General features: G+C 38.0%; 114 protein-coding genes, 1 other RNA gene, 1 pseudogene and 1 other annotated feature (1 of these 117 cut by a window edge). Of the genes and pseudogenes, 66 read left to right on the top strand and 50 right to left on the bottom strand.

Features of this window, described 5'->3' with window-relative positions:
- The first annotated feature begins 163 nt into the window (after positions 1–163).
- The 6 genes from ylqF (at position 164) to ACYVQZ_RS00875 (ending at position 6,740) form a co-directional block, all read left to right on the top strand.
- Entirely contained in the window at positions 164–1,051 is an 888-nt protein-coding gene (gene ylqF / locus ACYVQZ_RS00900; protein ID WP_461239518.1) for a ribosome biogenesis GTPase YlqF, read from the top strand.
- Positions 1,032–1,799, top strand: coding sequence for a ribonuclease HII (locus tag ACYVQZ_RS00895; protein WP_461239517.1), 768 nt, complete (start codon positions 1,032–1,034; stop codon positions 1,797–1,799). Before ylqF ends, ACYVQZ_RS00895 begins: the two co-directional genes overlap by 20 nt.
- Positions 1,800–1,844: 45 nt before the next feature.
- Complete coding sequence (gene dprA, locus ACYVQZ_RS00890) at positions 1,845–2,705, top strand: DNA-processing protein DprA (RefSeq protein ID WP_461239516.1); 861 nt, start codon at positions 1,845–1,847, stop codon at positions 2,703–2,705.
- A gap of 82 nt (positions 2,706–2,787) precedes the next feature.
- On the top strand, positions 2,788–4,911 hold the full coding sequence (gene topA / locus ACYVQZ_RS00885) for a type I DNA topoisomerase (RefSeq protein ID WP_461239515.1): 2,124 nt from the start codon (positions 2,788–2,790) through the stop codon (positions 4,909–4,911).
- Between the two features lie 54 nt (positions 4,912–4,965).
- Positions 4,966–5,886, top strand: a complete 921-nt coding sequence (gene xerC / locus ACYVQZ_RS00880; RefSeq protein WP_461239514.1) for a tyrosine recombinase XerC — start codon at positions 4,966–4,968, stop codon at positions 5,884–5,886.
- Positions 5,883–6,740, top strand: a complete 858-nt coding sequence (locus ACYVQZ_RS00875; RefSeq protein WP_461239513.1) for an aldose 1-epimerase family protein — start codon at positions 5,883–5,885, stop codon at positions 6,738–6,740. The genes xerC and ACYVQZ_RS00875 overlap by 4 nt, the downstream gene beginning before the upstream one ends.
- Before the next feature lie 28 nt (positions 6,741–6,768).
- On the opposite strand, the gene plsY is transcribed toward ACYVQZ_RS00875, so the two are convergent.
- Positions 6,769–7,380, bottom strand: coding sequence for a glycerol-3-phosphate 1-O-acyltransferase PlsY (gene plsY, locus ACYVQZ_RS00870; RefSeq protein WP_461239512.1), 612 nt, complete (start codon positions 7,378–7,380; stop codon positions 6,769–6,771).
- Between the two features lie 180 nt (positions 7,381–7,560).
- Here plsY and parE point away from each other — a divergent pair, with 180 nt between their 5' ends.
- The 4 genes from parE to ACYVQZ_RS00850 all read left to right on the top strand — a co-directional run bounded on the left by parE (position 7,561) and on the right by ACYVQZ_RS00850 (position 14,329).
- Positions 7,561–9,642, top strand: coding sequence for a DNA topoisomerase IV subunit B (parE, locus tag ACYVQZ_RS00865; RefSeq protein ID WP_461239511.1), 2,082 nt, complete (start codon positions 7,561–7,563; stop codon positions 9,640–9,642).
- 20 nt (positions 9,643–9,662) lie between these two features.
- On the top strand, positions 9,663–12,110 hold the full coding sequence (gene parC / locus ACYVQZ_RS00860) for a DNA topoisomerase IV subunit A (RefSeq protein ID WP_461239510.1): 2,448 nt from the start codon (positions 9,663–9,665) through the stop codon (positions 12,108–12,110).
- A 199-nt stretch (positions 12,111–12,309) separates the two neighbouring features.
- On the top strand, positions 12,310–13,275 hold the full coding sequence (locus tag ACYVQZ_RS00855; protein ID WP_461239509.1) for a LysR family transcriptional regulator: 966 nt from the start codon (positions 12,310–12,312) through the stop codon (positions 13,273–13,275).
- Positions 13,276–13,396: 121 nt separating this feature from the next.
- Positions 13,397–14,329 (top strand): manganese-dependent inorganic pyrophosphatase, encoded by a 933-nt coding sequence (locus ACYVQZ_RS00850; RefSeq protein WP_461239508.1) that lies wholly within the window; start codon positions 13,397–13,399, stop codon positions 14,327–14,329.
- Positions 14,330–14,439: 110 nt separating this feature from the next.
- Here ACYVQZ_RS00850 and ACYVQZ_RS00845 read toward each other — a convergent pair whose 3' ends face one another.
- Entirely contained in the window at positions 14,440–14,580 is a 141-nt protein-coding gene (locus ACYVQZ_RS00845) for a hypothetical protein (RefSeq protein ID WP_461239507.1), read from the bottom strand.
- Between the two features lie 239 nt (positions 14,581–14,819).
- On the opposite strand from ACYVQZ_RS00845, the gene ACYVQZ_RS00840 reads away from it, so the two are divergent.
- Entirely contained in the window at positions 14,820–16,181 is a 1,362-nt protein-coding gene (locus ACYVQZ_RS00840) for an Ig-like domain-containing protein (protein ID WP_461239506.1), read from the top strand.
- Positions 16,182–16,236: 55 nt separating this feature from the next.
- On the opposite strand, the gene ACYVQZ_RS00835 is transcribed toward ACYVQZ_RS00840, so the two are convergent.
- The gene (locus ACYVQZ_RS00835; RefSeq protein WP_461239505.1) at positions 16,237–18,303 is read right to left on the bottom strand and encodes a heavy metal translocating P-type ATPase; all 2,067 of its coding nucleotides are present in this window, start codon (positions 18,301–18,303) and stop codon (positions 16,237–16,239) included.
- A 171-nt stretch (positions 18,304–18,474) separates the two neighbouring features.
- Between ACYVQZ_RS00835 and ACYVQZ_RS00830 the strand changes: the two genes are divergently transcribed.
- Complete coding sequence (locus ACYVQZ_RS00830; protein WP_461239504.1) at positions 18,475–19,305, top strand: Cof-type HAD-IIB family hydrolase; 831 nt, start codon at positions 18,475–18,477, stop codon at positions 19,303–19,305.
- A gap of 49 nt (positions 19,306–19,354) precedes the next feature.
- Here the strand turns inward: ACYVQZ_RS00830 and thiD are convergent, their stop codons facing one another.
- Positions 19,355–20,164: a bifunctional hydroxymethylpyrimidine kinase/phosphomethylpyrimidine kinase gene (gene thiD / locus ACYVQZ_RS00825; protein WP_461239503.1), complete on the bottom strand. Its 810-nt coding sequence runs from the start codon at positions 20,162–20,164 to the stop codon at positions 19,355–19,357.
- 352 nt (positions 20,165–20,516) lie between these two features.
- On the opposite strand from thiD, the gene argS reads away from it, so the two are divergent.
- From argS to ACYVQZ_RS00790, 7 genes are all read left to right on the top strand, one after another.
- Positions 20,517–22,208 (top strand): arginine--tRNA ligase, encoded by a 1,692-nt coding sequence (gene argS / locus ACYVQZ_RS00820; RefSeq protein ID WP_461239502.1) that lies wholly within the window; start codon positions 20,517–20,519, stop codon positions 22,206–22,208.
- Positions 22,209–22,342: 134 nt separating this feature from the next.
- Positions 22,343–22,819 carry an arginine repressor gene (locus ACYVQZ_RS00815; RefSeq protein ID WP_461239501.1) on the top strand — a complete coding sequence of 159 codons (477 nt, stop codon included), beginning with the start codon at positions 22,343–22,345 and terminating at the stop codon, positions 22,817–22,819.
- A 147-nt stretch (positions 22,820–22,966) separates the two neighbouring features.
- Positions 22,967–25,105, top strand: a complete 2,139-nt coding sequence (locus ACYVQZ_RS00810; RefSeq protein WP_461239500.1) for a PBP1A family penicillin-binding protein — start codon at positions 22,967–22,969, stop codon at positions 25,103–25,105.
- Between the two features lie 74 nt (positions 25,106–25,179).
- Complete coding sequence (locus ACYVQZ_RS00805) at positions 25,180–25,524, top strand: YlbF family regulator (protein WP_461239499.1); 345 nt, start codon at positions 25,180–25,182, stop codon at positions 25,522–25,524.
- A 58-nt stretch (positions 25,525–25,582) separates the two neighbouring features.
- A complete protein-coding gene (locus ACYVQZ_RS00800) occupies positions 25,583–26,812 on the top strand; it encodes a metallophosphoesterase family protein (protein WP_461239498.1) in 1,230 nt (409 codons plus the stop codon).
- Positions 26,802–29,330: an ATP-binding protein gene (locus ACYVQZ_RS00795; protein WP_461239497.1), complete on the top strand. Its 2,529-nt coding sequence runs from the start codon at positions 26,802–26,804 to the stop codon at positions 29,328–29,330. Before ACYVQZ_RS00800 ends, ACYVQZ_RS00795 begins: the two co-directional genes overlap by 11 nt.
- 2 nt (positions 29,331–29,332) lie before the next feature.
- On the top strand, positions 29,333–30,286 hold the full coding sequence (locus ACYVQZ_RS00790) for a 3'-5' exoribonuclease YhaM family protein (RefSeq protein WP_461239496.1): 954 nt from the start codon (positions 29,333–29,335) through the stop codon (positions 30,284–30,286).
- A 61-nt stretch (positions 30,287–30,347) separates the two neighbouring features.
- Here ACYVQZ_RS00790 and ACYVQZ_RS00785 read toward each other — a convergent pair whose 3' ends face one another.
- The 3 genes from ACYVQZ_RS00785 to ACYVQZ_RS00775 form a co-directional block, all read right to left on the bottom strand.
- The gene (locus ACYVQZ_RS00785) at positions 30,348–31,271 is read right to left on the bottom strand and encodes a peptidylprolyl isomerase (RefSeq protein ID WP_461239495.1); all 924 of its coding nucleotides are present in this window, start codon (positions 31,269–31,271) and stop codon (positions 30,348–30,350) included.
- 137 nt (positions 31,272–31,408) lie between these two features.
- Complete coding sequence (locus tag ACYVQZ_RS00780) at positions 31,409–31,660, bottom strand: hypothetical protein (protein WP_461239494.1); 252 nt, start codon at positions 31,658–31,660, stop codon at positions 31,409–31,411.
- On the bottom strand, positions 31,660–32,091 hold the full coding sequence (locus ACYVQZ_RS00775) for an HIT family protein (protein ID WP_461239493.1): 432 nt from the start codon (positions 32,089–32,091) through the stop codon (positions 31,660–31,662). Before ACYVQZ_RS00775 ends, ACYVQZ_RS00780 begins: the two co-directional genes overlap by 1 nt.
- 138 nt (positions 32,092–32,229) lie before the next feature.
- On the opposite strand from ACYVQZ_RS00775, the gene ACYVQZ_RS00770 reads away from it, so the two are divergent.
- The 3 genes from ACYVQZ_RS00770 to trmB are packed head-to-tail and all read left to right on the top strand — an operon-like array spanning position 32,230 to position 34,826.
- A complete protein-coding gene (locus tag ACYVQZ_RS00770) occupies positions 32,230–32,967 on the top strand; it encodes an ABC transporter ATP-binding protein (protein ID WP_461239492.1) in 738 nt (245 codons plus the stop codon).
- The gene (locus tag ACYVQZ_RS00765; RefSeq protein WP_461239491.1) at positions 32,960–34,168 is read left to right on the top strand and encodes an ABC transporter permease; all 1,209 of its coding nucleotides are present in this window, start codon (positions 32,960–32,962) and stop codon (positions 34,166–34,168) included. Before ACYVQZ_RS00770 ends, ACYVQZ_RS00765 begins: the two co-directional genes overlap by 8 nt.
- Positions 34,169–34,181: 13 nt before the next feature.
- Positions 34,182–34,826 (top strand): tRNA (guanosine(46)-N7)-methyltransferase TrmB, encoded by a 645-nt coding sequence (trmB, locus tag ACYVQZ_RS00760; RefSeq protein ID WP_461239490.1) that lies wholly within the window; start codon positions 34,182–34,184, stop codon positions 34,824–34,826.
- A 34-nt stretch (positions 34,827–34,860) separates the two neighbouring features.
- Here trmB and ACYVQZ_RS00755 read toward each other — a convergent pair whose 3' ends face one another.
- The gene (locus tag ACYVQZ_RS00755) at positions 34,861–35,190 is read right to left on the bottom strand and encodes a hypothetical protein (RefSeq protein ID WP_461239489.1); all 330 of its coding nucleotides are present in this window, start codon (positions 35,188–35,190) and stop codon (positions 34,861–34,863) included.
- Between the two features lie 134 nt (positions 35,191–35,324).
- Here ACYVQZ_RS00755 and ACYVQZ_RS00750 point away from each other — a divergent pair, with 134 nt between their 5' ends.
- From ACYVQZ_RS00750 to rpmF, 24 genes are all read left to right on the top strand, one after another.
- Positions 35,325–35,645, top strand: a complete 321-nt coding sequence (locus ACYVQZ_RS00750) for a thioredoxin family protein (RefSeq protein WP_461239488.1) — start codon at positions 35,325–35,327, stop codon at positions 35,643–35,645.
- Positions 35,646–35,703: 58 nt separating this feature from the next.
- Positions 35,704–36,342 carry a YtpR family tRNA-binding protein gene (gene ytpR, locus ACYVQZ_RS00745; RefSeq protein ID WP_461239487.1) on the top strand — a complete coding sequence of 213 codons (639 nt, stop codon included), beginning with the start codon at positions 35,704–35,706 and terminating at the stop codon, positions 36,340–36,342.
- A 16-nt stretch (positions 36,343–36,358) separates the two neighbouring features.
- A complete protein-coding gene (locus tag ACYVQZ_RS00740) occupies positions 36,359–36,751 on the top strand; it encodes a hypothetical protein (protein WP_461239486.1) in 393 nt (130 codons plus the stop codon).
- Positions 36,752–36,773: 22 nt separating this feature from the next.
- Positions 36,774–38,105, top strand: a complete 1,332-nt coding sequence (murC, locus tag ACYVQZ_RS00735) for a UDP-N-acetylmuramate--L-alanine ligase (RefSeq protein ID WP_461239485.1) — start codon at positions 36,774–36,776, stop codon at positions 38,103–38,105.
- Positions 38,106–38,186: 81 nt separating this feature from the next.
- Positions 38,187–38,909: a Bax inhibitor-1/YccA family protein gene (locus ACYVQZ_RS00730; RefSeq protein ID WP_461239484.1), complete on the top strand. Its 723-nt coding sequence runs from the start codon at positions 38,187–38,189 to the stop codon at positions 38,907–38,909.
- A gap of 274 nt (positions 38,910–39,183) precedes the next feature.
- Positions 39,184–41,844, top strand: a complete 2,661-nt coding sequence (gene polA, locus ACYVQZ_RS00725) for a DNA polymerase I (protein WP_461239483.1) — start codon at positions 39,184–39,186, stop codon at positions 41,842–41,844.
- Between the two features lie 21 nt (positions 41,845–41,865).
- Positions 41,866–42,702, top strand: coding sequence for a bifunctional DNA-formamidopyrimidine glycosylase/DNA-(apurinic or apyrimidinic site) lyase (mutM, locus tag ACYVQZ_RS00720; RefSeq protein WP_461239482.1), 837 nt, complete (start codon positions 41,866–41,868; stop codon positions 42,700–42,702).
- A 3-nt stretch (positions 42,703–42,705) separates the two neighbouring features.
- Complete coding sequence (gene coaE, locus ACYVQZ_RS00715) at positions 42,706–43,287, top strand: dephospho-CoA kinase (protein WP_461239481.1); 582 nt, start codon at positions 42,706–42,708, stop codon at positions 43,285–43,287.
- 25 nt (positions 43,288–43,312) lie between these two features.
- The gene (gene nrdR / locus ACYVQZ_RS00710; RefSeq protein WP_461239480.1) at positions 43,313–43,768 is read left to right on the top strand and encodes a transcriptional regulator NrdR; all 456 of its coding nucleotides are present in this window, start codon (positions 43,313–43,315) and stop codon (positions 43,766–43,768) included.
- A 17-nt stretch (positions 43,769–43,785) separates the two neighbouring features.
- A complete protein-coding gene (locus tag ACYVQZ_RS00705) occupies positions 43,786–45,147 on the top strand; it encodes a replication initiation and membrane attachment family protein (protein ID WP_461239479.1) in 1,362 nt (453 codons plus the stop codon).
- A 3-nt stretch (positions 45,148–45,150) separates the two neighbouring features.
- Positions 45,151–46,083, top strand: a complete 933-nt coding sequence (dnaI, locus tag ACYVQZ_RS00700; RefSeq protein WP_461239478.1) for a primosomal protein DnaI — start codon at positions 45,151–45,153, stop codon at positions 46,081–46,083.
- Positions 46,084–46,129: 46 nt separating this feature from the next.
- Positions 46,130–46,252, top strand: a sequence feature (ribosomal protein L20 leader region).
- Positions 46,253–46,294: 42 nt separating this feature from the next.
- The gene (gene infC / locus ACYVQZ_RS00695) at positions 46,295–46,801 is read left to right on the top strand and encodes a translation initiation factor IF-3 (protein WP_461239715.1); all 507 of its coding nucleotides are present in this window, start codon (positions 46,295–46,297) and stop codon (positions 46,799–46,801) included.
- Positions 46,802–46,821: 20 nt separating this feature from the next.
- Positions 46,822–47,019: a 50S ribosomal protein L35 gene (gene rpmI / locus ACYVQZ_RS00690; RefSeq protein WP_461239477.1), complete on the top strand. Its 198-nt coding sequence runs from the start codon at positions 46,822–46,824 to the stop codon at positions 47,017–47,019.
- Between the two features lie 46 nt (positions 47,020–47,065).
- Positions 47,066–47,419 carry a 50S ribosomal protein L20 gene (gene rplT / locus ACYVQZ_RS00685; protein ID WP_461239476.1) on the top strand — a complete coding sequence of 118 codons (354 nt, stop codon included), beginning with the start codon at positions 47,066–47,068 and terminating at the stop codon, positions 47,417–47,419.
- A gap of 133 nt (positions 47,420–47,552) precedes the next feature.
- Positions 47,553–48,083 (top strand): YqeG family HAD IIIA-type phosphatase, encoded by a 531-nt coding sequence (locus tag ACYVQZ_RS00680; RefSeq protein ID WP_461239475.1) that lies wholly within the window; start codon positions 47,553–47,555, stop codon positions 48,081–48,083.
- A complete protein-coding gene (yqeH, locus tag ACYVQZ_RS00675; protein ID WP_461239474.1) occupies positions 48,076–49,194 on the top strand; it encodes a ribosome biogenesis GTPase YqeH in 1,119 nt (372 codons plus the stop codon). Before ACYVQZ_RS00680 ends, yqeH begins: the two co-directional genes overlap by 8 nt.
- Positions 49,195–49,216: 22 nt before the next feature.
- On the top strand, positions 49,217–49,528 hold the full coding sequence (gene yhbY / locus ACYVQZ_RS00670; RefSeq protein ID WP_461239473.1) for a ribosome assembly RNA-binding protein YhbY: 312 nt from the start codon (positions 49,217–49,219) through the stop codon (positions 49,526–49,528).
- 14 nt (positions 49,529–49,542) lie between these two features.
- Entirely contained in the window at positions 49,543–50,178 is a 636-nt protein-coding gene (locus ACYVQZ_RS00665) for a nicotinate-nucleotide adenylyltransferase (RefSeq protein WP_461239472.1), read from the top strand.
- Positions 50,171–50,764: a bis(5'-nucleosyl)-tetraphosphatase (symmetrical) YqeK gene (gene yqeK / locus ACYVQZ_RS00660; RefSeq protein WP_461239471.1), complete on the top strand. Its 594-nt coding sequence runs from the start codon at positions 50,171–50,173 to the stop codon at positions 50,762–50,764. The genes ACYVQZ_RS00665 and yqeK overlap by 8 nt, the downstream gene beginning before the upstream one ends.
- A 54-nt stretch (positions 50,765–50,818) precedes the next feature.
- A complete protein-coding gene (gene rsfS, locus ACYVQZ_RS00655; RefSeq protein ID WP_461239470.1) occupies positions 50,819–51,178 on the top strand; it encodes a ribosome silencing factor in 360 nt (119 codons plus the stop codon).
- On the top strand, positions 51,175–51,918 hold the full coding sequence (locus ACYVQZ_RS00650) for a class I SAM-dependent DNA methyltransferase (protein ID WP_461239469.1): 744 nt from the start codon (positions 51,175–51,177) through the stop codon (positions 51,916–51,918). The genes rsfS and ACYVQZ_RS00650 overlap by 4 nt, the downstream gene beginning before the upstream one ends.
- 9 nt (positions 51,919–51,927) lie before the next feature.
- Positions 51,928–53,067 (top strand): nucleotidyltransferase, encoded by a 1,140-nt coding sequence (locus tag ACYVQZ_RS00645; protein ID WP_461239468.1) that lies wholly within the window; start codon positions 51,928–51,930, stop codon positions 53,065–53,067.
- Positions 53,068–53,146: 79 nt separating this feature from the next.
- A complete protein-coding gene (locus tag ACYVQZ_RS00640) occupies positions 53,147–53,704 on the top strand; it encodes a YceD family protein (protein WP_461239467.1) in 558 nt (185 codons plus the stop codon).
- A gap of 46 nt (positions 53,705–53,750) precedes the next feature.
- Positions 53,751–53,930 (top strand): 50S ribosomal protein L32, encoded by a 180-nt coding sequence (gene rpmF, locus ACYVQZ_RS00635; RefSeq protein WP_461239466.1) that lies wholly within the window; start codon positions 53,751–53,753, stop codon positions 53,928–53,930.
- Between the two features lie 76 nt (positions 53,931–54,006).
- Here the strand turns inward: rpmF and ACYVQZ_RS00630 are convergent, their stop codons facing one another.
- Both ACYVQZ_RS00630 and ACYVQZ_RS00625 read right to left on the bottom strand, forming a co-directional pair.
- Positions 54,007–54,372 (bottom strand): type II toxin-antitoxin system PemK/MazF family toxin, encoded by a 366-nt coding sequence (locus ACYVQZ_RS00630; RefSeq protein WP_461239465.1) that lies wholly within the window; start codon positions 54,370–54,372, stop codon positions 54,007–54,009.
- Complete coding sequence (locus ACYVQZ_RS00625) at positions 54,372–54,644, bottom strand: AbrB/MazE/SpoVT family DNA-binding domain-containing protein (RefSeq protein WP_461239464.1); 273 nt, start codon at positions 54,642–54,644, stop codon at positions 54,372–54,374. The genes ACYVQZ_RS00630 and ACYVQZ_RS00625 overlap by 1 nt, the downstream gene beginning before the upstream one ends.
- A 147-nt stretch (positions 54,645–54,791) precedes the next feature.
- Here ACYVQZ_RS00625 and ACYVQZ_RS00620 point away from each other — a divergent pair, with 147 nt between their 5' ends.
- From ACYVQZ_RS00620 to ACYVQZ_RS00605, 4 genes are all read left to right on the top strand, one after another.
- Complete coding sequence (locus tag ACYVQZ_RS00620; RefSeq protein WP_461239714.1) at positions 54,792–56,093, top strand: Y-family DNA polymerase; 1,302 nt, start codon at positions 54,792–54,794, stop codon at positions 56,091–56,093.
- The gene (locus ACYVQZ_RS00615) at positions 56,071–56,391 is read left to right on the top strand and encodes an acetyl-CoA carboxylase (RefSeq protein ID WP_461239463.1); all 321 of its coding nucleotides are present in this window, start codon (positions 56,071–56,073) and stop codon (positions 56,389–56,391) included. The genes ACYVQZ_RS00620 and ACYVQZ_RS00615 overlap by 23 nt, the downstream gene beginning before the upstream one ends.
- Before the next feature lie 5 nt (positions 56,392–56,396).
- Entirely contained in the window at positions 56,397–56,777 is a 381-nt protein-coding gene (locus ACYVQZ_RS00610; RefSeq protein WP_461239462.1) for a hypothetical protein, read from the top strand.
- A gap of 261 nt (positions 56,778–57,038) precedes the next feature.
- Positions 57,039–57,518 carry an AP2 domain-containing protein gene (locus ACYVQZ_RS00605; protein ID WP_461239461.1) on the top strand — a complete coding sequence of 160 codons (480 nt, stop codon included), beginning with the start codon at positions 57,039–57,041 and terminating at the stop codon, positions 57,516–57,518.
- Positions 57,519–57,608: 90 nt separating this feature from the next.
- Here the strand turns inward: ACYVQZ_RS00605 and ACYVQZ_RS00600 are convergent, their stop codons facing one another.
- Positions 57,609–59,555 (bottom strand): snapalysin family zinc-dependent metalloprotease, encoded by a 1,947-nt coding sequence (locus ACYVQZ_RS00600; protein ID WP_461239460.1) that lies wholly within the window; start codon positions 59,553–59,555, stop codon positions 57,609–57,611.
- Positions 59,556–59,956: 401 nt separating this feature from the next.
- Here ACYVQZ_RS00600 and ACYVQZ_RS00595 point away from each other — a divergent pair, with 401 nt between their 5' ends.
- The 7 genes and pseudogenes from ACYVQZ_RS00595 (at position 59,957) to ACYVQZ_RS00565 (ending at position 64,520) form a co-directional block, all read left to right on the top strand.
- On the top strand, positions 59,957–60,307 hold the full coding sequence (locus ACYVQZ_RS00595; RefSeq protein WP_461239459.1) for an iron-sulfur cluster biosynthesis family protein: 351 nt from the start codon (positions 59,957–59,959) through the stop codon (positions 60,305–60,307).
- Positions 60,308–60,322: 15 nt separating this feature from the next.
- A complete protein-coding gene (msrB, locus tag ACYVQZ_RS00590; RefSeq protein ID WP_461239458.1) occupies positions 60,323–60,757 on the top strand; it encodes a peptide-methionine (R)-S-oxide reductase MsrB in 435 nt (144 codons plus the stop codon).
- 16 nt (positions 60,758–60,773) lie between these two features.
- Positions 60,774–61,292 (top strand): peptide-methionine (S)-S-oxide reductase MsrA, encoded by a 519-nt coding sequence (msrA, locus tag ACYVQZ_RS00585; protein WP_461239457.1) that lies wholly within the window; start codon positions 60,774–60,776, stop codon positions 61,290–61,292.
- A 93-nt stretch (positions 61,293–61,385) separates the two neighbouring features.
- A complete protein-coding gene (locus tag ACYVQZ_RS00580) occupies positions 61,386–62,240 on the top strand; it encodes a sulfite exporter TauE/SafE family protein (RefSeq protein WP_461239456.1) in 855 nt (284 codons plus the stop codon).
- The gene (locus ACYVQZ_RS00575; RefSeq protein ID WP_461239455.1) at positions 62,240–62,617 is read left to right on the top strand and encodes a DUF1634 domain-containing protein; all 378 of its coding nucleotides are present in this window, start codon (positions 62,240–62,242) and stop codon (positions 62,615–62,617) included. Before ACYVQZ_RS00580 ends, ACYVQZ_RS00575 begins: the two co-directional genes overlap by 1 nt.
- 22 nt (positions 62,618–62,639) lie before the next feature.
- Positions 62,640–63,041 carry a hypothetical protein gene (locus tag ACYVQZ_RS00570; protein ID WP_461239454.1) on the top strand — a complete coding sequence of 134 codons (402 nt, stop codon included), beginning with the start codon at positions 62,640–62,642 and terminating at the stop codon, positions 63,039–63,041.
- Between the two features lie 249 nt (positions 63,042–63,290).
- Positions 63,291–64,520, top strand: a pseudogene (locus ACYVQZ_RS00565) (DUF2075 domain-containing protein).
- Between the two features lie 43 nt (positions 64,521–64,563).
- Here ACYVQZ_RS00565 and ACYVQZ_RS00560 read toward each other — a convergent pair.
- Both ACYVQZ_RS00560 and ACYVQZ_RS00555 read right to left on the bottom strand, forming a co-directional pair.
- The gene (locus tag ACYVQZ_RS00560) at positions 64,564–65,427 is read right to left on the bottom strand and encodes a DegV family protein (protein WP_461239453.1); all 864 of its coding nucleotides are present in this window, start codon (positions 65,425–65,427) and stop codon (positions 64,564–64,566) included.
- 102 nt (positions 65,428–65,529) lie between these two features.
- On the bottom strand, positions 65,530–65,955 hold the full coding sequence (locus ACYVQZ_RS00555; RefSeq protein WP_461239452.1) for a MarR family winged helix-turn-helix transcriptional regulator: 426 nt from the start codon (positions 65,953–65,955) through the stop codon (positions 65,530–65,532).
- A 154-nt stretch (positions 65,956–66,109) separates the two neighbouring features.
- Between ACYVQZ_RS00555 and ACYVQZ_RS00550 the strand changes: the two genes are divergently transcribed.
- A complete protein-coding gene (locus ACYVQZ_RS00550) occupies positions 66,110–67,783 on the top strand; it encodes an NFACT RNA binding domain-containing protein (RefSeq protein WP_461239451.1) in 1,674 nt (557 codons plus the stop codon).
- Between the two features lie 34 nt (positions 67,784–67,817).
- Here the strand turns inward: ACYVQZ_RS00550 and ACYVQZ_RS00545 are convergent, their stop codons facing one another.
- Genes ACYVQZ_RS00545 through ACYVQZ_RS00520 form a run of 6 tightly spaced genes read right to left on the bottom strand, consistent with a single transcriptional unit; the run spans position 67,818 to position 74,961 of the window.
- Positions 67,818–70,406: a carbamoyl phosphate synthase preATP-grasp domain-containing protein gene (locus ACYVQZ_RS00545; protein ID WP_461239450.1), complete on the bottom strand. Its 2,589-nt coding sequence runs from the start codon at positions 70,404–70,406 to the stop codon at positions 67,818–67,820.
- A complete protein-coding gene (locus ACYVQZ_RS00540; protein WP_461239449.1) occupies positions 70,396–71,484 on the bottom strand; it encodes a carbamoyl phosphate synthase small subunit in 1,089 nt (362 codons plus the stop codon). The genes ACYVQZ_RS00545 and ACYVQZ_RS00540 overlap by 11 nt, the downstream gene beginning before the upstream one ends.
- Before the next feature lie 27 nt (positions 71,485–71,511).
- Positions 71,512–72,426, bottom strand: a complete 915-nt coding sequence (locus ACYVQZ_RS00535) for an RluA family pseudouridine synthase (protein WP_461239448.1) — start codon at positions 72,424–72,426, stop codon at positions 71,512–71,514.
- Complete coding sequence (gene lspA / locus ACYVQZ_RS00530; RefSeq protein WP_461239447.1) at positions 72,419–72,865, bottom strand: signal peptidase II; 447 nt, start codon at positions 72,863–72,865, stop codon at positions 72,419–72,421. Before lspA ends, ACYVQZ_RS00535 begins: the two co-directional genes overlap by 8 nt.
- Positions 72,866–72,886: 21 nt before the next feature.
- A complete protein-coding gene (locus tag ACYVQZ_RS00525; RefSeq protein ID WP_461239446.1) occupies positions 72,887–74,554 on the bottom strand; it encodes a formate--tetrahydrofolate ligase in 1,668 nt (555 codons plus the stop codon).
- On the bottom strand, positions 74,554–74,961 hold the full coding sequence (locus ACYVQZ_RS00520) for an EbsA family protein (protein WP_461239445.1): 408 nt from the start codon (positions 74,959–74,961) through the stop codon (positions 74,554–74,556). The genes ACYVQZ_RS00525 and ACYVQZ_RS00520 overlap by 1 nt, the downstream gene beginning before the upstream one ends.
- A 32-nt stretch (positions 74,962–74,993) precedes the next feature.
- On the opposite strand from ACYVQZ_RS00520, the gene ACYVQZ_RS00515 reads away from it, so the two are divergent.
- On the top strand, positions 74,994–75,380 hold the full coding sequence (locus ACYVQZ_RS00515) for a ribonuclease HI family protein (RefSeq protein ID WP_461239444.1): 387 nt from the start codon (positions 74,994–74,996) through the stop codon (positions 75,378–75,380).
- On the opposite strand, the gene ACYVQZ_RS00510 is transcribed toward ACYVQZ_RS00515, so the two are convergent.
- The 6 genes from ACYVQZ_RS00510 to ACYVQZ_RS00485 all read right to left on the bottom strand — a co-directional run bounded on the left by ACYVQZ_RS00510 (position 75,355) and on the right by ACYVQZ_RS00485 (position 79,974).
- Positions 75,355–76,449 (bottom strand): NAD(P)/FAD-dependent oxidoreductase, encoded by a 1,095-nt coding sequence (locus ACYVQZ_RS00510; protein WP_461239443.1) that lies wholly within the window; start codon positions 76,447–76,449, stop codon positions 75,355–75,357. The genes ACYVQZ_RS00515 and ACYVQZ_RS00510 overlap by 26 nt on opposite strands.
- Positions 76,450–76,678: 229 nt before the next feature.
- On the bottom strand, positions 76,679–77,281 hold the full coding sequence (locus tag ACYVQZ_RS00505) for a nitroreductase family protein (RefSeq protein WP_461239442.1): 603 nt from the start codon (positions 77,279–77,281) through the stop codon (positions 76,679–76,681).
- Positions 77,282–77,362: 81 nt separating this feature from the next.
- Complete coding sequence (locus ACYVQZ_RS00500) at positions 77,363–78,493, bottom strand: THUMP domain-containing class I SAM-dependent RNA methyltransferase (protein WP_461239441.1); 1,131 nt, start codon at positions 78,491–78,493, stop codon at positions 77,363–77,365.
- Positions 78,494–78,578: 85 nt separating this feature from the next.
- An RNA gene (gene rnpB / locus ACYVQZ_RS00495) (RNase P RNA component class B) lies at positions 78,579–78,948 on the bottom strand.
- A 15-nt stretch (positions 78,949–78,963) separates the two neighbouring features.
- Positions 78,964–79,323: a cell division regulator GpsB gene (gene gpsB, locus ACYVQZ_RS00490; RefSeq protein ID WP_461239440.1), complete on the bottom strand. Its 360-nt coding sequence runs from the start codon at positions 79,321–79,323 to the stop codon at positions 78,964–78,966.
- Between the two features lie 78 nt (positions 79,324–79,401).
- On the bottom strand, positions 79,402–79,974 hold the full coding sequence (locus ACYVQZ_RS00485) for an SLOG family protein (protein ID WP_461239439.1): 573 nt from the start codon (positions 79,972–79,974) through the stop codon (positions 79,402–79,404).
- Positions 79,975–80,120: 146 nt separating this feature from the next.
- Between ACYVQZ_RS00485 and recU the strand changes: the two genes are divergently transcribed.
- Together recU and ACYVQZ_RS00475 are read left to right on the top strand one after the other, a co-directional pair.
- The gene (gene recU, locus ACYVQZ_RS00480; RefSeq protein WP_461239438.1) at positions 80,121–80,753 is read left to right on the top strand and encodes a Holliday junction resolvase RecU; all 633 of its coding nucleotides are present in this window, start codon (positions 80,121–80,123) and stop codon (positions 80,751–80,753) included.
- A gap of 11 nt (positions 80,754–80,764) precedes the next feature.
- Positions 80,765–83,044: a PBP1A family penicillin-binding protein gene (locus ACYVQZ_RS00475; protein ID WP_461239437.1), complete on the top strand. Its 2,280-nt coding sequence runs from the start codon at positions 80,765–80,767 to the stop codon at positions 83,042–83,044.
- Positions 83,045–83,114: 70 nt separating this feature from the next.
- Here the strand turns inward: ACYVQZ_RS00475 and ACYVQZ_RS00470 are convergent, their stop codons facing one another.
- The 4 genes from ACYVQZ_RS00470 to ACYVQZ_RS00455 are packed head-to-tail and all read right to left on the bottom strand — an operon-like array spanning position 83,115 to position 88,544.
- Positions 83,115–83,828: a DnaD domain-containing protein gene (locus tag ACYVQZ_RS00470; RefSeq protein WP_461239436.1), complete on the bottom strand. Its 714-nt coding sequence runs from the start codon at positions 83,826–83,828 to the stop codon at positions 83,115–83,117.
- Positions 83,829–83,866: 38 nt separating this feature from the next.
- Entirely contained in the window at positions 83,867–85,162 is a 1,296-nt protein-coding gene (gene asnS / locus ACYVQZ_RS00465; protein ID WP_461239435.1) for an asparagine--tRNA ligase, read from the bottom strand.
- A 20-nt stretch (positions 85,163–85,182) separates the two neighbouring features.
- On the bottom strand, positions 85,183–85,683 hold the full coding sequence (locus tag ACYVQZ_RS00460; protein WP_461239434.1) for a cell wall elongation regulator TseB-like domain-containing protein: 501 nt from the start codon (positions 85,681–85,683) through the stop codon (positions 85,183–85,185).
- A 53-nt stretch (positions 85,684–85,736) separates the two neighbouring features.
- A complete protein-coding gene (locus ACYVQZ_RS00455; protein WP_461239433.1) occupies positions 85,737–88,544 on the bottom strand; it encodes a helicase C-terminal domain-containing protein in 2,808 nt (935 codons plus the stop codon).
- 173 nt (positions 88,545–88,717) lie between these two features.
- On the opposite strand from ACYVQZ_RS00455, the gene mvk reads away from it, so the two are divergent.
- Genes mvk through fni form a run of 4 tightly spaced genes read left to right on the top strand, consistent with a single transcriptional unit; the run spans position 88,718 to position 92,805 of the window.
- The gene (gene mvk / locus ACYVQZ_RS00450) at positions 88,718–89,668 is read left to right on the top strand and encodes a mevalonate kinase (protein WP_461239713.1); all 951 of its coding nucleotides are present in this window, start codon (positions 88,718–88,720) and stop codon (positions 89,666–89,668) included.
- A complete protein-coding gene (gene mvaD, locus ACYVQZ_RS00445) occupies positions 89,661–90,641 on the top strand; it encodes a diphosphomevalonate decarboxylase (RefSeq protein WP_461239432.1) in 981 nt (326 codons plus the stop codon). Before mvk ends, mvaD begins: the two co-directional genes overlap by 8 nt.
- 28 nt (positions 90,642–90,669) lie before the next feature.
- Positions 90,670–91,755, top strand: coding sequence for a phosphomevalonate kinase (locus ACYVQZ_RS00440; protein ID WP_461239431.1), 1,086 nt, complete (start codon positions 90,670–90,672; stop codon positions 91,753–91,755).
- A 12-nt stretch (positions 91,756–91,767) separates the two neighbouring features.
- Complete coding sequence (fni, locus tag ACYVQZ_RS00435) at positions 91,768–92,805, top strand: type 2 isopentenyl-diphosphate Delta-isomerase (RefSeq protein ID WP_461239430.1); 1,038 nt, start codon at positions 91,768–91,770, stop codon at positions 92,803–92,805.
- A 45-nt stretch (positions 92,806–92,850) separates the two neighbouring features.
- On the opposite strand, the gene ACYVQZ_RS00430 is transcribed toward fni, so the two are convergent.
- A complete protein-coding gene (locus tag ACYVQZ_RS00430; RefSeq protein ID WP_461239429.1) occupies positions 92,851–94,215 on the bottom strand; it encodes an RsmB/NOP family class I SAM-dependent RNA methyltransferase in 1,365 nt (454 codons plus the stop codon).
- Between the two features lie 150 nt (positions 94,216–94,365).
- On the opposite strand from ACYVQZ_RS00430, the gene ACYVQZ_RS00425 reads away from it, so the two are divergent.
- Positions 94,366–95,178: a Cof-type HAD-IIB family hydrolase gene (locus ACYVQZ_RS00425; RefSeq protein WP_461239428.1), complete on the top strand. Its 813-nt coding sequence runs from the start codon at positions 94,366–94,368 to the stop codon at positions 95,176–95,178.
- 58 nt (positions 95,179–95,236) lie between these two features.
- On the opposite strand, the gene glpK is transcribed toward ACYVQZ_RS00425, so the two are convergent.
- From glpK to ACYVQZ_RS00325, 20 genes are all read right to left on the bottom strand, one after another.
- Entirely contained in the window at positions 95,237–96,745 is a 1,509-nt protein-coding gene (gene glpK, locus ACYVQZ_RS00420; RefSeq protein ID WP_461239427.1) for a glycerol kinase GlpK, read from the bottom strand.
- Between the two features lie 29 nt (positions 96,746–96,774).
- A complete protein-coding gene (gene lysA, locus ACYVQZ_RS00415) occupies positions 96,775–98,085 on the bottom strand; it encodes a diaminopimelate decarboxylase (RefSeq protein WP_461239426.1) in 1,311 nt (436 codons plus the stop codon).
- Positions 98,086–98,153: 68 nt separating this feature from the next.
- The gene (locus tag ACYVQZ_RS00410; protein WP_461239425.1) at positions 98,154–98,339 is read right to left on the bottom strand and encodes a 2-hydroxymuconate tautomerase; all 186 of its coding nucleotides are present in this window, start codon (positions 98,337–98,339) and stop codon (positions 98,154–98,156) included.
- A 128-nt stretch (positions 98,340–98,467) separates the two neighbouring features.
- Positions 98,468–98,818 (bottom strand): 50S ribosomal protein L19, encoded by a 351-nt coding sequence (gene rplS / locus ACYVQZ_RS00405; protein WP_461239424.1) that lies wholly within the window; start codon positions 98,816–98,818, stop codon positions 98,468–98,470.
- A gap of 108 nt (positions 98,819–98,926) precedes the next feature.
- Positions 98,927–99,688, bottom strand: a complete 762-nt coding sequence (trmD, locus tag ACYVQZ_RS00400) for a tRNA (guanosine(37)-N1)-methyltransferase TrmD (protein WP_461239423.1) — start codon at positions 99,686–99,688, stop codon at positions 98,927–98,929.
- A gap of 2 nt (positions 99,689–99,690) precedes the next feature.
- Positions 99,691–100,197: a ribosome maturation factor RimM gene (rimM, locus tag ACYVQZ_RS00395; RefSeq protein ID WP_461239422.1), complete on the bottom strand. Its 507-nt coding sequence runs from the start codon at positions 100,195–100,197 to the stop codon at positions 99,691–99,693.
- A 39-nt stretch (positions 100,198–100,236) separates the two neighbouring features.
- Positions 100,237–100,512: a KH domain-containing protein gene (locus ACYVQZ_RS00390; protein ID WP_461239421.1), complete on the bottom strand. Its 276-nt coding sequence runs from the start codon at positions 100,510–100,512 to the stop codon at positions 100,237–100,239.
- A 12-nt stretch (positions 100,513–100,524) separates the two neighbouring features.
- The gene (gene rpsP, locus ACYVQZ_RS00385) at positions 100,525–100,800 is read right to left on the bottom strand and encodes a 30S ribosomal protein S16 (protein ID WP_461239420.1); all 276 of its coding nucleotides are present in this window, start codon (positions 100,798–100,800) and stop codon (positions 100,525–100,527) included.
- Between the two features lie 346 nt (positions 100,801–101,146).
- Positions 101,147–102,562: an NAD(P)(+) transhydrogenase (Re/Si-specific) subunit beta gene (locus ACYVQZ_RS00380; RefSeq protein WP_461239419.1), complete on the bottom strand. Its 1,416-nt coding sequence runs from the start codon at positions 102,560–102,562 to the stop codon at positions 101,147–101,149.
- The gene (locus tag ACYVQZ_RS00375; RefSeq protein ID WP_461239418.1) at positions 102,562–102,876 is read right to left on the bottom strand and encodes an NAD(P) transhydrogenase subunit alpha part 2; all 315 of its coding nucleotides are present in this window, start codon (positions 102,874–102,876) and stop codon (positions 102,562–102,564) included. The genes ACYVQZ_RS00380 and ACYVQZ_RS00375 overlap by 1 nt, the downstream gene beginning before the upstream one ends.
- A gap of 1 nt (position 102,877) precedes the next feature.
- On the bottom strand, positions 102,878–104,086 hold the full coding sequence (locus ACYVQZ_RS00370) for an NAD(P) transhydrogenase subunit alpha (protein ID WP_461239417.1): 1,209 nt from the start codon (positions 104,084–104,086) through the stop codon (positions 102,878–102,880).
- A 135-nt stretch (positions 104,087–104,221) separates the two neighbouring features.
- A complete protein-coding gene (gene ffh, locus ACYVQZ_RS00365; RefSeq protein ID WP_461239416.1) occupies positions 104,222–105,655 on the bottom strand; it encodes a signal recognition particle protein in 1,434 nt (477 codons plus the stop codon).
- A 12-nt stretch (positions 105,656–105,667) separates the two neighbouring features.
- Positions 105,668–106,009, bottom strand: coding sequence for a putative DNA-binding protein (locus ACYVQZ_RS00360; RefSeq protein ID WP_461239415.1), 342 nt, complete (start codon positions 106,007–106,009; stop codon positions 105,668–105,670).
- A gap of 14 nt (positions 106,010–106,023) precedes the next feature.
- The gene (ftsY, locus tag ACYVQZ_RS00355) at positions 106,024–107,352 is read right to left on the bottom strand and encodes a signal recognition particle-docking protein FtsY (RefSeq protein WP_461239414.1); all 1,329 of its coding nucleotides are present in this window, start codon (positions 107,350–107,352) and stop codon (positions 106,024–106,026) included.
- A gap of 15 nt (positions 107,353–107,367) precedes the next feature.
- The gene (gene smc / locus ACYVQZ_RS00350; protein WP_461239413.1) at positions 107,368–110,925 is read right to left on the bottom strand and encodes a chromosome segregation protein SMC; all 3,558 of its coding nucleotides are present in this window, start codon (positions 110,923–110,925) and stop codon (positions 107,368–107,370) included.
- A 25-nt stretch (positions 110,926–110,950) separates the two neighbouring features.
- On the bottom strand, positions 110,951–111,628 hold the full coding sequence (gene rnc / locus ACYVQZ_RS00345) for a ribonuclease III (RefSeq protein ID WP_461239412.1): 678 nt from the start codon (positions 111,626–111,628) through the stop codon (positions 110,951–110,953).
- 187 nt (positions 111,629–111,815) lie between these two features.
- The gene (acpP, locus tag ACYVQZ_RS00340) at positions 111,816–112,064 is read right to left on the bottom strand and encodes an acyl carrier protein (protein WP_461239411.1); all 249 of its coding nucleotides are present in this window, start codon (positions 112,062–112,064) and stop codon (positions 111,816–111,818) included.
- 41 nt (positions 112,065–112,105) lie between these two features.
- Positions 112,106–113,152, bottom strand: a complete 1,047-nt coding sequence (gene plsX, locus ACYVQZ_RS00335) for a phosphate acyltransferase PlsX (RefSeq protein WP_461239410.1) — start codon at positions 113,150–113,152, stop codon at positions 112,106–112,108.
- Between the two features lie 17 nt (positions 113,153–113,169).
- Positions 113,170–115,203 carry an ATP-dependent DNA helicase RecG gene (gene recG, locus ACYVQZ_RS00330; RefSeq protein ID WP_461239409.1) on the bottom strand — a complete coding sequence of 678 codons (2,034 nt, stop codon included), beginning with the start codon at positions 115,201–115,203 and terminating at the stop codon, positions 113,170–113,172.
- A gap of 75 nt (positions 115,204–115,278) precedes the next feature.
- A protein-coding gene (locus ACYVQZ_RS00325; protein WP_461239408.1) for a DAK2 domain-containing protein crosses the window boundary here: on the bottom strand, positions 115,279–115,343 show its 3' end. 1,633 nt of this gene lie beyond the right edge of the window; 65 of the gene's 1,698 nt are visible here — the last part of the coding sequence; its start codon lies beyond the right edge, outside the window; the stop codon is at positions 115,279–115,281.

Below are 115,343 nucleotides of genomic sequence, written 5' to 3'. Positions count from 1 at the left end.
TAAGGGTGCTTGAAAAAACTCAAGTCATCTAAAAATCACAGAGTCTTGGTATCTTTTCCAAAGGCTCTGTTTTTTATGTACATTCTAAAAGTAAATGGATATACTAACTTAATGAGTATGTTTCATTAACGGTTGATTGAAATGAATAAAGGAGTTTCATATTATGGCAGTAATTCAGTGGTTTCCTGGTCACATGGCAAAAGCTTTGCGGCAAATTAGAGAGCAGTTATCATTAGTTGATATTGTGTTTGAACTGGTTGACGCACGAATTCCGTTTTCGTCACAAAATCCAGTCGTTAAACAGGCTTTGCATCATAAACCACATTTATTAATCATGACCAAACTTGATATGGCAGATCAGCGTGTCACGAATCAGTGGTTGACCTATTTTGAACAATTAGGCCAGCCAGTGATTGCTGTAGATGGACGCAGTAGTCAGGTTAGAAAACAAGTTACGAAAAAAAGCCAACAAATTTTGGCACAGATGGTGGCACAAGAATCGGCCAAAGGTATGCAAAATCGGGCAATTAAAGCGATGTGCGTTGGTGTACCAAATGTCGGTAAATCTACCTTATTAAATCATTTGGTGAATAAAAATGTGGCTAATACGGCCAATCGTCCAGGTGTCACGACTGGACAACAATGGTTGCGGTCATCTGCTAATCTGGAACTATTGGATACACCGGGTGTTTTATGGCCTAAGTTTGAAACACAGCTAATTGGTGTCAAATTAGCGCTGATTGGATCTATTAAAGATAGTTTGTATCCAAAAGATGATGTTGCTTTGTTTGCAATTCATCATTTTAGAATAGTTAATCCACAGATATTGAGTGATCGTTATCACTTAGCACCTGAAGTTTTGGACGAAACTGCCACCGATGCCGATGCTTTGTTAGAAATCACGAGTAAATTAGGCTTTAAAGATGACTATGATCGAGCCAGTGAACGCATTATTACTGATTTTAGAAAATTAAAATTAGGCGCGACTAGTTTAGAAACACCAGATGAAATCACAGAAATGAGCAACGAAAATGACGCAGCAAACCATTAAAGAAATTCAAGAAAAATTAAAAACGATCACTAACTTGAATGACCCTTGGGTTCAAACGCTGGCTAGTGATTCACGACGCGGTGTTGTTCTAGCCTTGCAGCGATTAAAGAAGAAAATCACTAGACGTGAAGAACAGGTAGTCGCATTTAAGCAGCGTTTTAAATATGAAGACGAACTTTGGCAAAATGGCTGTCAATATATTGCTGGTGTTGATGAAGTTGGTCGTGGGCCATTAGCTGGTCCAGTCGTTACCGCCGCAGTTATTTTAGATCACCAGTTTGACTTGATTGGTGTTACGGATTCAAAGCAACTTACTGCTCAAGAACGCGAAAAACTTTATTTAAAAATTATTGATGAAGCAGTTGAGGTTAACATCGCCGTTAAAGACAATCAAGTGATTGATGATCATAATATTTATGAAGCAACTAAAATTGGTATGAAAGAAGCTATTTTAGGCCTTCATCACCAACCACAACATTTGATTGTTGATGCAGTTCCTTTAACAATCTCGATTCCCCAAACGACTTTGATTAAAGGAGATCAAAAAAGTATTAGTGTCGCAGCAGCCAGCATCGTGGCTAAAGAATACCGTGATCATTTAATGCAGACCTATGCCCAAATTTATCCCGGTTATGATTTTGAAAATAATATGGGATACGGCACGGCTAAACATTTGGCTGGATTGAAGAAGCTGGGCATTACTGATATTCACCGTCATTCCTTTGCACCAGTTAGAAAATTCGAATAATTTAACGGAGAGTTTCGTACATTATTAATGTAGGAGGCTTTTTTTATGGATTTAAGAACATTCGCATTAAAATTGCATCTGTGTCCTGGCATCGGCATTAAAACTGAATATATGATTTGGCAATGTCTACGAGAGATTAAATCCTTTGAAACAATCGAAATACTCTGTGAACACGCTAAACTTTCAGAAAGAATCAGCAAGCAATTGATCAGTCATTGGAATTCATCAGAGCACTTAGCTTTGGTTAAAAAGCACTTAGTAAAATGTCAATTTATGACAATTTTTGATGATGACTATCCCGAAGCCTTACGACAAATTTATTGTCCGCCAATGGTTTTATTTTATCGTGGGGATCTAAGTTTGTTACATCAAAAAATGATCGGCATCGTTGGTGCGCGCAAAAATACAACTTACGGTAAACAAGTACTGGAAAATTTAATTCCGAGTTTGGTTCAAAATTCAATTTGTATTGTTAGTGGTTTGGCAACCGGAATTGACGGTATTAGTCACCGCATCACATTGGATCATGGTGGTAAGACAATTGGTGTGATTGGAACGGGAATTGATCGGCAATACCCAAAGCATCATCAAGATTTACAAATACAACTGGAAACAGATGGATTAGTTTTATCCGAATATCCATTAGGGAGCCCACCAATGCAATTTCACTTTCCACAACGCAATCGCATTATTGCGGGCCTATGTCAGTCATTAGCGGTGATTGAAGCAAAACAAAAGAGTGGTAGTTTAATCACGGCTAGCTTAGCCTTACAAGAAAATCGCAACGTGTTGGCCGTTCCGGGGCGAATTGATGCACCAATGTCACTCGGATGCAATGAATTAATTGCGGCCGGAGCGATGCCAATTTTGAACGCAGAAAGCTTAATTTCGAATTTCTTTATTTGACAAGTTTTTTTTTATGAAATATGATGGTTTGGATTTACGACTATTGTTGATCCAGATTTAGGGTCATGTAAGGAGCTTGAAGATGCCGACAAAAACTGCCAGTAAAAATGCAGGTACGAAGAAAAAAACACGTGCGAAATCAAAAACTAAAAAGAATTTAGTGATTGTTGAATCACCATCTAAAGCTAAAACAATTGAAAAATATCTTGGAAGAAATTATAAGGTTGTTGCTAGCTTGGGTCATATTCGTGATTTACCAAAGAGTCGAATGGGCGTTGATATTGATCATGATTATCAACCCGATTATATTTCTATTCGCGGTAAAGGTGATGTGATTAAAGAACTACGCAAAGATGCTAAAAATGCTAAAAACGTTTATTTAGCTTCTGACCCGGACCGTGAGGGAGAAGCAATTGCATGGCATGTTTCGAATATCTTAAATTTAGATAACGATAAACATCGTGTGACGTTTAATGAAATTACTAAAGACGCTGTCAAAGATGCGTTTAAAGAACCACGTGACATTGATATGGATTTAGTTGATGCACAACAGGCGCGTCGCGTATTAGACCGTTTAGTTGGTTATTCAATTAGTCCTATTTTATGGAAGAAAGTCAAAAAAGGATTGAGTGCCGGTCGGGTTCAATCCGTGGCATTAAGCTTAATTATTCAACGTGAAAATGAAATTAAAGCGTTCGAACCACAAGAATATTGGACAATTGATTCTGAGTTTGAAAAGGGTCGCGAAAAATTCGCGGCAGCTTTCTATGGTGTTAATGGAAAAAAACAAGATTTAGCAGATAACGCGGCTGTACAAAAGATTTTAGGCCAGTTAGATAAAAAAGCTGATTTTGATATTACTGCAGTTGTTAAAAAAGAACGGAAACGTTCACCACAGCCACCATTTACTACGTCAACGATGCAACAAGACGCTAACCGCAAGTTGAACTTTAGAACACGTAAAACAATGATGGCGGCACAACAACTCTATGAAGGAATTAAAATTGGTAAGGGCCCTAATGTTGGGTTAATTACCTATATGCGGACGGACTCAACTCGAATTTCCACGATTGCAAAACATGAAGCATCACAATTCATTCATGAAAAGTATGGTGCTGAATATGCGGCAACCAAACCGGTTAAGGGTAAGTTGCCTGAAGGCGCACAAGATGCCCATGAGGCAATTCGTCCTAGTTCGGTATTTCGAACACCGGCTGATATGAAAGAATTTCTGACTAACGATCAGTTCAAACTTTATAACTTAATCTGGTCACGTTTCGTGGCAAGTCAAATGACACCAGAAATTCAAGACACTATGGCAGTGACGATCTCACAAAATAATGTTGATTTTCATGCCAATGGGTCTAAGGTGAAGTTCAAAGGATTTACGAAGGTTTATCAAAACGGTAAAGACAAAGATAATATTTTGCCAGATCTTCAAGAAGGAGACACCGTTAAGTTAGCAAAGACTGATCCTAGCCAACACTTCACTCAGCCACCTGCAAGATACTCTGAAGCCAATTTGATTAAGGCACTGGAAGAAAACGGAGTTGGCCGTCCATCAACCTACGCGCCAACTTTGGATACCATTCAGCGACGTTACTACGTCAAATTAGTATCACGACGCTTCGAACCCACTGAACTTGGTGAAATCGTTAATACCATTATTCAAGATCAATTCCCAGACATTGTGAATGTTAAATTCACAGCTAAGGTCGAAGATGAACTTGATAGCATTGAAGAAGGTAAGCAAGATTGGGTTAAAGTAGTCGATTCATTCTACAAGCCATTTTCAAAAGAAGTTAGTCAGGCTGAAGAAGAAGTAGAAAAGATCGAAATGAAAGACGAACTGGCAGGCATGGATTGTGACATCTGTGGCGCCCCAATGGTCGTTAAAATGGGCCGTTATGGTAAATTCTTTGCTTGTTCACGCTTCCCAGACTGTCGTAATACTAAGGCCATTGTTAAAGACATTGGTGTTACTTGCCCTAAGTGTCATGAAGGAACAGTCGTTGAACGTAAGTCAAAACGTAACCGTGTATTTTACGGTTGCTCACGTTTTCCAGATTGTGACTTCGTTTCTTGGGATAAACCAATCGGTCGAGATTGTCCTAAAGACGGACATTTCTTAGTTGAAAAGAAAATTAAAGGTGGCAAGCAAGTTGTTTGTCCAAACGGTGATTACGAAGAAGCCGTGCAAAAATAAGTAATTGAAAAAGTTTTCGCAGTCTGCTAAAGTGCAGCTGTGGAGGCTTTTTTTATGGCAAAAAATTGGGTTGACCTATTTTTGGAATATTTACGTGTTGAGCGTCAATACTCAACGGATACAATTACTGCTTATCATGAGGATTTAAACGAATTTATCCAATTTTTAAGTGATAACGGCGGTATGAAAAAATGGACTGATATTGATCGACTTGATGTGTCGGTTTATTTAACCTATCTGAATGATTATCCATATCAACGGTCTTCAGTTGCCCGTAAAATATCCAGTTTGCGTTCTTTTTATAATTTTTTAGGACAAAATGACTTAGTGGGTAAAAATCCATTTGCCAACGTACAACTAAAAAAACATCAAGAAAAATTACCTCGTTTTTTTTATGAAAAAGAAATGAATGTGCTTTTTACGGCAGCCAAGGGTGAAGGAAAACCGCTGGATGATCGTAATACAGCAATACTAGAAGTGTTATATGGCACTGGCATGCGGGTGAGCGAATGTGCTAACTTACAATTAGATAAAATTGATTTTGATGTGATGATGATCTTGGTTCGAGGAAAAGGGGATAAGGAGCGCTATGTACCATTCGGTAGTTATGCCAAAAAAGCCCTTGAAACGTATTTTACAACCTGTCGTACACCAATTATGGCCAAGTATCATAAGGACCATAATGCTGTCTTTATTAACCATTATGGCGATCCCATCAGTGCAAAGGGGATTGAATATATTTTGAATCAAATCATTAAAAAAAGCAGTTTAACTGCTGATATTCATCCCCATATGCTGCGGCACACATTTGCCACGCATTTACTGAACAACGGGGCAGATCTACGGACGGTACAAGAGTTATTAGGACATTCGAGTCTTTCAACCACGCAAATCTATACCCATGTGACCCGGCAACATTTGCAAGAAGACTATCGAAAGTATTTTCCCAGAGCAAAGGAGGACGACGAATCGTGATTACTATTGACAATGAACAATTAACCGCCGAATTTACCACGCTCGGTGCACAACTCACTAGTTTAAAAAAGAAAACAGATAGTTTTGAATACATCTGGCAGGGTGATCCGGTTTTTTGGAAATATCAAGCACCGGTTTTATTCCCGTTTGTCGGGCGACTAAAAGACGATCAGTACCAGTATCAGGACAAGACGTATTCTCAAACGCAACACGGTTTTGCGCGTCAAAGTGAGTTTCAAGTGGTCAGCCAGTCTCAAAACAAAGTTCAGTTTGAATTACGCGCTGATGAAACCACCAAAGAAGTATATCCGTTTGATTTTTTGCTAACGATTACTTATTCATTAGACGGTAACCGACTGTTGGTCAGCTACACGGTAAAAAATATGGATAACACTGAGTTATTATATGCACTCGGCGCACATCCAGGGTTTAATATTTCAATTCAACATGGCGCTGTTTTAGATGTTCAACCTGCTCAAGAATATGAACAGATTCCTTTGGTTGGCCCCTATAATGACATTGAACATTTGAAAACAATTAATTTAACCAAGCCGTTGTCACTTGAACGAACGCTATTTAAAAACGATGCCATTATTCTCAATTTAAAAATGCAATCCACTAAATTAAGCCTAAAGGATAATCAAAATCATTTGGTGAGCGTCAATCTAACGCAAACACCATTTGTCGGTGTCTGGACGCCTTTTGATAAAGAAGCGCCATTTGTTTGCCTTGAACCATGGTGGGGCATTGCGGATAGTGTGACATCAAATTATCAGTTAACCCAAAAAACAGCCATTAATCACTTGGCTGTTCATCAAAGTCAGCAAATGGGCTTTGAGATTGAAATTGGATAATAAAAAATGGAATCCGCAGATTCCATTTTTATTTTTTCTTATTTTTTAAATGGTAACCTACGCCAAATGGTACCATGTTTTCATTGCCGTGAATGATTCGCCCAATGTTTGGAATATGTCGCCAAATCACCACAATCGATAAAATACCGGCAATTAGACTGAGAATCCAATCATGTAAAAAGAGAGCTAAGACAGTTGTTAGCGTGATGCCTAAAATGCTAGCCACACTAGCCATGCTGGAAAGATAAAGAGTCGAGCTAAAAATTGCAGATGCAATTAAGAATAAAATGGGGTTGTAGGCCAGCAAGATACCAGCACTTGTCGCAACGGCTTTGCCGCCCTTAAAGTGATCAAAAATGGAAAAGGTATGGCCTAATGATGCAAACAATCCAATGATTAGCGGATTGATGTTTGAATGGAAAAGATAGGGTTGGCTGGCCGCTAACGTACCTTTTAAAATATCCATAAACAACACCACGATACCTGCTTTTTTGCCCAAAACACGAAAGGTGTTGGTGGTACCAATATTGCCACTACCGGCTTTTCTAATGTCAGTGTGGAAAAAGAGTTGACCAACCCACACGCCAGACGGAATTGATCCGAGTAGGTAAGCCACAATAATCATTAACAAAATTTTCATAACGAACTCCTTAAAATTAATCGCATTAATCATAGCATTTTTACCAGTTAAAGAACATCAAAAAATAATTGATCGACAAGTTCGTGTCTTTGCAAACATTTAAAATTAAGGTATTATTGATTGGATATGACTTATTAAGAGCAGGATAAAATTGACAAAGAGTAAAAGGGGTTTTTGTTGGTGCCAAAGAAAAAATCAAGTTATGATGATTCTTCCATCCAAGTTCTAGAGGGACTAGAAGCGGTTCGTAAACGTCCTGGAATGTATATTGGATCAACAGATGGCAAGGGATTACATCATTTAGTTTATGAAATTGTAGATAATGCTGTCGATGAGGCATTATCTGGATTTGGAAATGAAATTAACGTCACCATTGGTGCAGATAATTCTATTACAGTGCAAGATCATGGTCGTGGTATGCCAGTTGGAATGCACGCGTCAGGTGTACCCACTCCCGAAGTCATTATGACAGTCTTGCATGCTGGTGGTAAATTTGGCCAGGATGATGGTTATAAGACTTCAGGTGGATTACATGGGGTTGGGGCATCAGTTGTGAATGCCTTGTCTGAGCACTTAACATTGACGATTGTCCGTGATGGCCAAAAGTATCAAGAAAAGTTTGAAAATGGTGGGCATCCTGTTGGCACGTTAGAAAAGTTAGGTAAGACCTCGGCATCAAATGGCACAACGGTTTCATTCAAACCAGACAGTACTATTTTTTCAACGGTCGTTTACAACTATTCAACGTTAGCTGAACGTCTACGTGAATCGGCCTTCTTATTGAAGGGTGTTAAAATCACATTGACTGATGAACGTAGTGGTCAGGAACAAAGCGAAGTCTTTCAGTATGATGAGGGAATTAAGCAATTCGTTCAGTATCTGAATGAAGATAAGGATGTACTAGGCGACGTATTGTATTTTGATGGCAATAGTGAAGGTGTCGAAGTCGAAGTTGCTGCTCAATATAACGATGGTTATTCAGAAAACGTCCTGTCGTTTGTCAATAACGTGCGCACGCCTGACGGTGGTACTCATGAAGCCGGCATGCGGAGCGCTTGGACCAAATCTTTTAATGAATATGCACGTAAGGTTGGTCTATTAAAAGATAAAGATAAAAACCTTGAAGGTAGTGACGTCCGTGAAGGATTATCGGCAGTGATTTCTGTACGGATTCCCGAAAGAATTTTACAATTTGAAGGACAAACCAAAGAAAAATTGGGCACGCCTGAAGCACGTAAAATTGTGGATAGCATTGTGACAGAACAATTGGGTTACACGCTAATGGAAAATGGCGAGTTTGCCCAAATGTTGATCAGAAAGTCATTAAAAGCGCGTGAAGCACGTGAAGCTGCGCGTAAAGCTCGTGATCAATCACGGAGTGGCAAAAAGAAGAATAAACAAGAACGTCTTTTATCAGGTAAGTTAACCCCTGCCCAATCTAAAAACGCCAAGAAAAATGAGCTCTTTTTAGTCGAAGGTGATTCTGCTGGTGGCTCTGCTAAACAAGGTCGTGATCGCCGTTTTCAAGCGATCCTGCCTTTACGTGGAAAAGTATTAAACACCGAAAAAGCTAAACTCGATGATGTCATGAAAAATGAAGAATTGAACACCATGATTTACACGATTGGTGCAGGTGTTGGCTCTGAATTTAAAATTGAAGATGCCAATTACGATAAAGTCATTATCATGACGGATGCCGATGATGACGGAGCCCATATTCAAATTTTATTGTTAACCTTTTTCTATAAATATACGCGCCCAATGATTGAAGCCGGTAAAATTTATATTGCTTTGCCACCACTTTACAAGTTACAAAAAGGTGTGGGTAAGAAGACCAAGATTGAATATGCCTGGACAAACGAAGAACTTGATGAAGTTCAAAAAACATTTGGTAAAGGTGCTAGTCTACAACGTTTCAAAGGCCTAGGTGAAATGAATGCGGATCAATTATGGGAAACAACCATGGATCCTGACACAAGAACTCTCGTCCGAGTTCGTATTGAAGATGCACAACTAGCTGAACGTCGCGTCACGACTTTAATGGGTGACAAGGTTGAACCACGTCGTAAATGGATTGAAGATAATGTGCAATTTACGATGGAAGAAGAAGGCAGTATTTTAGATACGACCAAAGAAGACGAGGAAGTTAAGCCAAGCGTCGCACCTGAAACTGAACAAAAAGACGAAAAACAACCAACTGAGCCAAAGATCTCAACTTGGAATGATCAACAAGAAGAACAAATGGACTTATTTAATGAATAATGTGAAAGAAGGGTATATTGGTGAGTGATACAAGAATTCAAGAATTGACCTTGGAAGAAGTAATGGGAGATCGATTTGGCCGTTACTCTAAATCCATTATTCAAGAACGGGCATTACCAGACATTCGTGATGGACTAAAACCAGTTCAACGACGGATTTTATTTGCTATGAATAAGGATGGCAATACTTACGAAAAAACCTTTCGTAAATCGGCAAAATCAGTCGGGAATGTCATGGGTAATTTTCACCCTCATGGTGACAGTTCAATTTATGAAGCCTTAGTTCGAATGAGTCAAGATTGGAAATTGCGAGAACCATTGATTGAAATGCACGGTAACAATGGGTCGATGGACGGTGATCCGCCGGCCGCAATGCGTTATACCGAAGCACGGTTGAGTAAAATTGCTGGCTTAATGTTACAAGATATTGATAAAGACACGGTTGAAATGGTATTAAACTTTGATGATACCGAAAATGAACCAACAGTCTTGCCAGCTCGTTTGCCTAATTTGCTAGTTAATGGCGCCACCGGTATTTCTGCTGGTTATGCCACTGAAATTCCGCCACACAATTTAGCCGAAGTGATTGATGGCTTGGTTTATTTGTTGGCCAATCCAGATGCTTCTTTGGATCAATTAATGGACTTTGTTAAAGCTCCTGATTTTCCAACGGGTGGCATCATTCAGGGAATGGATGGTGTAAAAAAAGCTTATGAAACTGGTCGTGGCCGAATTGTGGTGCGGGCTAAAACTGCAATTGAAGGCCTTAAAGGTGGCAAACAACAAATTCGGGTCACTGAAATTCCATATGAAGTGAACAAGGCCCAATTAGTGAAGCGAATTGACGAACTTCGCATTGCTAAAAAAGTTGAAGGTTTAGCCGAGGTACGTGACGAGACCGATCGAACTGGTCTATCAATCGCCATTGAGTTAAAACGTAACGTGAATGCCCAAGGTATTTTAAATTACTTGTTTAAAAATACTGATTTGCAGATTAATTATAATTTCAATATGGTCGCAATTGATCAAATGCGGCCAAAACGCGTGGGCTTAAAGAAGATCTTAGCCTCATACTTACAATTCCAAAAAGAAATTATTACGAAGCGAACTCAGTTTGATTTGAACAAAGCTCAGAAGCGATTGCATATTGTCGAAGGACTGATTAAGGCCCTTTCAATTTTAGATCAAGTGATTGCTACTATCCGCGCCAGTCAAAACCGTAAAGATGCCAAACAAAACTTGGTTGATCAATATGATTTTACTGAAGATCAAGCTGAAGCAATTGTGACTTTGCAACTTTACCGTTTAACCAACACGGATGTCACCGAACTAGAAGATGAACAAGCAAAGTTAACAAGTGACATTAACACATATCAGTCAATTTTAACGAGTGATAAAAAACTCGCGCAAGTGTTGAAAAAAGAATTGTTGGATGTTAAAAAACAGTTTGGTAATCCACGTAAAACATCTCTCGAAGAACATGTTGAAGAACTGAAAATTGATACCAAAGTGACTGTTGCTAAAGAAGATGTCATTGTCCTTGTTTCTCATGACGGTTATATGAAACGCAGTAGTGTTCGGTCTTACACGGCATCCGACAGTGCAGATAACGGACTAAAAGAAGATGACTATGCCATCTTCACTGAAAAAACAAATACGTTGTCTCATTTGTTTATGTTCACGAATAAAGGTCATCTGATTTACCGGCCTGTTCATGAAATTGCGGATCAAAAGTGGAAAGATACTGGCGAACATATTTCCCAAACCATTGGGTTAGATGCTGATGAACAGATTATAAATGTGATGGCATTTGATTCTTTAAAAGAAACAGGTAACTTCTTAATGGCGACTAATGATGGCCAGATTAAGCAGACTAGTTTTGCTGATTATCTACCAGGGCGCTCATATAAGAAACATGCTAGCATTTTCATGAAGCTTAAAAATGATAGTTCACGCGTATTAAATGTGCAGTATTTTAACACTAGTGCTGACAATCGTTCAGTATTATTAATGAGCCAGAGTGGCTTAGCATTACGATTTGATTTAAGTGAAGTGCCTGTTACAGGTGCCAGAACAACTGGAGTTAAGTCGATGGGCTTACGAGGTGACGATCAAGTTGTTAACTTGGCCGTGGTAACTGAAAATCAGGATGTTGCGATTATCACTGATCGTGGCGCATACAAACAACTTAAAATCAGTGACATTCCAGTTACATCACGTGCTCGTAAGGGTGTTCTAGTGTTACGAGAATTGAAGACTAATCCGCATCAAATTGCAGATTTTATTGCCTATGATGATGATTTTGAAGGAGCGTTTGAAATTATTACTGACAGGCCAATGAGTCAAGATGTGTTAGTGAATGAACATCCGTTTGGATCACGATATTCTAATGGTTCCTTTATTTTGGATGTCGACACTCAGGGAACACCGGTCATTATTCGACCAAAAGATGTGGCATTGGTCCTATAATCTTTTTCATAAGAAAAAAGTCATAGAAATTTCAAACTATATTGATTTATCAGTGCTTAAAAGTGTAGTAGAATAAACAAAGTTAAATTGAAACAAACAATTATTTTGCAAACAACCACTTATTTTAATATAATAGTTATGTGAACAAAAAGTTTTAATTTATAAGATGTTAATTACAATATCGAAAGGAAGCCGCCACATGAAATCAAAACAAGAAAGTATCTTTTCTTCTAAAACATTGACTTACTTCTTGCAATTGACAGAAACGATGAACTACACGCAAGCAGCTCAAATTTTAGGCATTACACAACCGGCATTAAAACAACAGATTAAAAAACTAGAACGTACCGTGGGTGCACCACTCTTTTATTCAGTAGGTAAAAAACTGCGATTATCAGATGCAGGTTACACAATGTTGCATGCCACTCATGATATCTATGATTTGTTAAACGAAGCAACGGATGAAATTCAACAAGCCACCAGTGCTAATCATGGTGAAATTCATCTTGGCATTTTAGCTTCAATTGAAACAAATGTCTTTGAAGACTTCGTTGTGCGTTATTACGAAGAAAATCCAGATATTCATATCACAATGCACATGTTGACGCGAAAAGAAATTTGGGACGGATTAGAAAACAACCAAATTGATTTAGCGATTATGTATTTACCAGATGATAGTATTAAGAACTGGAAGCCATATGATTCGAAGAAGATTATGGGTGAAGACTTACTGTTTATTCACCATGATGAAAACTTGGCTAAGAAAAAGCGAATTAAACCAAAACAGACCTTGGATCAACCGTGGGTAATGTATCCTGTTGGCTATTACATTAACCAATTGGTAACTGAAGAATATAAGAACCAGCTAGTAAACCAGCCTAATATCGTGGCTAGATTTACACAACCTGGTCAAATCTATAACTTCATGAAGGCCACAGATGCATACACTGCATTGCCAAAGAGTTACGTCATGTCTCGTGAAGATCGTGACGAAATTTCAACAGCGATGTTTGATCCACAAATTAAATTTGATTTGTCATTTGTTTATCGCAATGCTAAAGATCAAATTCCACGTATTGCCCAATTCTTGGGTGCTTTTGATAAGTACCTCGGCGAATTAGATTACTATGAACGCTTAGATCAAATTTTAGGTGAAGAAAAGTAATGAAAAAAGAGTTTCCAGTTGGAAACTCTTTTTTATCATGAAAGATAGTTGTTGCTATCGAGTTCATGAAGTATGATAGAAGTATAGTTTTCACAAAAACATTAATAAGGGAGTATTTGCAATGAGTAAAGAATTAGTTTTTGGACACCAAAGTCCTGATACAGATGCAATTGTTGCTGCAAAGGCATTTTCATACTTACAAAATCAATTAGGATTTGATACTGAAGCAGTTGCTTTAGGCGAACCTAATGCAGAAACCAATTATGTTTTAAATCATTTTGATGAACCAACACCACGAGTGGTTAAAACCGTGGCTAATGAAGTTGATGCAGTCATGTTAGTTGATCACAACGAAGCACAACAAAGTGTTAGTGATTTAGCTGACGTCACGGTGACCCATGTTGTTGATCATCACCGAATTGCTAACTTTGAAACAGCGCAACCACTTTGGTATACAGCGCGTCCAGTCGGTTGTACCAGCACAATTATCACCAATCTATTTGCCGAAAACAAGATTGATATTCCTGCTAAACTGGCTGGTTTGATGCTTTCTGCTATCATTTCTGATACCTTATTACTAAAATCACCAACAACAACAGATTTTGATCGTGAAGCCGTCAAAGCTTTAGCTGAAATTGCTGACATTGATGTGCAATCATACGGGATTGACATGCTTAAAGCTGGAACAGATCTTGATAGTAAGTCTGATAAAGACTTAATTGACGGTGATGCGAAGAGCTTTGAACTTGGTGGCAAAACGGTGCGCATTGATCAAGTTAATACTGTTGATGTTGCTGATGTTTTTGCCCGTCAAGCTGGTTTGGAAAAAGAAATGAAAGCTGAAAGTGCAGCTGAAGGTTATGATTTATTCTTACTCATTGCGACAAACATTTTAGATAGCGATTCTGAATTATTAGCTGTTGGGGAACCTAAAGAAGTGGTCGAAGCAGCTTTCGGTAAAAAACTATCCGCTGAAAGCCGAATGGCATTGCCAGGAGTGGTTTCACGAAAGAAACAAGTTGTACCACCATTGACAACTGAATTTGAAAAGTAATTATTTAAAACTAAGGATTGAGGAATGTGATGTTTCTCAATCTTTTTTTTATAAAAAAATCATTAATAAATAAATTAGATTTAAAAATAGACTTGTATATTTTTGAATAGTCATTTTATAGCATCATTACGAACAGCTAAAACGCAAACATCGTCAAGGCGAAAGTAAAAACTCACATATATCACATGATCAAGGACAAGTTGGTGACCGAATTTTTTGGTCACATCATGTAATTCCAATATATTTTCCATAATGACGCCTCCTTTGATAATTCTAATTTAAACGAGAAACGTTAATCACATCTTAATTCAATTATTAATTAAGTATTAATTATGAAAAAAATCACTTAATAAATTCCCTTATTGTATTTTTATATAACTAATTGTTATATAAAACATGTTTACTTGTGGATAATATTTGTGTAAGATAATATTAATTCAACTTGTTATTTTTGAATTAATTGTGAAAACGTACTCAAGGAGGAGTAATTATGAAAAGCAAAAAGATTAAATATACAATACTGGTTTCAAGTAGTTTATTAGGGGGTGCCATTTTAGGTGGCGTTGTTGCTAATAATCAAGCAATCGTTGTTCACGCTGATGATAAAGCAGCAGCTACAAAGACCACTAGTGAAGTACCTGCGGATCAAAAAATTAAAATTACTGATGAAAATACTAAAATTTCGGACAATGAAGTTGCAACAAGTCTTGGTGATAAGAGTAAAGTAAACGCTAGAACCGATTATGCTGACGATAATGGTACAGTGGTCACAGTTAGTGGTAAAAACAGTGATACTGATTACGTTACTGACTTAGGTCCTGGTACTATGTTCAATGGTGAAACAAAATATTATGCTGAAAAGCAAGATGACGGTACTTGGAGTGCTAAATCAGTAACACTAACAAGTGGACAAAAAACAGCTGGAACTAAAGATTTTTCTGTTGATGTATCTTCACTCGTTGATGGAAGTCAAATTACAATCGAACAACCATTAACAGATGGTGTGACTGCACATATCAGTTCAATGCATCATGAAACAGCTGATTATCCAGCCTTAATTGATGGTAGAGCATTTTTCGTTTATGTATACGGAAATAAGACTTATGACGATATTAGTCACGTGCCTGTGACAGACAAAGATACTATTGGAACACAGTTTTCGGACACATTTGTAAACATTCCAAATACTTTCCATTATTATGAAAATGGTCAGTTGATGACTGGAATTCTAAACTTAACTTACGGTAAGGTTACAACCACAACTCCAGAGACAACAACACCAGAAACAACTGAAACCACTAAACCAGAGACAACAACACCAGAAACGACAGAAACAACTAAGCCAGAAACAACGACTCCAGAAACAACCGATACAACTGAACCAGAAACTACAGAAACAACAACACCAGAAACAACTGCCACTGATGATACAGATACAAAGACTGATTCAAAAACTCCTGTATTAGTACCAACTGAAAGTGGAAACTATGTTGCGAGCGGTACTGGTACACCTGGCAACACCATTCTTATTTTAGATGAAGATGGGAACACGATTGCATCAGGAACAGTTGGCGCTGACGGAAAATTCTCAATTACAATTGCTGGCGATAAAGTTGATTATTCAAAGGACTATTATGAAAAAGAAGTTGCTGCTGTTAACGACAATAAGGGTAGCGAAGTGACTGCTACACCGGTTAACAACTCAGCTGCTAAAGCAGTTAAATTAACAACTTCAAAAGATCAAACAAAATTACCACAAACAAATGAAGCGGGTGTATTTTCACTCTTAGCTTCAGTAGCTGGACTTCTTGGCTTAGGCTGGTTATTCAGTTCTAAGAAGAAATTAAGCTAATTGATAAAACGCGTATAAAAAAAGCAATGTCAGTGACATTGCTTTTTTCATTTGCTTAAACTTTCAAACTCATTGCATTTAAGGCCACGATAATGGTGCTAAATGACATGATGACTGCACCAACCATTGGACTTAACGTAAAGCCAATCGGTGCTAGAATACCAGCGGCAAGGGGAATGGTAATGATATTATAACCAGCACCCCACCACAGGTTTTCAGTCATCTTTCGAGTTGTTTTCTTTGCTAAATCAATAAATTCAATAATACTTTGTGGATCACTGCGGACAAGCACAATATCAGCAGAACTGATGGCCACTTGTGTTCCGGAACCGATTGCTACACCAATATCTGCACGAGCAAGGCTAGGAGCATCATTGACACCATCACCAACCATCATGACTTTTTGATTGGTTGCTTGGTATTGTCTAATCAATTTTTCTTTATCTTCTGGCAGTAGATTAGCGTGAACATCATCAATCTCCAGTTGATCGGCCACTTTTTGTGCACTAGCTTGATTATCACCAGTTAGCATAACAGGGGTGATGTTTTGTTTTTTTAAATCTTTGATCAATTCAAATGCGCTTTGTTTAATTGAATCACCTTGACTCACATATCCCAGCACAGTTTTATTTTGAATTAGAAAACTTAACGTATCACCTGTGCGAGTTAAGTCATCAAGATTGATTTGGTCATCAGTCATTTGATGTTGTTGAACGTAGTTTAGTGAAACAATTGAGTAGTCGTTGTTGTTAATTTGACCACTAATACCGACGCCCGTTTGCTGTTTCACATTTTCTGCAGGTAGTAAGTCAATTTCGTTTTGCTTGGCAGCATTTAAAATCCCAACAGCTAACGGATGACTTGAATTGGCTTCAAGACTGGCAAAGAGTTGGAGAAGATCATTATCTTTGATCGTGTTGCTGATGCTGCGATACTCGTGCACTTTGAAATTACCTTCTGTTAAAGTACCAGTTTTGTCCATTAAGACATACTTAACTTGATTGACTTGCTCAAGCGCATCGCGATTTTGAATCAGCAGTCCATGAGCAGCAGCAATTGAAGTACTACGTGCTACTACTAATGGAATCGCCAAGCCTAAAGAATGTGGGCAGGCGATGACTAGCACAGTTACCGCAATAGACAATGCAATCGGGAGACTATCAACGATTAGCCAAGCAATAAAAGCGACAATTGAAACTGTTAAAGCAGCATAAAATAATAAACCAGCGACTTTATCAGCCATGTTTTCTTTAGCAGATTTTGAAGCCTGTGCTTTGTTGACTAATTGCATGACCTGCGCTAGATAACCAGATTCACCGGTGCCAGTAATCTTCATCGTAAATGAATCATTACCGTTAACGGAACCACCAATGACTTGGGCGCCGGTCTCTTTTGTGACTAACTTAGCTTCACCAGTTAGCATAGATTCATTGATACTGGTTGCCCCAACAGTAATAATGCCATCCGCGGGAACTTTTTCACCAGCTAGCACGCGTACTAAATCGTCTTTTTGAAGAGCCGAAACGGCAACATCTTCGGTATCATTATTGATTACTTTATGGGCTTTGCTAGGTAATAATTTGGCTAAATTGTCTAGCGCAGAACTCGCATTCATCACAGTATCCATTTCGATCCAGTGACCTAATAGCATGATATCGATTAATGTTGATAATTCCCAAAAGAAATCCATAACGAGAGGGTGTGCGTGCAAAATATAATTGTTAATGACTGCATAGATACTATAAACAAACGCAACACTAATTCCCATCGCAATCAATGTCATCATTGCAGGTTGTTTACTTTGCAGTTCACCTTTAGCACCGCTAAAAAATGGTTTTCCACCATAGAAAAAGAGAATGGTACCAAGAATTGCAATTAAATAATCTGACCAAGGATGAAAAAAGAACTGAAAGGGTAACTTCATACCCATCATCGGACTCATCAAGATAATCGGAATCGTCAAAATTAAAGATACCCAGAACTTTTGCTTGAGATTGCCCATGTGCATCATATGACCACCATGATTCATCATATCGTGGTCCATGTTCATATCCATATCCATGTCGTTCATTGAATGTTCGGACATTGGGTCCATGTGCATGTCATGATTGTGTTTATCCATTAGTATATTGAGCTCCTTTTTTGTTTTGACTACAAATGTAGTTATTGATTATTTTTAGTCTACAGTTGTAGTTTAAAAAAGTCAAGCGATATTTATAAGATGTCAAAAAAGATATTACGTGAAGGCCGTTGTTTATGCTAAAATTTACCGTAGAAAAAGGGAGTGGATGACTTGAGTATTAAAATGATCGCAGTTGATATGGATGGTACATTTTTGCGAGATGACAACACCTACGACCAGCAAAGATTCAATGCTCAATTTGAAAAACTAAGGGCATTAGGCATTCATTTTGTGGCGGCAAGTGGCTCACAATTACAACGATTGAGAAATCAATTTGATGGCATTAAAGATCAGATGGATTTTGTTTCTGAAAATGGGTCTGTGGTTTATTCGAATAATCAAATCGTCTCTGTTGAAGGTTTGACTGACGAATTATTGAAAAAAATTCAAGCCATGATTGGTCAACATTTTCGGTTACCAATCGCCTCAACAACAATTACGGGTCTTAAAAGTGCTTATTTAGATGCATCGGAACCGGATGAATTATTTGATTTGAAGAGCCGATATTACAACTCACTCGCCAGAGTAGATAATATTTTAGATCTAACAGCAAAAAAAGTTAATGATACTTTAATTAAGGTTGGTATCTCATTTGCACCAGCCGATGACTTAGAGCAACGCATGCAACAAGTTAAAACATTATTGCCGCCGCAGTTAGAAAGTTTAAGTTCAGGTTTCAATACTGAATTAATTGGCTTAGCAGGTGTGACAAAGCAGACGGGAATTGCAAAATTACAGCGACAATATGGTATTCAAGCTGATGAAATTATGACCTTCGGTGATAATGAAAACGATTTATCGATGCTAAAGATGACACCAAATGGTTATGCCATGGCAAACGCAGGGCAAGAGATTCTTAATCAAGTGCACCACGTGGCACCGAATAATAATCAAGATGGTGTTTTAGATATTATTGATAATGTCTTAAATGATTTAAAGTAAACGGACCATAGTAGCTGCTATGATCCGTTTTTGTATTATACAATATAGTTTAATTTTTTTGAGCTGCCCAGTGATTGATTGGGCCAAATTTATGGCCGACCTCAATTTGGTTGGCAATGGCTGTGTGGGTTTTCTTTTTAGCAAGTTTGATAGCAGAGGCAACATCGTCACCTTTTGCTAATTGAGCAGCGATGATGGCCGAAAAGGTGTCACCAGTCCCATTAACGTGGGTAGTGTCGACGTAATCTTCACGCAACCAAAAGCTGTCGCCGTTTTCAAGCAGGACAAAATCATCGACAGTCGATTGCTGTCTGTCTTGGTGTTGACCTTTGATGACCACATTTTTTGCACCCATTTGTTGTAATTGATGAGCACTTTCAACAACCTGGTCAGGTGAAGTTAATTCTGAATCAGTTAATTTTTTTGCTTCATAGTAGTTCGGTGTAATAACGGTTGCTAATGGAATTAACAGTTCCTTAAAGGCTTCATAAGCAGCATCTTCAAGTAACATGGCACCATGTTTAGTGATAATCACTGGATCCACGACTAATGGGCCAAAATCAACAGCTTGATAGCATTTTGCAACTGTTTCAATCACGTCAACATTTGCTAACATACCGGTTTTAGCGGCTTTGATATCGAAATCAGCACTTAGGGTTTTAAATTGTTGTTCAATAAATTTATTCGGCATGACCTGGGCTGCATCAATACCGTAGGAATTACCAGCGACTGCAGAGGTCAGTAACCCCATGCCATAAACATCAGAAATAAAAAAGGCATGCATATCGGCCGGCATTCCCGCACTACCATCAGAATCGTTACCCGCAATCGTGACAGCTTGGACATAATCATTAACCATTTATCATCATCTCGAACTTTCTTTAAAAGTTGTTATTTATTGTATCACGCATTTATGACAGAATGCATGATTTAAGTACGATGCTTGTTTTTATCTTTGAGTTTGCTATAATATTCAAGTATTGATTCCCAATCATAAAGGAAGAGTAGTATCAGATTTCATGCAAGCGAATTTGCGTTGGTGGAAGGCAAATCTTGAAATCGTGCGAAGCGCGCCTTTTAGGGAGAACTAAATAAATTTTGAGTGGAAATATTTCAATTAGAGTGGTACCGCGGGAATTCTCGTCTCTGTTAAACCAAATTGGTTTAGCGGGGACTTTTTATTTTCAGGGATCGTGAAAGGTAGGAGACACATGGATTTTAAACAACAAGTGGCACAAACAATTCAAGCTGCATTACCAGTAGAGGCAAGTTTAGATGATATTATCAGCAAAATTGAACGTCCCAAAAATGCTGATAATGGTGATTTTGCGTTTCCAGCGTTTTTCTTAGCAAAACAATTACACAAAGCACCGCAAGCCATCGCACAAGATATTTTAGCAAAAATTGACCAAACGAATTACCAAAAAGTAGAAGTAGCCGGTCCTTATTTGAACTTTTTCCTAGATAAAGCACAGGCTGGTGCTGCAATTTTGAGTGCTGTTTTAAGTGATCCTAGTCACTATGGTGAAGCAGATCTTGGAGAAGGTGGTAATGTACCTATCGATATGTCATCACCAAATATTGCCAAGCCAATGTCAATGGGACACTTACGTTCTACAGTAATCGGTAATTCACTAGCAAATATTCTGGCTAAAGTTAATTACAATCCAATCAAGATTAATCATCTAGGTGACTGGGGCACACAATTTGGGAAGCTAATGGCTGCTTACAAAATGTGGGGTAGCGAAGAAGAAGTTAAAGCAGACCCAATTAACACACTACAAAAATATTATGTAAGATTTCACCAAGAAGATAAAGAAAATCCTGCCCTGGATGATGATGCACGCGCCTGGTTTAAAAAACTAGAAGATGGTGACGAAGAAGCCACCCATCTTTGGGAATGGTTTAGATCTGAATCATTAAAGCTCTTTATGAAAATCTATGATGTTCTCGATATTTCATTTGATTCATATAATGGCGAGGCCTTTTACAATGACAAAATGGATGAAGTCGTTCAAATGTTAGAAGACAAACATTTGTTAAAAGAAAGTAAAGGCGCTGAGATTGTTGATTTAGATAAATATGATCTGAACCCAGCATTGATTAAAAAGACGGACGGTGCCACGTTATACATTACACGTGACTTAGCAGCAGCTATTTATCGTAAACGCACTTACAATTTTGTTCAATCACTTTATGTGGTGGGAAATGAACAACGTAATCATTTTAAACAATTAAAAGCTGTATTAACTGAAATGGGCTTTGACTGGGCAGATGAAATTCACCACATTCCATTTGGGCTTATTACTCAAGGTGGTCGTAAGTTGTCTACTAGAGAAGGACGTGTCATTTTATTAGAAAATGTTTTGGATGATGCGATCGATCTTGCTCGTCAGCAAATTGCACAAAAAAATCCAGATCTTAAAAATGCGGATGAAGTTGCTAAACAAGTCGGCGTCGGCGCCGTTGTTTTCCATGATTTGAAAAACGAACGCTTAAATAACTTTGACTTTGATCTTGAAGAAGTGGTTAGATTTGAGGGTGAAACTGGGCCTTACGTCCAATACGCCCACGCTCGTGCGCAAAGTATTTTAAGAAAAGCCGGCAATCCAACTATTCAGGCTGAAGATAACTTTATTTCCGATGACACTGCTTGGCCAATTCTAAAAACATTAGGCCAATTTCCAGATATGGTCATTCGCGCTGCTAATACGTACGAACCATCGGTTATTGCTAAATATGCAATTGGCTTGGCTAAAGACTTTAACCAGTATTACGCTCATTCTAAAATTTTGACTGATGATCAAGAAAAAAATGCGCGTTTAGCACTTGTGGATGCTGTTAGTTCAGTGTTAGAAAGCTCATTAGCGTTATTAGGAGTTAAAGCTCCAAATGAAATGTAAACTTAAGCGATAAAAGAGAATTACTAAAGTAATTCTCTTTTTGTATTAATATTCGCTTTAATCAAATATTAGTTCATATTTCCCCATATATTTGCTATACTAAGGTCAAATATTACATTGAAAGGGCTCTTAATATGAAAAAATCAACTCGTCAAGCACGAATTGAACAACTAATCAATCAATATACAATTGCAACACAAGATGAACTTATGGATTACCTTAAAAGAAGTGATATCACTGCTACTCAGGCAACTATTTCTCGTGACATTCGCGAAATGCAGATTGTCAAAGCTGCCGATGGTAATGGTAATTTAAGATATACGATCTTTAAAGCTGGTAATCACAGTGAGGAACTTCACTTGTATGAGACGATTAATGAAGTTGTCACAAGTGTTCAACAAGTTGAATTTATGAATATCATTAAGACGCTGCCAAGTGATGGTAACTTACTAGCTGCCATTATTGATGATCTCCACATGGAAGAAGTAGCTGGGACACTTGCAGGTCATGATACAATTTTTATTATCAGTCCGAATGTCAAAGTGGCAACACAGTTACATGAACGATTTATTAGCCACGTGAACCCTGATTTACTATCAGGTCAAAATTAAAATTACTAAAAGTCATAACTTCGCGTTATGACTTTTTTAGTATTACTTGTTAAAACTTAAATATGCTTAAAAATCAGACTGTCTTAGTTGGAAAAATTAATAGTATGATAGAATGTACTCTGATGACTTTAGAGGTAGGGAACGATTATGAATGATAAACCATCTAGATTTAAGCAATGGTGGCAAGAATTAAAAATTTGGCTTTCGCCATTATGGCAAAAATTTTGGGCATTGGTAAAGAAATTTTGGCATAGATTTCAACTAACACGCTGGATCATTGTTGTTGGACTAAGCTTGTTTTTAGTGATTAGCATTGGCTTGACCATTTATGCGAAAACAGCTCATGTTAGTAATTTAAAAAATGCGTTAGAGCAACCAACTATGATTTACGATAAAGACGGAGATTCCGCCGGTAGTTTGTATTCACAAAAGGGGACGTACGTCTCATTAAATAAAATTTCACCAAACATTCAAAATGCTGTGTTATCAACAGAAGATCGCCGTTTTTATCAAGAACATGGCTTTTCAGTTCGTGGCATTGCGCGTGCATTTGTTTTATATGCTAAAAATAAAGTGTTACATCGTAACTATATTTCTGGTGGTGGGAGTACGTTAACCCAGCAGCTGGTTAAAAATGCATTTTTAACACAAGAACAAACATTTACGAGAAAAGCTAAAGAAATCTTTTTATCCGTTGAGGTTGAAAATGTCTATAGTAAAAATGACATCTTAACCATGTATTTAAACAATGCTTACTTTGGTAATGGTATTTGGGGTGTACAGGACGCTTCTAAACGATACTTTGGTAAGTCAGCGACCGATCTTTCCGTACCAGATGCAGCGGTTTTAGCCGGTATGTTAACTTCACCAAGTGGTTATGATCCAACCACTCACCCGGACCAGTCTAAACAACGACGAAATACAGTCTTGCAACTGATGGTTGAAAATAAAAAAATCAGCCAAACTGAAGCAGATAGTTACAAAAAAACAGCTTTAACGACTAAGAACGCCTATGAACAAACTAATACGTATAAGTACCCTTACTATTTTGATGCGGTCATTAATGAAGCAATTAATAAGTATCATTTGTCTGAATCAGACATTATGAATAAAGGGTACAAAATTTATACGAAATTAGATCAAAATCAGCAAACCGATATGCAAGGAACGTTTAAAAACGATAGTAACTTTCCTGCTAATGCCAGTGACGGCACAATGGTTCAGGCTTCTTCAATTGCGGTTAATCCAAATAATGGTGGGGTTAGTGCCGTGGTTGGTGGCCGTGGAGATCACGTTTTTCGAGGCTTTAATCGTGCGACACAAATGAAGCGTCAACCAGGGTCAACCATTAAACCACTGGCCGTTTACACACCGGCATTGGAACATGGTTATTATTATGATTCGATGTTACAAGATAAGAAACAAGCCTATGGATCAAATCATTACACGCCGAAAAACTATAATGATACTTACAGTGGCGAAACGCCAATGTATAAAGCTTTGGCTCAAAGTTTAAATGCACCCGCAGTGTGGTTATTAAATAAGATTGGCGTGCAAAAAGGGTATGACTCAGTGAAACGATTTGGGTTACCCGTTACCAAAAAAGATAATAACTTAGCACTGTCATTGGGGGGCCTTTCAACAGGAATCTCACCACAACAGTTAGCCGGGGCGTATACCGCCTTTGCTAATGATGGCAAGATGACATCCCCATATTTCATTACTAAGATTGTGGATGCCTCTGGTAAAACAATTGTGAATAATGAAAATACTAGTTCTAAACAAGTCATTTCTAAAAAAGTCGCCACAGAAATGACCAGTATGTTATTAGGTGTCTTTAACGACGGAACTGGTCAAACGGCCAAACCGTCGGGATATTCAGTGGCTGGTAAAACTGGGAGTACCTCATCAGATGTTGTCAATGGACAAGATGAGGAACGTGACAAGTGGATTGTTGGTTATACACCCGATGTTGTAGTTGTGACCTGGGAAGGTTTTGATAGTACTGATGAAAGTCACGTCCTACCAGACAGTAGTTACGTTAATACCAACACGTTATTTAAGACGGAAATGACAAACATTTTACCTAATACCAAGCAAACTAAGTTTGATACAAAAGATGCCGCCACTTTGGCGGGTAATAACAAGAGTACTTCTAATAATTTCTGGGACGAAGTTCAAAATGGTGCTTCACAATTTGGTGATACGGTTACTCAAAATGCTGGTAAGATTGGTGAAAAAGCCTCTCAATGGTGGAGTAAAGCCAAGAGCATTGTCGGCCAGTAACAATTTAGTGTTTCAAGTAGGCAAGGTCATTTTAAAATGATACAATGTTATAGAATAAAACTAGGAGGATCAACATGGTTGTAAATATTTATGATTCAGCAAATCAAATGGAAAAAGACCTAGGCCAAACACAAGAATTTGTGGCCTTAAAAAAAGCTTACGAGGAAATGAAAGCAGATGCTGATACCTTTAAGCTATTTAAAGAATTTCAACAAATGCAATTACAATTACAACAAAAACAATTCCAAGGTGAACAACCAAGCGAAGAAGAAGTTAAGAATGCACAAGAGTTAGCTGGTAAAGTGACTAAAGTTGACTCAATCAAAAATTTGATGGAAAAAGAACAAGCAATTGATAAGCTTTTGAATGATGTTAATAATGTTATTACAAAGCCAATTCAAGAATTGTATCAAAACTAATATTGATGAAGTCAAGTGCTGAGGTACTTGGCTTTTTATTTAGGAGCAGATAAACATCATGAAATTTATTCATACGGCTGATTTACATTTGGATAGTCCTTTTCTTGGCTTACAAGATGCGCCCGATGATTTATGGGAAACCATTTATCAATCAACTTTTAGTGCATTTAAAAAAATTGTCGATTTTGCGATAGAAAATTCGGTTGATTTCGTATGTATAGTAGGGGACATATATGATCGTGAACAACGCAGTATTGCTGCTGAAAATTATTTTATCACGCAATGCTTGCGTTTAAAGGATGCACATATCCCTGTTTATTTAAGCTACGGCAATCATGATTACCAGCAAATTGATCATAGTGTGGCTAATCTACCTGATAACGTCCATGTTTTTAGCAATGAAGTGGAGACAAAGCACCTCACCACTGGAGATCAAAAAGAGGTTGCCATTACTGGTTTTAGTTACCCAACTCAATGGTTGACTGATGATCAAACCAATAATTATCCGGCTAAACAAGCTGTTGACTGGCAAATCGGTATGCTCCATGGCACAATGTCGCAGCTTAAAACGCCACATGACAATTACGCTCCATTTTCACTCGATGAATTGTTGCAAAAAAATTATGATTATTGGGCGCTCGGGCACATTCATAAACGCCAGATTTTACATGAAAATCCTGTGGTCGCTTATAGTGGCAATCCACAAGGACGACACAAAAATGAGGCAGGGGTTAAGGGATTTTATTTAGTGAGTGACAAAGACGGTCAACTTGTTCCCGAATTTCATGAAGCTGAATCAATTGAATGGCAAACGCTCACAGTCACAGGTAATGATGAAAATGATACCAGTTTATTTTTAACTCAGTTAAAACAACAAGTGGTATCACAATTGAAGACAAAGCGTTTGACGTTATTAAATATTATCATTCAGGCCGAAAATGAATTTAGTTCAGCGCTACTTGAACAGTTTAACAATGGCAGTTTATTAAGTCGTTTGCAAAATGATCTTTCGTATCAAAGTGAAATTAGTTTTTGGCCATATGAGTTGTCATTGCAAACCCGTACGGACAGTCCTGTATTGTCGTCTATTGATCAAGACTATTGGGATCAGGCTGCGCAAAATGTTTTTAGTGCTGATAATATTGCACAAAGTGCCGATAAACTGTTTAGTTATGATTTTATCGAAACAAGTATCAATAATGACGAAACGAGAAAACAGGTACAACAAGCAATTACGTTGATGCTACAACAAAATCAAGTTGGAGACGAAAAAACTCATGAAGATTAATTCAGTCCACATTGATGGCTTTGGAAAGTGGAATAATCAAACTTTTGCGCTAGATGATCATCTACAAGTTATTTTGGGTGATAACGAGGCAGGAAAATCAACATTGGCTAATTTTATTGTCAGTGTGTTATTTGGATACGCCAATGGGCATAATCAGTATTCACAATACTTACCGCGACAGACAAATGCATATGGTGGCACACTGGATGTGACGATCAATCAGCAGCAATACCACATTAAAAGAAGCAGTGGAAAAAAAGGCGGCCAAGTGGAAATTGTCAATGAGGCAGGGCAAAAAGTACCCAGTCATTTTCTGGAAGAGACTTTAGGAGCGATTGATGCTGATTTGTATGGTGCTATTTATCGTTTTTCACAAAAAGATTTATCTCAAATTCTTGATTTGAATAAAGAAGATTTGGCCCAGTATTTACAAAAAATGGGCGCAGTTGGCAGTTCTGGTTGGTTAGATTTGAAAAAAGATTACACTAAGCAAGCTGATGAGCTGTATAAACCTAAGGGGCGCAAACCAGTTCTTAATCAACAATTAAAAGAGTACCAAACACTCCAAGAAAAGATTCAAACGGCGGGAAGACAATACGATCGTTATCAAGAATTACAAACAACGGTTCAAACACTTGAAGGACAACTCACTGGACTAAAAAAGCAAATTGAATCAGCTCAACAGCGGTTCGATCAATTAGAGACACTGCGACCATTGATGCCATTATTTGAAAAGGTCAATCAGCAAACAACACAACAAGTAGTTAAGATTACACAGACGCAATTAACGGATAGCCAAAGCTTAAATAATCGTCTGAATGATGCACAACAGCAAGTTAATCAGTTAACGGATAACTTGAATGTAATCACCGAGACGCCACTATCTGAGTTTGCAAAGCTATATCGTGATCACCTTAAAGAAATTGATGAGATTAAAACTCAGATTCCTGCAATTAAGGTTGTTTTAACGCAAATAGATGAAAAGCAACACCAATTATCAACTAACCATGCAGAATTTGATCAGATCAGTCACCGCTATTCAGTCGACCCATTACCGAGTGCATTGACAAGTGAGCAAGAAGACACGTTACAAACATTATTGAAAGAACGCGAAGCCGTCCAAAACCAATCGATAGCATCTCGTAGCAACCGACAACCCGAAAAAATACCACTTATTTGGTGGTTATTAGGGGCTGTTTTAATCGTGGCAGTGTTATTTTTGCCAACAGTTATTAAAGTCATTGCTGGGCTAGGATTGCTCGGGACCGTTGGGTATTTGTATTATCAACGAACTCAGATGCAAAGAGATAAAAGTGCCCAAGATCGCGAACAAAATAGTGCCCTAACTCAAATTAATCATCAGATTGATGATTTCGCTGACCGCTTTGGGTTATCGCAAATTGAAGTGACTGATTGGTTGCCAATGCAATCTGATTTACGACGTTTACAGCAATTAAGTCAGTCAAATCAGCAAACTGATGATCAATTAAAACAGTTAACTGATCAAAGAAATCAATATGCAACGCAATTGCAAGCTTTGGGTCCCACAGTTCAAGCTCAATCACTGACACCAGAGTCGTTGGATGATTTAAATCAACAAATTGATACAGCTCACGTACAGGTGACAGATTGGCAAAGTGAAATGCAAAAACGTAATCTGATAAAAGATCAAATTAAAACTCAAACCACCAAATTAAGCCAATTTCAAAATGCTCAGAAACAATTATTTCAAGAGTATGATGTTGCTAATCAAGCTGAGTTTGAACAGCTTTATCAACAATCATTTGCACAGTCAGCAACGGAACAAACAAATTCAGTAATGGCCAGTCAGTTAACTGACGAGCAAAAAGAACAACTGTCACAGTTTGAAAATATGGCTGATCTATCAGAGCAAAGTGATGATGCTAAAACCGAACTAAATGAGCTAACGGGTCAAATTAAGCTGATTGAGAAGCAACAAGCTTCAGCTACTTTTGAAATTGAAAGTTTGGCGCAAAATGGCACGTTAACAGTGTTGCTCCAAAAGAAAGCTAATTTGCAAACTGAAATTAATGAGTCGGTAAAAAAATGGTTGGAACAAAGCCTAGCTGTGCAATGGATTGATCAGGCCTTGCAGTTAGCTTCAGCCGACCGTTTCCCACAAATTATTGAACGCGCCCAACAGTATTTCTGTCGATTGACAGATAATCGGTATGCTACAATACATTTGACTGATTCGGTCATTTATGTGACTGATCAAAATGGCGAAAGCTTTGATGTTGGTGAATTGTCTACTGGAACAGCTGAACAATTATATATCGCACTTAGATTAGGATTTGTTCAAGTAATGGGGGACCTAATTGATTTGCCCATTATGATTGACGATGGTTTTGTTAATTTTGATCATTCAAGAAAACAGACAATGTTTGAGATTCTGGGTGAAATTGCGAAAACACATCAAGTTTTGTATTTTACTACGGATGACCGAATGATCGATCACACGACTCCAATTTTAAATTTAAATGAAATGCAGGTGTAACGATGGCCCAACAACGATTATTTGATTTTAAAGAAGACGAAATGATGGATATTTTTGTCCTGATTAAAAGTGCTGATATTCGGACAGCCAAAAACGGAAAACGATTTTTGGCAATGATGTTTGAAGATCAGTCAGGTCAATTGCCTGGCATGTATTGGGACGCCAGTCAACAAGATGAATCACTCTATGTGCCCGGCAAGGTCATTAAATTGAATGCGAAACGGGAAAGTTATCAGGGTAAACCACAAGTTAAGATTGTAGGTATGCGGTTAGCGACCGAATCTGAGCCGCATGATGCTAGTAACTTTTTACCACATGCACCTGAAAAAAAAGATGAGATTGAAGAGCAGATTAATCAATTTATCTTTGAAATCACTCAGCCAACGTGGAATCGGATTGTTAGAAATCTACTGCAAAAACATCAAGATGACTTTTATAGTTTTCCGGCCGCAAAAACAAATCATCATGCATTCGCAGGCGGCTTATCTTTTCACACGTTATCCATTCTGAGATTGGCAAAAACGGTTGTGAACCAATATGAAGGTATTAATGCACCGTTACTATACGCGGGCGCCTTACTTCATGATCTTGGTAAGACAACGGAATTATCAGGCCCAATTTCAACGTCTTACACGGTAGCCGGTAATTTGTTGGGACATATTTCAATTGTGGATGGTGAAATTGTTCAAACTTGTGATGCACTAAAAATTGATGCCAACCAAGAAGATGTTTTATTACTTAGACATATGGTTTTGTCACATCATGGCTTGTTGGAATATGGCTCACCAGTGCAACCACGAATTTTAGAAGCTGAAATATTACATCATCTGGATGAAATGGATGCTTCCATTATGATGGTGGAGGGGACTCTTGATCATACTGAACCGGGTGAATTTTCAGAACGTGTTTTTGGATTAGACAAGCGTAGCTTCTACAAACCTGAAAAAACAAATTAATAAGCAAACAAAAAACAGCATTTTTCAAATGAAAAATGCTGTTTTAATTTGAATTGCTATCTTATTTTGAAGAGCTAGAACTTGTTAATGAAGATGAAGAACTAGTTGAGAGATAGTCATCTAAAATATTCTTTAGATCGTTATCTTTGATAGAAACATTTCCTTTTTTCAGAACTTTAGCAACAACACTGTGTAACTTAGTGCTGTTATTCATATCAGTTTCAATGATTTGGTTCTTCAAATCTGCTGTATGTTGGGCTTTGGTTCCTTTGCCAGGGTTCTTCATCATGTAGATAACTTGGTAGCCACTATCGGTTTTAACTGGTTCAGTGGTATATTCGCCAGTCTTCAACTTAAATGCAGCTTTTTTATATGCTGAATCCAATGAGGTATCAGTGTTATCAAAGGCAGCTACTTTACCACCATTGTTCTTGTTAGAAGTATCTGTTGATTTGCTCTTAGCAAGTGATTTGAAAGTCTTTAATTTTGTCTTATCAGAAGCACTGTTAAGTTTATCGATGATTGCAGTAGCATCATCTTTTTTAGCAACGAGAATTTCAGCAGTTTCTACTTTTGGTTGGAAACTCTTCCATTGCTTGTCGATATCTTTTTGCGTAATCTTGGTGTGAGCCTTAACTGCTTGCTTCAAAAGCAGGTTAGAACGAATTTCATCACGTAAACCGGATGTTGTCATTCCGTTTTGAGCTAAAGCACTGGTAAATGATGAACCATATTGTGCCTTATAGTTATTATATTCTTTATTAACATCAGCTTTAGAAACTTTACTACCATATTGCTTGTCCAAAACTTTGTTTAAAATCATTTGTTGAAGCACTTGTTTACCACTTGAAGTCGCTTTTAGACTACTGTAATAAGCACTTTCTGTGATTTTACCACCGCTAGTAGTGGCAACAGCCTTGTTTCCACAAGCTGCTAAAGGAATCATTAGTACGGCACCAGCTAAAATTGCGAGCCATTTTTTCATGTAACAAACACATCCATTTCTTAAAAATTAAATTTAAACATAAAAACTCACCTCACCAATATAACACATTTAACGAGTGTGTTAATGATGAGGCAATAAAGTTTACAAAAAATTCAAATTTAAAAAACGATGAAATGTTATTTAACGGAGTCATTTAAACGATCAACTTCGCTTTGCATATGCTTTTGAAGTTGCTTGATTCTTTCTAATCTTGGCTTAGATTTGAAATTAAATTCATCGATTTTTTTCTGTAGCTCACTAACTTCTGTTTGTGTATCAGCCAGTGTTTCTTTTAAATTATTCGCAGCAACTACAACGTTACGGGTCGCACGACTAATTTCTTTAATATTATTTACGATATCTTTAATAGCACGAATTGGATTAGTCATTATTCATTCTCCACATGGTTGGCGATCGATTGACGCAGGCTTTCATAGTCTTGTTCGCTGTAATTGCCAGAGTTATCTTTAAATATCATTTTAAAATCGTCATGATCGCTGTAACGAGGAACAAGATGGAAGTGTGAATGGAAAACAGATTGGTAAGCAATCTCACCATTGTTGTTAACGATATTCATACCCTTAATATCTGGATTTGATGCTTTAATTGCCCGTGCAATTTTTGGAATACGGCTAAAAACCGCGCTTGCTAATTCAGGATCATAGGCAAAAATGTCGGGAACATGTTTTTTGGGAATAACTAATGTGTGTCCAGGAGTTCCTTGAGAAATATCTAGAAATGCTTTGACGACATCATCTTCATAGACCGTATAACTAGGAATATCACCAGCAACTATTTTACAAAAAATACAATCATCCATAATTGAAGCCTTCTTTCCAGTTCTTTAACCACTAGTATACAAAAAAATTATCATTTACGCACCTGGTAAGTTATTTTAATGCTGCTTTGGCATATGATATAATTAAATGAAATTTTGAGATTAATAGAAGGGTATCAAATGACTTTATCTGTAAAAAATATTGTGGGTGGCTATTCACAAATTCCAGTTTTGAATGATGTGAGTTTTGAAGTTAATAATGGTGAATTAGTCGGGTTAATTGGCTTGAATGGTGCAGGAAAATCAACCACAATTAACCATATTATTGGATTGCTGTCGCCATTTAGTGGTGAAATTGAAATTGATGGTAATACCATCACAAGTAACAGCGACGCTTATAAGCAAAAGATTGCGTATATCCCTGAAACACCAATTTTGTATGATGAGTTGACTTTAAAAGAACATTTGGAGTTAACTATCATGGCCTATGAATTAGATGCTAATAAGGCTTGGGAAAAGGCCAATCGATTATTAAAGACATTTCGTTTAGAAAACAAACTTGATTGGTTTCCATCAAACTTTTCAAAGGGTATGAAACAAAAAGTAATGATTTGTTGTGCCTTTATGACGGATGCCGAACTTTTTATCGTGGACGAACCTTTTTACGGACTTGATCCGTTAGCAGTCCATGATTTGCTTGAATTAATCGAAACGGTTAAAGAAAACGGAGCCGCTGTCTTAATGTCGACACACGTTCTTGATACGGCGCAACGGTACTGTGATAAATTTGTCTTACTAAATAATGGCCGCGTGCGTGTGCAAGGCACGTTGGACGAATTACGTGCACTTGGCGATTTTGCTGACGAGTCCCTTGACGACATTTACTTATCCTTAACAAAGGAAGATGCACATGAATAATTTGTATCAACAACGTCGAAATAAACATTTTTTATTGTTATTAAAATACTGGAAGTATGTATTTAACGACCATTTTGTAATTGCATTGTTCTTTTTATTTGGTGCATTAGCATATGGTTATTCACAAGCATTGCCTAAATTAACACCTGGTATTTGGTGGGGCAAGCCCTTAATTTTAGTTGTCCTGATTGGCTTGGTTCAATTAGGACGCTTGGCCACACTTGTGAAGACCCCAGATCCCATTTTTTTATTGCCCCAAGCAAAAAAAATCAGGACCTACTTAACGAAGGCTTATCTGGCTAGTCTCGTATTAGCTCAATTAATTGTTGCAGCTGGTTTCGTTATTGCGGTGCCATTTTTGAAAATAGTAGTGGGACTCTCAATTACATCAATTGTAGTGCTATATTTAATTTTGTTTGGGTTAAAATGGCTGATTATGAATAATGCCTTTATTAGCTTATATCAATTTCAACCTTCTTTTTCAACAAATCAATTACTTTGGTCACTACTTACTCCAGTAATCGGTATTGGTTGTGCATTATGGGTCAATGGATGGTTAGGATTAATAATTGTGGTGTTGTTACTAGGATGGTCCTTTATTTTAAAGCAACGCACAACCCAGCACGTCTTGAATTGGCGTCGTGCCGTTGACCGTGAAAATCAACGCATGCTTGGTATTTACAGATTTTTCAATCTATTTACTGATGTCCCAATGGTACAAGGAACGGTGAAACGCCGGCGCTATTTTGATTTTGCGTTGACACCATTTAAGCGTTCCAATCAAATATACAGTTATTTATACGCACGCGGTTTGATCAGGGGAACTGAGGTTAGTGGCCTGATTTTGCGATTAACCGCAATCGCGATGGTAATTCTCTTTTTTGTACCCCAAGGGATTTTAAATATCATCTTGTTAATGTTATTTATTTACTTGGTAGCCGTTCAGTTGGTACCATTTTATTGGCACTTTGATAATTACGTCTTTATTCATTTATACCCTCAACCACAAAAGATTAAGTTGGCTAATTTTCAAACCATTATGCAATGGACGCTGTTTTGTTGTGCGGGTTTGATGTTGATTGCAAGCGTCTGGTCACATTTTTCACTGACGCAAAGCGCCCTTAAAATAGTGATTGCATTTGTAGAATGTCTATTTTTAAGCCGGCAATACGTTGTCAGAAGAATTAAAAGTAAATTATAAATGAGGAAAAATTATGCGAGTTAGAAACAAAGCGTGGGCACAACCTTTATTGGATGAACATCCAGATTTTGTGACCCAAACACCTGAACAATTAATTGGCAAGTGGCAGGCAAGGTTTGAACAAACACAACCCTTACAAGTTGAGATTGGCACAGGTAAAGGTCAATTTATTATTGGGATGGCAAAAGCGCATCCAGACATTAATTTTGTTGGTATTGAAATTCAAAAATCTGTAATTGCAGCTGCTGTAAAGTTGGCATTACCAGAAAATTTACCGAATTTACAGTTTGCGTATGGTAGTGGGGAAAGTGTGACCACCTATTTTGCCAATGGGGAAGTAGATCAAATATTTTTAAACTTTTCTGATCCGTGGCCCAAAACAAGACATGCTAAGCGACGCTTAACGTATAAAACATTTTTACATGATTACCAGCAAGTTTTAAAACCTGGTGGTCATATTGAATTTAAAACTGATAACATGGGATTGTTTGAGTTTTCGTTGCAGAGTTTAAACAACTATGGCATGCAATTTGATGGCGTGTGGTTGGATTTGCATAATAGTGATGAAAATGAAAATAATGTGCAAACAGAATATGAACAGAAATTCAGTGCCAAGGGACAACCAATCTATAAGCTGAAAGCACATTTTGATGAATAAAAAAGACCTGCAATTGCTTTGCAGGTCTCATTCGTTAAATGCGCTCGATATTTAAAACAGTTCCGGTATGAGTGTCAGCTAAGAATTGGTAAGATACCGGGTGACCGTCTTCAAGACGTGTAATACCACCTTTATAAGCAGTGGTTTTAAAGGCAAACCGTTGGAACGTAATTGGTTTGCTTTCAATCCAGGATCCCTCAATAGGACCCTCAGCAAGAAAGTATTTTTTTACTGTTGATAAAATATCACTAGGGTTTAATTGTTCATTTTTGATTAATTTTCCGAGGAAGAAGCCAGCAACACCGGTAATGCTTAACGCAATGGGCAGTGTCCAGCTGGATTGGTTCTTTGATGCATTATCCATAAAACAACCTCCAGTTTTACATTTCTATTAGTATAACAGATTATAAAAAACACAACAAAAAAGTGCAAAAATAGTGCTTTTATAATTTTTTTAGGTATAATTATTGCAGTTAACTTAATTAGGGGGATATTGAAATGCAAGCATTAGCAAAAACAACAAAAGATGATTTATTAGAACAAATTAAAGACGGCAAATATATGTTATTCTTCCAGGCTGGTTGGTGCTCAGATTGCAATTTCATTAAGCCTCACATGCCAGCTATTGAAGCGGAGTATCCGGATTACCACTTTATTAATATTGATCGGGATGAAAATCTTGATTTAGCGGTAGAATTAAATGTGTTTGGTATTCCAAGCTTTATCGCTTTTGAAGATGGACAAGAAACTGGACGATTCGTCAACAAGGATCGAAAGACTAAAGAAGAAGTTGAAAACTTCATCAATTCTTTAAATTAATACTAAAATTTTTAAAAATGGCCGATAGTGCCATTTTTTTGTGAGGAAAGGGATTATTATGTTAATTGCAAGTTATAATAAGAATGAAATCGGTGATATTTTGGTCGTGATTGCTGGAGCTGACCAACCACAAGTCGAACATCATTTTGATGATGTTGTTGAAGTTGTGAGTGAGGACGGTCAAGAACTTTTGGGCGTCAACTTCTTCAATGCAAGCCAATTATTACCAGAATTAACCAATCAAAATGGTCAAGTTCATTTAACTGATGATCAAGTTGCCACGCTCAATGCACATTTGAAACACGTCGGTGCAACTCATCAGCTGCAATTAGATCATGATCCTAAATTTGTGTTAGGTTATGTTAAACAATTAGAGGATCATCCTAGATCAGATCACTTGCATATTACAAAAACACTAGTTAACAATGATCAGATACTACAAATTGTGAGTGGTTCTCCAAATATTGCTGCTGATATTTTAGTGGTAGTTGCCAAAGTAGGGGCTATGATGCCTAGCGGTGAAATTATTTGGCCAGGTCAATTGCGTGGTGTCTCGAGTGACGGCATGATTTGTTCAGGTCGGGAATTGCATATTAAAAATGCACCAAATCGACCAGGAGCTTTAATTTTACCAACTGATTTTGGTCAAGTTGGCGACGCATTCGATTTTGATAAAGCACAAACATTATTTGACTAGTATTGGGGTGAGATAGGTGGAAAAGAAGAATTACGATGGACCGGCATTTTTTCGTCAGCAAGAATTATTTAAAGACGACGCCTTGACGTCTGTATCTCATGAAAAGAAGCCTGTCACAAAACAGCCTTTCAATACAACATATGTGCCACCTGTTTTAAAAAAAATAATTTCGCCACAAGTTAATTATGGTCGAATTGAACGTCAATTGTATAAGCAACCAAGTGACTATTATGTTGTGGTTGATGCAGCTACTGACACGAATAAATTAAAAAGTGAAGCAGACTCCAGTCAACCCAAAAAGGAACAAATAAAAAGTAAAAACATTGCTTTGGGTCACGGATTAGACGACATTTTAAAATCCGAAACACAAGCACAACGCCATTTGAGCGTTTTTGATGATCATCAATAAAAATTCTGGAAGGACGTCAGTTATGGATAAGGATACAGTATATTATTTTGTAGGAATTAAAGGATCAGGAATGAGTGCGTTGGCACTTGTTTTACATGACAAAGGATTTAAGGTTGAAGGATCCGATATTGATCAATATACATTTACCCAGCGAGGCCTCGAACAAGCGGGCATTAAAATTTACTCATTTAACCCTGAAAATATTCATGAAGGTCAAACAATTATTGCTGGAAATGCTTTTCCAGATGATCATCCAGAAATTATTGCCGCAAAACAACTCGGATTACCGGTATTCCGTTATCATGACTTTTTAGGTAAGTTAATTGATGGTTATACAAGCATTGGTGTAGCTGGTGCTCATGGTAAGACAAGTACTACTGGTTTACTGGCTCACGTATTAGGTGGCATTGCGCCAACAAGCTACTTAATTGGTGACGGCAGTGGAAAAGGGACGCCCAATGCACGCTTTTTTGTTTTTGAAGCGGATGAATATCGCCGTCATTTTATGGCTTATCATCCAGATTATGCCATCATGACTAATATTGATTTTGATCATCCTGACTATTTTGCCGGCATTGAAGACGTTACAGATGCATTTGAAAACTTTGGTAAACAAGTTAAAAAAGGCATTTTTGCGTGGGGTGACGATCAGAATTTAAGAAAATTAGATGTGAACGTCCCAATCTATTATTATGGTACGGGTCAAAATGATGATTTCCAGGCACGCGATATTAAGCGTTCCACTAAAGGATCGAGTTTTGATGTTTACTATAAGGACGAATTTTTAGGTAATTTCACTATTCCACTGTTTGGTGAACACAATGTTTTAAATAGTTTGGCAGTGATTGCAGTTGCTTATTTTGAAAAAATTAATTTAGATGATTTGCAAAAAGAATTATTGAGTTTTCAAGGCGTTAAGCGTCGTTTCAGTGAACGTCAAGTTGCTGATATGACCATCATTGATGATTACGCACACCATCCATCAGAAATTAAAGCAACATTGGATGCTGCTCGTCAAAAGTATCCAGATAAAGAAATTGTGGCAGTTTTTCAACCACATACGTTTACAAGAACAATTGCATTATTAGATGATTTTGCTGCCAGTTTGAACTTAGCCGATAAAGTTTATCTCACTGATATTTTTAGTTCAGTCAGGGAAACGTCAGGGAAAATTACTAGTGCTGATTTGGGCGCCAAAATTACAAAGGGTGGCGAAGTTTTGAAATTAGATAATATGTCACCACTTTTGGATTACCATAATGCTGTCGTTGTCTTTATGGGTGCTGGTGATGTTCAAAAATATGAGCGTGAATATGAAACCTTGCTCAGCAATATCACGCCAAAAAATAGTTAATCATGATATTACTTGCAAGTTAGGCATAATTTGTTACACTGTTTGACAACCGATTGAATTTAATAAAAAGGGGTGGCATGAGTGAACAACTTCAATGAAGATTATTCACAAGCAAGTCGTAAAGTCGTGGGCAATGAGGCAGGCTTGTCTCAATTTATGACACGAATGTACGCAAATATGAGTTTGGCTGTCTTAGTTTCAGCGTTGAGCGCATATTTAAGCATGGGTATGTTTAAACAACAGGTCTTTGGATATTTATCACTACATCCAGGTATGCAATGGGTTTTATTATTGCTACCAATTGGGTTAACGATGGTAATCAGTTTTCGAGCAACTAGAAACCCAGTGATGAGTTTCATTCTATTGATGGTCACTGGTATCTTGTATGGAGTCACATTCTCATTGATTGCAGCTGCCTACACGTCAGCAAACATTGCGGCGGCATTCTTATCGTCATCGGCAATTTTCTTAACGATGACAGTGTATGGTGGTATTACCAAACGTGATTTAAGCAAATTTGGTTCACATGCAATGGCGGCTTTAATTGCGTTAATCATTGCAAGTGTTATCAACATGTTCTTGAAGAGTGCATTGATTACCTACATCTTCTCATATGTTGCGGTATTAATTTTCACAGTTTTAACAGCATGGGATACACAAAACATGAAAAACATTTACCTCAAATATGGTGATCAAGTTTCAGTAAGTGGCCTTGCAGTAATGGGCGCCTTACAGTTGTATTTAGACTTTGTTAACTTATTCTTGAATCTGTTACAGATTTTTGGAATGAGCGACAACAACTAGAGTGCGCAGGGCGACTGGGAGTTTTTGAGGATTAACGTACTAAAAGTGAAATCCCCGGGTTTAGGGATTTTACTTTCAGTGGGTTAACCGCAGAAAACTGTCGCTCGGAGCACGTTTCAACAATAAAAATTAAACAAACTACAAAAAATTGTACTAAGCATCCCCTTAGTACAATTTTTTTATCCCTTAAATTTCCAATCTCATTAACAAACACCAACCCCTATTTTTTGGTACAATAGAACAAGATAAATTCAGATCAAGTCAGGAGCAAAATATGACGAAACAATTATTATTAGTAGATGGAAACAGTGTGGCATTTCGAGCTTTTTTTGCTTTGCATTCACAATTAGGAAAATTTACTAATCGAGACGGATTACATACCACGGCAATTTATGGATTTAACTTGATGTTAGATCATATCTTAGAGGTCGTAAAACCGGATGCGGCATTAGTGGCTTTTGATGTTGGCAAGACTACTTTTCGAACCGAAATGTATTCTGATTATAAGGGTGGACGTGCTAAGACACCACCTGAATTATCGGAACAGATGCCATATTTAAAAGAATTAATTGCTGCTCGTGGCATTAAAACATATGAATTAGTTAATTATGAAGCCGATGACATCATCGGCACTTTAGCTCATGAGGCCGCTGATAATGGTTTTCAAACGACAATTGTGACTGGAGACAGAGATTTAACGCAGTTAGCAACGTCACAAACGACAGTTTCTGTTACTCATAAAGGTGTCACTGAAGTTGAACGTTATACACCGCAGCATGTCGAAGAAAAATTTGGCATCAAACCTGAACAAATTATCGATATGAAGGGGTTAATGGGCGATACTTCAGATAATTATCCTGGTGTTACTAAAGTTGGTGAAAAAACCGCACTGAAGTTGATTCAACAATTTGGGTCAGTAGAAAACTTATACGACCATCTTGATGAGTTAAAACCAAGTAAAATGAAAGAACATTTAATTGAAGATAAGGATAACGCTTTTTTATCCAAAAAATTGGCACGAATTAATCAAGCGGCTCCAATCGAAATTAGTGTTAAGGATTTAGATTATTCAGGTCCGGATGAAGGTCAATTGGTAAAATTTTATCAAGAAATGAACTTCCGCTCATTTTTGGCTAAATTGCAAACGGATCAAACGTCACTTGATTTAAATGATGAAACAGCAGTGGACTTTACCGTTTTGACATTAGAAAATTTGGACAAACTCAAGCAGTTAAAGGATCATGTCAGTTTTTACCTAGAAATGCCGGATGCTAATTATCATACTTCTGAAATGGTAGGTTTTGTCATTGGACAAAAAGACCATTGGTTTGTCAGCCGCGATGTTGACTTATTGACTACTGATGTGATTAGCGAAATTTTAACAAGTAATGATATTGAAAAAGATGTTTTTAATTCCAAAGCAATGACTGTGGGATTAAACCGCTTAGGTGTTAAATTAGGCAAAGTTAACTTTGATTTATTATTGGCCTCGTACTTATTAGATACCAATGAAAATAATGACGACTTAGGTCTTTTAGCTCATGAACATGGTTACATGCAAGTCGCCTCTGATGAAGAAGTGTATGGTAAAGGCGCAAAACGTGCTATTCCAACGGACGATCAGATTTTTTATAACCATTTGGCCAAAAAAACTTTGGCAATCGAAAATCTCAAACAACCTTTGTTTGAACAATTGGATGAAAATGAACAAACCGAATTGTATACCGATATTGAATTACCACTCTCATTTGTCCTGGCTCAAATGGAAATTAGTGGTGTCAGAGTGGATGTTAAAAAGCTTGAAGCAATGGGCAGTAAGCTCCTAGAACGTTTAAGTGAAATCGAACAACAAATTTATCAAGAAGCTGGCCAAGAGTTCAATATTAATTCCCCCAAGCAATTAGGAAAAATTTTGTTTGAAGAAATGAAATTGCCAGTGATTAAGAAAACCAAGACCGGCTATTCAACGGCAGTCGATGTACTTGAAAAATTACGTTCTCAAGCACCAATTGTCGATAACATTTTAAAATATCGCCAAATTTCAAAGTTACAATCCACTTATATCGAAGGACTACTCAAGGTAGTTCATTCGACTGACCAGAAAATTCATACACGCTATTTACAAACCTTAACGCAAACTGGCCGCTTATCTTCAGTAGATCCAAACTTGCAAAATATTCCAATTCGTTTGGAAGAAGGTCGACAAATTCGTCAAGCGTTTGTGCCTAGTCACGATGGTTGGGAGATCTTTTCATCTGATTATTCACAAATTGAATTGCGCGTCTTGGCCCACATTACTGGTGACAAAAATTTACAAGAAGCCTTTTTGGAAGATCAGGATATTCATGCCAGCACGGCAAGAAGAATTTTTAAGTTAGGCCCGGATGAACCAATCGATCGTAACTTACGTCGCCAAGCCAAAGCAGTTAACTTTGGCATTGTTTATGGTATTAGTGACTATGGCCTATCCCAAAACATTGGCATAACACGTAAACAAGCTAAACAGTTCATTGACACCTATTTTGAACAGTATCCAGGTGTTAAGAATTATATTGATACCGTGGTTAAGCAAGCTAAGAAACAAGGCTACGTCGAAACACTGACACATAGACGACGTTATTTGCCAGATATCAACTCCAGCAATTTTAATCAACGTTCATTTGCGGAACGAACAGCCATGAATACTCCGATTCAAGGAAGTGCTGCGGATATTATTAAAATTGCCATGATTGGAATGGAATCGGCCTTGAAAGAAGCACATTTGCAAGCAACAATGCTATTGCAAATTCACGATGAGTTAGTGTTTGAAGCACCAAAAGAAGAAATTGCAGTATTGGAAAAGCTCGTACCGAGTGTGATGGATTCAGCTGTTAAATTAGATGTACCACTTAAAGTTGAAAGTGCACATGGCAAAACATGGTACGATGCTAAATAAGTAACTAAAGGAGTTTTTGTGATGCCTGAATTACCTGAAGTGGAAACAGTCAGACGCGGATTAATGAAAATTGCTCAAGGCCGAAAAATCGTTGGCATAGATGTCCTTTATGGTAAGACCATTACCAATGATGTTGAGTTCTTTAAACAATCGTTAATTGGCCAAACAATTGAACAAATTGATCGACGCGGAAAGTATTTATTGTTTCGATTTTCAAACAATTTGACGATGGTTTCTCATCTTCGTATGGAAGGTAAGTACTATAATCTTGGCGAGGGCCTAACGCCACAAAAACACACACATGTAATTTTTCATTTAGATGATCATACTGAACTTTGTTATAACGATACGCGTAAATTTGGCAGAATGACGCTGGTCAAAACTGGCGATGAAATGACAGTCGCTGGTTTAAAGACAATTGGGCCTGAACCAACAGAAGAGGCATTAACAATTGAGTATCTGACCAAGATCATGCATAAGAGTCATCGCGAAATAAAGCCATTTTTGTTAGATCAAAGTAACGTGGCTGGTTTGGGAAATATCTATGTTGATGAAGTGTTATGGCTGACTAAAATTCATCCACAACAGCATGTTAATTTAGTTCCTAAAAAAGTGATTAAGCAACTACGGCAAAACATTATTGAGGAACTCGCTCTGGCAACAAAAAACCATGGTACTACCGTTCATTCGTATACGAATGCGTTTGGGGACGCGGGTGCGTTTCAGCACCAACTTCATGCGTATGGTAACGTAGGAAAACCATGTGAACGATGTGGCACCAAAATGGTTAAAATTAAGGTTGCGCAAAGAGGCACGACTTTTTGCCCCCATTGTCAAGTGTTAAAGGAAGATGATTAGGGTATGCTATTAGGATTAACAGGCGGCATTGCTACTGGTAAAAGCACAGTTAGCACTATTTTTAAAGAAAGACAGATCCCAGTTGTTGATGCAGATGTGATTGCCCATCAGGTTGTCGCAGTTGGGAGTACCGGATTAAAGCAAGTTATCACGCAATTTGGTAAACAATTATTAAATGCTGACGGTAGTCTCAATCGTACTGAACTTGGTCGAATTGTGTTCAATGATTCAAAAAAACTGACAAAATTGAATCAGATTATGCAACCGCTGATTAAAACAGAGATTCAACATCAAGTGGAGCAGCTAAAACTAAACCATGACCTAATCATCTTAGATGCACCACTACTATTTGAACAGGGGTATGATAAAAGCGTTGATCAAATAATGGTTGTGAGCGTACCAGCGCCAATGCAGTTACAACGCTTGATGGAACGTGATCACATTGATCGATCACAAGCAATGGCCAAAATTCAGTCACAGATGTCTTTAGATAAAAAAGTTGCTAAAGCAACTATTGTCATTGATAATTCGGGAACTGTTAGCGAAACAAAACAACAAGTATTACAATGGTTAAATACAAGATGATTTATTGAAAGTGGGGAATGACACCATGCTGTGTCCACATTGTCAACATAACGGATCAAAAGTCGTTGACAGTCGTCCGTCAGAAGATGGCCAAAGTATTCGAAGACGAAGAGAATGCGAAAAATGCGGTTTTCGTTTTACGACCTTTGAACGAGTCGAACAATCACCGTTACTAGTCATCAAAAAAGATGGTACGCGCGAAGAGTTTAATCGTGAAAAGATTCTTAAAGGCGTGATTCGCTCAGCTGAAAAACGTCCGGTTAGCATGGAAAGCATGACGGCCTTAGTTGAAAAAGTTGAGACTGAAATTCGGACCACCGGCGAAAGTGAAATCAACAGTCAAGTCATTGGCGAATATGTCATGAATGAATTAAAAACGTTAGATGAAGTGGCTTACATTCGCTTTGCCAGTGTCTATCGTCAATTTAAAGACATGGAAGTCTTTTTAAGTGAATTACAAAATATGGTTGATAAGAAATAAAGAGGAAACTAGTAGCAATGACACAAACAAACAACTTAAATCCAAATACAGGGTTCATTATTTGTTTATCACAAAACTACACCCAATTCTCAGAGCAAATGTTGAATCGCTTTTATCAACCCATTTTGGGACCCAATGCATTTAGTTTGTATTATCTATTGAAAACAAAGGTCAGGGCCCATCCCATGATTTCCAATCGTCAAAGTCATACTTTGCTACTTTCCTGGCTAGGGATTGACATTTCGGATTTTCAAAAAGCCAAAGAACGGTTAGAAGCATTGCGGTTGTTAAAAAGTTTTGTTGGTCATGATGGCTTAGGAGAATTTGTAGTATACAAGTTGTTGCCAACATTGCCTGAAGATGCCTTTATTAATGATGATTTACTGAGCGTTTTATTGTTAGAAACGATTGGTGAGCATGAGTACCAACGGTTAATTGATGAAACAACGCAGTTTCAATTTGATACTACTAAACTGATAAATAGTTCAGCTTCTTTTTTTGAGAGTTTCCACATTAACCAAGAAAAAGTTGAAAACATCCCAACTGTTATTTCTGAAAGCCGGACTAAATTTGTTGTGGAAAAGCAACCACATGATGACATTGTCTATTCTAAATTTGATTTTCAATTGTTGAATTCACTGGTTAATAGTCAGGGTGTTTCAGAGGCTGAGATTCAAAAAAACAAACAACTCATTAATACTGAATATAACGTCTATGGCATCGATGAAGTGCAAATGGCGACCTTAATTGTGCAAGCAACCAATGTAGCAAGTAATGAAATTGAACCACAAAAACTAAAAGCCTTGATTTCACAACAGTTTACACTGACTGATAACCAGCAATCGACTCAAATTAAACCGCGCACAGAAGCATCTGACCAAACTGAGTTATCGAATTCAGAACAGGCACTGGTGAAGGCTTGTCAGCAATATTCACCCGCTGATTTTTTACAACAACTAAAAGAACAAAAAAATGGTTATGTTACCAAAAATGAACAGTTTATTTTAAGACAACTTGCTCAAAAGCAATTATTTAGTAATGAAGTCATTAACATGTTGAGTTATTATTTAATTCAAGAACGTGGCGACGTGACCTTGAAACAAAATTTAGTTGATACAGTTGCAAATAGTTGGTCACAGGCTAACGTTGCAACTGCCGCAATGGCAATTGAGCAGATTAAAACGTATCAACAAAAACGAACTCAGCAACAAACTAGTCGTCGATCACGTGGTAATCAAGGCCGAATTAAAGAAACGCTACCTAAATGGGCAGAAGAAAATTATCAAAGTGAGACAAAGCAGGCAAGTCCAAAAGAAATTGAAGAGATGAAAGCACGGTTAGCAAAAATACGACAGAAAAATGATGGTCAGGGGGAATAAACCATGGAAGATGTTGCACAAGAAATGAAAAAAATGATGCAAGAGCGACATTTGGATCCAGAATATGAGCAACTTATGAAACAAGTTTATTCCGATCCTGATGTCGTCTCATTTTTGAATGAGAACCAAAACCAACTCAGTGCACAAAGTGTCACGCGGGGAGAGGCCAAGCTATACGAATTCGTTAATGAAAAAGCTAAAATTGCGCGTCATGAAGATGGCTTTGCACCTGGTTACCGGCCAATTTTAGTGATTAGTAAAAACTTAATTGACGTGTCTTATGTTCCAACCCAAGCATTAGTGGAGCAACAAAAACTTGATCAACTTAATCGGCGCGTTATTTCTGTGAATATGCCTAAATTGATCAAAAATGCGACGTTCGATGCGTTTGATCTAGGTGACAGTTCACGAAACCAAGTTTTTGCACTGGCGACGGATTTTATTGATAACTATACAATCAAGCATCAGCAATTTGTCCCTGGCTTATATTTAACTGGTAGCTTTGGTGTTGGAAAAACCTATTTACTAGGTGCTATTGCTAATGAGCTTGCTAAACATGGTGTCACTTCGACATTAGTGCACTTTCCGAGTTTTGCGGTTGAAATGAAAAATGCGATTGGTGACAACAATACTGGTCAAAAGTTAGATGCGATCAAAAAATCGCCGATTCTCATGTTAGATGACATTGGGGCAGATTCAATGTCAGCCTGGATTCGTGATGATGTATTAGGCGTTATCTTAGAATACAGAATGCAAAATGAATTACCGACGTTTTTCAGTTCTAATTTCACAATGGCAGAATTTGAAAAACAGCATTTGACGGTCAACCAACGAGGCGATGTCGAACCGCTAAAGGCTAAACGAATCATGGAAAGAATTCGTTTTTTAGCTCGCGAAGTCGTCATGCAAGGTAAAAATCGACGGACAAAAGCATAAAAGAGTTTGACAAGCGAACAGATATTTGTTAAGTTATAAAGGTTGAAAGATTAAGCAGAAGCACCCGCTTCTCGCCTTAGTGATTAGGATCGCTGGGCTGATGAGAGAGAATATACAGTTATTTACTGTGATAGCGGGGTGCGTGTGCACTCCGTTTTTTGCTGTCTTTCGCCATAAAATTTGGAGGTGTGTTGCCATAGCTCAAGATATGATGGTCAATAACGGAATTCGTGCTCGTGAACTGCGTTTGATTGATGCTGAAGGAAACCAACTAGGTGTTAAGTCGAAAAGTGAAGCATTACAATTAGCTGAAGCTGCAGAATTAGACCTTGTTTTGGTTGCGCCAAAAGCAAAACCGCCAGTTGCGCGAATCATGGATTACGGGAAGTATCGCTTCGAAATGCAAAAGAAGCAACGTGAAGCTCGTAAGAAACAAAAGACCATTTCTATTAAGGAAGTTCGTCTGAGCCCTACGATTGATACAAATGACTTTAACACCAAGTTAAAGAATGCACGCAAATTCTTATCTAAAGGTGATAAAGTACGTGTTTCAATTCGGTTTAAGGGTCGGGCAATTACCCATAAAGATATTGGTCGAGATGTGCTTAACAAGATGGCTGACGAAACGAAAGATATGGCCACTGTTGAGCAACGCGCCAAGATGGAAGGCCGAAGTATGTTTTTGGTCTTAGCACCAACTGATAACACAAAAAACTGATTGGAAAGTAGGATTTAATTATGCCAAAAATGAAGACAAATCGCGCCGCAGCAAAGCGTTTCAAACGTACAGCTAATGGTGGATTCAAGAGTGCCAATGCTTATACTAGTCACCGTTTTCACGGAAAGACAAAGAAACAACGTCGTCAACTTCGTGGTCTAAGTATGATGGACAAGACAAACGTTAAACGTTACAAGAAGTTACTTCAACTTAAGTAATTTAATTACTTCAATAAATCTTTTAAAATCATAGGAGGATACCACAATGCGAGTTAAAGGTGGAACAGTTACACGCGCTCGGCGCAAAAAAATAATGAAATTAGCGAAAGGCTATCGTGGTTCAAAGCACCGTTTATTTAAGACAGCTAAAGACCAAGTGATGAAGTCATATCAATATGCCTTCCGTGATCGTAAGCAAAACAAACGCAATTATCGTTCACTATGGATTGCTAGAATCAATGCTGCTGCTAGAATGAATGATATTAGCTACAGCAAGTTGATGCACGGCTTGAAATTAGCTAACATTACCGTTAATCGTAAAATGTTAGCAGAATTAGCAATTAGCGATGCTGCCGCATTTACCGCTTTGGTTGATGAAGCTAAAAAAGCAAGTAAATAGTTTTTCAATTAAAGGTTAGAGCAGGCTTGTTCTGACCTTTTTTATTTACATAGAACAAATCAATTGGTTCAATTGATTATTATCGCGTTTTTCAATATAATAAGACGACTAGACAGATAAGGAAAAGTGACGAATGATAAATGAATTTAAGCCAACATGGATGATTAATTCTATCTACAATATCGATCCGAAACAATTAAAAAAATTTGGTATTCGAGCTGTTTTTACGGATTTAGATAATACCTTAATTGCTTGGAATAATCCTGATGGCACTCAGCAATTAAAAGACTGGATGACTCGATTAAATGAACAGCAAATTCCATTAATTGTTATCTCAAATAATAGTGCCGAACGAGTTCAACGTGCGGTAGCGCCATTAAACCTACCGTTTATTTCGCGTGCATTAAAACCATTGGGATACGGCATTAAGCGCGCACTAACGAAACTTGATTTAGCACCCACTGAAGTGGTTATGGTGGGCGATCAATTATTAACAGACATGGTTGCTGCTAATCAGGCTGGTGTTTACAGTATTTTGGTCAAACCCCTAATTAATACGGATGCTTGGAATACCAGCATTAATCGATTTATGGAAAAATTTATTATGAAAAAGTTACTGAATACGTATCACACATTACACTGGCAGGAGGATTTGAATGACTGAAACAACGAAAGATTTGAGATGTATTGGCTGCGGTGCTTTAATACAATCAACTGATGCCAACGAAATTGGCTATACCCCTGAATCAGCAATCCAAAAGGGACTAGAAAAAAATGAATTATATTGTCAACGGTGTTTTCGTCTGCGCCACTACAATGAAATTATGCCAGTGTCACTCACTGATGATGATTTCTTAAGATTATTGACACAGATTCAAGATGCCAATGCATTAATCGTTTATGTTGTGGATATTTTTGATTTCAACGGTAGTGTGATTCCGGGACTTCATCGTTTCGTCGGTGATAATCCGATCTTATTAGTAGGAAATAAAGAAGATATTCTTCCTAGTTCACTCAAACGCAGTAAGTTAAAAGATTGGATGCGGCAACAAGCCAATATCAATGGTATTTATCCTGAAGATGTGGCGTTAGTTTCAGCCAAAAAAGGTCATCAAATTACTAGTTTGTTAAAGCAAATTGAAAAATATCGTCAGAATCGCGATGTGTATGTCGTCGGTGTTACGAATGTGGGTAAATCAACGCTGATTAATCAAATTTTGAAACAAACCACAGGTGTTCAAGAACTGATCACAGTGTCACGATTTCCAGGGACAACTCTTGATAAAATTGAAATTCCACTTGATGATGGCCATCAAATGGTTGATACACCAGGAATTATTCACAATGACCAGATGGCGCATGTGCTTTCAGCCAAAGCACTGAAATTAGTGGCACCACAAAAAGAAATCAAACCTCGTACATTCCAACTAAATGATCAACAAACTATTTTCTTGGGTGGTGTTGCACGTTTTGATTATGACAAAGGACCAAAAAAAGGGTTTGTGACTTATTTTGATAATAATCTCACGCTCCATCGAACTAAGTTAGAGAATGCTGATCATTTCTATGATCAACATGTAGGTGATTTATTAACCCCGCCGACTGCTGATGAAAAAGACACGTTGCCACCACTAGTGCAACATACCTTCCATATTGATGAAAAAAGTGATCTTGTTTTTGAAGGTCTTGGTTGGATTACACTTCCGGCACAAACTAGTGTTTCTGGCTGGGCACCAAAAGGAATTTCTGTCGTGGTTAGACGAGCAATGATTTAATAAAAAAAGGAAAAGACAATTAATGAAATTACGTGGAAAACAAAAAAGATTTTTACGAGCAAACGCTCAACATTTACGACCAATGTTTGCGGTTGGTAAAAATGGACTCACGCCTAATTGGCTTGATCAATTAAGTGGTGCTTTAGATAAAAGAGAATTAATTAAAGTTAATATTTTACAAAATGCTGATGTCGATACTGATGAAGTGCGTGACTATATTGAAACTCAAACCGATATTCAAGTCGTTCAAATTATTGGTAGGGTACTTGTTTTATTTAAAGTTTCGCAAGAAAAAGAATTACGTCAATTATCAGATCAAGTTGCCAAAATTTAAGGGAAGTGACAACTGTGGTGCAGGGTCAAACAACACAGAATACTCAAACAAAATTACAAACTCAAACACAAACAAAAAAGAAACGTCGTGTGGGGTTATATGGTGGAACATTCAATCCAATTCATACGAGTCATTTGATTGTTGCTGATCAAGTGGGACACGCATTAGGACTTGATCAAGTGCTGTTTTTGCCTGATATGATTCCACCGCATGTTGATGCCAAAGAGGCCATTGATGCCCAAACGCGCGTTGAAATGATCCAATTGGCAATTGCGGATAATGCTTTGTTTGGTTTAGAATTGGCCGAAATTAATCGCGGCGGTGTCAGTTATACCTTTGATACCATTAGTGAATTAAAACGACTCCATCCTGACACAGATTACTACTTTATCATTGGTGGCGACATGGTGGCCTATCTACCAACTTGGCATCGAATAGATGAATTGGCACAAATGGTTACATTTGTGGGCATCAGACGTCGTGGTTTTAGCGATGAAAGTAATTATCCTGTTATTTGGGTCGATGCACCATTAATTGATATTAGTTCAACCGATATTCGAAATCGCATTAAAACCGGTCAATCGATTAATTATCTTGTCCCTAAGGCAGTTGAGCAATATATTAAGGAGCATCATTTATATCATGACTGAAATTAAATATGATGAAACAATCATGTCATTGACCCGTGAACAATTAATTGAAAAGTTGAGACAGGCACTTTCTAAGTCGCGTTTTGAACATGTTTTACGCGTGGAGCAAACAGCCATTGAATTGGCACAAAAAAATGGTGTGGATATCCAAAAAGCTAGCATTGCGGGATTAGTTCACGATTACGCCAAGCAACGGCCTGATGAAGACTTCATTCAAGTGATTAAACAACAGCACTTATCAAAAGAACTGTTGGATTACGGTAATGCCATTTGGCATGGTGTTGTAGGTGCTGAAATGATTAAAACCGAGTTAGGGATTGATGATGAAGATATCTTGAATGCGGTTCGCCATCATACAACTGGGGCCCCGGTAATGAGTAAATTAGAGCAGATTGTTTATATGGCTGACTATATTGAACCAGCACGTGATTTTGATGGCGTTGAGGTGGCAAGAAAACTCACCCAAAGTGATTTAGCAGCGGGAGTTGCTATTCAAACCAAACAAACGTTAACTTATTTAATTCAAAATCAACGACCAATTTATCCGAAGACAATTGATACTTATAATGAATGGGTTGCAAAATAGCGTGTGTTGAAAAATAGTTTTTCGAAGCACATTTCAGTAATAAAGGAGAATTTCATGGATAGTAAATCAATTTTAGAAACGGCAGTTAAAGCAGCAGATAGCAAACGGGCAGAAGATATTGTGGCATTAGATGTTTCAGAAGTCAGTTTGATGGCAGATTATTTTGTTATTATGAATGCTAACTCAAGCCGCCAAGTGCAAGCGATTGCTGACGCGGTTGTTGAAGAAGCACATAAACAAGACATCGAAGTTGGCCGTGTTGAAGGCAAACAAGCCGCTAATTGGGTTCTAGTTGATTTGGGAGATGTTATTGTGCATATTTTCCAAACAGATCAACGTTCATTTTATAACTTGGAAAAATTATGGTCGCAAGCACCCCTAGTTAATGTCAGCCAGTGGGTTAGTGAAGCATGATTTATACGAGTTTTGCACAGCTTTATGACGAGTTGTTTGATAGCGAAATGTATCAACAATGGGCTGATTTTGTGATGGCAACTAAACAAGATAATGAGAAGACGGTCTTAGACTTAGCTGGTGGTGCTGGTCGATTGGCCGTTTTATTGGCTCAAAAAAACCTAACAGTTACGGTGGCCGATTTTTCTGATGAGATGTTGAGCTTAGCAGACCAACATCGTGAAAAAGCAAATGTCAACCTTGATCTAGTTAATGCTAATATGCTTGATTTGAGTGATTTGGATCAATTTGATTTAGTAACGTGTTTCGCTGATTCGCTGTGTTATTTAGATGATTTGTCACAGATTACCACTGTGTTTGCACAAGTTTATGAACATCTAGGTGATAATGGTCGATTTTTATTTGATGTCATTAGCCCATATCAAACCGATGTGGTTTATCCTGGCTATATGTATAATTTTGATGACCCAGAACAAAAACGGGCCTTTTTATGGAGTAGTTTTGCAAACGAAACAGTTGAACACGCTGTGATCCATGAGCTGAGTTTTTTTAATTGGAATGACAGCATTCATGGCTATGATCGTGTTTCAGAAACGCATTATGAACGCACGTATGACTTAACAGATTATCAAGCAGCGCTGAAACAGGTCGGATTTAAACAAATTAACGTTAGTGCTGATTTTGGAAAACAAACGGTTAATGATCAAACCACAAGATGGTTTTTTGAGTGTCAGAAATAGGAGTTTACAATGAAAGCTGTGGGACTAGTAACTGAATACAATCCATTTCATAATGGTCATCTGTATCATTTACAGCAGGCGAAGCAGCTAACGCATGCTGACGTTAGTATTGCCGTCATGAGTGGTAACTTTGTTCAACGAGGTGAACCTGCAATATTAGACAAATGGACACGGGCAAATGAAGCGTTGGTAAATGGTGTCGATTTAGTCATTGAGTTACCAGTGGCTGCGGCCGTACAACCAGCACATTTATTTGCTAATGGGGCCTTACGCCTATTGGACGCACTGCAAGTGAGTGATTTGGTATTTGGAAGTGAACATCCCCAGTGGGACTTTAACAAGTTAGTGGCAGCACAGAGCAAATTTCAATCACAAGAATTTACGAAATTTAATGCAACCTACGCAACTCAATTTAACCAACAATTGGAAGCACAAACAGGGTTATCACTGACGGAATCAAATGATATTTTGGCCTTTGGTTATACCCAAGCAAAATTGGCACTTAATTCATCGATTAACTTACACCCGATTTTGCGTCAGGGAGCAGGTTATAAAAGTACTGATTTACCGACACAAGAGCCATTTGCCAGTGCGTCTGCTATTCGGTTAGCAGCAATTAATCAGGACTCGCGGCTCAACGAATTTGTTTCGACACAAACGCTAAACGATTTAGCCGATACTGAATATAATGCAAGTTGGACGCAATTATACCCGTTGTTACGCTATCAATTAACGCAAGCGCCTATTTCATATTTACAACAGATTTATCAAATGTCGGAAGGCTTAGAATATCGATTGAAACAGGCAGCGGAAAATGCAGGCACATTTACCGAATTTATGAAGGCCGCTAAATCCAAAAGGTATACATACTCACGTATACAGCGGGTTTGTTTGTACACGCTTTTGCAAATCACAACTGGCGAGATGCAACGTTGTTATGACCAGCTATACTTGCGCGTACTAGGGTTTAACACTGTTGGGCAACAGTATCTGCATGAGCTTAAAAAGCAGCTAAAATTACCATTAATCACCAAAATGGATGTTGATTTAAAACAGGGGTTGCTGAATCTAGACTATCGTGCAGGTAAGCTATATGAACAAATGAGTCACGTTGAACAAGATATGCGTAGGAAACCCGTGATTAAATAACACCTGTCAAGGATATTACGTTGACAATCAAATTAGGTGCTAGTATAATTAAGCACGTTGCATTAGGGAGGTACGGACTATGAAATGGTCTTTAAACGAGTTACAGAAGTACAAAGACACGCCACTTCACATCGATGATACCTTAGATTTAGATGCTACATTAACTGAACGATTCCCAGAAATGATTTTGCATGTTGATCCTGTCAAAGTATCAGGATACTTGTCATATAAAGATGGGGACGTGATGGTAACCATTAAAGTTGATACTAACTTGACCGTGCCATCCAGTCGTTCACTCACACCGGTTCCATTTCCAACGCAGTTCGAATTTACTGAATTTTATTTACCAAGTTCAGAACATTTGGACCGCTACGAAAAAGATGAAACGGTGATTGTATTGGATAATGAAACGATTGACCTCGATGAGGCCGTCGCCGAAAACATTGTGTTACAAATTCCAATGCGTATTCTATCGCCCGAGGAATCAGAAGGGGCGCCAATGCCCACAGGTCATGATTGGGAAGTTATTTCTGAAGATGACTATGATGATGCCCAAGCGGTAGAAGATAACTCTGTTGATCCACGTCTTGCTAAATTAAAAGAACTGTTTCCTGATCAGGATAATAATGACAATTAGCGGACATTAAAAATGTGTGGATAAAATTTTTAAGGAGGTGGCATTAATGGCTGTCCCAGCACGAAAGACTTCAAAGACTAAAAAGGCAATGCGCCGTGGTCACATTAAACTTGCTGTTCCTGGTTTGGCACCTTGTCCAAATTGTGGAGAATTACGCAAGTCACATATGGTTTGCCCAAGTTGTGGTTACTACGATGGCAAGCAAGTTGTTTCAAAGAACAACTAATAACACCAAAAGAACTATCTCGGCACCTAGGACCAGATAGTTCTTTTTTTGTACATATTTTTAAATGAGATTGAGCTTAATTTGCTAAAATTTGAGAAATTCGTTTGTGGAGTTCTTTAATAATTGCATTGTCAGCAACATGTCCAATGATTTCACCATGTCGTGCATGATAATCATATGTAGGCATGTAAAATGTCACAATATCACCATTAATGCCACTATCAAAGTCAGCGAATGGTAAATAAAATGAGTGATTTGTATGATGCGTTGACGTAATGAGCATGCCCATTACAAAACCAGTGGCAGTATTGTACTGAGCGTTAGATAAAACAATCATAGGTCGTCGTATATTGCCTGTTTCAGGAGAGTGGCCGCCTTCTTCATGTCCGGCATGGGGTTCGGTATCTATCCAAATGATATCACCAGTTTTGGGAACAATCATTAATCAATTTTTTCCTTTCCTTGAGGTGTTTCAGTCCCCATTTTAAATTCCAATTCATTAATATCTTTTTGAAAATCATAGTTAGCTGCGGATTCATTTAACCAAGGATTGTCATTATTTAAAATTGGACGATAGATGAGCGTATTGTCCTTAGCTACTTCTAACTCATATTCTTGATCGTCGGGTAAATTAATACTCTTTGGAATCGTCACTGCACGGGTGTTTCCATTTTTATGAGACTTGAATTTTCCAAATGATTTTAGAGCATCCATAAATGATCACCTATCCTTTTAGAGTTATTATAAAGTAATGACATGGTACTTACAAGAAAAATTGGTTAGAGAATAGCGGACAATTTTGCTTGAAAACAGCGAACAAATGTTCGATAATATAGTTATCGAATTTGCGAGGTGAAAATGATGGATTATTCAAACGAACCGCATGGTGTCTTTTTCATGATTGATAATAAGTCATTTTACGCAAGTGTTGAGAGTGTGGCACGGGGGCTAAATCCACTTAAATCACGATTAGTCGTGATGTCTGAAACAGATAATGTGGGTGGTGGTGGCTTGATACTAGCAGCATCGCCACAAGCCAAAAAACTTTATGGCATCAGCAATGTTTCACGTCAACGTGATTTACCGAAACCCAATAAATTAAAAGTCGTTCCACCACGCATGAATCTATATATTCAACGTAATCTGCAAATTAATCGTGTTTTTCGCTCATTTGCGGCTGATGAAGACGTGTATCCATATTCAATTGATGAATCAATCATCGATATGACGAAGTCCTGGCAATTATTTGGACCATCGCCGTTAGCTGTAGCTAAACGGATGCAAAAGGCCGTTAAAGACCAATTTGGCCTGTATACGACGGTTGGAATTGGTGAGAATCCGGTTCAAGCAAAACTAGCCTTAGATATTTTTGCTAAACATGATCATGATTTGATGGGACAACTGTCATTTGCGAATTTTGCTGCCAAGATTTGGCCAATTACCGATCTTACTAAAGTTTGGAGTATTGGTCATCGGACACAAGCGCATCTGAATCGAATTGGTATTGTGAGCATGGATGATTTAGCGCATGCTGATCCATTTCAAATGAAACAAGAGCTGGGCGTGATGGGATCACAGCTGATTGCGCTGGCACGTGGTGTTGATCGTAGTCAGCTAGCCCACTTGATTACACCTGCAGAGAAAAGTTGGAGTAATTCTCAAGTCCTGCCGAGAGACTACCGCACACAACGCGAGATTGAAATTGTCATTAGTGAAATTGGACAGCAAGTTGCTTCCAGGATGCGGCATCATCAACAAGCAGCTGGTAGTGTGAGTTTGTCGATTGGTTTTTCTTATGCTAGTAGTGAAGACGATGGCCGGGTCGGTTTTAGTCGCACTAGGCGTATCGATGTTACCAGTAACACTGATCAAATCGTGCGCCATTTACTTGAATTGTTCCGTGAGAGTTGGACGGGGCAAGAAGTTCGCAATGTGATGGTCGGGTTGTCGCGGTTATCACCAGATACGGGTATGCAATTAAATTTGTTTGAAACGCCTGAACAACAGATTAAACAAGATTCATTTGAACGTGTGATTGATCGTGTTCGTGATCGATTTGGCATTACAAAGCTAATCATGGCTAGTAGTTTGCTTAAAGGCGGGACGTTATTGGAAAGGTCAGCATTGGTAGGTGGTCATAATGGCGGAAACAGTTTTGACTGAATTAGAGACATCAAAACTAATTCTAGAACGAATTCAAAAATACTTTCAAGCAAAACGGCATCATCAATATTGGTTGGAAGTGGTTAATAATCAGTATTTGCATGAATATAATTGGTTTATTGAAGTGGTGAATCCACTGACATATGAACATTCCATTCCGCTGCATTCGATCACAAAGCAAGACTTAACTTATTTAGAGCGTGTAGTGGGACTAGTGAAACAAGAAAATCATTTGACCATTAAGTATCGTCATTTTGATGATTTAGTCTGGCCAATTAGTCAAAAGAAAATTAGGTGATAGAGATGCAAATTGATCGAGTAGACGATGAAAAAGTGTTTGAACGTTTCTTTGCCTGTGAATATCAGGACCGCGGCATGCTGAAATGGGGAGGCTACTTTTTGTCAGATCATACCAGTGCGCTACAGCAAATGTTTGTGGATGAACAACCTGAAGTGCTTGGCGATAAACAAGAAATCGCTGAAATTAGTCGAAGATTAGCAGATGCTTGGTTGCATCAACAGCCAGTACACGTGCAATTAAATCAGTTACAAAAAGGAGAATTAATTGAGTCATTAACCGGCAAAGTGCGAGGAATGGATGACGATAAGATTGTAGTGCAGAGTAGTGATGAACAGTATAGTGTTCTGGAGTTGGAAGAGATTCGGAATGTTCGGATGTGTTAATTTTTGACGAAACTATCATATTTGCTAACGAGAAAATCTAATTATGGTAAATAGTGGAAATGTCTCTAAAATTTTTAAAAACTGAAAATTTGTGGGACAAAACATGATCAACGTTTCTTCATAATTTAGAAAAAATTAGTAAATTCATGTTAAATCGTTCTAAATTCTATAACAGAAAAATTAGATATTTCACGTATTTTGATAATGTGGTTAAGGATGAATGATATCTCGAACCACAATTAAACAAAGTAGGTGGAAGAAATGAGTAAATTAATCGATATCTCAGGGCAAAAATTCGGCCGCCTCACGGTCTTAAGTAAAGCAAATCACAATTCAGTTAATGGCAACGCTCGCTGGTTATGTCGTTGTGACTGTGGTCGCTTGACAATTGCGGATAGTACGCAATTAAGAAAAGGAATTATAAAAAGTTGTGGTTGTTATCGAAAAGAAGTTGCTAGAAAACGATTTTTAAATAATTCAAAAGCAATTGCGCATATGGGTGACACGTCAACATTAAAAAACGCAGACGGTGTCGCTTATGCATCACTAGTAAAAAATCGCCGCAATCAAAGTGGTGTAATTGGTGTTTCGTTCGATAAACAAACAGGACGCTGGTTTGCACGGTTAATGTATGAACATAAATACGTACTGATGGAAAGTTTTACCGAATTAAATGCAGCAATTGATGCACGAAAAAACGCTGAACAACACTATTTTCATAAAAAAGCAGAAATTAGATAACTATAAAAAAGAGATCTTAACGACAGCGTTAAGATCCCTTTTTGGAGTAGTAAATCATTGGACAAATTCCACGAACAAATGTGGGAAGAACTAATTCCATCGCTTGCGCAAGGCAATTGCGATGAGACTCATCAAACTAATTAAACCGGTAAAGTAGGAGAAAACTGCGGTTTTGAGTTCACCAGTTTGCGGCAGTTGCTGATGACTCGTTGCATTAGAATGCTGAGTTGTGGTGCTAGGCGCAATGTCGACTTCGATAACTTTAGATGAAGCGGGCGTGGTTGCTTCGTTATTGGTCGTTAAGCTCACGCTAGCTTTACTTTGACTGATTGACCCACTAGCAGCTAAATTTTTGTTGGTTTGCTTGTGTTTGGTGATTTGAGAAGTTTGTGGTGTTTTAGTGCTGAGGTCAGTTCCAGTCTCAGGTAAAGTAGTGGTATGACCGCCTTGATCCACTGGGGTATTTGGGATGGATGTTTGATTTTTTTGGCCCGAAGTGGAGTTTGTTTGCGAGTTCTTCGGGGGGATTCCAGTAGTGATCGTGGTTGTCGAACCAGGTTTTGTTACTGAAGGTGTGGTACTTGGTTTAGTTTGAGTGCCCGTATTGGTAGGTGAACTAGTTTGAGTGGGGGGGTTAGTCACTTTACCAAACGTTTTGTCAGCTAGGGCAGTTAACTGACTATCGCTAAGGGTCTTTTTCAAACTATTTTTTAAGTTTGTATTCACGGCTTTGGCAACTTCGATAAAGAGCGTGCGATTGACAACTAACGTTGAACTCGACTTAAAGGCGTTTGCCAGATCAGTGATGATTTCACTGTTAGTCAGTTTGAGTGAAGAAAGCGCAATACTTGAATTTAGTGTTCCATACAAGTTGAGTAAGGCAATCTCACTTTTAACAACGTTAATGTCAGTAACACCAACCTTTGTTAAGGTGGAAACAATTGTCTTACCAGCTTTAATGGCACTCAATAACTGACTGCTAGGATTTTTGATCGCAAGCGCGGTAGAAAGAGCGGTGTTGAGTAAGGAACGCACCGAACGCCAGCGAGTAAAAATATCGTCACTGAGTTGCGTTGTGGTTGGTAAACGGTCAGTTTGCGCATAAGCAACAAAAGACATGTGTTTAGCAACCAGGTCAGCAGGCTCACTCCAGCGGTTCATCGATTGTTTCAATGCGGCTTTATCATAGGTGCTAAGGGTCGTAATACTGCCACGTGGCACGAGGGCGTACATCAAATCACCTGAATAAGGCGAATGTTCTAATCCAAGTGTGTGACCAAACTCATGAGCGATGACGTTAAAGGCATTATAACCTTCGTCTTCAATCAAGGATTGATTAATCAGCATGGAACCATCGTTTCCTGTAGTTGCTAACGTGCTGAGTATCGAATCATGATAGTCGGCAAGAGCGACATTGGCAGGATGGACGCTGCTTGCCTTGACTAACACAGTTTCACCAATTTGCTTGTTCCAAAAGTTAGCCGCCTGATCCGCAGCCTGACCATAGATGGTGTGCTCAGTGCTGTAATAGATATGGCGTGACTCATCGACCATAAAAGATGGTGTGATGGCCTGCCAACCAGTTGGAATGGTTTGGTTTTGAGCGCTTGTTGCATTTTGATCGACACTGTTTTCTTGATAGTTATCATCAGTGTACGAGCTATCATCTTCTGGTCCAATGGTCATTTCGGCGTATGGACTGCTGGATGAATCTGCAACAATTACCGTATCATCGGCAACATCAAGTGGTAATGCATTGGCAGCTGATTCTTGACTAGGAGAAGTAGTCGAATTAACTACCGCAGTACTGGACGTGTTAGGACTGACACTACTGGTACTGGTTGTATTCACCGAGCTTGTCTTTGATACGGACTGCGTTACTGAAACGGACGAATTTGATGGTTGCTGTGTTGTTTGATCTGCAGAAACACTAACGATGCTGATCCCGAAAAGAACGGAAGAAGTTGTGGCTGCGGCAATCAACCACTGTTTCTTACTTTTGTACATTTTCAGGCGACGACTTTGTTGAGTGTTCATGATGTTCACCTCTTATGCGTTTCCTCCAAGTAGCTATAACAAAAACGTAAACTGTAACGAACAAATAAAGCATGATGTCAACATAAGACCTAAAAAATTAAGGGCATGAACTATAAACTAGTTATAACCTTTAATTTCTGACCATAGAATAGCGAATAATGTTGAAAGACCATAGGTAATAATATGATCAAAAATTGTAAGAATTATGAAAGAAAACTAACAAGACACTTTCGATAAACATTTGCGTTTTTAGGTACCAAATAGGCAAACAGGTGGATTATGTCTTTTTTGTTTTTTACCAAAATGATAATAGGCAGGATAATTGCAATCGAATAGCAGTATGCTAAACTAACTATAATAAATAAGTTGTATACGATTTAATGAAAACGGGGGCATAAATCATGGAATTAACAGTGACTGAGGCAGCAAAAAAACGATTAAACTTAGATGGCCAGGTCAAACTATTACTGAGTTATGATGACGGAGTTGGCCAGTTTTCATCAGTGGGGGTGTGCTCATTAGATACTGCATTTCAACTGATTAAAGTAGACCCAGAACTGGACACACCTGATTATGATCTGCAACTGGATTCAAATATCGGGCCAATTTTTATTAAAGGTTACTCAAAACAATACTTAGGTGAAAACTTAAAATTAGATTTCGATTCTAAATTTTTCACACTACCGCTTAGTTCAGATTCAGAAATGATTGATTCAAATGTTCAAGTAATGGATTTAACCAAAGTGAAATAGCTGGAGGATGATGTGATGAAAGATTCAAAACAACTAAAACAAAAATTAACCGATTTGCAGTATGAAGTTACCCAAAATGCAGCCACAGAACGCCCATTTACTGGTGAATATGATGATTTTTATGAACCAGGCATCTACGTTGATGTCGTGAGTGGGGAACCACTATTTTCATCAACTGATAAATATGATGCCGGTTGTGGTTGGCCTTCGTTTACTAAACCAATCGACCAACAAAACATTAAAAATCATCTTGATACCAGTCATGCGATGTTTCGCACAGAGGTTCGCAGTAGTGAAGCTAAGTCACATTTAGGTCATGTATTTACGGATGGACCACAAGAAGCCGGTGGCTTACGTTTTTGTATCAATTCGGCGGCGTTAAAGTTCATTCCGTATGATAAACTAGATGAAACTGGTAATGGTCAATATAAAACATTATTTGAGAATTAATTTGGAGATGAAGACAATGGCAGAAGAGTCAGCAATTTTTGCAGGTGGTTGTTTTTGGTGCATGGTTGAACCATTTGATACACAACCAGGAATTAAGAGTGTTATTTCCGGATATACGGGTGGCCATGTCGCCAATCCAACGTATGAGCAAGTGTGCTCAGGAACTACGGGGCACACCGAATCGGTCAAAATCACGTTTGATCCTGATGTAATTTCATATAAAGACTTAGTTGACATTTATTGGCAACAAACCGATCCAACGGATGCAATGGGTCAATTTCAAGATCGTGGTGATAGCTATCGACCAGTCATCTTTGTAAAAGATGATCAGCAACGTACGATTGCAGAACAATCTCGCCAAAACTTAATTGATAATAATCCGTTTGACGATCCAATTGTCACACAAATTGAAGATGCTAAACCTTTTTATCCAGCTGAAGATTATCATCAAGATTTTTATAAGAAAGATCCAGCTCGCTATGCCATGGAAGAAGCGGGTGGACGAGATCAGTTTAAACATCAATATTGGAATTAGCATGAGAAATCATGCTTTTTTTATAGGGAAATTAATCAAAAAGTGAGATAATCTAAGTATGTTTTTAAATTCAAACTAAGGGAGCGTATCACTTTGGCGTCAACAGCATTTATTTTATTACTTGTCGGTATTGCCGCAGGAACGCTGGGATCACTACTTGGTATCGGTGGTGGCATGATTGTCATTCCGATTTTGACCGTTTTTATGGGGTTACCAATTCGCTATGCAATCGGTGCTAGCGTCATTGCTGTGATTGCAACTAGTTCTGGTGCGACAATAGCCTATTTAAAAGATGATTTATTAAATTTACGGGTGGCCATGTTTTTGGAAATCGCAACGACAGTTGGTGCCATTTCAGGGGCCATTTTAACTGGCATCATTCATCCATTGTGGTTGGAAACTTTATTTGGGGCTTTCTTACTTTACTCAAGTTATAACATGATTCAAAAATTGCGCAATAAGAAACGTGATGGTGGCGAAAATCGTGATACTGTTGCAGATAGTATGTCTGAACGGCTGAAACTAAATGGCACGTATTACGATAAAGTTTTAATGAAACAAGAAGATTATCAAGTTACACATGTTCCTGGTGGATTTGCGATGATGTTTGGCGCTGGGATTGCCAGCGGCTTGCTAGGAATTGGCAGTGGGGTATTCAAGGTGATTGCCATGGATACCATCATGAAAATGCCTTTAAAACCATCTAGTGCCACCAGTAACTTAATGATGGGGGTCACCGCTGCCGCTAGTGCGACCGTTTATTTTTTTGATGGTTCCATTCGGCCTGAAATTGCTGCACCATTAGCTTTAGGAATTTTGATTGGAGCTGCAATTGGGACACGTATTATGCAAAGAATCAAACCACGAATGCTGCGTATCATTTTCGTGCCAATTTTGCTATATATGGGGATTCAGATGTTTCTTAAAGGATTTGGGGTGAGCTTTTAATGTCACAAAAAACAGATCAACAAACTGAAATGAATAATGTCGAATTGATGATTGGCCACGTCATGCAAGTTGGTGTTTACCTAGCAGCTTTTGTGATGTTATTAGGAGTCGTAATCTTTTTAGTTACCGGTGAATCAGGATATGCTGGTACGTATCATCCGACCACGTTTCATGCTATTTTTCAGGGCTTATTTGCTTTTAAACCCTATGCCATTATCATGTTAGGACTCTTCTTGCTAATTCTAACGCCAGTTTTACGAGTGGTTGTATCAATTTATGCGTTCTTTGTCGCTAAAGACATGATGTATGTCTGGATTACAACAATCGTCCTGATTATTTTAATTTTTGCAATGATTATTGGAATGTATGGTATTTAAACTAAAAAACGGGAGTAAACTAATGTCAAATTACGAATTACTTGAAAAACACGTCAACAAGGTTAATGCACAAGGTATTTTTCCTACTGGATCAGAATTGACGGTTAACACGAATTATGGTGTCCAGGTCAATTTGCCCCATAAAGATCAGTTGAGAATTGCAGTTAATGTTGCTGTTCTTGATCCTCAAAATGGTAAACAGTTAGTTGAAGTACTGGCTTCTGGAGTGTTCAAAACACCATCTGAAAACGAAGAAACCGTCAAAATTACTGATTTAGAGCATCCGGAAGAACCGGTTAATCAGATTTTGCCTGAAGCCGCAGATATGATTGGTCATGTCACGGAAAAAATGTATGGTGCTGCATTAACGGTACCACGTGAAGTCAAACCAGATTTTTTGCAGCAAAATCAAAAAAGTAATTAACAAGTAATAATCTTCAGTATCGTTTTGATAAACTGAAGATTATTTTTTAATTCTAAATACTTGATTCAATTAATAGTAAGTTGCTTAATAGAAAGGTAGGTATAAAAATTTTGGGAAAAGTTTTTTCTATTTCTATACTACTTCGTATAATATATATTATGTAAACTAGAATAAAGAAAATAAAAATTCAACCTAGAATTAACTTTCCCTCTCATCATTTTAAGTAATTATTTAAAGGATTGATTTATTTTGCAATTAGATACAAATGAAGCTGTCACAAAACTGTCACCATTTAAACCACTAACTGAAGAACAAAAGCAACTGGTAGATCGTGTTTATCAGTTTAGTTTGAACCATTTGCAAACTAAGACACCGGCTATTTTCACGATTATTGGCGACGCTGGTACTGGAAAAAGTGTTGTTCTTTCACACTTATTTAAAACTATTCAAGATGCTGCCCGTACCGACAAAAGCAGCAAATTGTATCATACAAGTAATCATTTTATTGTCAATCATCCTGAGGTACTAAAGGTTTATAAGCAAATTGCGGGTACATTGCCAAATTTACTAAAAAAAGATTATTTACGCCCCACTACCTTTATTAATCAGTTGGACAAGCATGTGAATACCTCAGACATTGCTATTATTGATGAGGCCCATTTATTACTATCTCAACCAGATCACTATAATAATTTCTATCACAAAAATCAGTTACAAGAAATCATTAATCACTCAAAAGTAGTGATTATCGTTTTTGATGAACATCAAGTACTAAAAATGAAAAGTTTATGGACAAAAACACGTTTATTCAACCTCTTAGGTGCGTACACTCATGAAGAATATTATTTAACTCATCAATTTAGAATGACCGCTAGTCAGCAATTATTACAATGGTTTGATACATTTACTGATCAACAAAGGCTGACTGACATTCCTATAAACGCGAATGATCACTACGATTTTGAAATATTTGATGATGCGGAAAAAATGCGGCAAAAAATTGTACAACGAAATCAAGAAGTTGGATTATCACGCATTTTGTAAACTTCAGGATATCCATCCACGCTTGATGGTGGTAAACATTACATTGTGGAAGGCGATTTTAAAATGCCTTGGGATCAATATAACTATACTGCAACGCCTTGGGCGGAAATTGAAAGTACAATTAATGAAGTCGGTTCAATTTATACTTGTCAGGGCTTTGATTTGAATTACACTGGTATTATCTTAGGGCCACCCATTAAGTTGGACCCACAGACTAATAAAATTCGAATCGATTTATTGCAATACACGGATATTGAGACTTTTAAAAAACGTTCAGATCTGACTGATGAAACTGAAATTCATGATTTAGAAATTAAAATGGTTCTTAATTCGCTAAATGTCCTTTTTAAGAGAGGTATTCATGGTACTTATTTATATGCCCATGATCCTGCCCTACGACAGGCTTTGATTAGCATGCAAAAAGCAGTTCTTTGACGACTCAAAGAACAGCTTTTTAATTTAAAAAATATAATAATAGCTATCTATCAGTATCTTGCATCCAAGCAATGGCCAAGGCTTTTTCACCCAAATGGGTGCCAATAACTGGACCGAAATAAGTAATTTCAAACGGGATATTAGGATATTGTTCTAATAATTTGTTACGCCACTTGATTGCTGCGGGTTCATCATTAGCATGGATAATCATGACTTTAACAGGATAATCCACTTTGCTCATGTCATGCGCAAAAAGTTCTTCAACACGAGCTAGTGCCTTTTTTGTAGAACGAACTTTTTCAAAAGCTTCAATTTCATGGGATGGTGTATTCATCGTTAATAAAGGTTTAATTTTCAAAATTGATCCGATAAATGCAGATGCATTTGATAAACGTCCACCACGTACTAAGTTTTGAAGATCGTCCACAATAAAGTAATTACCAATTGTTGCTCTCAAGTCTTTTAAGTGATCAATAATATCATCAGCAGCCATACCACCTTGTGCCAATTTTGATGCTTCTATAGCTAAATAGCCCATCAATTTGACAGTGACTTGTGAATCAAATGGAATTAAACGAATATTAGTAAGCTCATTGCTTAATTGTTGTAAACTATTCAAAAAGCCTGAAATGGTACTAGATAAATGGATACTGATAACCGTGTCATATCCTTCATCTGCTAATTTTTGATACAATTCAATCATTTCGCCAACTGGGGGCTGCGAAGTACTTGGAAACGACTGTGAATTGCGCAGCTTTTCATAAAATTCACTGGTCGTAATATCAATGCCTTCACGATAACTTTTTCCATCAATAATAACTGGAATTGGAACAATTGTCAGATTGTATTTTTCTACTTCATCGTCTGACAAATACGCAGTGCTGTCAGTCACAACAGCGATTTTCATTATTCATTCCTCCACACATAATCATATCTATTTCCAAATAATGTTATCATAAAACACACAAACAACCAACTAATGTCATACCTAGTTGGTTGTTTTTTAAACTTATTTATATTTATTGATGCGACTCATACTCTTATCTAGTCGATTAAGCAATATTTGCAACAGATTCTTTTCTTCATCAGTCCAACGATCAAAAATTTGGCGTTCTAAAGTCAAATACGCTTCATTGATGAGCTTAACGGCTTGTTGCCCAGCAATCGTAACGTTATAGATAAGTTGCCGTTTATCTCGACCAGTTGGTGTCTTGCCCAACATTTCTTTTTTGACAAGACTTTTCAATTGTCGACTAAGCGTGGACGTATCAAGCGAGGTGGCATTTGAAAGTTGCTCTTGAGTGGTATTATCATCAAGAATATGTAGCAGCAACTGCCATTCTGCAATTGTTAAATTAGCTTTCTTAGTGACCGCTAATAATGCGCTTTTATGCTCTTTTTCAATATCTCGAAGCGCAGTTAAACTGTCTTTCATAAACACCCCTCCACGATTTTATCTGTAGTTGTAGTATACAATAACCAAATTGCAATGTACAAGCTTTTTTTAAAGAAAACTTAAACTTTGTATTCATTTCCTTTTATATGTATACTTATCTAGGTTATTACAACGTTTTAAGGAGGAGTTTGTTTTGGCATTCGATGGACTTTTTACCCATGCAATGGTACACGAATTAAATCAAACATTATCAACCGGGCGTATTTCCAGAATTCATCAGCCCTACCCCACGGATTTATTCATTATTATTCGGGCAAACCGAAAGAATCATACACTACTATTATCTGCAAATCCTACATACCCACGGATTCAACTGACTGAAACGAATTTTCAAAATCCGCCAGTACCTACTAAATTTGCAATGACAATGCGTAAGTATTTGGAAGGCGCTATATTGACTTCAATAAAACAAGTCGATAATGATCGTGTAGTTAAATTTAATTTTAGTACCCGTGACGAGCTAGGTGATGAACAAGCTTTGACGCTCATTGTCGAAATTATGGCACGGCACAGCAATATCACACTTTTAAGTGTGAAGACAAATAAAATCATTGATACAATCAAACACGTGAGTTCTGATCAGAACCGTTACAGATTACTACTTCCTGGAGCTCAGTATATTGAGCCACCAAAACAAGACAAAGTAAATCCATTTATTGCCAATCAAGTATATTCTGACTTAGCAAGGCAAAAGGATTCAGTTGATGAGCTGGCACAAAAACTACAAACTAGCTACCAAGGCTTTGGTAAAGATATGGCAAAAGAATTGGCAACTAGATTGACGCAATCAGAAGATCATGCACATGTGTATCAACAATTCCTAACAGAATTTGATCACCCGACTCCTAGTTTTTATCAAGGCCAGTCTACTAGTTTTAGTGCAATCTCTTTAAAATCGGTAGCTGAATCAGGTATCACTTTTGCGACCCTTTCTGAGCTACTGGATAAATTTTATGCTAGTAAAGTTCAGCTTGATCGCGCCCATCAGATTGCGGGTGAACTCATTCATTTAGTTGATAATGAGTTGAAAAAGAACAAAAAGAAGATCAGAAAATTAAATCAAACACTTGAGGACACCAAAAAAGCCGATAATTTTAGAATCAAAGGTGAAGTCTTAACCACCTATCTTCAAAAAATTAAACCTGGGATGACCGAAATTGAATTGCCAGATTTTTATCATGACAATCAACCCCTAAAAATCAGTTTATCGAATCAATTAACTGCATCACAAAATGCTCAAAAATACTTTACTAAGTATCAAAAATTAAAAAACGCTGTAGCGCATGTTGATGAACAGTTAGCGCTTGCAAACGAAGAAATTGAATATCTGACTAACTTAGGAGCGCAGCTAGAAATTGCTGGTCCAGCTGATATTGAAGAAATCAAACTCGAATTACAGCAACAAGGTTACCTTAAAAACAAGTCAAAGAAGAAAAAAAATAAACGACCATCCAGTCAACCTTTACAGTTAAAAGCATCTGATGGTACGACCATTATGGTTGGTAAAAATAATTATCAAAATGATCGTTTAACGTTTAAAATTGCCAACAAAAATGATATTTGGCTCCACGTTAAAGATATTCCCGGTTCGCACGTTGTTATCCGCAGCAATGATCCTTCAGAAGAAACTATTACTCAAGCAGCTCAAATTGCTGCATTTTATTCAAAAGCACGCATGTCCGATCATGTCCAAGTTGATTATTTACCTATCAAAAAGGTTCGTAAACCTAATGGCGCAAAACCAGGATTTGTTGTTTTTGAAGGGCAAACCACGATTTCTGTCACACCACAAGAAAATTTCAATTAAAAGATAAAGCCAATGTTAATGAAAACATTGGCTTTTATAAATTCATTTTGTGATCCAGTACGACATGATTATTGCTGATGTTTTTATCAGTCGTATTTAACAGACTAATTGCCTCAGCAAAACTATGACCAAAGGCCATTTGTGCCCCAACAACACTTGCTGTTTGCAGTGGCTCCCCATATAAATGGAGCGTTGTAAATGGAAAAGTAGCCACTGATAATGCAATTTGTTTTTGTTCTTTAACTTGTTTAACTTGTCCATTAAGCTCCTCCAAATCATCATGTTGCAGTTGACTGGTTAACAACTTTGTTTCCAATCGACTGAGATTGATCTTTAACACTTTGGAGAAGAATGCGGACTCACTGGCTGGCAATTTGCGAATTTGTTCAAAATACAATCGATCAGTTTTAACAAACAATACTTGAAAGATTCCTGGATCATGCAACTGGAGTAACTGCTTCTTACTTTCAGTTTTTAGTTCTTCATCGGTTGCTTGATCTAAATTCACCGGAAATGCGCTTGCGGTAGGCTCGCCAAAGTCACTGTCGTTCTGTAAAATTTGGGCACTAACGCCTAACTCGATGATCTTTTCACCGTCAAAAATGGCATTGTAGGCATATTCAGGTCCATTGGCCATGTGTGGCAAAATAGGCTGATTTTGTGGTAAAAATTTGATTGTCATTCCTAGGGCTTGCAATTCTTTAGCTAAGCGCTGCCGCATACCAGGTACATAAATCACATTGGGTTGTTCAATTTCAATAATGGTTTTAATATCTGGCGTTTCTAAGGGTTCAACGTATATTTTATCTGCTAATAATCGATTCATCGACACTGCACTAGGATTGTTGTTAACCAAAATTGTCTTGGTATGTTGCAGTTTTAATTCCTGTAAAATTGAAGCAGTTTGATAATCGTCTGCACCTGCTGATCCTAGTCGAAATGCCCCTACTCCAACAATCAATGCTTTGTTTTCAGCGAATTTTTCACTTTCGTTTTCTAGCTCATAAGTACTGTAGAAAATATTGGTGTGTTGATCAAATTCTGCTGCGGACGGTTCAATTTCTTTAAATGTAGGTTTTAGCTCAATTGAATCTTGATACTCCGTGATTTCGGCTTCAGACTTTCCCCACAAACTAGCAATTGTGCGATTACTAAAGCCATAATACTTGGCCTGTTGAAAAATATCAGCATCGTTAGGCTTTTCGGCAATTTCACCCTCCAACTGCTGTACATGGGCTAATTTGTTAAAATAAAACGGATCAATTTTGGTTAATTCCGTGAGTTCAGAAACTGAATAGCCACGCCGTAAGGCTTCAAAGAAAACCATAATTCGATTAGCTTTGGGGTGAATAAGTTGCTGCACAATTTGATCATCAGACAATCGTGCTTGGTGAGCCATAGCAAAGCTATCTTGATGAAAATGAGCTGCACGAATAGCTTTCATTAAGGCCTCTTCGATACTACGGCCCACACCCATTGTTGAACCAGTGGAACACATTTGGGTGCTGAGTGGTCGATTGGCATCTGGTAACACGTCAAACGGCCAAACAGGTAAGCGCGCCGCAATGTGATCCATTGTTGGTTCAACAAGAGCTGCCTGATCAATAGTCAAATTGGGTAGCTTGATTTGACTCAAGTGTTTACCCGCTAATAAATGAGCGCACACAAGTGCAAGTGGATAACCAGTGGCCTTAGCAGCAAATGCAGTTATTCGATCAAAATAAGGACTATTTTTAATGACATAATATTGCGAGGTGTTCGGATTTACAGCAAACTGTACGTGATTAACGCCAACAATTCGTAATTTACGCGTAATCGCAAAAGCAACGTTTCGCAATTGTTGAAATTCTTTGTCTAGCAATGTTTGTGCTGGCGTAAATCCAATTGAATCACCTGCATGAATGCCAATTGGATCAAAATCTTCGACCGTGGCAATTTGCATGGTGGTTCCCGCTTGATCACGTAAGACCACCATTTCGATTTCTTTATAGCCAGCAATGCTTTGCTGCACAATGACTTGACCAACTTTTGATTGTCCAATCGCAACACTAACCGCATCTGCTAATTCATCGACGTCATGACAGGTTGATTTCGTTGCGTTAAATTTTGGTGCAGCAGGCTTAATAATTACCGGAAAGCCAATTTCACGAGTTAAATTTAACGCATCTTCAAAATTATGAACAGCTTGAGTCGTAATAATTGGAGCTTTCATCTGTTTTAAAGTTTGATTCATCAATACTGGATTGTTAATTTGTCGAATGGTTGCCTCGGGTGTTCCTAGCAATTGAATATTTTGGTCACGAAGAATTCCTGTTTCGATGATTTCTTGTGTTAAACGAAGACTGGTCAACCCACCTAAATTAGGTAAGATAGCATCTGGTTGTTGATCACGAATCACTGTCAAAACATTTTTAAGTGTTAACGGTAAAATGCAGCCTTTATCAATCGCACGTTTATTTTCTAGCGAAAAAGAAAAAGGATTATTATCTAATAAAATGGTTTTGATCCCCAGCTGCCTTAATTGAACAGCAACTTGAAATGTTGCAGAATCAGTTTCACTTTCGTGAGTAATCTCGGTTGCACCACTTCCAATAATCAAAACTTTTGAGATTTTATTGACCATGATGTTCCTCCCAATGCTGCATATTTTCTATAAACTCATCAAACAAGTCTGTCGTTTCATTAGGACCGGGCGCACCATCAGGGAAAAATTGAACTGAAAAAGCTGGAAATTCACGATGACGAAGTCCTTGAACGGTATCATTGATTAAGTCAATATAAGTGACAAACAATTTCTTTCGATTAACTGATTGCCGTTTAACAGCAAATCCCTGCCCTTGGGCGGCATAGACGATGTGAGTGGTGATGATTTCTCGAATTGGGTGGTTCATACCGTGATGTTCTGCTGGTAATTCGGTGACTTCTGCTTGATTTGCCAACGCAAAGAGCTCGTGCCCTAAGCCAATGGCAAATAATGGAATTTGTGTTTGAATTAACTGAATCATTTCCAAAACAGAGACATCTAAGTCATGTGGATCTCCAGGCCCAGTCGATAAAATGACCCCGTCTGGGTCCAAACGTAAAATATCTTCAGCCGTGGCAGTATATGGCAAAACAGTGACATTACAGTCACGTTTACTTAATTCGCGTAAAATTCCATGTTTTAAACCAAAATCAACAACAACAACACTCATGCCAGTGTCCGGATTAGGATATGGTTTAGGAGTGGCAACGGCAGCAACCTGCTGATTTGTTAAGACCGTCGCATTTAATTGATCAAATGCGTGTTCATCAGCGACAGGAACGATACTTGCTTTCATTGATCTGCCAGCTTTGCGTAATTTGGTGACAACTGCCCTAGTATCAATTTGGCTGATTCCTGGAATGTTCATTTGTTTTAAATATTGATCTAGCGACAGTCGACTCAAATGGTTAGTTGACACATTGGCAACCTCACGCACAATGACACCTTTAATAGACGGCAAAATTGACTCATAGTTTGCCTGATTAATTCCAGTACTGCCGATTGTAGGCTGAGTAAATAAGACCATCTGATTATGATAAATTTGATCTGTAATAATTTCTTGATAGCCAGTCATACTTGTGTTAAATACCAGTTGACCTGTGGTCACTGCGGGTGAACCAAAGCCAACCCCTTTATAGGCTGATCCATCTTCTAAAATTAAATAGCGTTCCGACATAACAATTCCTTCTTCAGTGATGAAAACTTAACGATCATGTTCGTCTAGATAAGTAATCATGTTTTGAAATTCAACTGGTAACGGTGCTGTAAATGACATTGCTTCATGTGTCGTGGGTTGGTCAAATCCCAAAGTGTGCGCATGTAAATACTGACCATGGCCTGGCAAGGTGTGCGACGGCGCATATAATGGGTCCCCTGCGACAGGATGATGAATATATTGCATATGAACACGAATTTGGTGTGTTCTCCCTGTTTCCAAATGACAGCTCACGAGCGTGTAATGCTGGTAACGCTTCAACACTTTAAAATGCGTGACTGCAGGGCGTCCATCTGCTTGAACCGCTTGCTTTTGACGGTTCACTTTACTTCTGGCAATTGGCGCATCAATAACGCCTTCATTCTCACTAATTTGTCCATGGACCAGTGCTATGTACTCTCGTTCATTTTTCTTTGCTTTCAACTGTGCCGAAAGTGCTTTATGCGCATGGTCGTTTTTTGCGACCATTAGTAGACCAGAAGTGTCCTTATCAATTCGATGAACAATTCCAGGTCGGAATTCACCGTTAATGGTGGATAGCGGGCTATGATAGAGCAATGCGTTGACCAACGTATGATTAGGATGACCCACTGATGGATGGACAACCATTCCTTGTGGTTTATTGACGACTAGTACGTCGTCATCTTCATAAATAATATCTAATTTAATATTTTCTGGTTCCAAACTTAACTTCTGTGGTTCCACTGGTAATACGTCAATCTTGTCGTTTAAGTTCAATTTGTAGTTCACTTTAACTGGCATTTGATTGACTAGAATATGCTTTGTTTCAATTAATTTTTTTATCTGCGAACGCGAGAATTGAGTTAAATGTTTGGCTAAAATCTTGTCAATTCTATCCAAATCATCCGGATTGTCAATGATTAATTGAAATTTTTCAGGCATGCTGATCCTCTTTCCATACTGCAATAATTAAAATAATCACACCGAAAGTCAAACACATATCGGCTAAATTAAAAATGGGAAAATTGATAAAGTCCAATTGAACCATATCAACTACGTAGCCTAACCGAATTCGATCAATGAAATTACCAAGTGTGCCCGCAAACATAATGACTAAGCCAAGTACATACAGTTTTTGTTGCCGTAATTTCCACAGAAAATAACCCATCACGATTAAAGCAATCAGTGTCACAATTGTAAAGAACCACCGCTGTCCAACCAAAATGCTCCAAGCAGCACCATAATTACGTAAGTGAGTAAATGAAACTAATCCCGGTATAGCGGAAACAACTTGATTTAAGCCAATATGTGTGGTGACAAACCACTTGCTTAATTGATCAAGTAGAACTAAACAAAGACATAGTAAAAAGTATACTGGCATATGTTCCTCCAACGAAATTTCTTAAAATAAGCCGCTAATTGTTCCATCACTATCGATATGCATATCAAGAGCTGCGGGATGTTTCGGTAGTCCAGGCATGGTTAGCATGTTCCCAGCAATCGCAACAATAAATCCTGCTCCAATTTTAGGAATAAATTCTTTAATGTGCAACGTAAAACCTTTGGGTGCTCCCAGTGCTTTTGGATCATCAGATAATGAATATTGTGTTTTTGCAACACAGACTGGCAAGTGATCCCAACCAGCAGTTTTAAACTGCTTCAATTGACGTGCGGCTTTCTTGCTAAGTTCAATGTCCCGGCCGCCATACACATGTGTCACAATAGTGGTTAGTTTTTCTTCAACTGACAACGTGTTATCTAATAATGGCTGGTAATCGCTAGGATCTAGGTTGGTTTGGTTAATCACCGTCCGTGCCAAGGCTTGAGTGCCTTTGCCACCCTCTGACCAACTATCTGCAACAGTGACAGCAATTCCTTGTTTCTCACAATAGTCAGTTAGCAACTGGACTTCAGCATCGCTATCCGTTTCAAAATGATTAATCGCCACAATCAATGGCACATGACGCTGCTTCAAAGAATCAATGTGCATCTGTAAGTTACTAAAGCCTGCTTTTAAAGCAGCTAAATCTTCATTCTTTAAATCATCAAGATTCTGTCCACCATTATACTTTAATGCGCGAATTGTGGCTACCAACACAACTGCATCCGGAACTTTGCCCAGTGCTGGGACCTTAATATCAAAGAATTTTTCTGCGCCTAAATCAGCTCCAAAACCCGCTTCCGTAACCGTGTAGTCAGCTAAGTGCAAAGCTGTTTTTGTGGCTAAAATACTGTTACATCCGTGAGCGATATTTGCAAACGGACCACCATGAACAAGTGTTGGCGTATGATCTAGTGTTTGAACTAAATTAGGTTTAATGGCATCTTTTAAAAGAATGGTAATCGCATCTTCAAAATGTAATTGGCCCACAGTCACGGGTTGTCGATCAGTCGTGTAACCAATCACGATTTTGCTGATGCGCTGCTTTAAGTCATCTAAACTGGTGGCTAAACATAAAATTGCCATTAGTTCTGAAGCAACTGTGATGTCAAATCCGCTTTGACGTGGAACGCCTTGTGTTGGACCACCTAGTCCAACAATTACTTGCCGTAATTCACGATCATTAATATCTAATACTCGTTTCCACAACAATCTTCTCGGATCAAGATTAAGTGTATTGTTGTGTTGTAGATAATTGTCAATTAAGGCAGCCAAAGTATTGTGAGCACTGGTTAATGCGTGCATATCACCTGTAAAATGCAAATTGATTTCATCCATCGGGACGACTTGGCTGTAGCCACCGCCAGTAGCGCCACCTTTAATTCCCATGACTGGTCCCAAAGATGGTTCGCGCATCGCAATCACGGTCTTTTTACCTAATTGCTTAAGCGCATCTCCTAATCCAATTAAAACGGTGGTTTTACCCTCACCTGCTGGTGTTGGATTGATCGACGTTACCAACACTAATTTGTGTGTCGAATCAGTTTGATTGATATCAAGTGACGTTAGGTCAATTTTTGCCTTAGTTTTACCATAGGGTTCAATTTGATCTTCAGTCAAACCGATTTGATTAGCAATTTTAGCAATCGGCCACAATTTTGTCTTTTGTGCAATTTCAATATCCGTCATTAACTTTCATCCTCCGTCTGTGTTGGTTGCAGTTGTTTTTTTATTGAATATAGCGTGTGTTGAGAAAAAGTAAAATACATGGTTTGACCATTAATTGTGAAATGCATCGATTGTTTGTTAAACTTAAGATGTTTAATATCCGCCTTAGGAATCACCAAATATTTATTTTGCAGTACCTTATTAAAAATCACTTTAGTTGGTGTAATAATCATGGTTCGTCTAAAGACTTGTAAAATGGTCAATATGGCAAATAAGATAAATAATGTAGCAGTAATCCATTGAAAATGGGTAATTTCTAACCAGATAATAATGCCCACCAATAAGATGACAAAGGTCCAACTCCAAGAAATAATTGTGGTTGTCATATTTGGCTGATAAAAATAACGTTGTTCTTGTTCGTCTTGCATGAATAAACTCCTTTAAATCGAGGGATTTTCCGATGATTAAATTATATACAGACGCAGCTACAAAAGGATCGAAAGGCAAAACCGGTTTGGGTGTTTTGGTCATTGTGGACCATCAACAATTCCCAATATCTCAAAGTATTTTGGAGGCCACCAATCACGAAGGTGAATTTGCGGCTGCTATTACTGGCTTCAGCTATTTAAAAGATCACTTTGCTGCTAATGAAACCATCTTATATTATACAGACAGTCGACTAGTTAGTGATGCTCTAGGTAAAAAATATAGCAAAAATTATCAATTACAGTACGAAAGATTAGCGCAACTTGTAGATTATTTTCAAATGGTCGTCACCTATTGGATTCCTGAAAAACAAAATCAAGGGGCACACCAATTGGCTAATCAGGCATTACATAGTCACTGACTGGTAAACTAAATTGACTGAAATCATTGTGATCTTTAATAATGGCTTCTGCCATCAACTGACCAATTAACGGCCCTGTTGTCAGTCCTGACGAACCAAGTCCACTTGCCACTAAGATATTAGGAGATTGCGGTAATCGGCCAAAGAATGGTGCAAAATCTGGTGTGTAGGCTCTAGTACCAACTCTGATATGATCGACCTGGGACCACTTTAAATGATCAATATTCAATTGAGCACTGGCTAATAAATCGCTTTGTAACAAGTGATCATCTTTTTGTAGATCAAAACCGAGTTCATTTTCATGAGTTGCTCCGATTAGTAACCGGTGGTCACCAGTTGGAATGATATCACGTTGCCCTTCCGGCATAACGACCGGCATCTTTTCTGTCACTGGCAAGTTCGGCACTGTTAATTCAATTAACTGCCCTTTTTGTGCCGTTACCACGCTAGTGAGCCCGAGTGGGTGAATTAATTGATTCAACCATGCGCCACTTGCCAAAACAATCATGTCAAAAGCCTGTCCATTGACAAACAGCTGCCGCTCTTTTTGAGATAGCTGTACTCGTTGTTTATTAACATGTAGTTTGGCAGTATTCAACAAATCCCTAATTAGTGCATGACCATCAACGCGTGCACCACCAGAAACAAAAACTCCTTGCATTTGACTTGAAATAAATGGTAAAGCCCGTTTTATTTCTGTTGTTTGCCAAACGTCAATTGTTTGCATCTGAGGCGCATCTTGCTTTCGTTTTACAGCAAGTGCGACTAGTTCATCGAGATCAGTCTGTTTTGATCTAGTGATTAGTGTGCCAGTTTGTTGATATGCATCGTGTGACAAATGGGCATCCATTTTTAATTGCGGATATAACCCGGCCCCCAGATTAGCTAAATGATACCACCGTTTATTGCGCCGTTTAGATAGCCAAGGCGAAATAATACCGGCTGCTGCCTTAGTAGCCTGGCCAATGCCATCATCAAAAATCGTGATATTCACATTTGCTTGTTGCGCAAGAAAAAAGGCAGTTGTACTACCAACAATGCCACCACCAACAATTGCGATATTTGTCAAAGAGTCACTTTCTTTCATTTTCAAAATAACAATTTTATTATACGATACTCTGCGCTGTAATTCAGTTAAATTAGAGTTATAAATGAAAATAACGTTAATTTTGTTCATATAAATTTTAATTATAGACTTTTTTACTAGCTCTTTTAGACTGTATTTCTTCAAATACCGAACAATAAAAAAAACAACATTACACATGTAATGTTGTTATGGTAAATCAATTTAGCTGAAATTATTTTAAAACTTTGAATCGTTGACTATCGTCAATAAAGTCTTTATCACCAGCTGGTGCTTCAATTGAACCAAATGGCATTTGGGCACGTAATTTCCAACTAGCAGGAACATCGAATGCATCACGAATTTGGTCATCAATGATTGGATTGTAATGTTGCAAATTAGCACCGATACCATTGTCTGCTAATGCAGTCCATGTTGCAAAGTTAGCAATTCCGTTTCCTTGTTCTGCCCAATCGCCAAAGTTATCAGCGTATAGTGGTGCTAATTTCTTAAAGTCTTCGACAACGTCTGTGTCTGTAAAGAATAAGACAGTTGCGTAAGCAGCTTTGAAACCAGCAATTTTTGCTTTGGTTGCTTCATAAGCCTTTTCATCAGGAACTTCGCTCTTTAAACGCTTAACAACAATATCCCATACTTGATCATGAGCATCACCAAAAGCGATAATCGCACGAGTGGTTTGATTATTGAATGCTGTTGGTGCATTTTTAATAGCTGATTCAATTAATTCAGTGAGTTCATCATTTGATAATGTGACATTTTTGCCAAGTGCATAAATTGTCCGACGTTGCTTTTCTAAATCTAAAAAGTTAGTTTTCATAAGTTAATTCCTCCAGATAATTTATCAACATGCGTTACTATATCATACTTACTTTTTACAAGTAAAGCTTTTTCTTTAATTTTATCGTTGCTTGTGACCCCAAAATTGAAAATAATCAGTGCGAAGCGCACCGTTATAGAGTTTGCGTTTCTTAGTGGCCTTTTCGCCATAAAATTTTTCAAATTCTAAATCACTCGTCAGGATATACTTGCTCCATGTGGTCATTGGTCGGTAAATGGTACCCATTTGCTGATAGAGCTGTCTGACCGATTCTTGATCACTGAGGCGCTCACCATATGGTGGATTAGCGACGATTACACCGTTAATTTTATCAGTTTGCCAGTCTTTGACAGCTAATTGTTTGAATTGCACATCTTGTAAGACACCCGCTTCACTGGCATTAACCCGCGCAATGTCAATCATATTTTGATCAATATCATAACCGGTAATATCTAGATCAACATCGTAATCAGCTTGTTCATCAGCTTTTGCTCGCAGTTCATCACTTAAATTAGCTGGTGTTAATGACCATTTTTCACAAACAAAATCACGATTAAATCCTGGGGCAATGTTTCTACCAATTAGGGCTGCTTCTATGGGGATGGTTCCCGATCCACACACTGGATCAACAAAAGGATTATCGTTAAACCAGTGTGCTAGTAAAATCATAGCAGCTGCCATATTTTCTTTTAATGGCGCGCCCCCTTTTGCTTTACGATAACCACGTTTAAATAAACTATCACCAGTGGTGTCCAATGTTAACATCACTTGATTTTTGTTAATGACCACCTCAATTGGATAACGGGCGCCTGTTTCAGGAAGACGAGTACGTCGATGATAAACGTCACTTAATTTGGCAACAATCGCCTTTTTAGCTATGGCTTGGGCATCAGGCACACTGTGTAGTTGTGAATTGTGCGAGCGTCCTGCAACTGGAAATTCAGCGTCGAGTGGTAATAATTCATCCCATGGGAGAGCTTTAACATTTTCAAACAATTCATCAAACGTTAACGCTTTAAACTCACCCACAATAATTTTGACACGATCGGCGGTTCTAAGCCATAAATTTGTATTAATAATATCCTTAATATCACCATTAAAACGTACTCGGCCGTTTTCCACAGTGGTGTCATATCCTAAATCTCGTAATTCTTTGCCCACCAAAGCTTCAATTCCCGCGGCAGCGGTGGCCATCAACTTAAATTGTTTCATTTTTTTCTCCAATTTCTTTTGCAATTATGCATTTAAGTTCAAAAAAAACTCGAATGGCAAACCATTCGAGTCCCTGATCGTAAATTTCTGTAAGCCATGTTTTGTCGAAGTGTGATCTTCAGGCTCAATCACACAGTGGTAATCATCTATCTCAAGACAAAATCTTCCCCCACAATCGGTTCAATTACCTATGTGAAGCTCCCCTACCAAAGTTTGGGTTTCCCGCTCGAGGGGTTTACCGCGTTCCATCAATACTGTTTCCAGTATTGCTTCGTCACTGTGGCACTTTTCAGGAATACTCGGACATAGCAGATGCCTTAGCCGTTTTTTCCGCCGTAACCATTACTGGTTCCCCGGCTTATTTTTTCACCGAGCACGAACACTACAGACATCGCAGTCTGTGCGAGCATGGACTTTCCTCAGTTGATATAAATCAACCGCAATTACCCAAAATTTACAATGTGTGACTATTAAAGTAAATGTGAATCTGACTGGTTACCGTCTAATTGTGAGCCAAACACGCGACGTTCAAGATTGGATAACCGTTTCAAAATATCCATATTTGTTGCACTTGAAACAGGTTGTTCTGGACTACTTTGAGTTGTAACGCTTGTTCCAACTTCGACCTGACGATTCAACTCGTCTACTTTACCTTTAAGTCGATCATTTTCATCTTGCAGACGTGTAATTTCTTTTGTAAAAGCGTCGTAATCCTTAATGACATCATCTAAAAAGCTATCAACATCGGCTGGATCATATGCTGCACCCATCCGTTTTTCTTTGAATTCTTTTTGTAAGATATCTTTAGGAGTAAAATTAATGTTATCCAATTGTTTGCACCTCAGTCATCTTTCATTCAATACAAAGATTATTCTATCAAAAAAACAGTCAAATTCAAAGCGCAATCATTATTCTTTGTAATTTCTTTTACTTTCTAACCATTCAAAATATTCCTCAGCGCTTTCTTGCAAACTATCAAAATCAATCATAGTCATTGGATACGGATGTTGCTCTTGAAATACTTTAATTGCCGTTAGATCATATTCAGTTTTACCTTGATGTTCTGGGTCATATACCAAAAGGGCTTCATCCGTATGGCTTAACATAAAGGCTTGATAATTTTTTAGCTGTTGGGGCGAATGATAGTCTGAATCACTCACTTGATCACTAAAATCTACTTGTTGAACTAAGGCTGATAGGCTGGCTTGATTATTTTCATTCCACTGCTGTCCAAATTGGGCGAACGGCAACATCATTGCAATTTTAAGCTGCGGGTACTGTGGCTTTAATTCTAAGCCTACTTGAGCAGCCCACTGTTCAACGCCTAGCTGACCGCCTGTAATTAACCAGTCGGTTCCATTATCCAGATGAGTGATCAATGATTGTTTTAAGGCGTATTTAATAACATCTAGTTTTTGGTCTGATTTTGAAAATATGCCAAATTCGTAACTTCTGTATCCTGTTACCCATAACCTACTCATTTTTGATGATCCTTTCTCGCTGTTCTTAATCTTAACATACGAAAATTGACAACAATATAACTCATAACGCCGAAACAAGTAAAATTTAACCATTGTTATTACTAAATTTTGTTATAATACTATTTAGGCTAGAAAGGTGGCGCAACATGGCGATTAACTATCCCAATGGACAGCAATTTAATCGATTGCACAATCTATCTTCTACTAAAAATCATGCTAATGAGAATAACCATATTTCAATTTATGGAAAACGTGGTATGAGTCTTGAAGAAGAGATTAATGAAAGCAACCAATATTATTTGCAACACGAAATTGCAGTCATTCACAAAAAGCCAACTCCGATTCAGTTGGTAAAAGTCGACTATCCCAAAAGAAGCGCTGCTGTCATTAAAGAAGCCTATTTTAGAAAGCCTTCAACTACCGATTATAATGGTATCTATCGTGGTTATTATATTGACTTTGACGCTAAAGAAACTAGGAATAAATCTTCTTTTCCTTTAAAAAATTTTCATCAGCATCAAATTGACCACCTAAATGCCTGTCTGAAACAAGGCGGTATCTGTTTTGCTTTTCTTAAATTTACGCAAAAAAATGAAATTTACTTACTACCAGCATCAATTTTAATTACTTGCTGGAACCAACAAGAAACTGGCGGACGAAAATCGATTTCATATCAAACAATTGTGGATCAAGGCTATTCAGTCCAATATCATTTAAATCCACTGTTGCCTTACCTGGACGCAGTAGATAAAATGATTTTAGCAAGTAATGAAGAATAAAGGAGTTTATTATGTCTGACAATCAAGAAAAAACCCCCTCACGAAGAGAGCAATTTAATCGTGATGGTGGTAGCGGCAATCAGCGCAACGGACTGATTAAAAAAATTCTAATTTGGAGTGCCAGCATTCTGGGAATTTTAATTTTATTTGGCGCGGTATTATTCTTCTATTACGCTTCCAGTGCACCAAAAATATCAGAAGATGAGCTTGCCAGCCAAAATGCGACAACTATTTATGATGCTGACAATAACGTTGTATCACAACTGGGCGCACAAAAACGAGAGTATGTTAAATCTTCGTCGATTCCCAGTGGCCTAAAAAATGCGGTTGTTTCAATTGAAGATCGACGTTTCTATAAACATCATGGTGTGGATCCAGTACGGATTATTGGTGCTGCTTTTTCTAATGTTTTTGGTTCATCGGCTGGACTACAAGGTGGAAGTACGTTGACCCAACAACTGGTTAAATTGTCTGTTTTCTCAACAGCTTCTTCTGACCAAACTATTAAACGTAAAGCTCAAGAAGCCTGGTTGTCTATTAATGTGGAACGCCATTTTTCAAAGCAACAGATTCTCGAATTTTATATTAACAAAGTCTACATGGGTAATGGTGTTTATGGAATGCAAACGGGAGCGCAATATTATTTTGGTAAGAATTTAAGTCAATTAAATACAGCCCAATTAGCACTGCTTGCTGGAATTCCACAATCTCCAACGTATTATAATCCAATTACACACCCTAAGTATGCGACTCAACGACGTAACGAAGTTTTAAGTGCCATGGAGCGAAGTAAATACATCTCAAAATCTGAAGCCGTCAGTGCCAAACAAGTTAGTGTACAGACAGGATTAGATTCAAGCCATGGCAATACAGATTCAACTTCTGCAACTGGGCACAACAATGATAAAATTGTCGATTCATATTTAAAACAAGTTGTGAGTCAGTTAAAGAAAAAAGGCTATAACCCATACACTGACGGTCTTCAAGTTCACACTAATTTAAATATGGGTGCTCAAGAACATCTTTATGATGCTGCTAATGATGGTACTGTTAGTTTCCCAGATTCAAAAATGCAAGTCGGTGTGGCTGTTACTAATCCAAAAAATGGAAAAATCATCGCAATGTTAGGTGGCCGAAAAGTCGGTAAAGTTACTTTTGGCCTTAATCGTGCCGTTCAAACTGACCGAAGTGCAGGCTCTACAACTAAACCATTGATGGATTATGGCCCAGCAATTGAATATTTACACTATCCAACATTTAGACCTGTTAAGGATATTAGCTTCACCTATCCAGGTACGAATAAAAAACTATATGATTTTGATCGTAAATACAAAGGAACCATGACAATGCGATCTGCCTTAGTTCAATCAAGAAATATCCCTGCTATTCGAACATTACAAGATGTTGGGATGAATAAAGCGACAACATTCTTGTCAAAATTAGGTATTTCATCAAACAAAGAGTATGACCTGCAAAATGGAATTGGTTTATACATTTCTCCGCTTCAAGAAGCTGCCGGTTATGCGGCCTTCTCAAATGGCGGAACATATTACAAACCTTATTATATAAAATCACTGACTACTAAAAGTGGTGATACCTTTAACTATTCTGCTGAAGGAAAAAAAGTAATGAAATCTTCTACAGCTTATATGATTACTGATATGCTTAAAGGTGTAATTAACAACTCTGAAGGAACTGGAACAAGTGCTAAAATTTCTGGGGTTCATCAGGCTGGTAAAACTGGTACAACCCAGTATCCAGCTGATAGTGGTATTTCTTCAGGGGTCATGGATTCTTGGTTCAGTGGTTATACTAAAAACTACTCGATCTCCGTTTGGACGGGTTATGATCATCAATTTGAAGTTGGTCATTCCGTTTCTGGTTCATATGAAAAAACTGCTGCTTTATTATATAAGACTGAAATGAACTACCTTGAAAACGAAAATCCAAGTTCTAATTGGCAAAAGCCTGATTCCGTTGAAACTGTTTATCGTGGCGGTACTCGAGAATTAGAAGTCCGTGGTGAAAGTTGGAGTAATACCGGAATAAGTGATCAATATGCTGAAAATAATACTGGTTCTGCCTCAGATTCTGAGGCTAATAAGGACGCTGTGACGTCATCTTCTTCATCTAAGAGCGAATCAAAAGCAGAATCAGATAGCGCAAGCAGTAATTCTAATAATTCTAGTTCCGTAGAACAGGCGCCTGGTGGTGGTACTGGTGGTACTGGTTCAGATACCCAAAATAGCGGTACGACCACTAATCCTTCTAATCCTAATAACAATAATTAATAAATAATAGTTAAAAAAATCGCGAACTTTGAAAGTTTGCGATTTTTTCTCTATATTTTGATAATCAAAATCATTGATCACCAATTTTAAATAATGGAATCTGTGGACCTGACTTTTTTTGCTGATGATGTTGAGCATCGTCTTTATGTTGCATATTGAATTTATCGCGTGCTTGCTGAACTTGTTGCGGTGTTGTAATATGCTGCTTTTCCCAATTCTGCAAAATACGATCCATATATTTTAAGTTCCAGACTTGATTCAAGACAGCTTCTTGTAAAGCTAATTCGATCATATTCAAGTCATAGTGATCTTCATCAATCCACTTACCAATTGTTTCCAACTCAATTGGCGATAATTGACGCCCAAATTCAACCTCAATTTTTTCAAATAATTGCTTACGATTATTGATATCTGCCGTCTGTTCCTTTTTTGTTTTTTCTTGCGTCTGTAAGACCATTAATTTATCAATCAATGGAAAAAAACTGTAGTAATCAGTTTCTTTCCCCATCTTGTCTAACTTGGTTTCATGCCGCAGTACTTGTTGTGAAATTAATTGGTGTAAAATTTCATAAACCTGTGTCACTTCAATTTCCAAATGTTGCGCAATTAGATTAATATCCGGTGACTGCTGTCCTTGATCAAGGTAGGATTTTAGTTCAAGATAAACAATCAATTGACTGCTCGACATGCCTAATTGACGATAATGATGCAAAACAAGATTACTGACAGTAGTTTGACCTGCCAATAAATATTGGTGAAATGCACTTTGTTGTGATTCAGTCATTCATGTTCACCTCTTATCTCTTTTCTTCATGAGTAATTCTATGGGTAAATGCGGTTGAGTAATCGTGGAAATGGAATTGTTTCTCGCACATGGTCCTCACCTGTAATCCACGTAATTGCCCGTTCCAATCCTAAACCGAAACCTGAATGTGGAACACTACCATATTTTCTTAAATCGAGATACCAGGAATATTCTTTAGGATCTAAACCAGCCTTTTTGATTTGGTCGAGTAAGTAGTCATAATCAATCGCCCGTTCAGAGCCACCAATCACTTCACCATAGCCTTCAGGTGCCAATAAGTCCGCACAAATAACGACATCATTTCGTGTTGGATGTGGTTTCATATAAAACGGCTTAATCGCCTTTGGATAGTTTAAGATGAAGACTGGTTGTTCAAATTGATCAGCTAAATAAGTTTCTTCAGGTGAACCAAAATCATCCCCCCACTTCACATCCATATTAGCTTTTTGCAACATTTCTATTGCTTCGTCATAACTAATACGTGGGTAAGGAGTTTTAGTGTATTTTTTAAGGATTTCAATACTACGATCAAGTGTTGCCAATGAATCTGCACAATGATCAATCACATTTTGCACCAAAAAAGCCACATAATTTTCCTGAACTTCAAGGCTCTCTTCTTGATGCATAAATGCCATTTCAGGTTCAATCATCCAAAATTCAATTAAATGGCGCCGTGTTTTTGACTTTTCAGCTCTAAATGTTGGCCCAAAAGAAAATACTTTGCCAAACGCCATGGCCCCTGCTTCTTCATACAATTGTCCACTTTGTGAGAGATAAGCATCTTGATCAAAATACTCAGTGTGGAATAAATCGGTAGTTCCTTCGGGTGCACTGCCCGTTAAAATTGGGGCATCAATTTTAGTAAAGCCTTCCTTATTGAAAAATTCATAAGTGGCACGAATAATTTCGTTTCTAATTTTTAAAATGGCATGTGGTCGGCTGGAACGCAACCAGAGATGACGATGGTCCATTAAAAATTCAACACCATGTTCTTTTGGAGTGATTGGATAATCTCCACTGGGGTCAAGAAGTTCAATTGCCTCTACCTGAATTTCGTACCCAAATTTGGACCGAGTATCCTCGTGAATTTCACCAACAATCCAAAAACTGCTTTCTTGATGCAAATGTTTTGCTAAATCAAAAGTTGCTTCATCAACTTCATTTTTTAACACAACACCTTGAAAAAAAGCAGTACCATCTCGCAATTGTAAAAAAGCAATTTTACCACTTGAGCGTTTGTCGGTTAGCCAAACACCAATTTTGACTCTTTCATTTACATGTTTTGCTGCATCAATAATATTAATAGTTTCCACCACAAATTCCTCCAATATTTCTACAAATTACTAATTTTTTGAATCACATGACCATTTTTATAATTTAGGAGGTCATAACATAAATTACCTTTTTGATTGATATAGGTGACTTCCCAAACAGGTTTATCATTAAAAACGCCTAACGCAATTTTTAACACTTTTTTTGGCTTACGTTGTTGCCATGTTTGGGATAAAGCAGCATTTTTGCTGATACCAGCACTTTGTTTCAATACCCTAATTCGGCCACCTTTTTGAGCAACAATCACGTATTCTTTTTGATTTTTTTGATTTGTCCCCGCAACCGTATAATAAGTTTTCTCTCGGTTATAGGTATAAAAACCATTGACATGGGTTAAATGTGCATACTTGCGTGCTAAAGATGTTGCCTGTGCTTGGGCAGCATTTTTAGGATGGTTACCGGTTGCGTATACAATCCAACCAAATAAGAAAACCAATACGACCACAGCAATTGTGATGCGCACCGGATGAAGATGTCGATTTTTATTGCGTTGCCTTTGCATAGTTGTACCCCTTTATAAATATATCGACTGATATTATAGCAAATATCTAGTGTTTAATGTCTATTCTTAAAAAAAGATTTAGTTTCCGTCAGAATTTTAGCTGTATCAATGTCGCTCACCGGTAAGTTTGGCGGTAATGTTTTTAACATGGTTTGGCCATATTTACGTTCAATCAAACGGCGATCCAAAATAACGGCAACGCCATAATCTTTCGACGTGCGAATTAGCCTTCCTAATCCTTGTCGTAATCTTAATGTTGCTTTAGGGAGTGCGGAATTGTAAAAGGGATTTTTGCCGTTTTTTAGTAATAGATTGTTTTCTGCTTTAGTTAAGACTTCGTTTGGAGAATCAAATGGTAGCCTGGTAATGATGAGCAATTGCAATTTAGCATTGGGCAAATCAATCCCCTCCCAAAAACTCGCTGCCCCCAACAAGATAGAATCTGTACCCGTCGCGAATTGTTTCAATATTTTCTCTTTACTACCTGAAATGCCTTGCGCTAAAATATCACGTTTAGTAAATAAGTCGGTATTTCGTAATTGGCTATACACTTGTTCAATCGTCAATAATGAATTAAACAAGATCATCGATTGACACCGATTTTGATTCGTTAACTCATAAATTGTGTTTGCTAAATAATTGATGTAATCACGATAGTTATGCGTTGATATTACGGGTGCATCAGCCGCAACAAACAGTCGGGCATTATGTTCAAAATCAAATGGCGATTCTATTTTTTTTACCTTGGTTTGTGCCGGCTCCAAATCAAGCTGTTGATATAAAAATTGAGACCTTCTTGATGAAAACAGCGTAGCACCGACAAATAATGGCGGCATAAATGACGGATAAATATTTTTGGACAAATAACGATTAGTTGTCAATAGTCCCCCACTTAATCGCATGGTGCTTTGCTCCATTGATTGATGAATGGTTAACCAAAAGGCCGATTCCTCAGGCTGTTTGTCTAATGTGTCCATAAATTGGTTTAAGGTTTCATCCACTTTTGACAAAACATGTAATTGACTATCAAATTGATTCATCAAATAACGGTCACTGGCAAGCCAACGTCCTTCTTCATTGGCAAAGGTATTCATCAACGTATTGAAATGAAGGTGAACGTTTCCTAGTGATTGTTCAATACTTTGAATTAAGGGATTTTCAGGTGTTAAAATTTCAGCCAATGCCTGATTATCAACAGTTTGTTCAAAAATTTGCTGTGATTGTTTTGAAATCACATTTAACATGAACTTGCGATATAATGCCTGTTCAAATTCTTTAAATGCTTCATCCAACTGTTGTAAATCAGCCCTTAACAAACGAATATTATAACTAGCAACTGATAAATTGTTAAAAACCTCATCCAATGTATTTTCTTGATGTTGGCTAACAAGATCTTCAAGCAAATGCAATACTCGCGTAATTGCTTGAAAATTTAGCATAGAACGTGATTGCTGCAAAATATTTTCACTTAGATGTTGCGCTTCATCAACTACCAAGTATGGATGATGTAGGTTTTCACCAATTTCTTGCCCATGAACACTTAAATAAGCGTGATTTGTAATCACAATGTTGGCATGTTCCAGGCGTTTGTTGCGTCGAATTAAAAAATCATCTTCGTAAAATGAATCATTAGGATCCAGTAAATCAATGCCTGTGTGCATAATTTCGTTGAAGTACGGCATTTGGTGATTAGTAAAATTAAGTTCATCTAGATCACCGGTAATGGTCTGTAATAGCCAAACTAAGATTTGAGCTTTAATCAATTGAATCTGATTGATGTCTTCAATGACACTTAAAGAGTGATTAAACTTTGCTAAATCTAAGTAATGATGATTTCCCTTAATCACGACACAGTTCACTTGAAACGGCAAAATCTGGTTTAACTGGGTCATGACACTTTTAGCCATCTGATGTTGCAGTACTTGTGTAGCAGTTGAAATCACTACCTTTTTATCAGGATATGACAGATACATGAGTGGAAATAAATAACCCAACGTTTTACCAATACCAGTCCCTGCTTCAATAATGAGACTATTGGTATCTTGGTGGTGATAATTATTGAAAATTGTATTCATCATTTTAGCCTGTCCGCCACGGTACTTCAGGTGAGTGCCAAAAGCTTTTTGTTTAGCAGGCTTAGTAGAAGGATATTTAGGCGTTTTACTTAAATTAGTCGTCATAATTGGTGGTTCTTTACGCAATGCCAATTGATTTTTAATATATAGCCCAGATGCTAATTTGGTTGAACGACGTTGTGCAAATTCGTTTGAAAAAATCAAACTACTTTGCAACGGTAGTTTAATTTTTAAATTAATAATTGCTTGCAGTGTCACTGTTGGCAATTCGTGAACCCGTTCCAAAATTTTTTGAAGTAATTTACTTGTAGCCAACGCATCAGAATCAGCGGTGTGCGGATTATCATGATTAATATTTAAATAAGTGGTCAAGTCACGGAGTCGGTAGCTTTGTGCGGTTGGAAATAAAATTTGACTTAGTGTCACTGTATCAATAGCAGGAATTTCAAGTGCTGGATAGCCTGCCTTTTCAAGTTCGGCATTCAGAAATGGAAAATCAAAATCCACATTATGCGCCACGAAAATTGTGTCACTCAGGAGGCTATAAATCGTACCAGCGACGTCATCAAAAAATGGTGAGTTACGCACCATTTTTGTATTAATACCTGTTAATTGTTCTATATTCTCCGGAATCGCAATGCGCGGATTAATTGTTGTTTGAAATTTATTAATGACTGTCTGATTTTGAACTAACACACAGCCAATTTGGATAATTCGGTTGTCATTTTTCCAACTAGTTCCAGTTGTTTCAAGATCCACAATCGAATAGATAGGTTGTTTTTGCATGAATGTCACCAATTCAGTAGATTTATACTATTTAATCATACTATTTGTAAGGTAATTTTTCCATTGATCATTTGGCTAACAGTGAACAAATCAGTAAGCAAAACAAAAATTCTTTTTTCAAAACCTAAATTAGGGTATCATTATTAATGATTGAATATAGAAAGTAGGGTCTAATTTTGAAACAAATTGGCGTTGGAAATAGTCATGCCAAAATTATTTTAATTGGCGAACATAGTGTGGTATATGGCCAACCTGCAATTGCATTACCAATTTCAAATATAAAATTGACTGCGACGCTCACAAAAAGTTCTTCAAATGGACAAACAATTGATAGTACCTATTACCGTGGGCCAATTCAAAATTTACCTAATGAAATGAATGGTATTCGCTTGTTACTGCGCCAATTAATTACTTATTTTAACGGTGAAACAGATCAGTGGCAGTTAGTGATTAAAAGTATGCTCCCTGCAGAACGCGGAATGGGATCTTCTGCAGCAAGTGCAATTGCCATCATCAGAGCCTTTTTTGATTACTACCAACGATCATTAAGTAAAACTCAATTATTGTCTTTTGCAAACGTTGAAGAAAAACTAACACATACAAATCCAAGCGGCCTTGATGCAGCTACAACTAGTTCCAGTGAACCCATTTGGTTTACGCGCGGTGAAATTGGGCACTCAATTGCAATGAACTTGTCTGCTACATTAGTGATTGCCGATACGGGTATCCTCGGGCAAACTGCAACGGCTGTGACGCGTGTCGCTGATCAAGCTGCTGAATTTCCGGCAGACACTCAGAAAAAAATCAGGCAACTTGGAACCTTGACGAAAAATGCTGCTACAGCTTTAAAGGAAAACGATGCGCTTGCTCTTGGTCATATTATGGATGAAGCCCAGGCGCAACTCTCTTCGCTGTCTGTTAGTCATCCACAACTTGAACATCTTATTAAAGTGGCGCGAGCAAACGGTGCTTGGGGCGCCAAATTGACTGGTGGCGGAATTGGCGGCTGTATGATTGCGTTAGTTAATAATGAATCAGTTGCACAACAATTAAGTCAGCAATTATTAGATGCCGGGGCAACACAAACCTGGATAGAACCTTTGGGAGGAAAAGTAGATGAATAGTGCAAAGATAACTGCACAGGCGCATACAAACATTGCGCTCGTTAAATATTGGGGTAAAAAAAATTCAGAGTTAATCATACCCTACACGGATAGTCTTTCCCTGACCCTCGATGAATTTTATACGACCACCAGTGTTCAATTTAGTGACACGTTAACCCAAGACGTTTTTATGATTGATAAAAAACAAGTTGTGGGTCCAGGCTATGAAAAGCTGCAAAATTTTATGGATTTAGTTCGAACTAAAGCAAAAGTTAATAGTTTTGCTTTAGTTCTTTCGACTAATCATGTTCCAATCTCAGCTGGTCTTGCCTCTTCCGCCTCCGCCTACGCCGCTTTAGCGGGTGCCGCCAGTAAAGCTGCTGGATTACCAACTGATGCAATTAGTCTATCTCGTCTAGCTAGGCGCGGATCTGGGTCAGCAACTCGCTCAATTTATGGTGGTTTAGCAAAATGGCAAAAAGGCTATGATGATGAGACTTCTTACGCCGTTCCCATTCAGGAAAACGTCGATTTTGGTTTGGAAATGATGGCCATCATGATTGAAACCAAGCCCAAAAAAATCTCTAGCCGTGCGGGGATGCAAACTGTTGTGGAAACTTCTCCTTATTATTCAGCATGGACTAAGGTAGTCAGTCACGATATGGTTGCAATGCAACAAGCAATTGTAAAGAAAGATATAAATTTAATTGGTAAAATTGCTCAAACAAATGCGATGCGGATGCACGCGCTAACGCTTTCTGCGCAACCGAATTTTATGTATTTTACCTCAGAAACATTGGATGCGATGAATTTAATTGATGACTTGCGTTCACAAGGGTTAAACTGCTATTATACTTTGGATGCAGGTCCAAATGTTAAGGTCATTTATGATCAAAAAGACCGATCACAACTATATCACCATTTAGCCAACCAGTTTGGCAGTGACAATATTGTGGTGGCACATCCAGGACCTGGAATAAAATTTTTAAAATAAATTTCATGTTACGAAAGGACATGATTGATTGATTACCGTAAAAGCCCCCGGCAAACTGTATATTGCTGGCGAATATGCTGTCGTTGAAAATGGATATCCGGCAATTATTGTCGCCTTAAATCAATTTATAACGTGCAGCGTTCAAGAAAGTCGTGATTTTGGAAGTATTGTGTCACGACAATATAATGAAAATTCAATTTATTGGCGTCGCCTTGGCGATGAAATGATTTTTGATAATCGTGATAATCCATTTCATTACATTTTATCAGCAATTAAAACGACCGAAGGCTACGCCCGCAGTTTAGGTCGTAGTTTAAGTGTTTATCATCTTAAGATTGACAGTGATTTAGATAGTGAAGATGGCAAAAAATTTGGTTTAGGATCTTCTGCTGCTGTCACTGTGGCAACAGTGAAGGCCCTTTGTAAATTTTACGATTTACCTGTTGATAAAAACAAATTATTTAAATTGGCTGCCATTGCTCATTTTGATGTCCAAGGAAACGGATCATTAGGAGACATTGCTGCTTCCGTCTATGGCGGTTGGATTGCATATCACTCGTTTGATCGTCAGTGGCTAGCTGTTCAACGTAAAACAACTGATTTAGCAACACTGGTTGACTTAGATTGGCCCAATTTACAGATTGAAATTCTGACGCCACCTAGTAACTTGCAACTTTTAATTGGCTGGACAGGATCCCCTGCTTCAACTTCAACTCTTGTTGATAAAATTACGCTTGCCAAGGCTAAAGAACAGGCAGATTATCAAACTTTCTTAGCTGATAGTAAAAAATGTATTCAAAAAATGATTGATGGTTTCCACGAAGGAAGCCTTGACGCTATTCAAACAGGAATTCGCTATAATCGTCGATTGCTACAAAAATTGACTGGTTTCTCAGGAGTTACTATTGAAACACCACTGTTAAAAAGATTATGTCAGGTGGCTGAAGAGTTTGGTGGCGCAGCGAAATCCTCAGGTGCCGGCGGTGGCGATTGTGGTATTGTTGCCATCGATAACTCAATTGATCTCAGTTCGTTAATTAATAACTGGGAAAAAGAAAAAATTGAACGTTTGAATTTAGCTGTCCATGCAATTAGAGATGAAATCACACAATAAGCGAGGTCCAAAATGTCGTCAATTCATTCACATCGTAAAGATGAACATTTGTCATTAGCACAAAAATATTATGATGTTGATCATCAATTCGATTCTTTTGATCAAATCAGAATTATTCATCAGAGTTTACCTGAATTGGGTATTGACGATGTTTCTTTGGCGACTTCATTTGGGGAGCTATCGCTACCCTCACCTTTTTATATTGAAGCCATGACTGGTGGTAGCTCAAAAACTGGTGAAGTTAATGCACAATTGGCCACGATTGCAGCAAAATTAAACTTACCAATTGCCAGTGGCTCTCAAAGCATTGCCATCAAAGATCCTGCTGTTCGTGAAACATTTTCAGTGTTAAGAAAAAACAATCCAAACGGCATTGTTTTTGCCAATCTCAGTGCAAATGCAACTGTGGATCAAGCAAAATACGCGATTGAAATGCTAGATGCGAATGCAATTGAAATCCACGTTAATACGATCCAAGAATTAGTCATGCCAGAGGGTCAACGCTCATTTTATTGGTTACATAATATCAGTGAACTCGTCAGCCAACTACCTGTTCCTGTCATTGTTAAAGAAGTTGGCTTCGGAATGGAACAAAAGACCATTAAACAACTTATTGACTTAGGCGTGCAGTACATTAATGTGAGTGGTCGCGGTGGCACTAATTTTGTTCATATTGAAAATCGCAGAAATCATGAAAATAATTTTGATGACTTTGCCACATTAGGCCAGACCAGTGTCGAATCACTATTTGAAACTCGTCCCTTCCAAGATCAACTTCATGTTGCTGCTTCTGGCGGAGTTATTTCTGCGTTAGATGTCATCAAAGCAGGAATTCTTGGGGCGCAAGCAGTTGGAATTGCTGGTCAGTTTTTACATGAACTTATTGAACATGGTAGTGATGGTCTCCTACACTATATCAAAAATTGGCAAACTGAGATTAAAGCATTATTGGTTCTAAACGGATGTCATAATTTTAACGAGCTCCACAAAGTACCTTTTGTCGCTGATTCAGAACTTAATAACTATCTTAGCCAACGCGGATTAATTTAAAAAGCATCTCAACCTGTGCTTGAAGCACAGAATTGAGATGCTTTTTCAAAATCTAAGACCTTTTGGAAAAAAGTTTTTGACTGTGTGGTTAACCAATTTACCAAAACCAACACTATGCTGATTACAAGTAACTAGATACCAACCATTTGACAGTGATTCATCTATCATCACTGTCTCCCCATGAACATATTGTCGCCACTGCGATAGTGAAATGGCTAATGATCTAATCTGGTGATTATTCAATGCTAAAGCAAATGTATAAGACGGTTCAAAACGATTTTTTTTAAAAGTTCCCAGGAGCAGTCCAGGTGTAATAACCTTTAACCCGTTTAACTTAACTTTTTCTTGAATATCAGTTGTCATGTAAAGATGATCTCCATTGCTGATTAGTCGCGAATTATCCATTTTCAAATGTGTTTGTTCGATGAATTCGTTCAAAAGTTTTGATTCTTCTTTGGACAAGTTATTTTGCTGCTTTTCGCGATGTTTTCTAAATTTTGAAATGGTCATATCTGCATCTGCAGATTTTTTAAACTTAGCAATAAAATGGCCCTCTCCTTTGATATGGTGTGGGAACATTCGCACTGTTTGGCTTACTCTCTCATCTTCTTTGGCCCACTTTGGACGACCGTCATCCATTCCAGGATATTTTTTTATGGGTTGTAATTCGAAATTCGGATGTGTATCCAGCAACCATTTGACGATCTGTTCATCTTCTTCGGGTGCAAAAGTACAGGTTGAATAAATAAGTGTGCCGCCTGGCTTAAGCATTTTAACAGCCGAGTTAAGAATATTTCTTTGGCGATTTGCACATTGTGAGCTGTAATCAGGAGTCCAATACTTCACTGATTCAGGATCTTTACGGAACATTCCCTCGCCGGAACAGGGGGCATCAACTAAAATACGATCAAACGTTGCAGACCACTTTTTTTCTAATTTTTCAGGTGATTCATTTGTGATAATTGAATTTTTTACACCCCATCTTTCGATGTTTGATGCTAAGATATCTGCTCTCTTTTTAAATATTTCATTACTAACGAGCACACCTTGACCGGCCATTTGAGCGGCAATATGCGTACTTTTTCCACCGGGTGCTGCACATAAATCAAGTACATATTCACCAGGTTGAGCGTCGACGACCTCACCAACATACATTGCAGAAGGTTCCTGACTATAGACATAACCACTAACATGATCGATCTCTTTGCCATTCACATTACCAAAATAACCATTTTGAGCATACGAAACACGTTCATTTGCCAAATAGTTTCGATCAATTACTTCATCTTTTTTTAAAGGATTTAGTCGATATCCAGTGGTACTTGGTTCTTCAAATGTGTCAATAAATGCCGAAAATTCTTCATTTAGTAGTTGACGGTATTTATTTTTAAATTCAATCGGTAATTCCAAAGTTAATCTCCTTAATAATAAGTTCTTGCATAGTACATTTAATATAGTTGTATACAGCAAATACCTCATTTAAAATTAAGATATGCTAGTTATTTGCCATTACTTATGCTATGTTAGTTTGGTGTAATAATCGATTAGGAAGTGACTTAGATGAATCAGCATTTAATTGCTATTGACCTGGATGGTACCACTTTAAATAATAACTCACAATTGTCAGATAAGACAGTTGCAACGTTGCGTGCAGCAGCCCAAGAAGGCCATATTGTTAGTATCGTAACCGGAAGACCGTATCGTATTTCCGCCGAAATTTATGACGAAATTGGTTTGCAAACACCAATGGTCAATTTTAATGGTGCACTCGGACACATTCCCCATCAAGAATGGCAGAATGAATATCAAAAAACAATTCAAAAAGAAATTGCACTGGATTTATTAAGCAATCGTCAGAAATTAGGGGTAAGCACAATTACCGCGGAAAATAAAAATCATCTGTGGGCTAACCAAGGTAGTCATATCTTGGCAGATTTTTTCCCAGTATCATTGAAATCAAATGAAATTTTAAATGCCCAAAATCTGACCTCTAATCCTACTGCATTAACCGTTCAGTACCAAAAAGACAAAAAAGATAAGCTAGTAAAACAGATTCTTGCAAAATACGGTGATTTTGTGGATGTTAGAATCTGGGGCGGTCCCAATGATGTTTTAGAAGTCGTTGCTAAAGGTATTCAAAAGGCACGTGGCGTGGAATACTTAGCTAAAACATATCATATCGATCGACAAAATATCATTGCTTTTGGTGATGAAGATAATGATGCGGAAATGATTGCGTATGCGGGTCAAGGTGTAGCAATGCAAAATGCAATTCCAAGTATTAAAGATGTTGCTAATGATGTGACACCCTTAGATAATGATCAAGATGGTCTTGCAATTTATCTTAGTGAATATCTTAAATTAGCTCAATAATCTCCACCAAAATAAAAAAGGATTGTCTGCCAACTTACTTGGTGACAATCTTTTTTTATTATTCATGTTCGCTACTAAAAGCTTGCGCAGCTTTGATTGCTTTTTTCCAACCGGTATAGATTGTTTCGCTTTTATTTTTTTCCATTTGCGGATCAAATCTCTTTCCTGCTCCACTTAAAGCAAGAAGTTCATTTTGGTCTTGCCAGAAGCCAACTGCTAGTCCAGCCAAGAAAGTGGCTCCCAGAGCTGTTGTTTCTTCAATTTGAGCACGTAAAATTGGAGTTTGTAAGATATCGGCTTGAAATTGCATTAAGAAGTTATTTCTCGAAGCACCACCATCAACTGCTAATGCTTCCAAATGGATATCTGTATCCGAAACCATGGTATCAACCACATCTCTTGCTTGAAACGCAATTGATTCCAAAGTGGCCCGAATGATTTGATTCTTAGTTGTTCCTCGAGTTAAGCCAAACATTGCTCCGCGCGCTTCTTGATCCCAGTAAGGTGCACCTAATCCGGTAAATGAAGGGACAACATAGACGCCATTAGTTGTTTTAGCCTCTACAGCTGCTTGCTCTGAATCAGGCGCGTGAACCACCATTTTAAGGCCATCTCGCAACCATTGAATAGCTGAGCCAGCGACAAAAATACTCCCTTCCAGTGCGTAATTGACTTTACCATCGACTGCATACGCAATTGTAGTAAGCAAGCCATTATCTGATAAAGTCGGTTGTTCACCCGTGTTCATCACAATAAAAGCACCGGTTCCATAGGTATTTTTCACCATACCCTTTTTAAAAGCTGTTTGACCAAATAAAGCGGCTTGTTGGTCACCAGCAATTCCGGCAATTGGAATTTGAACCCCAAAGAAATGATAGTCACCAGTATATCCAAAAATTTCAGAAGATGTTTTAACTTCAGGTAACATTTGACGTGGAATATCTAAAAGATCCAAGATATCTTGATCCCAATCCAATTTATGGATGTTATAGAGCATTGTTCGGCTCGCATTAGTCATATCAGTAGCGTGTACTTTACCACCGGTTAAATTCCATAATAGCCAGCAATCAATCGTACCAAAGAGAAGATCACCACTTTTAGCCTTTTCCCGAGCCCCTTCAACATGTTCCAAAATCCACATGATTTTAGTGGCCGAGAAATATGAGTCGATGACCAAACCAGTTTTATCGTGAATCATATCTTTATAGCCTGCATTTTTTAAGCGGTCGGCGATATCACTAGTTTGCTTAGACTGCCAAACAACCGCATGATAAATTGGTTTGCCTGTGTGACGATCCCAGATAATAGTGGTTTCTCGCTGATTGGTAATGCCAATTCCAGCAATTTTATAGGGTTTAATTTGCGATTTAATCATCACATCTGAAATAACAGATTGAACACTGTCCCAAATTTCTAGTGCATCATGTTCCACCCATCCTGGTTCAGGAAAATATTGTGGAAACTCCTGTTGCGCCTTTGCGACCTCTTTCCCGTCGTGGTCAAAAATAATGGCACGAGAACTCGTCGTACCTTGATCGATAGACATTATATATTGTTGATCAGTCAATTTGTTTCATCCTCTCAAAATTGATTCAATCAATTCTTCTCTAATGGCAAATCATGACTTATCATATCTTGCCAACTCTCAGGTTTAACAACTAATTGGAATTGTCCCTTTTCACAAAAAACAACTGCAGGTCGACCGTTTCGATTATAGTTACTTGCCATTGAATAACCATAGGCACCACAATCAAGAATTGCCAAAATATCACCAGGGACGGTCTTTGGTAATTTTTGTTGTTCAATTAAAATATCGCCAGACTCACAATACTTCCCCGCAACTGTGACTGTTTGCTCGAGGGGAGCATTCATTTTATTGGCCAAAACTGCTTCGTATTTGGCTTGATAAAGGGCAGGACGAATGTTGTCCCCCATACCGCCATCGACAGATAAATATGTTCGAACGCCTGGTATTTCTTTTTTAGCACCAATAGTATAAAGCGATGTCCCTGCATTACCTACAACTGAACGTCCCGGTTCAATCCAGATTTCAGGAACATTAATTTGAGCCTCTGCAGCTACCTTCTTAATTTCATCAATAATTGCCTCTACAAAGGTTTCTGGTGCAAGCGGATGCTCATCTTCAGTATATCGAATACCAAAACCTCCGCCAAGGTTAACTATCGGAATTTCACAGTCGTATTTCTTCATCCATTCAACAATTAGATCCATCATTTTTTTTGCTGCCATGACAAATCCTTCAACAGCAAAGATTTGTGAACCAATGTGGCAATGAATTCCCATTAGCTTTAGGTGTGATGATGCGATTGTTTGTGCCAGTGCTTTTTCTGCCTGGCCACTCTTCAAATCAAATCCAAACTTAGAATCTTCTTGTCCAGTCATATCATATTGGTGAGTATGAGCGGAAATGCCCGGGGTAATACGTAATTGAACGTCTACATCTTGATTCAATTGAGCTGTTAATTGCTCTAAACGTTCTAGTTCATAAAAATTATCAATAATAATGCAGCCAATATGATGTTGAAGTGCAAACATTAATTCTTCATCAGACTTGTTATTTCCGTGAAAAGAAGCATTTTCCAATGGGAACCCAGCTGCATAAGCGGTATACATTTCGCCACCAGAGACAACATCGCAATGAATATCTTCTTGCTTAATTAACTGGTACATTGCAACAGTTGCGAATGCTTTGCTGGCGTAACTAATTTGATAATTAACACCAGCTTTTTCAAAAACTGTTTTAAAATGATGAATCTGTTCACGAATTTGACTGACATTGTAAGCCACAATTGGTGTATGAAAGTTTTCAACTAGTTCTGTGGAATCTACGCCATCAATTAGTAAATGGCCTTTTGAATTAATATCTGATGACTTGATTTGTGTCAATTTTCCTTACTCCCCACTCACTTTATTCAAATAAAAAACAGTGTAGAAACACTGTTTTGGCAATGTCATTATTTTTCACTATTCATGGTACCGCCGACACTGTAGCGGTTAGGTTGCATTTCATTTAAGACGATATGTACACGTTCAGCGGGTACATTAACATCTTTTGAGATTGCTTCAGTAACATCTTTAACAAGTGCATTTAACTGTTCTTGTGTTCTTCCAGCAACTAAATCAATGTGTACTAATGGCATAATCTTCACCTCGTTTTTAATCTTGTCATTATTATACTTGAAAACGCTCTAATTGCCAAACTTGTTTTGTTACTAAATTTGACAAAATAAAAAGGACTACCATGTAGGCAATCCTCTTTATGTGATAATTAACGACGTTCTTGAATACGAGCGGCTTTACCATGACGATCACGTAAGTAATACAACTTAGCACGACGAACACGTCCACTACGTACAACATCAATTTTATCAACTCGTGGTGAATGTAATGGGAATGTTCTTTCAACACCCACACCATTACTCATCTTACGAACTGTATAAGTTTCGCTAATGCCGAAACCATGTCGCTTGATAACAACGCCTTCAAATAATTGAACACGTTCACGTGAACCTTCAACGATTCGTGCATGAACACGAACTGTATCTCCAGCACGGAAATCAGGGACATCGTCACGAATTTGATCAGCGGTAATCTTTTCGATTAATGAATTCTGACGCATGTTTTTCATCCTTTCGCCGACATTCATATTTACCAAACAGCGGAATATCGTTTCTATGGCTTTTACAGCCAAGGTAAATGTTATCATACTATGAACACCAAAGTAAAGTTAATTTGCGTTATTATTTTGTTCTTCTAGTTCAAGATGAATATCGGACAGCAAATGTTTCTGTTCACTCGACAATGTCATTTTTTTCAGTAAATCAGGTCGACGTTGCAATGTTCGCTTGAGAGACTCTTTTTGCCGCCACGTTGCGATTTTTTGATGATCGCCACTTAACAAGACATCCGGAACCTTCATCCCCCGAAACTCAGCTGGACGTGTGTATTGTGGAAATTCCAGTAATCCATTCGAAAACGAGTCTCCAGGTGCTGATTCTTGATTACCCAGCACTCCAGGAATTAGACGAACTGTAGCATCAATGACAACCATTGCGCCTAATTCGCCACCTGTTAATACAAAATCACCTAATGATATTTCATCTGTAATGACACTTCTAATGCGCTCATCATAACCTTCATAATGACCGCAAATAAACGTTAAATGTTTTTCTTGAGACAATTCGGTCGCTAATTTTTGGTCAAATTTTTGACCCGCGGGATCTAATAAAATCACCCGACCAGAACCATATTGTTCACTTTGCTTTTGGGTGGCATCAAGTGCGTCCATAATTGGTTGTGCTTGTAATAACATTCCTGCACCACCGCCATATGGTGCATCGTCTACATGTCGTTGTTTGTCTGTGGTGTACTCTCTAAAGTCCGTCACACTGACATCAATAAGATTTTTCTCTCGTGCTTTGCCCAAGATAGACTCACTTAGTGTTGATTGAAACATATCCGGAAATAGACTTAAAATATCAATTTTCATGGCTACATTCCTTCCATTAACTCAACAATGACCTTATGTTGGTCTAATTGCACTTCTTTAATCACTTGGTCAATAACAGGCAATAAGAGGTCTTCTTGTCCTGCACGTTTGACGACCCATACATCATTAGCTCCTGGCGATAGGATTTCTTTAATTACACCTAGTTTTTCACCATCAATTGTTTCAACGTCCAGTCCAATAATTTCACGGTAATAATATTGACCCTCTTCCAAATCTTGTTGTTGATCTTGTGTTATCATCAGTTCACAATTTTTAAAAGGCTCAACTTGATTAATGTCTAACATGCCATCAAAGGTAAGCAAAATGAATTGTTTGTGCTGACGAACAGTTTTGATTTTGACAGATACTGGTTGTTGATTTGTTTGTGAAATATATAAGGTATTACCCACTTGAAACCGATCTTCTGGGAAGTCAGTGGTGGCCATCACGCGAACTTCGCCACGAATACCATGCGTATTGACAATTTTTCCGACGTTGTAATATGTCATTATTTTTTCTCCTAACTAGAAAACAAAACTCCCGCAATATCAACTTGTGGGAGTTTCGTGTGTTTTATGATCATCAATAACAAGACGAATTTTCTTGCTGTCATCAGCTCGATTAATACTGTACACAATTGTTCGAATAGCTGCAGCAACATGTCCATGGCGACCAATAATGGCACCAACGTCATCTGCATGAACCTTCAAGACGTACTGAATAATCCGTTCGTCTTCGGTCATCTCCACTTCAACAGCTTCTGGATGTGACACGATTGGTTGTACAATCACTCTAATTAATGTTTCAATATCTTGATTCGTCATAATTAATTACCATTATTTTTTAGCTAGTTTGGCTTCATGAAACTTTTGCATAAGCCCAGCATTTGAAAGAATGTTACGAACAGTGTCTGATGGTTGTGCACCGTTGTTCAACCATTGCATAATGGTTCCTTCTTCAAGCTTAACTTCAGCTGGGTTAACTAATGGATTGTATGTTCCAACCATTTCGATGAAACGGCCATCACGTGGTGAACGTGAGTCTGCAACAACAATACGGTAGAATGGACGCTTCTTTGAACCCATGCGCTTTAAACGAATTTTAACTGACATAATTAAGACACCTCCCGGATAATTATTAACAGGTAATAATATAACAGTCTTTGAAAGGATTGTAAAGTATTTTTTCTTGACACCAAAAACAGAGTGCGGAGAAAGCCGGGTAGCTCACGAGGATTAACGAAATAATGATTAAATCTCTGGTCTTGGGATTTGATCATTATTTTGTTAACCGGAATGAGCTGGCTTTCGGAGCACGTTTCAGCAATAAAACATGTATTGTATCAAAAAAAATATTTTTTACTAACCTCTGATTACAAAAAACATTTTCATTCTACTTAAAAATTGGTTACAAAAAAAACGCCCCGTAATTCACAGGACGTTAACAGAACTTATTTCATCATTGATCCAAGTACTCTTTAGTAGCTGCAATAATATCTTGCAACCCTTTCTTCGCGTCAGCAAAGAACATACTTGTTTTATCATCGGAAAACAGTTCATTTTGAATTCCCGCATAACCAGTACTCATAGAACGCTTAATGACAACAATTGATTTAGATTTATCAACATCAAGAATCGGCATTCCTGTAATGGCAGTTCCTTGTTTTCTGGCAGCAGGGTTAGTCACATCGTTTGCCCCAATAACTAATGAAACATCAGTATTTTCAAACATAGAGTTAGCTTCTTCCAACTGTTTCATTTCATCATAAGGCACATTAACTTCAGCAAGTAACACATTCATGTGTCCAGGCATACGGCCAGCCACTGGATGAATTGCATAGTTAACATTAATATCATTATCAATTAATAATTTGGCAAGCTCCGCAACTTCATGTTGAGCCTGAGCGGCTGCTAGTCCATATCCCGGCACAATCATCACGTTATGTGCGTACGCTAATTGAACACCAATATCATCAGCACTAGTTTCCTTAACGTTGACAGGTACATCATCAGCCGCACTGGTTGCTGTATCACCAGTCCCAAAACCTCCAGCAATGATATTTGCAACAGAACGGTTCATTGCAGCAGCCATTTGAAGTGTCAAAATTGTTCCGGCAGCACCAACTAACGCACCAGCAATAATTAATACCTGATTATCAATAACAAAGCCGGCCATCGCAACAGCTAATCCGGTAAAGGCATTCAATAGAGAAACCACCACTGGCATATCGGCACCACCAATTGGAATGGTCATTAAAATACCAAAAACTAAACTAGCAACTAAGGTTAATACAAGTGTCCATGGATTAGTTTTAAAGCCAATTGTTAGGACAATTGATGCAATAATAACAATCACAACTAACCCGTTGAGTAATTTAGCTCCCGGAAATGTGATTGGTTTTCCTGATACTTTACCAGCTAATTTACCTGTTGCAATTAGTGAACCTGAGAAGGTCACACCACCAATGATTAAATCTAAAACAACCGGAAATGAAAAGGCAAATCCTAAACTAGTATTTACCGGAACATTTAGATAATCATACATACCAATAGCGGCGGCTGCACCACCACCCACAGCATTAAATAAACTAACTAATTGAGGCATATCTGTCATTTTAACCGTGCGCGCTTTGACTACTCCATAGCTAATTCCAATGGTTAGCCCGACAATCAAAACAATCCACCCCGTCATTGTCGCCTTGTTTTTTTCTAATGCCACAATAAAGGTCATAATCACAGCTAAAAACATTCCGACTGATGACAAACGATTCCCATTACGCGCTGTTTTTGGAACACGCATCATATGCAAGCCAATCACGTAACAAGCAGCACTAATTAAATAAGCTAACGAAACAATCGTTAATAATGGTGACATTATTTGTCACCTCCTTTGTCAGTGTTTTCCTTTTTCGGTTTAGAAAACATTTCCAACATTCGATCAGTAACCACGTAACCACCTGCAACGTTGACGGCTGCCAATACAGCTGCGAAAAAGGCAATCACATAGAACAGCGGTGACTGGGCTTCTAGCGCAATCAAAATGGTCCCGACAACGACAACACCATGAATCGCATTTGCTCCTGACATCATGGGTGTATGCAAAGTAGCTGGGATTTTACTAATTACTTCAAATCCAACCAGGATACTGAGGACAAAAATGGCAATATTAGTATATAATTCCTGGCTCATCTTAGCTCTCCTCCTTTGAAGTTTCGTCTGAAGTTTCTTCGGTAGCTTCATCCACTGGTGATGCTAGCTCCGGTAATCCTAAAGTTTTACGTAATCTAGGATTAATAATTTCTCCATCATGTGTGGCAACCAATTCCTTTAAAACATCATCTTGTAGATCAATTTTAATGGTATCTTCGTTAATAATGTAATTAACAATAGCTTGAACGTTCTTAGCAAATAATTGAGACGCAGAATTTGGAACTTCACTGGCTAAATTGGCTGCTCCGATGATCATTACATGATTATCTGTCGTCACAGTTTCAAAAGGCTGACTGGCGGCAACATTACCACCAAGCTCACTAGCTGCCAAATCAATAAACACAGTTCCTGGTTTAGCTGCATCAACGCTGGCTTGCGTCACCAACAATGGCGGCTTGTGTCCTGGCACTTGTGCTGTCGTAATGACGACATCATTTTGGGCAATGAATCCAGCTAACTCGTCTTGTTGCGCTTGTTGTTCCTCCGCGCTTAATTCACGGGCATAACCACCACTACCAGCACCATTTGCTACTGTACTTGTTAAGAATGTGGCACCCAAAGATTCGACTTCACCTTTGGAAGCAGGACGAACATCATAGCCAGAAACCACTGCACCTAACCGCTTGGCAGTCCCAATTGCTTGCAGTCCGGCCACTCCCGTTCCTAAAACTAACACTTTCGCCGGCTTAACCGTTCCAGCAGCTGTAATCATCATTGGAAAATATTTAGGATAGAGATCACTGGCAACTAGTGCAGCTTTATAACCCGCCACACTGGCCTGTGAACTCAAAACATCCATTGTTTGCGCACGACTAATTGTTCGTGGTAATAACTCAAACGATAAAGCGCTTACTTTTTTGTCAGCAAGTAATTTCATTTGATCCGGATCGATCAATGCATTTAAAAGCCCAATCAGAACTTGACCTGATTTAAATTGTTTCAAGGTTTCTGAACCCGGATTATTAACTACCGCAACAATATTAGCTTGTTCAATAGCCTCTGCACGGCTGACAATTTTAGCGCCGGCATCAACATACATTTGATCTGCGTAAAAAGAAGCTTGTCCGGCATCTTTTTCGATTAGAACCTGAACATTATTTTTGACCAAGCGTTTCGTAACATCAGGATCAATCGCGACTCTTTTTTCATGTGCCGCAACTTCTTTTAAAGCTGAAATGACAACACTCATTCTCACAACCTCCTATTTGTATTTTACTTCACAATCTATCTTCATCTTATTATAAACCCTGTTAAATTACAATGGTTTCAGTCATTTTACCAATAAAAAAGTGCACCGGCAACAAGCCCTCGTGCACTAAATTGATTAACGTCTCTTTTTATTTTTTTTCATTCGTTTCTTTTTATTCTTCTTCACATTTCGAGCCATTCGATTCATAGCTAGTTTACCAAGTTTACCACCTGGCACATTACCGCCCATCATTTGTTCCATGCCATTCATATTTCCGCTCGACACTTGTTTCATCATTTTTTTCATTTGCCCAAATTGTTTGATCATTCGATTAACTTCAACAATTGGACGACCTGCACCCGCAGCTAAACGTCTTCTACGACTCGGGTTTAAAATATCTGGGTTCTCTCGCTCTGTGGGTGTCATAGAATAGACAATTGCTTTAATATGCTCCATGTCTTTGGGATCAACGTTGACATTTTTTAAAGCTGGATTATTCGCCATACCGGGAATCATTTTCATCACATCTTCTAATGGTCCCATTTTTTGCACTTGTTCCATTTGATCTAAAAAGTCATTAAAATCAAACGAATTCTCGCGCATTTTTTCCATTGTCTTTTGAGCTTGGTCTTCATCGAAATCTTGTTGTGCTTTTTCGATAAGGGTTAACATATCACCCATGCCCAAAATTCGTGAGGCCATACGATCTGGATGGAAAACATCTAAGGCATCCATCTTTTCACCTTGACCAATAAATTTGATTGGTCTACCGGTAACAGCACGAATAGACAATGCTGCACCACCACGAGTATCGCCATCTAATTTGGTTAAGACAACACCAGTGATATCAAGTTGGTCGTTAAAACCTTGCGCAGTTTCAACTGCATTTTGACCAGTCATTGCATCAACAACCAATAGGATTTCATTTGGTTGCGCAAGTTGCTTAATTTGGACTAATTCGTCCATTAGTTTTTCATCAATTTGCAATCGACCAGCAGTATCAATCAAAACATAATCGTTATGATTTTGCTTTGCTTGTTCAAGGCCGCGTCGAACAATATCTACTGGGTTGACATCTGTGCCTTCTTGATAGACGGGTACTTCAATAGAATCAGCAACTTGTTGCAATTGATCAATGGCAGCTGGACGATACACGTCAGCCGCAATAAACATTGGTCGTGCGTCTTCTTTTTTTAGTCTTAATGCTAATTTACCAGCAGTGGTAGTTTTACCGGCCCCTTGGAGCCCAACCATCATGATAATTGTTGGAATTTTAGGGGCTTTATTTAGTTCAGCAGCCTCTGAGCCCATTGTTTTGGTTAATTGTTCATTAACAATTTTCACAATTTGCTGTGCTGGATTGAGTCCTTTTAAAACTTCGGCGCCAGTGGCTTGATTTTGAACTTCTTTGACAAAATCTTTAACCACCTTAAAATTAACGTCGGCTTCAAGTAACGCTAATCTGATTTCACGCATTGTTTCTCGTAAATCAGCTTCGGTCACTTTTGGCTTACGCCGTAACTTGGTCATTGCGTCTTGCAGACGTTGTGTTAATCCTTCAAAAGCCATTTAAACAAACTCCTATTCTTCTTCCAAGTTTTCCAAATGTTGGACTAGTTCATTTAACTTTTGATCATGTGGGTAATGCTGCTTGACATAATCTTGAATTAAATCTGATAGTCGATTTCTTGCCGTAAAATCAGAATATAGGTGCAATTTTTCTTCATAATCTTCCAACGTTTGAACAGTCCGTTTTATATTATCATAAACCGCCTGACGACTCACGGAAAATTCCTCTGCAATTTCGCCTAGCGAGTAGTCATCCCCGTAGTAAAGTTGCATGTAATCATTTTGTTTGTCCGTTAATAGCGGGCCATAAAACTCAAACAGTGAATTAATTCGATAATTTTTTTCAATTTCCATGAGTCTGATTTCACCTACTTTGTCGTGACGAGTCCTTTGAATAATCCATAAACAAATTGACTGGCATCAAATTCTTGCAAATCATCGGCACCTTCACCGAGACCAACTAATTTAACAGGAATATGCAATTCATTTCTGATTGCTAAAACAATACCACCACGAGCTGTACCATCCAACTTAGTTAAAACGATACCCGTCACTTCTGTACTTTCCTTAAATATTTTGGCTTGGGTCAACGCATTTTGGCCAGTTGTGGCATCCAATACTAATAAGACCTCATGCGGGGCTTCAGGAATCTCACGCGTGATTATTTTTTTCATTTTAGCTAACTCGTTCATCAAGTTAACTTTATTTTGTAATCGGCCAGCTGTGTCGACAAATAAAATATCGTAGTTTCCTGACTTCGCCTTAGTGACCGCATCAAATACTACTGAAGCTGGGTCCCCATTAACAGGGCCTGCCACAACAGGTACATTAGCTCGTTTTCCCCATACTTGTAGCTGTTCAGTAGCACCTGCTCTAAACGTATCTGCGGCAGCTAATAATACTTTCTTGCCCATCTTTTGATATTTGTTGGCCATTTTGCCAATTGTGGTTGTTTTACCAACACCGTTAACACCCACAAATAAAAAGACAGTGGGGCCACTTTCAGCAAAGTTTAATTGATTCGTTTCTTCTTTAGCACCCTGACTCTCATATATTTCAACTAGTTTTTGTATGATGACGTTAGAAACATCTTGCTTAGTTTTAGCGTTTTCTAGTTTTACTTCCTGACGTAAGTCATCACTCAATGAAACAGCCATATCAAAGCCGACATCTGATTCAATTAACGTTTCTTCTAATTCATCAAAGAAGTCCTCATCAACATGGCGAAAATTAGCCAGCAATGCATTGAGTCGTGCACCAAAACCACTACGCGACTTTTCTAAACCTTGATCATATTTTTCTTCTGTTTGTGTTTCTTCGTCCTCATCGGGAATAGTTGTTGAATTTTCAACACTTTCATCCTTTTGTTCAGTTTCAATAGTGTCCATCGTTGATGATGTCACTTCTGAATCTAAAATACCATTAGCTGTAACCTCAGACTGACTTTCTTTATTTGAAAGTTCAGGTGTTTCAGATTGAGTAACCAGATTAGAATTAGTAATTGATTCAGATTGCACTTCTGATTCAGATCGCTCAATTTGAGTCGCTGAACTAGTTTGCATTTCAGTAGATTGGTTCTCTTCAATCGATTGACTTGGCACAGATGCATTTTGTGATTCAACTTGCGTGTCTTCTTGCGTACTTTCAGGCACTTCTTCTTTAGGTGCCTTTTTTTTGAATATATCAAATAATCCCATCAGGTGTTCTCCTTATTAATCTTTTGCAACATCCTCTAATGAAACAGAAACCATTTTTGATACACCGGACTCTTGCATTGTCACTCCATATAAAACTTTAGCGTTCATCATTGTTCCCTTTCGGTGAGTGACCACGATAAATTGTGGCCCATCATCACCATATGTGCTTAAATAGCGGGCAAAACGATTGACGTTTGCTTCATCAAGTGCAGCTTCTGTTTCGTCTAAAATCGCAAATGGCACAGGACGGACAGCTAAAATTGAGAATAATAACGTAATGGCTGTTAAGGCCCGCTCCCCACCAGACAAAAGACTCAGCTGTTGATTCTTCTTTCCAGGTGGTTGCGCAATAATATCAATTCCTGTTGTCAGCATATCGTCAGGGTCTGTCAGCACGAGTTTTGCTTGACCGCCTCCAAACATTTGAACAAAAATTTTCTCAAATGCTGTGGCAATTTCATGATATGCCGCCTCAAAACGTGTGATTACTTCCTGATCCATTTCTTGCATTGTATCATTTAGTTGTTCTTTTGAGGTTAACAAATCTTCTTGCTGCTCGTGCAAAAAGTCATAGCGTTTTGAAACTCGATCAAATTCATCGATGGCCCCTAAATTGACAGTGCCAATTTCGTCCAACCCTTTTTTCAACAGTTTTAATTGAGTATCGATTTCAGTAGTTTCAAGATCGCTTAGATTTTGTTTAGCTTCTGTCAGACTCATTTTATACTGTTCGGCAAGGCGATTTAAGCCATTATCAATAGCGGCTTCAATTCTAGCCTGTTTGGTATTAACTTCGTTTAATTCATCTAACGCTGCTCGTTGCAATTCTTGCAGTCGGGTTAACTTTTGATCAGCAATTTGAATTTCGTCTGCTTGCGCATCTAATTCTTCACTCACTTGCTGCAGTTGTTTCTCAGCTTCGGCTTGCTGAGCAGTTAACCGAGTTAATTGGTCTTTAGCGGCCTTTTGCGTTTTTTCTTGTTGCGCTTTCGACATTTTTTGTTCAGAGGCTTGACCTGTTAATTGTGCAATGTCATGTTCTAAATTCGTAATTGTTTCTGTTACTGTATTTAACTGTTCAGTGGTGTGAGCAGATTTTTCATTGCTAACAGCTAAAACCCGTTTATGTGTTTGTAATTGTTCTTCTTGAGCTGTAGCGTCATTAGCTAATTCATTTGAATCATGTTTGGCTGCTAAAATAGCCTGTTTTAATTGTTCAATTTGGTTAGTCAGTTGTTGCTCTTTTGTCTCATTATCTTTAACTTGCTGGTCATAATTAGCTTCCATATCTTTTTGATTAGTGGATTCATAATTAATTGCATTCAAACGCCGAGAAGCCAATGTCAACTTTTCACTGTTCACACTTTGTTTAGATAGCAGTTCTTGTAGGCCTTGTTTAGCGTTTGCTAATTGATCAGCCACTTTTGTTTGTACGGTCTGATTGGCTTTAATGGCTTGATTAAACTGACTAACTTGTTCTTCTAATTTATTATTTTGAGTAGTTAAACTGGTAACTTGATCAGCAAGACTGGTTTCATCTTTTTGTCGACTCAATAAGCCTTGCTGTTGATGCTTATTGGCACCACCAGTCATTGCTCCACTCGCATTGATTAATTGTCCATCTATTGTCACAATGCGAAAACGGTGATGGGCTGATTTGGCAATAATTGTAGCATGATCTAGCGTGTCTGCAATAATCGTGCCACCTAATAAATAGTTAATCACTGGTACTACAGATTTTTCACCATTGACTACCTGACTTGCCTGGCCTTCAAATCCACTCATTGTGGCTAGTTGACTAATCAATTGTTGATCAGTTGATCGCACGCGCAAATTATTAATTGGTAAAATCGTGACTCTTCCCGCACGATTATCAACTAAAAATTTAATGATGTCTTTTCCTACACTTTGATCACTAACCACAATATTTTGCAGTTGTGCGCCTAAAACCGTTTCAATCGCTTGTGTGTACTTTGTTGGAACTTTCAGTAATTCAGCCACTGGGCCAAAAAGCCCATTGAACTGATTTTTATGCTGTAAGACAAAACGAACACCTTGATAAAAACCTGCGTAGTCTGCGTCCAGCGAACGATACGTGTCTAATTTAGACTGTGCACTCTGTAATTTCGCTAAACCGTCATACCAAGTTGTCCGAGCATTATCATACTGAGATTGCAAACTTTCGTGATGAGCTTGCCCCTGATTAAATTTTGTTTCAATTGTTTGAACAGACTGCGTCTGGTCTGCAACTTTGTTTTTTAAGTCATTTTGTATCTGTTGAAGATCCTCTGTTTCCTGTTTGATACTTGTAATTTGTAACTCTAATTGAGATTGCCGCTGACTATCTTGATCAAAATTACGTTTTAAAAATGTTTTTTGATTATGAACAGTGGTCAATTCTTGCATTAAATCAACTTGCTGATTTTGCAATTGTTCAATATGTTCCTGCAGTTTTTCTTGACGTTGAGTTGCACTGAGTGATTCCAATTCATGAATTTGTTGTTGCTCGTTCTGGATATCATCAGTTTGTGTTTTTGCAATTTTCTGTAATTCAGCTAACTGATTTCGAGCATCATCTAGTTGAGACTGTAACTTTTGTTTTTGAACTGACAATTGTTCAAGGTTTGCCTGTTGATTCTTTTGTCGTTCAGAATTTAAATTGCTTGTATTCTGCAAGTTGGCGATTTTTTGGGTTAAATTAAGCCTTTGTTGCTGGAGATTATCCTTTTGTGCACTTAACTTGGTTTGTTGCTGTTTTAACTCATTTAGTACCGTTGATGCAGTATTACTTTGGTCATCATATTGTGCACGTAAATTCTCTGCGTTTTGCACTCTAGTAACAATCGCATCTTGCTGTTGCTGATTTGTTTCAATTTGATAGACGGTTTTCGTGCGATCTAATAAGTCAAATCTCTTTTTTTGATCTAAATAGTCTTTAGCAAGCGCACTTTGTTGCTCTAGTGGTGCAATTTGGCCTTCCAGCTCATGAATAATGTCATTAATTCGATGCAAATTATCATTCGTGTCTTGCAGTCGCTTTTCAGCAGTGTCCTTATTCTTTTTATATTTTGCGACACCTGCAACCTCTTCAATTACCGCACGACGATCTTGAGGTTTGCCATTAAAAATTTCTTCAACACGTCCTTGCGAAATAATGGAAAAAGATTCTCGTCCAAGACCAGAATCCATGAATAAGGTAACCACGTCTTTTAAACGGCATTCAGTATTGTTGATTAAATACTGACTGTCGCCATTGCGAAACAATCGCCGTGTAATTTTAATTTCGTTAAATTCACTGGCTAGATAGTGGTCACTATTATCAAAAACAATTGACACTTCGGCCCGATTTAATGGTTTACGTGTTGCTGAACCCGCAAAAATGACATCTGCCATTTTATCACCACGTAAATCTTTAGCAGATTGTTCCCCCATTACCCAACGAATCGCTTCGATAATATTACTTTTACCACTGCCGTTAGGGCCGACAATTCCAGTCATTCCAGGCATAAATTCAATTTTTGTTTTTTGGGCAAACGATTTAAACCCATTGAGTTCAAGTGAAACTAAGTGCATGACTTTCCCCTACTTACAACAACTTTTATTTTTGCTTTCTTAATTGACTGAGTGCATTTTGTGCTGCAGCCATTTCAGCGTGCTTTTTTGACGTTCCCTGGCCCTTTCCAATTGTTTGGTCTGCCGCTGAAACTTCAACGTAATATTGTCTTGAATTATCCGGACCGTCTTCTTTAACAACTTGATAATCAATTTCAATATCGCCATCACGTTGTAAAAATTCCTGAAGACTTGTTTTATAGTCAACTGCATGATCAAACCAGCCTTCGTCAAGTTTTGGAAAAACAACTTGATGAAGAAATTTTTCAACTGTTTTTTTACCTTGATCCAAATATAACGCGCCAATGAATGACTCAAAAATATCACATAAAAGTGAAGGACGATGACGAGCCCCTGCAATTTCTTCTCCATGACCTAAACGAATAAATTGGTCAAAATGGCATTCCAGAGCAAATTTACTAAAACTATCTTCACATACCATCGCTGCTCGCAATCGAGTCAACTGTCCTTGCGGTAATTTTGGATAACGTTGATAAATATACTCTGAAACTGTCAGCTGTAAAACGGCATCTCCTAAAAATTCAATTCGTTCATAAAATTTTAAATTTTGATTTGGATGTTCATTAACATAGGATGCTTGCGTAAAGGCTTCAGCTAACAAATCTAAATTTTGAAAATTGATGCCAAAGTCATCCTTTAACATTTGTTCTAATTGTTTAATTTTATATCTCTCCCTTTAAAAAATTAGCTAATACATAATCATTATTATACTTGTTTTGACGATAAAAATCATTTTTTAAAATCTCCGCTTCATGCACCCGGCGGTAGTCAAGACTTATCGAAATAAATAAAAAGGATTGGGTAATCACTTACCGCAATCCACACTCAATTTAGTCTTCATTTTGGTGAGCGACAATGTAATCGACCACTTCACCAATTGTATCTAATTTTTCTGCTTCTTCATCAGAAATTTCGGAACCAAATGTATCTTCAACTTCCAAAACAAATTCGACGAAATCAATGGAATCAGCATTCAAATCTGTTTTTAGATTTAACTCGTTTGTAATTTTGTCTCGATCAATTTCAAAATGATCAGCAACAATATCGGCCACTTGGTCGAAAACCTTTTGTTTATCCATTTTGCTTGCTACTCCTCACCTTAATTTACTCACAAACTAGTTTAGCTGTTTTCATCATGATTGTCCATTGAATCTTTAGTTTCAGCAGTAGTTGGTTCAAAATAAGTCACTGTCTCTTCAATAACCTGTGATTCAATCATTGTTTTAATCTGTCCAATTGTGTTTTTCACGGCGTCCGCTTTAGCAGAACCATGCGTTTTCACAACTGGAGCTTTTAAACCTAATAAGACTGCACCACCATAGGTTGAAGTGCTCATGGTCACCCCAATTTTACCAAATACTTTTTTCAGCAATAAGTAACCTAGTTTTGCTCGCAGGCCACCAGATAAAATACCCGCCTTAATTAGACTCAGCATTGTTTTAGCGGTGCCTTCAGTTGCTTTAAGCGCTGCATTACCAGTCCAGCCATCAGTCACTACAATATCTGCCTTACCACTTAATAAGTCACTAGCTTCAACGTTACCCACAAAATTAAGGTCATCATTTTGTGATAGTTCTTGATAGACCTCTTTATGGAGCGTATCACCTTTATCTGCCTCCCCACCATTATTGAGTAACGCAATTCGTGGTGTTTTAACATTTAAAACCTTTTGTGCGTAAAATTTACCAAGATAAGCATACTGAACCAAATTTTTGGTTTTACTTTCAGCATTAGCTCCTGTGTCCAGATAAATAAAGTTTGTTTGACTACTATGCGGGTTAGCCACAGGTAAAATCGAAGTTAATCCTGGACGATCAATACCCTTTATTCTGCCGACAACAAATAATCCTGCTGCCAAAACAGCACCTGTATTCCCCGCCGAAAAAAATGCGTCCGCTTGACCGTCTTTCACTGCATTTGCAGCCAAAACAATTGAAGATGTTTTCTTTTTTCTAATTGCACGGACAGGTTCTTCACCCATTTCAATATCATCATTAGAAGCGATAAATGTTAATCGTGTTTCGTCTTTAACTAATGGTAATACACTTTGCTCATTACCATAAATTAAAAATTCAATATCCGGATAAAGATCACGTGCCTGTTTTACACCAGTAATAATTTCTTGAGGGGCGTTGTCGCCACCCATTGCATCCACAGCAATTTTCATAATAAGTTCCTCTTATTCTAATCAAAATGAGTTTGTAATTTTCGTTTCTTTAAATAGGCAACTAATGGCAAATTTTGCTCATCGCTATCCCAATTAGGTGTTGATAATAAATAACTAGCTTCATTTTGCGCAACTTGGAGCATGTTGAGATCGTTAATTGGATCACCAACTTTAAAGTCAGGCATCCCGGATTGATTAACTCCAAAAATATCACCAGTGCCGCGTAATTCAAGATCTTTTTGAGCCAACACAAAACCATCATTAGTTTGCGTCATAATTTGCATTCTCGTGATGCCATCTTGAGTCTTGGGTTCAGCTAGTAGCAAACAATAAGATTGCTCTTTACCTCGTCCAACGCGACCACGTAATTGGTGTAGTTGTGCTAAGCCGAATCGATCGGCATCATAGATCATCATCAGTGTTGCATTGGCAACATCGACACCAACTTCAATGACTGTTGTTGAAACCAGCACCTGGATATCGTTATCCTTGAATTGCTGCATAATCGTATCTTTTTGATCATTTTCCATTCGGCCATGCAATAAACCAACTTTAAATTCAGGTGCAAAGTATTCTTGCAATTTAGTATACAATTCTTGCGCATTTTGTACATCTAATACTTCAGATTGTTCAATTAATGGGGTCACGACATATGCCTGACGATGATGTTTAAGTTGCTGTAGCACAAATTCTAACGCCACACCTTCCTGATTACTTCTAATCCATCTCGTTTGAATTGGCAATCGACCTTTAGGCATTTCATTAATAATTGAAACATCCATTTCACCATAAGCCGTAATTGCTAACGTTCTCGGGATCGGTGTCGCCGTCATGGCTAACACATCTGGGTGATTACCTTTTTCACGTAATTTTTTACGTTGATTTACACCAAAACGGTGCTGTTCATCTGTCACAATGAGGCCCAAATTAGCATATTCCACACTATCTTGGATTAAAGCATGGGTGCCAATAATTAAATTAACTGCTCCGCTTTTAACCTGTTCAACAAGTGAGCGATGTTGTTTGGTAGTCATTGATCCTGTCAATAAGGCTATGTTCACATGAGTATCTTTAAAAATCGCTGCCAAATTATCAGCATGTTGTTTGGCTAAAATTTCGGTTGGTACCATTAGAGCAGTTTGGTAACCTGCTGTAACAGCGGCATAAATCGCAATTGCTGCCACAATGGTTTTGCCAGAACCCACATCGCCTTGTAACAAACGGTTCATTTGTACAGGTCTTAAAAGATCTCGACAAATTTCATTAACTACCTTTTTTTGTGCGTCAGTCAACTCATAAGGTAACTTAGAGATAAAAGCCTTAATTTCATCGTTATGGTACTGAATCACCAGTCCATTTTTTAACTCATTGGATCGTTTAACCGATTGTAACCGTAATTGAAATAAGAAAAATTCTTCAAAAGCAGCGGTTCTCCGCACTTGCTTTGCATCACCATCTTCTGACGGAAAATGCATTTCTTTCATCATGTCACGCCGTGTCATCAGGTGGAAACGATCAATCAAGGGTTGCGGAATAAGATTGGCAATCACATGCTGATAACTGTTAAAAGCCTGCTCAACTAGTTTTTTAATTGTGTTAGCTTTAATTTGCTTATTGGCAGGATAAATCGCACTGACATTATTGCCATCGGTAGTTTGTTTAATCAGTTTGTTACCCGTTAAACGCACATGGTTAGCATCCCATTTGCCATATACGGCCACATCTTTTCCCAGCAAGATCTGATTTTTTAGATACGGTTGGTTGAAGAAAGTAACCATAATCACATCGTCATCAACCATCAATCGAAAGGTTAAGCGACTTTTGCGACCGCCAAAGCGAATTACCACTGGTTCAGACATCACCGTTCCGCTCACTGTTAACTTTTCATCATTTTGGGCCTCATGAATATCTTGTTCTTCGAAATTTTCATAACGACGTGGGTAATAAGTCAGTAAATCTTCAATCGTAAAAATACTTAACGTTTTTAAAGCTTCAAATTTTTTGGGCCCGACACCACTTAAATTGGTGACAGAATCTTCAAGACTTAGCATGGTTACCTCCTTTCTTAGAAATACGGCAATACAAAAATCGAGCCGAAGTATGATACATCGTCTCGATTAACTCAATTATTCAACTGAAATCAAGTACGGATAAACCGGTTGACCACCGGAATGAATTTCAATTTCCAATT

This window comes from Paucilactobacillus salsurae (assembly GCF_054784995.1).
Note: the sequence above shows the minus strand (reverse complement) of the source record. Positions and strands in the feature narration are given on the sequence as shown.

Bases quoted from the DNA above. Each gene is read 5' to 3' on its own strand.
- topA (WP_461239515.1), top strand. From the start codon at position 2,788: ATGCCGACAAAAACTGCCAGTAAAAATGCAGGTACGAAGAAAAAAACA.
- ACYVQZ_RS00815 (WP_461239501.1), top strand. From the start codon at position 22,343: ATGAAAAAATCAACTCGTCAAGCACGAATTGAACAACTAATCAATCAA.
- ACYVQZ_RS00410 (WP_461239425.1), bottom strand. From the start codon at position 98,339: ATGCCATTAGTACACATTGATTTAGTTGCTGGAAGAACACAAGAACAG.
- mutM (WP_461239482.1), top strand. From the start codon at position 41,866: ATGCCTGAATTACCTGAAGTGGAAACAGTCAGACGCGGATTAATGAAA.
- ftsY (WP_461239414.1), bottom strand. From the start codon at position 107,352: ATGGGATTATTTGATATATTCAAAAAAAAGGCACCTAAAGAAGAAGTG.
- trmD (WP_461239423.1), bottom strand. From the start codon at position 99,688: ATGAAAATTGATATTTTAAGTCTATTTCCGGATATGTTTCAATCAACA.
- dprA (WP_461239516.1), top strand. From the start codon at position 1,845: ATGGATTTAAGAACATTCGCATTAAAATTGCATCTGTGTCCTGGCATC.
- ACYVQZ_RS00680 (WP_461239475.1), top strand. From the start codon at position 47,553: ATGATAAATGAATTTAAGCCAACATGGATGATTAATTCTATCTACAAT.
- ACYVQZ_RS00570 (WP_461239454.1), top strand. From the start codon at position 62,640: ATGTCAAATTACGAATTACTTGAAAAACACGTCAACAAGGTTAATGCA.
- ACYVQZ_RS00555 (WP_461239452.1), bottom strand. From the start codon at position 65,955: ATGAAAGACAGTTTAACTGCGCTTCGAGATATTGAAAAAGAGCATAAA.
- ACYVQZ_RS00360 (WP_461239415.1), bottom strand. From the start codon at position 106,009: ATGGAAATTGAAAAAAATTATCGAATTAATTCACTGTTTGAGTTTTAT.
- ACYVQZ_RS00600 (WP_461239460.1), bottom strand. From the start codon at position 59,555: ATGAACACTCAACAAAGTCGTCGCCTGAAAATGTACAAAAGTAAGAAA.
- msrA (WP_461239457.1), top strand. From the start codon at position 60,774: ATGGCAGAAGAGTCAGCAATTTTTGCAGGTGGTTGTTTTTGGTGCATG.
- ACYVQZ_RS00500 (WP_461239441.1), bottom strand. From the start codon at position 78,493: ATGAAACAATTTAAGTTGATGGCCACCGCTGCCGCGGGAATTGAAGCT.
- ACYVQZ_RS00620 (WP_461239714.1), top strand. From the start codon at position 54,792: ATGGATTATTCAAACGAACCGCATGGTGTCTTTTTCATGATTGATAAT.
- ACYVQZ_RS00810 (WP_461239500.1), top strand. From the start codon at position 22,967: ATGAATGATAAACCATCTAGATTTAAGCAATGGTGGCAAGAATTAAAA.
- ffh (WP_461239416.1), bottom strand. From the start codon at position 105,655: ATGGCTTTTGAAGGATTAACACAACGTCTGCAAGACGCAATGACCAAG.
- dnaI (WP_461239478.1), top strand. From the start codon at position 45,151: ATGGAAGATGTTGCACAAGAAATGAAAAAAATGATGCAAGAGCGACAT.
- ACYVQZ_RS00525 (WP_461239446.1), bottom strand. From the start codon at position 74,554: ATGACGGATATTGAAATTGCACAAAAGACAAAATTGTGGCCGATTGCT.
- ACYVQZ_RS00805 (WP_461239499.1), top strand. From the start codon at position 25,180: ATGGTTGTAAATATTTATGATTCAGCAAATCAAATGGAAAAAGACCTA.
- ACYVQZ_RS00390 (WP_461239421.1), bottom strand. From the start codon at position 100,512: ATGACGAATCAAGATATTGAAACATTAATTAGAGTGATTGTACAACCA.
- ACYVQZ_RS00765 (WP_461239491.1), top strand. From the start codon at position 32,960: ATGAATAATTTGTATCAACAACGTCGAAATAAACATTTTTTATTGTTA.
- ACYVQZ_RS00575 (WP_461239455.1), top strand. From the start codon at position 62,240: ATGTCACAAAAAACAGATCAACAAACTGAAATGAATAATGTCGAATTG.
- argS (WP_461239502.1), top strand. From the start codon at position 20,517: ATGGATTTTAAACAACAAGTGGCACAAACAATTCAAGCTGCATTACCA.
- rpsP (WP_461239420.1), bottom strand. From the start codon at position 100,800: ATGTCAGTTAAAATTCGTTTAAAGCGCATGGGTTCAAAGAAGCGTCCA.
- ACYVQZ_RS00455 (WP_461239433.1), bottom strand. From the start codon at position 88,544: ATGCAAAAACAACCTATCTATTCGATTGTGGATCTTGAAACAACTGGA.
- nrdR (WP_461239480.1), top strand. From the start codon at position 43,313: ATGCTGTGTCCACATTGTCAACATAACGGATCAAAAGTCGTTGACAGT.
- ACYVQZ_RS00370 (WP_461239417.1), bottom strand. From the start codon at position 104,086: ATGAGTGTTGTCATTTCAGCTTTAAAAGAAGTTGCGGCACATGAAAAA.
- ACYVQZ_RS00790 (WP_461239496.1), top strand. From the start codon at position 29,333: ATGGCCCAACAACGATTATTTGATTTTAAAGAAGACGAAATGATGGAT.
- rplT (WP_461239476.1), top strand. From the start codon at position 47,066: ATGCGAGTTAAAGGTGGAACAGTTACACGCGCTCGGCGCAAAAAAATA.
- ACYVQZ_RS00605 (WP_461239461.1), top strand. From the start codon at position 57,039: ATGAGTAAATTAATCGATATCTCAGGGCAAAAATTCGGCCGCCTCACG.
- ylqF (WP_461239518.1), top strand. From the start codon at position 164: ATGGCAGTAATTCAGTGGTTTCCTGGTCACATGGCAAAAGCTTTGCGG.
- ACYVQZ_RS00380 (WP_461239419.1), bottom strand. From the start codon at position 102,562: ATGTCACCATTATTAACGATTGTTTCGTTAGCTTATTTAATTAGTGCT.
- ACYVQZ_RS00645 (WP_461239468.1), top strand. From the start codon at position 51,928: ATGAAAGCTGTGGGACTAGTAACTGAATACAATCCATTTCATAATGGT.
- ACYVQZ_RS00750 (WP_461239488.1), top strand. From the start codon at position 35,325: ATGCAAGCATTAGCAAAAACAACAAAAGATGATTTATTAGAACAAATT.
- recU (WP_461239438.1), top strand. From the start codon at position 80,121: ATGGCGATTAACTATCCCAATGGACAGCAATTTAATCGATTGCACAAT.
- ACYVQZ_RS00840 (WP_461239506.1), top strand. From the start codon at position 14,820: ATGAAAAGCAAAAAGATTAAATATACAATACTGGTTTCAAGTAGTTTA.
- ACYVQZ_RS00470 (WP_461239436.1), bottom strand. From the start codon at position 83,828: ATGACTGAATCACAACAAAGTGCATTTCACCAATATTTATTGGCAGGT.
- ACYVQZ_RS00795 (WP_461239497.1), top strand. From the start codon at position 26,802: ATGAAGATTAATTCAGTCCACATTGATGGCTTTGGAAAGTGGAATAAT.
- ACYVQZ_RS00845 (WP_461239507.1), bottom strand. From the start codon at position 14,580: ATGGAAAATATATTGGAATTACATGATGTGACCAAAAAATTCGGTCAC.
- ACYVQZ_RS00835 (WP_461239505.1), bottom strand. From the start codon at position 18,303: ATGGATAAACACAATCATGACATGCACATGGACCCAATGTCCGAACAT.
- plsY (WP_461239512.1), bottom strand. From the start codon at position 7,380: ATGAAAATTTTGTTAATGATTATTGTGGCTTACCTACTCGGATCAATT.
- ACYVQZ_RS00540 (WP_461239449.1), bottom strand. From the start codon at position 71,484: ATGTCGGAACGCTATTTAATTTTAGAAGATGGATCAGCCTATAAAGGG.
- rnc (WP_461239412.1), bottom strand. From the start codon at position 111,628: ATGTTAAAGGATGACTTTGGCATCAATTTTCAAAATTTAGATTTGTTA.
- lspA (WP_461239447.1), bottom strand. From the start codon at position 72,865: ATGCCAGTATACTTTTTACTATGTCTTTGTTTAGTTCTACTTGATCAA.
- ACYVQZ_RS00755 (WP_461239489.1), bottom strand. From the start codon at position 35,190: ATGGATAATGCATCAAAGAACCAATCCAGCTGGACACTGCCCATTGCG.
- ACYVQZ_RS00505 (WP_461239442.1), bottom strand. From the start codon at position 77,281: ATGAAAACTAACTTTTTAGATTTAGAAAAGCAACGTCGGACAATTTAT.
- ACYVQZ_RS00850 (WP_461239508.1), top strand. From the start codon at position 13,397: ATGAGTAAAGAATTAGTTTTTGGACACCAAAGTCCTGATACAGATGCA.
- xerC (WP_461239514.1), top strand. From the start codon at position 4,966: ATGGCAAAAAATTGGGTTGACCTATTTTTGGAATATTTACGTGTTGAG.
- ACYVQZ_RS00650 (WP_461239469.1), top strand. From the start codon at position 51,175: ATGATTTATACGAGTTTTGCACAGCTTTATGACGAGTTGTTTGATAGC.
- fni (WP_461239430.1), top strand. From the start codon at position 91,768: ATGTCGTCAATTCATTCACATCGTAAAGATGAACATTTGTCATTAGCA.
- ACYVQZ_RS00460 (WP_461239434.1), bottom strand. From the start codon at position 85,683: ATGCAAAGGCAACGCAATAAAAATCGACATCTTCATCCGGTGCGCATC.
- ACYVQZ_RS00705 (WP_461239479.1), top strand. From the start codon at position 43,786: ATGACACAAACAAACAACTTAAATCCAAATACAGGGTTCATTATTTGT.
- ACYVQZ_RS00560 (WP_461239453.1), bottom strand. From the start codon at position 65,427: ATGAAAATCGCTGTTGTGACTGACAGCACTGCGTATTTGTCAGACGAT.
- recG (WP_461239409.1), bottom strand. From the start codon at position 115,203: ATGCTAAGTCTTGAAGATTCTGTCACCAATTTAAGTGGTGTCGGGCCC.
- ACYVQZ_RS00425 (WP_461239428.1), top strand. From the start codon at position 94,366: ATGAATCAGCATTTAATTGCTATTGACCTGGATGGTACCACTTTAAAT.
- ACYVQZ_RS00780 (WP_461239494.1), bottom strand. From the start codon at position 31,660: ATGACTAATCCAATTCGTGCTATTAAAGATATCGTAAATAATATTAAA.
- ACYVQZ_RS00535 (WP_461239448.1), bottom strand. From the start codon at position 72,426: ATGCCTGAAAAATTTCAATTAATCATTGACAATCCGGATGATTTGGAT.
- ACYVQZ_RS00640 (WP_461239467.1), top strand. From the start codon at position 53,147: ATGAAATGGTCTTTAAACGAGTTACAGAAGTACAAAGACACGCCACTT.
- infC (WP_461239715.1), top strand. From the start codon at position 46,295: ATGGTCAATAACGGAATTCGTGCTCGTGAACTGCGTTTGATTGATGCT.
- ACYVQZ_RS00520 (WP_461239445.1), bottom strand. From the start codon at position 74,961: ATGCAAGACGAACAAGAACAACGTTATTTTTATCAGCCAAATATGACA.
- coaE (WP_461239481.1), top strand. From the start codon at position 42,706: ATGCTATTAGGATTAACAGGCGGCATTGCTACTGGTAAAAGCACAGTT.
- acpP (WP_461239411.1), bottom strand. From the start codon at position 112,064: ATGGATAAACAAAAGGTTTTCGACCAAGTGGCCGATATTGTTGCTGAT.
- polA (WP_461239483.1), top strand. From the start codon at position 39,184: ATGACGAAACAATTATTATTAGTAGATGGAAACAGTGTGGCATTTCGA.
- msrB (WP_461239458.1), top strand. From the start codon at position 60,323: ATGAAAGATTCAAAACAACTAAAACAAAAATTAACCGATTTGCAGTAT.
- ACYVQZ_RS00595 (WP_461239459.1), top strand. From the start codon at position 59,957: ATGGAATTAACAGTGACTGAGGCAGCAAAAAAACGATTAAACTTAGAT.
- rimM (WP_461239422.1), bottom strand. From the start codon at position 100,197: ATGACATATTACAACGTCGGAAAAATTGTCAATACGCATGGTATTCGT.
- ACYVQZ_RS00515 (WP_461239444.1), top strand. From the start codon at position 74,994: ATGATTAAATTATATACAGACGCAGCTACAAAAGGATCGAAAGGCAAA.
- murC (WP_461239485.1), top strand. From the start codon at position 36,774: ATGGATAAGGATACAGTATATTATTTTGTAGGAATTAAAGGATCAGGA.
- ACYVQZ_RS00545 (WP_461239450.1), bottom strand. From the start codon at position 70,406: ATGGTCAATAAAATCTCAAAAGTTTTGATTATTGGAAGTGGTGCAACC.
- ACYVQZ_RS00610 (WP_461239462.1), top strand. From the start codon at position 56,397: ATGCAAATTGATCGAGTAGACGATGAAAAAGTGTTTGAACGTTTCTTT.
- ACYVQZ_RS00630 (WP_461239465.1), bottom strand. From the start codon at position 54,372: ATGATTGTTCCCAAAACTGGTGATATCATTTGGATAGATACCGAACCC.
- plsX (WP_461239410.1), bottom strand. From the start codon at position 113,152: ATGAAAATTGCTGTGGATGCAATGGGTGGCGACAACGCCCCTCAAGAA.
- mvaD (WP_461239432.1), top strand. From the start codon at position 89,661: ATGAATAGTGCAAAGATAACTGCACAGGCGCATACAAACATTGCGCTC.
- ACYVQZ_RS00785 (WP_461239495.1), bottom strand. From the start codon at position 31,271: ATGAAAAAATGGCTCGCAATTTTAGCTGGTGCCGTACTAATGATTCCT.
- ACYVQZ_RS00375 (WP_461239418.1), bottom strand. From the start codon at position 102,876: ATGAGCCAGGAATTATATACTAATATTGCCATTTTTGTCCTCAGTATC.
- ACYVQZ_RS00615 (WP_461239463.1), top strand. From the start codon at position 56,071: ATGGCGGAAACAGTTTTGACTGAATTAGAGACATCAAAACTAATTCTA.
- ACYVQZ_RS00800 (WP_461239498.1), top strand. From the start codon at position 25,583: ATGAAATTTATTCATACGGCTGATTTACATTTGGATAGTCCTTTTCTT.
- ACYVQZ_RS00895 (WP_461239517.1), top strand. From the start codon at position 1,032: ATGACGCAGCAAACCATTAAAGAAATTCAAGAAAAATTAAAAACGATC.
- yhbY (WP_461239473.1), top strand. From the start codon at position 49,217: ATGAAATTACGTGGAAAACAAAAAAGATTTTTACGAGCAAACGCTCAA.
- rplS (WP_461239424.1), bottom strand. From the start codon at position 98,818: ATGCGTCAGAATTCATTAATCGAAAAGATTACCGCTGATCAAATTCGT.
- smc (WP_461239413.1), bottom strand. From the start codon at position 110,925: ATGCACTTAGTTTCACTTGAACTCAATGGGTTTAAATCGTTTGCCCAA.
- thiD (WP_461239503.1), bottom strand. From the start codon at position 20,164: ATGGTTAATGATTATGTCCAAGCTGTCACGATTGCGGGTAACGATTCT.
- rsfS (WP_461239470.1), top strand. From the start codon at position 50,819: ATGGATAGTAAATCAATTTTAGAAACGGCAGTTAAAGCAGCAGATAGC.
- ytpR (WP_461239487.1), top strand. From the start codon at position 35,704: ATGTTAATTGCAAGTTATAATAAGAATGAAATCGGTGATATTTTGGTC.
- ACYVQZ_RS00485 (WP_461239439.1), bottom strand. From the start codon at position 79,974: ATGAGTAGGTTATGGGTAACAGGATACAGAAGTTACGAATTTGGCATA.
- ACYVQZ_RS00775 (WP_461239493.1), bottom strand. From the start codon at position 32,091: ATGGATGATTGTATTTTTTGTAAAATAGTTGCTGGTGATATTCCTAGT.
- ACYVQZ_RS00475 (WP_461239437.1), top strand. From the start codon at position 80,765: ATGTCTGACAATCAAGAAAAAACCCCCTCACGAAGAGAGCAATTTAAT.
- ACYVQZ_RS00625 (WP_461239464.1), bottom strand. From the start codon at position 54,644: ATGGATGCTCTAAAATCATTTGGAAAATTCAAGTCTCATAAAAATGGA.
- ACYVQZ_RS00770 (WP_461239492.1), top strand. From the start codon at position 32,230: ATGACTTTATCTGTAAAAAATATTGTGGGTGGCTATTCACAAATTCCA.
- yqeK (WP_461239471.1), top strand. From the start codon at position 50,171: ATGACTGAAATTAAATATGATGAAACAATCATGTCATTGACCCGTGAA.
- rpmF (WP_461239466.1), top strand. From the start codon at position 53,751: ATGGCTGTCCCAGCACGAAAGACTTCAAAGACTAAAAAGGCAATGCGC.
- rpmI (WP_461239477.1), top strand. From the start codon at position 46,822: ATGCCAAAAATGAAGACAAATCGCGCCGCAGCAAAGCGTTTCAAACGT.
- yqeH (WP_461239474.1), top strand. From the start codon at position 48,076: ATGACTGAAACAACGAAAGATTTGAGATGTATTGGCTGCGGTGCTTTA.
- trmB (WP_461239490.1), top strand. From the start codon at position 34,182: ATGCGAGTTAGAAACAAAGCGTGGGCACAACCTTTATTGGATGAACAT.
- ACYVQZ_RS00855 (WP_461239509.1), top strand. From the start codon at position 12,310: ATGAAATCAAAACAAGAAAGTATCTTTTCTTCTAAAACATTGACTTAC.